Origin of the sequence: Halobacteriovorax sp. RT-2-3 (genome assembly GCF_047085075.1) — a bacterium.
Lineage (GTDB): Bacteria > Bdellovibrionota > Bacteriovoracia > Bacteriovoracales > Bacteriovoracaceae > Halobacteriovorax_A.
In genome coordinates, this window is the sequence record NZ_JBKIYF010000002.1 from 296,124 (window position 1) to 411,466 (window position 115,343).

Consider the following 115,343-nt stretch of genomic DNA (forward strand, 5'->3'; position numbering starts at 1 on the left):
ATCTTAGGGTATTCGAAATAGCGGTATGGCCTATTTTCTTCTTTTAGACGATTCTTTAATTCCTTGGCATCTGGGTAAAGAATATCGTGAGTACCTGTAAAAATATTTATTTCAGGCAGATCATCTAACTCCCCTCGAAGTGGACTAATACGATAATCATCCTCTGCAAGATCTTCAGCGAAGATATGACCTAATTCTCTTATCCCCTTTCGATCCAATACCATTTCATGCTCATCAATATCCTCAATTTCAGGATTACTCATACTAATATCAAGCCAAGGAGAAAGTAATATGATCGAAGATGGAAGAGGATTACCTTCATTTCTCATTTGCTCACATAGTGCAAGTGCAAGACAGCCTCCTGCCGCATCTCCCATGACAATAATATTTTCGGCCCCTACTCTTTGTGCTGTTTTCTCAAAAGACTCCCTAATCATCGACAGAGCGTCTAAAACACTGCCATGAGGAACGAGCGGGTAATCAGGCACGATGATTTCGATATCAATATTTCTCATCAATTGAGTTAACAAATGAAATTGGCCGACATTCATATTGTAGATAAATGCTCCACCGTGAATATAGAAAACAGTTTTTAGGCATTCTTTTTTTATTGGACGAAATTGAAAGAGATTTCTATTTTGAATTTGCATACAATGAATATCAAACTCGTGATAAAAAGCACGAGGTATGCTTGCTTCATTTGGTATTGGGTCTTCTTTTTTCTTTTCAATAATTTTAGAAAAAATTTTTCTTAGCTGTAGAATTCGAAGACTACCTTTTGAAACAAAGGAACCAAAACTTTCATCCTCTTGGTAACGAAACTCTGTATCGATTGGATAGTGATCTTTTTTTAATGCCTTATTTCCCATAAGTTTAATATCGGTGAGATACCCATGGGGCCACAGATAAGAATGGCCAAATTCTCTTTAACCCAGAATTAAGACTCGCTGCAACACGACTCACAGAACCTCACAAAACACTAATATTTCAAAAATATTGTCCTAAAACTAAGTAAATTGTATCTAGTGTCACAACTTACAAAACACAATGTTTTGTCAATTTTAACCCGCTGTACTATGTAGAGTAGTAACTTAGGAGCTTATCTATGAAAACTTTATCGCTAATTGTTTTATCAATGTTAATTCCTGCTTTTGCTAGCGCAAATGCTCCAGAGCTAAAGAGCTACTTTAATGATCTAAGAAATGACTACAAATTATTCAAAGACTGTAACCTATATGACATTTACAGTAATCAAGATCTAAGCGCTGGTGATGAAGCACAAAAATGTTATGAATTCAAAATCACGAAAATAACATTTAAAGTTGCTGAGATCCTAGGCGGAGAACTTGAGCTAATTAATATCCATGACGATACAAGCTTTGATATGAAGTTCACTTTGGCAAAGGCACTTCGCTCAAAAGACTATATGGGTGGACGCTATACTTCACCAGATGGCGAGTACGGATCATCAACAGGTTTTAAAAATGCATATAAAGTTGGCGACCTCTACCTTTTTCAATACGAGTCGACAGGTGGAGAATGGGATAATATGCACATAACAACGAAGTACTTTCTACTTAATAAAGCGGGTGAATTACTTGGAAGATATAGCGTAAGTGCTTCAATCGATTAATGAATCTAAAATTTAAAAAGCCCCTCACGCATGAGTAGAAGATGAGGGGCCCCCTAGATTTCTCTAGATTATTTATGTAACGCAGAGAGAGTTATTGCGTTTACACAAGCATTAAATCTTCAAAGGCAGAAAGACCTGCTTTGGCCCCTTCTCCCATTGCGATAATAATTTGTTTATAAGGTACGATTGTTACATCTCCGGCCGCATAAATACCTTTCTGACTTGTACGACACTTATCAGTTACAACAATTTCCCCAAACTTATTCTTTTCAACAAGATCCCCAAGGAAGCCACTATTTGGCACAAGTCCGATCTGAACAAAGACACCATCAAGGTCAACTTTTTTCATCTCACCTGTTGCACGATCTTCATACTCTAGACCAATTACTTTTTCCCCGTCCCCTACAACTCTTTCTGTACGAGCATTTTTAACAATCGTAACATTTGATAGAGATTCTAATTTCTTTATAAGAACAGAGTCAGCTTTAAGCTCAGGTGCAAATTCAAAAAGAGTAACAGACTTTACAATACCAGCAAGATCAATGGCAGCTTCAACCCCTGAGTTACCACCACCAACTACACTGATGTCCTTGCCTTTGTAGTAAGGCCCATCACAGTGTGGGCAATAAGCAACACCACGACCGATATATTCTTTTTCACCGTCAACACCAAGCTCACGCCATTTAGCACCTGTTGCAATAATAAGTGCTTTAGTTTGAACAGTTTCTCCACTATTTAGAAATAATGTTTTCACATCACCATTTTCAATATTATCAACGCGGCGATGCTCAAGTGTTTTAATATCATACTGTGACATATGTTCATTAAGGGCCGCAGATAAGTGCGGACCTTCTGTATATGGAATTGAAATAAAGTTTTCGATACCTTTAGTATCTTGCATCTGACCACCAATGCGATCAGTAATAACGGCCGTTTTAAGCCCTTTACGAGATGAGTAGATTGCAGATGAAACTCCAGCAGGGCCTCCTCCAATAACGATAACATCGTATAGGCCAAGTTCTTTCGTTTCACTTGAAATAGATGCTTCTTCTTTACCAAAGCGTGCTTCTAGCTTTTCAAGTAAATCAACAAGTGATGACTTTCCAGAGTGTACGAGATCATCGCCATCAATAACACTTGGAACACCTTGTATCTTAAGTCTTGCAATCTCATCTTGCTCAAACTCTCCATCAACCATTTCGTGAGAGAAGTCCTCTTTAAAGATGGCCATTAGATTTAGCGCCTGAACGATATCAGGACAATTTTCACAAGATAGTGAAATATATGTTTTAAGGCTTATCTCACCTTTAAGTGCTTTAATTCGATTAATAATCATCTCATCAGGAAGCTTTCCTTTAAGATCACTATTTAAGATAGCAAGGATAAGTGAAGTAAACTCATGCCCACCTGGAATTCCTGAAAACTTAATTCCATTTGCCTTGCCGTTCACATGAATTTCAAAATGTGGATAGTCGTAATTTTGTCCACTAGACTTTGCCACAACCTTTGGAGAAGTAGTCGCAATACTCTCTAGCATCTCAACAAGCTCTTGTTGTTTAGCATGTGCTGACTCATTGTAGACAAGACCAATCTCACTCTCTAGCTGAGCATAGACTGACTTTAATTGTTCAATGATTCCACTATCTAACATAATTACTCCAATCAAATTTTAGGACAGGCCCAAGCAATAAAGCCTGGGCCCAAAATATCGTTGAGAAAAAATCTTAGATTTTTCCTACAAGGTCTAAACCTGGCTTAAGTGTTTCAGCACCTGGCTTCCACTTAGCTGGACATACTTCATCTGGGTGAGCTGCGATGAACTGAGCAGCTTGCACCTTTCTCATTAGTTCGTCAGCATTACGTCCAATTCCATTGTCGTGAATTTCAGCAAGTTTGATTTCACCTGCTGGGTTGATTAGGAAAGTCCCTCTGTAAGCAAGACCTTCTTCTTCGATATGAACACCAAATGCTCTTGTAAGCTTACCAGTTGGGTCAGCTAGCATTGGATACTTAATTTTCTTGATTGTATCTGAAGTGTCATGCCAAGCTTTGTGTGTGAAGTGAGTATCAGTTGATACAGAGTAAACCTCTACACCCATTTTTTGGAATTCTTCATACTTATCTGCCATGTCACCAAGTTCAGTTGGGCATACAAATGTAAAGTCTGCTGGATAGAAGAAAAGGATTGACCATTTTCCTTCTAGATCATTAGCAGTAACAGTTTTGAACTCTTCATTGTGGTAAGCTTGTACACTGAAATCTTGTACTTTTGTGTTAATTAAAGTTTGCACTATTCATCTCCTTTAGAAGTTTTAATAAGTGATATTCTACTTATAAGATTCTTCCATCAGAGGTGATTTTTATCTAATATTAATTATCTAATGCTTGATAGATGACACCTATGAAGCCATGCAGCAACACAGGTGCATATGTAATTGTAATCGTTTAAAACTTAATTAGTTTAATCTAGATGATAGATTTCCATGATATTTTCTAGAGTTTTTTCAAAGTCGATATTTAAATCTTTAAGCTCTCCCGAGTGAACATCAAAGACCCAACCATAAACTTTTAGGCCTCTTTCACGGTTCGCTTTTTGTACGGCAGCCGTTTTAATAGCATTGATACATTGCTCTTGAACATTAAGCTCAACTAGACGCTCATAGCGCTTGTCTTCATCTTCAATTGCATTAAGTTCATTTTTATGAGTACGATAAACATCGCGAATATTTCTAAGCCATGGATTTAGAATTCCAAGGTCTTGGCTTTCCATTGCGGCCTTAACACCACCACAACCGTAGTGCCCACAAACAATGATATGATCAACTTTTAAGTGATCAACAGCATAGTTTAGAACACTCATTACATTAAGATCGATACTGATAACCATATTGGCGATATTTCTGTGAACGAAGATCTCACCAGGCCCGGCACCCATTACCTCTTCGGCCGTAACACGAGAGTCAGAGCATCCGATATAAAGAAAATTAGGATTTTGTCCTGCACCTAATTTATCGAAGTATTTTTCGTCTTGCTTTAATTTAGACTGAACCCATTCTTTGTTATTTTCAAAAATCTTTTTGATATCCATATAACTCACCTATTTCTTTTTTTGCAAAATCATAAGTGAATAAATTGGATTTGCCAATTATAGCCCTTCTAGCAGGAATTTCACTGCAAGGCTTTGTAAAATTATCGCTGCAATGATGCTAAAAACTGGCCCTAACTTATCAGAAGCACGTTTAGCAATGCTCATTCCCACGATTGTCGAACAAAATGCCCAAACTCCAATTGAAGTAATATACGGAGTTAAAACTTTACCCGATGCGCCAATTGTCACCCCAACAGCAAATGCGTCAAGGCTTGTGGCAAATGAGACGAGGATAACCTTTAACAGACTATGGAATTGTTTTGGCTTCTCTTCTTCATCACCATTCTTACCACTTAGCTCTTCATAGCCCTCATAGGCCATGTGTATAGCAACAGCTGTTAAGAGACCAAACGAAATCCAATGATCGATATAATCGAATTGAGCAATAACTTTCGCACCAGCGATAGCACCAATGAAAGCAACAAGAGCTTCAGCACCACCAGATGAGAACGCAAATTTCAGAGTATCGCTGAATTTATGAGGTCTTGCCCCCATTGCAACAGCAGCAGAAAAAGAGTCGGCACACAGAACAAGCCCAATAACTATAACTTCAAAATAATTAATCATAGAACCTTTATAATACGTAGAGCTATTACAGGCAATTATTAAAATACTATTCGATTTGTTAAATATTTACTATTGTCCTTATAGATGAAAATATTATTAGCACTGCTTATCTCAACCTTCTCGTTGGCAACAAATTCTTTTGTTGATGAAGTTGATACTTACTTTCAAAGTAATGAATTAACTAAAGTTCGAAATCAGTCTGAGTTTCAAATCGATAAGTGTCACACTCAATTAGAAAACCAAAACTCCTTTGGTGAGACTCTCCACTATTTCATAAAGGACTTATCATCAAAGAGATCAACGTTTCTTCACGTAAGCAGTATTTATAAGATGCCTACAAAGATGGAAGATCAAGAGCGAGTCGGACTTTTAAGTCATCCGCTATGTCCCGTAACAAAAGAATCTCTATCAAAGACGATTAAGAATATACCAGATGAGATGACGATTGAATTGGCCAATCGTTTTGCTCGTGAACATAATGAGCTTAGAGAGCAAGAAGATCGCGAAGAGCTTCAACAGCTATGGGGAAAATTCTTTGGCTGCCTTGCTTACACTGAAAGTTTAACGACAGCGGACTTCGCTGCGAGTGAGAAACTCGCAAAGAAATATGCTCCAAAAAATTACAAAAGACCTCAAGGGGTAAAATTCTATTACGATAAATGGCAGCCAAAAGTGAGTCGTTTAAATATTGGCCTCTATCAATTCACGCCAAACTATGGTGGAAATATAAAACCTTGTGTGGATTCATGGAATCATTATTATTCAAATGAAAGTTGTCAGATAAAGAATAAAAAGAAAGATGCGTTGATTAATGCTTTCGGTTCCACTACTCAGCATTTCAATGCTTATTGTGGAGTTCATAAAGTCATTGAAGCATTTTCAGTACAATTAAATACTTCAGAAAAAAGATTCACTCATCCACAAAATCAAGAAGGTGGAAAACTTAAGGGCGCAAGTGAAAGATGTGTCACTCCTCACTTCTATGCAGGTTGGTCATACAATCATTTTGGGCCACTACAGAACTCGACAAAGAATAATCTAAAGAAGCTTATGTCTTGTCTCTACAATTAAACACCAGTACAGCTTATAACAAGTTTACCTTTATCAAACTCAATTGACTTACGCCCTTCTACAGCTCCATCAAAAACGATAACTTCAGGAAGAATAGGTTCTACTTCAAACTTAGGCATTACTGAGTTTGCGAAGGGCTTTCCTTCTCTTAATTCAATGCGAAGGTACCCAGTTGAGATGACATAAGAGATCATATAATTGAAATGATTTCCCATCATCAAAGGAACTCCACCAGAGAGAATGCTATGCTTTACACCAGAAGCGGCACCTGAGTGGAGACGATTTAACTGATCAATATATGAAAAAGAACAAGATACATTATTGAAAGATGATTGCTCTTTTGCATCGACAACGAGAAGAGAGCTTAGATTATAAGTTCCTTCTTCATGCCCTAATAGACCTAAGTATTCATGAAAAACGATCTTTAACTTTTCATGATCATTAAGTGACTCCCAACGCTGTTGATTAACGTGAATTTCTAAGGTCTCAGGAAAGTTCTTTGCAACAAAGCCACGCTCATTACGACAACGGTAATCACCGGCCCTTGAGCAAAGTTTATAATTCACAGAGAAGACTGCCGTCTTTTCAACAATTAAATCCAATAGATCAAGATTGATATCATCAAAGATACTATGCTTTGAGAAAAGAAGTGCCTGTTGCCCTTCAATTTGATCACGAAGCTTCGCTCCAATTTCAAAGAATTCAGCTGCGATATCATCACCACCATTTCCTTCTCTTCCAAGGCGCAATGCCTGATCAAGAATATTTTCGTCAATATTAAAATCTTCTGGACGATCTTTTAATATCTCTAAAACTTGAATTCTTTCTTCGATATTTTTCTTTAATAGAAAGCTCTTATTAATCTTTGTTTCTTGTAAATTAATCTCAGGCCTTGCAACCCTTAGACTTGCACGAATTTGTTTTGCCTTTTCGTTTGCTGAAGCAGAAAGCATCTGAGTTAGAAGAATCGATAAAATAATAAGTTTCATTTTCATAAGCTAAATCATATCGGCCAACTAAGAAATATTAGGCCCTTATGTAAAATATCTCCATGGTGTCCATATCTTAAGCAAATGCCAAGTTACTGATTTCACAGACTTTTATTATAGATTTTGTGACGATAACTTTATCTGGAACTTCCTTCAAAGATGCCTCATACTTATAGCTAATGGATTATTTAGAATTACTCACAAAAATACTTGAAGAAAAGAAATCAAAGAATAAACGCTTTTCAATGCGCTCCTTTGCTAATTACCTCGATATGGACCCAGGTCTTCTTTCTAAATACTTAAATGGTAAACGTGAAATTCCGGATGCCTTCATTGAATCAAGAGCTAAACTACTGGGAATTACAGAAGAAGAGCTTTCTAAGATTAAAAAAGAAGTAAGATCTAAAGAGGTTATAAAGTCATTTCGCCTAAAAAATCCAAAAGAAGAATATACTCGTGTCGATATGATTCACCAAGAGGTCATTAAGAATTGGCAGTATTACGCTATCCTCGAACTAATGAAAGTTAAAGGCTTCGATCCAACAGCAAAGTGGATTGCGGGAGAGCTCCATACGACTGAAGAGTATGCACAAAGCCTAATTGATGACCTTGTTGAAGCAAAGTTGTTAGAAGTTCGTGATGATGGTGATTGGCTAGATCTTACGGAAGGAAGCTCTACTCATGCTCTTAGTGATGAAGATATCAATATGGCCAACAAAGAATCACAACGTCGTATTCTTGATCTTGCAAAGCTTGCCATTGACGAAGTCACTCCCGAGTTTCGTGAGCAATCATCAATGATGATGGCAACTAATAAGAAAAAAATTGAAGAGGCAAAGGTGCTGATTAGGGACTTCAGGCGTAAGCTTTGTGATTTTCTAGAAGACACAAATGAATATGATTCAATCTATCAGTTAAGTCTTTCACTTTTTCCGCTCAGTGGGAAAAAGAAGAAATAACTCCTTAAAATTATTAAAAGCTGTAGTATTTATATGATGACAATCGAGGGTCAACACATTGGCCCCTGCTCATATTGAGCGCAGTCCTCCTTTCGATTACATTGGCAAAAAACAAAAGGAGAACAACATGAAAACTTTAATTTTAATTGCAACATTAATCCTATCGATCCAATCATTTGCTGCCGGAAAAATCAAACATGAAACTTGTAATGTTGTGATGGCAAAAGGTCCTTATTACGGAACATTTGCAAATTATGATATGCCAAAAGATTACTTTGATAAATTTAGACAAGCTTTTGAAAGTAAGGGATATAATGTTGTCGATCAAATGAGAATCGGAACTTATCATGATCATCCATATGTTCATCAAAATGCTAATGATCAAAAGGCCCTAGCTTTCTTTTATCGTGCTACTTACCAAATCATCTCCGGAGATCTTAGAGGTGAAAGCTCAGATGACCACTTATGCCGTATGAGTGTGGAGCTTTATAAAAATAATTATAAAGTGATCTCTAAGGAAGTAACAACAAGTACTGAAGTAAGCTTATTTAAAAATCAGTACAGAAAATCAATTTGTAATAAAGTATTTAGAAATTTCAAAAAATCGATTCCAAAATGTGAGATCAAATAAAAAAGGGCCTCTAAGGCCCTCTTCTAATTAACTGTATTCTTATAATATTTGATACTACCCTTCATTCCAAAGATCAAATGACCTTGGTCGAGAATCAGAGAATCCGCAAAAACACTTTCATCCCCAAACTCAATGGAATTAATCACTTTCCCGTCATTTAGGCCAAGATAAGAAATTTTACCCTTGCGATCAGAGAAAATAAGCTTTTCACCGTCATACTTAACTGACGAATAGTTGTAGCCAATTTTCTTCTCACGACTGGCGTACTTCCACTCTAGTTTAGAAGTAATGCTATTCCACGCATAGACTCTTCCATCAAAGTCATTAAAGACAATAAGGTCATCAAAAACAATTGGCTTACCAATGACAGGAGAATCGATACTGATAGAACTAACTTGTTGGCCAATAGAATTTAAACAGACAAGTCCACCTAGTTCAGACTTAACGTGAAGCTCCCCCTGAATAAAACAGATATTATCTCTTGTGGCCACTGGCCCATACCAACTTGAAAGTGGTAGTTCTTCTTTCCATAAAAGCTTTCCAGACTTTACATCTAGTTTGTAAGCATAAGGTCTTGCTTTACCAATATCCTCTTCAGGAACTCCACTTGCTACATAGACTGCATTATCCTTCACAAGAACAAAGGCATCCATGTGTCCACCTTTGTATTGCCAGATTAGCTCCATTGAATTTGGATCAATTGCATAAAGACCGTCACCACCAGCAGATTGAAAGAGGTAATCCTTCCCATCAATTTCTGTAATAACAGGAAAAATTTCAGTGTGACCTTTAGTTTGAAAAGAACCCACTACTTTCTTAGCAATAGGATCAAATTTATAAACCCTCATATGATGAGAAGCGTGAAGACCTTCTCCAAAATATAGGTATCCTTTATAATAGACTGGAGTTGGAGACAGAAACTTCCCAAAGAAAATCTTATTTTTAATAGCACCAGAATTAATATCAATGACAAAGAGATTTCCCTCTTTTGAGCCAACAAATAACTCATCACCAACCACAACACCAGAAGCAAAAATTCCTTCTTCGACACTTTGTTGCCAAATCATTCCTTCCTGTGCTTTTAAAGGAGCTTTTGAAAAACTAGTATCTTTATTCACCAACTCCTGCACAAAAAGAGGCACAGGGCCATGCTTTAAGTATTGATATGCTTCCATCCCACCATAAATAAGAACGTTAAAGATCATAGCAGAGATTAGAATCTTTGGTTTTAGTAAGACCTCAAGTAACTTCTTAGGGCCCTCGGCCTTTAACTTAATACCAAAAAGACCTGCAATAAATGTTGCAACGACAGTGATACCAGTACTTAGGAAAGCAAGAGGTAATAAAACAGTAGGAACAATTGAGTAACTAAAGTCGCTACATAAACTATTGCATGAGTTTAATTGATCCAGTATTTCCATCAACGAAAACATCTTCTCCACCTTTAAATTTTAAATGACACTGTTTAATTCCACTAACCGCAGGAATCCCCATCTCTCTGGCAACAATTGCACAATGAGATAAAACTCCTCCACGCTCAACTATTATTCCACTGGCCTTAGTAAAAACAGGAGTCCAGCCTGGGTCTGTTGACTGGGCCACAACAATTGCATTTTGAGGCCAATCAATTTCTTTCCAACTTGCAGGGTTACTAACCACCACGATCTTTCCTCTAACAACACCAGAAGAGAGCCCCTCACCAATGAGATCATTTGAGCTACTATCTTCTTTGCCATCAATGACGGCCTTAATTTCTTGCAAAGAAGTAACAGTTGAAAAATTAAAGTTCTTAAATAATGCTGCTCGCTCTTTTCTTTCTTTAATTAGCTCAAGCATTGATGATTCAAAACTTAATATTTCTTCTTTAGTAAGAAAGAAAATATCATTTTCATCTTCTAAATTAATCCTTCTTGCCTTTTCAAGAGCAAGAAAGCGTATATGAGCATAAGGTCTTAGAATGGCCATCTTCCACTTCTCTCTAAGCTCAAGCAATTGCTTTAAAATTTTCCATTCTTCTAAGATAAGAGTCTTCTTAAAAGATCTCATCCCCATAATTTCTGCTTCAACATCAATAAAGGAGTGAGCATTTTTATCCTGTACATATTTTTCTAAGGGATAATCATAAAATGCATCATCACCAATTTCTGACCAGCGCTTAGCACTTAAATCTAATTCACCTGGTCCACGATGGCCGTAGCGAGCAAGAAAAAGGGGTCTGACATTAGGCTTTGCACAAGCTTTTTTGAAGTAAAGCCCCATATTGTATGTTTCAGAATTGATTCCCGCTCCAGACCACTTCTTAATCATTTGATCTGCTGCTTGCTCAGAATAAATACTTTTAAGAAGAGAAATCAATGTTTGAATTGTTGTTTCAGTTAGCGATATTAAAATGTACGGCCACTCTAAAGTTCGATTACTGAAAATTGTAATCTCTTTAGAAAGACGGCCATTAATATCTTCCTCACTCCAGTCTTTATAGATTGAAGGATCATTCGGTCGCTTTGAAATTGTTGTAATCTCCAGCAGCTCTTTTGAAGCTTGATCAATAACTTCCTGACGATGAGTATTAATCGAGAGTCCAACCTTAAGCATACGCCACATTGTTTGTGGTGTACTAAAAAGAACCTTTGGAGTTATTTTTGAGAAATGAAACTTTAAGTGTGGCCTTGGCATTGGTTCAATCGAATAAGGAATAGGTCCAAAGTACATCTGCCCAAGTTTGCTCAGATTGATATAATTTCGTCCAAAGACTTCATCCATAATGGATTCATTACCTTTAAAGCCAACATAGCCTAATTTACGAAGGGCCTTATCAAAGGCTTGATCTTTTTTAAATGACTCTGACCATATCTGAGTAGTTAAAGTCGTAGGAGAAACAGTCCATTCTGCAAATGTCTGGCCATCCCATACTGTATCATCAGAAAATGATTGAGATAGTCTTTCAAGTTCATCATGGGCCAGTTTTTTAAGATTTGTAATTGAAGCCTTGGCAGTAATTGGCCTCGCTTGCAAAAGATAAACCTTACCTGCTTTATCAATTGCCCATTCAATATCAAAGTCATCTTGATATTTATCTTCCACAAGATTAGCGAAAGCAACAATCTCTTTTACTTGATCTTGAGTGATATGTTCACTCTGTGAATCTTCTTCACTTAGAATAATTGGAGTACGTTTACCAGAAACTAGGTCCTCACCGACTCCATCAATATATTCAAGCATCCAAGTTTTATACTTACCTCTTGGATCTTTAGAGAAGTAGACACCTGAATATGAAGGGTCAATCATACGCTGAACAACAACATTCATAGGAACTTCTTTATCAGATCCTAAAAAATGTTTACGATATGCTTTAGAGGACTCTTTATGAATAGAATTGAAACAATTTTCAATTGCGTGCTCAAGATCTGTATCGTTATTCACATATAAGAAAGTTGAGTTTTGACCTGCAAAACTATTCTCTTTTGAATCTTCACCTGTTGCTGAACTTCTGACAGCAAGTGAGTATTCTCCATCGCGAGCAAAGCTAAAAATTTCAGCTAATTCTTCTTTAGTTGGTAGAGCGTCTAAGATAATCCCATTAGGAACAACAATCCCCATTTGGGCCATCATTGCTAGCATATAGGCCTTGCCGCCAACTTCTTTCTTCTCTTCAGGGAGATCCTTAAAATAATACAACATAAACGCCTTCCTCTTCTTGATAAATTTATATCGTTTACGAGACAGTCATTACATGACAATCGTCACCTTTTGTCACATAAAATGCCAAAAATCAGGAAATTAGCGTCTTAATTATATCTGTTGAATCCTTAGGCCAAAAAGACGGTTCAGTTACGATGGCATTCTCATTGGATCTCTCAAACTTAACTTCATCATTAACTAAGCTCGGTATTAAATGAATTAACAATTCTTTAACATTCGAGACATTCTTATTAATGACATTTGTGATCTCCTCAAGAGAACATGCCTCATCTTTCCAGCAATCATAGTCCGTCACAAGAGCAACTGTTGCGTACGCCATCCCTGCTTCCTTTGCAAGATAGCTTTCAGGAACATTCGTCATGCCGATAACACTTGCACCAAAGCTGCGAAAAAGCTCAGACTCTGCTCGTGATGAATATTGTGGCCCTTCAATACAAATATAGCTTCCACCAAAGTGAAATTTTGTTTCGATCTTATCTGCTAATGTTTTAATTCGCTCAACAAGCCCCATTTCAATTGGCCCAGCAACAGAAACATGCCCCACAATACCATTTTCAAAGAAAGACCTTTTACGTAGTCCTTTAGTCCAATCAATGAATTGATCAGGAAGAAAGAAGTCACCAGGAGCAACTTCTTCTTTTAAAGAACCTACTGCAGATATAGAAATAACATGTGTAACGCCAAGTGATTTTAGCGCGTAAATATTTGCACGATAATTAATATCAGAAGGACTAATATGATGTCCTTTCCCATGGCGTGTAATAAAGTAGAATTCACTCCCATTGATTCTCAAATGATCAACATGACTACTTGGCATGCCAAAAGGAGTTTCAATATTTAATGATTCGACTTGTTCCATAAGGTCAAGATCATAAACACCACTTCCACCAATTACACCTATTTTCATATTACCTACTTATAAAACACTGCTAAGAATTGATTGTACTCACGACCGTTCTTTGTACGTGAATTAATTGTTTCGATCTTTACATTTAGATTTGCTTTATCTGCCCATGAAACGATTTCATCATTAGAAAATCCGAAATGTTTGACACCCATCCCTTTAGGGTCTGGATGAAAGCTTCCATCTTCTGATTCAAGATCAACGATGGCCATCTGACCACCTTCATTTAACATGGCAGCAAGTTTTGCAGTCATTTTTGCTGGCGAATCGAGATGATGAAATGTCATTGAGCTAATAATTAGATCAAATTTTTTATCAAGCTCTTGATTTTCTAAATCAATATTAATCGAATTAATATGATCAAAGTCACTCGATTTTTTATCAAATACCTCTAACATTCCTGTCGAAGTATCAACACCTGTAATACTTTTTGCATCATCAATGAACTCAAGACCAAAGAGACCAGTTCCACAACCAAAGTCAAGAAGGTCAACTTTTTGAGTCAGTTTCAGACGTTCTCTAGTTTTCTCTGCAAGTGTTTGCATTAGGGCAATCTTATCTTCAGAGTCCCAAGTGTTGGCCGCATGATTAAAATGTGACATATTTTTTCTCCATAAATGACTAATTTCTAAACGTTATAATATCTAATCAAAAAACATGTTAAAAGTCATATTTTTTCATCCTGTTCACCTTAAGATAAAGCTAAGAAAAAAAACATAAATGGTCGATAATATAGACATGAGGATGAGGCTCTTACTGCTATTTACAGGTATTATTACAATAAATACTTCAGTGCAAAGTAGCTCGTCCATAGAGTCTCACCAAGAATATGAAATAGCGGCCTGCCAAAGAATCACTTCAAATAATCATAACGATGAATACTATATTGGATGCGAAAATGGACGTATCAATTACTTTGATAATTTAACCTCACTGTCTAAGACTGCAAGTGCAATAGAAAGAAGTATTTATGAAGACAACATTCTAAGTGAACTTAAAGAATATACCATTAGTGAGCTAAAGAGAAACAAATCATACTTAGAGAAACTAAGAGAATGCTTACACAATTCTCGTCCGGAATGTCTTAAGATTAGAGAGACAATACTTAAGACAATTAGAACGGAAATTCCAAAACTAAGAGCAACCATGTCCATGATGGTTCCACCACCTAATTATCAAGGGATGATGCCAACACTTTATAATGCTTCAATAAAGCATAAGTTTCAAAATAAAGATTTGAAATCTCTTACTAAAGACGAGAAATTAAAAATTGAAGAAGAAGCAAACGCGATAAAATATCACTTTACACAAAGCTGGTTCAACGAAAATGCTGATAAGAATAAGTGTATTGAACAAATATCTCCTACTTCATATCGCTTTATCCCCTCAAAGGGGCGATACACTTGTGAGTCCTTTCATCAAAATAAACTCACTAAAGCAGTGAAAAATAAAATGTCAAAGTACCGTGATCAGTTAAAAAGTGAATATCACGAAAAATTAGCAAAAAACCCAATACTCGCACATATCGATCTTAGAGGTAACGAAGACAACAAAGAGATACTTAATGAAGTTACAAAAGTAATTTCAAAGTTGAGTGAGCAAACGAAACAATCAATTGATAAGCTTACACAACAAGATAAAGAGGATGATGTAACGTTAATTCGAAATGATAATATCCTAAACTCATTTATAAAAAATCGTGGTGCGACGAAAGTTTTGTGCGATATTTCGCAAGACTTGAAGGATCAAGAAGACTTCAATGAGATAAAAACAGACCTTGCTCTTGCTGGTGCTGCCTTAATAGGCGGTGGAATTTGTGCCTTCACGGCCGGTGTTGGATGTATTATTGGAGTTGGTATTGCTTCCGAAACGATTGGGATAAGTATTGCGCAAAATCGTTATGAAGATGCGGCATTAGCATTCAATTCAGGTTTAACAACCGCCAGACAATATGAAGATCGAAAATTTGAAAGAGATTTCACCCTTCTACTTGCCCCTCTTTCAGTAACAGGAGAACTCGTAGGTAGCGGCGTAAAAGTTGCAACAAAAGCAATTCGCTACACTCCTTCAGGCACAGGTATCGATTATGACTTTAATGGAATAAGGAAAAGAGACCTCTATCGTCAGTCTGTATTTAATGACCCAAGTTATAAAATAACATCTAAGACAGACTTTATCACAAAGTATGAAAACTATGTCCTTACAGGAGTAGAGCTGAACGGACGTTGGATTAAAAATGCCAGCGCAACAAATGCATCTCTCTATTTAGATATTGAAAATTCAGCACTTAAAAGACTTAATGATACGATTGGAGATAAAAGTCTTGTCACAGCTCTAACAAATGCACATAAAACTATTGTTGCAACTAAAATAAATGAGCTTTTAAAGAAGTACCCAAATATTGATATTGAAGTATATTCGGACTTCAAGTCGATGCGTTTTGCATTTGCACCAAAAGAACTATCAAGTGATATTAAAGCACAACTAACTAAAGAATTAAATAGCGTCTACCAAGAAGCAAATAGTGAATTTGCCAACATGGTAAAGACAATGGAAGGAATACCAGCAAATGAAAACATAAGGGGTTGGTTTCAGGCCGGCATTGGAGAAACTGCAGACGAAGCAGGACAGGCAGCAAAGAGAAGTCGCTCAATAGATCGTTCAGGACAGATTGCAAATTTTCAAAAAGTAAAATTCACAATAGAGGAAGAAGTTAAGAATATCACTAAGTACAATACTAAACTCAATACAAACCATCCACTATCTAGAGTAGGACTTATTGAGAAGGTTGGGCAATCACAAAACTATATTCCAACACTTGAAGTATTTGAGGTTGCAAGAAAAATAACTGGTCCACTAAATGGCCATGGCGAAACACTGGCAAATGAACTCAATCGTCGCTTTGGAAGCAAGCTATCAATCCAAGATGGCCAAGATCTTATGAATTACATCAGAAATCTCGATTCTTTAACTCCTGGACTTTGGTTAAAGCAACGAGTAAACGCAAACCTTAACACAGCAAGTTTTGGTGGCATGTCAGGTGATATCACAGGAATGGGTGCAAGAAATATACGTCAAGTTGCACTTGATATATTGAGAACTGAAAATCAATCCCCTAGTGATATCATTAAAGCAACGAGAGCAGGTGAACAACAGGTTACAGCTACATTTGATCAGATTAAAACTAAATTTAACCAAATCGTAAAAGATGTCTTAGATGAAAGACAAATTGAATATTTTGACGCTTGCAGTGGTGACGATTGTGTCATGATACCTTCAAAACAACTAACAGCTAAGGATGAGATTGCACTTGTTAGTCGGTTTTCTGCCCAAGAAAATCCATCGCAATATCGACTAAGCTTTATTCCATCAGGTGTGAAACAAAGTGAACGTACAAATTTGGCCGTCCACGGTGAATTAGTTGAAAAGCATCTTAGAAAGATTTTAACAGGTATTGGAGATGGAAAAATTCCTCACTCAAAGCTTAAGAACCTTACGATAGCTACTAAAATGCCATCTCAAATCAATAAGGGAAAAATAGATCTTATTATAGGTGTAAAAGAGCGACTTGAATTTACAAGACAAGAACAACTCCTCATCCAAAAAGCATTGAACGACTCTGTTGAGAAGGTAAATAAAGACCTAGATAGAGAAACACAGAAGAATACGAGTAACTATAGTGCAGGTGCCTTGGCCTGGATATAATTACTTTAGGAGGTCTCTCTTTAAATCTGAATCCACAGGATATTCACCAATCCATGGAGCGTGGGCCAATGAATAAAGTTTCTTATCATCTTTTTTCTCTAGAATAACTTTTTCATTTTTTTTAATAATTACATCGTCACCATTAATCTTATAGATAGATATAATATCTCCTTCTGTTACATCGACACTACTTTCGACAAGATCCTTAAGTTGCTTATCAACATCTTTGTAGTTCTTTAAAGATTCTCTCCACCCCTTTTGAGATAAAGACTTATCAATGTCTCGCAAATACTTAATCTTTATTAGCTCTACCTTTTTATCAACACTTGTTAAATAAGACACCTCATAGACATCCCAAACAAAATAGGAAAGTACGCCTTTCCCAACTAAGCGTAAATCATTACTGACAGCACTTGCATACAAGGAAAGAACTCCAAGCAATAAAAGTTTACTAATTAATCTATTCATAGCTCACCACCTTTGCCTTTTTCAAAAACTTAAGAGCAATAAAAGTGAAATCAAACTCAAATTTCTTATCTGCAAAATTCAAGCTATGCTCGTTTGCATGATGATTATTTTGATACAGCTCCCCCATCATAAGAAAATCAATTATAAGTGTATTCTTTGAATGATCATCGAGATCATGATTACGATAGCCATATTTATGACCACACCAGTTCACAATAGCACCATGAACAGGACCTAAAAAGCTATGGATAGGAACGAGTAATAGATACCAATATGAATCAGTGAATAATAAATACATGAGCGCATATAACACGACAAAGAGCAACCTGACGAATACGGAATCGGCAATAGCAACAACACTAGGATACCTCTCTTCTTGTGTCTCTGCGCTCATGTACTCTCTATAAGTTTGTAACATCATAGAGATAATATTTTTACTAACAACAGGAGAATGCGGGTCTCCAACTTCATCTGAATGCTTGTGATGATTTAAATGCAATGTACGGTAATGCTGTGGACGAAGAAAGCTTGGACCTTGCGAGAGAATCGTCAAGATTAAGAAAAACTTATCCCATGCAGGAGTTAGCTTACAAAGGCCATGCGAAATATAGCGATGTAAATAGAAAGACTGACAAAACAGCGATAAGTACCAATGTATAACTAAAAAGCTTATTGCAAAAACCATTACTTTCTCCGTCGAATTCGACTACTTCTTTTCAAATAGGAAGTGTCCTACAAACCACTCTTCACCATTGTCATAACCAAAAAGCTCCGCGCATGAAGCAAAGAAAATTTTCCAACGATGAAACCAAATATTTGCCTGATCTTCACCGTATGTATTGGCCATGACTTTCATAATTTCACTGCGCTTTTTTTCCATATTCAGAAACCACTGCTCAGAAGTTTCTTGATAATTAGCGCCATTAACTTTCCATTTTTCAACTAATTTAAAGCTATCCTGAACCTTTTCAAAAAGATCAAAACTTGGCATAACACCACCAGTAAAGAAGTAGCGGCCCATCCAATTGTCTTCACCTTGTGTTTCAAAGAAATAAGAAGCATCTTTATGACAGAAGATATGGATAAATAATCTTCCGTCATCTTTTAGCCAGGACGCGACTTTCTTAAATAACGAATTATAATTTCTCATATGTTCGAACATTTCAATTGAGACAATTCGATCAAACTTATTTTCGATATTAAAATCATTTATGTCGCAAGTTTTAATCTCTAAATTATTTAATGAACGCTCTTTAATACGCTCTTCAATAAACTCTCTTTGTCCATTTGAATTTGAGATAGCTGTAATTTTTGAGTTTGGGAATTTTCTTGCAAGAAAAAGACTCAGAGAACCCCACCCACAACCAAGCTCCAGAATGTCCATTCCATCGACAATTTGCGCTCTTTCACAATACTTTTCAAGCATCGCACTCTCTGCCTCATCAAGTGATGTTATTCCATTATCAAATAATGCACTTGAGTACTTAAGATTAGCACCTAGAACTAATTTAAAAAATTCAGGAGGTAGCTCATAATGTTGTTCATTTGCTTTATCAACGTCCTCGGCAATTAGTGATTTATTAAAGTCATTTATAATTCCAGACTTGTGAAATTCTAAATTTTTATTAATCTCATCCTTTCTTTGCTTAATGAGCTTTCTAATCCCCATTCTAATTAATGGATCAGGTATATAACCTCTTTCTGCGGCATTCATTAATATAGACATCTTATCCTCCTAAGATCTGTATAGTGGTTTTCCAAATACTAAGTGAGAAACACCAATGGCCCTTTCACTAAATCCGCCAATGCAATATGAAAAATAAAAGTTCCAAAGTCTTTTAAATTGTTCATCCTCACCGAGCTTTGGAATTTTATAAGTTTCGTGATTAAAACGATTTTGCCATTCTTCAAGTGTTCGTACATAATCCTGAGCAAAGTCAATTTGAGAGTATAAACGTAAATCAGTTACTTTCTTTGCAGAACCTAAGACCGCATGAATTGAAGGTATAAAGCTTCCAGGAAAAATAAATTTCTTAATAAAATCTAATTCTTTCACTGCACGATCATATTCTTGGTCATTAATCGTAATAATTTGTAAAAGGGCAAGACCATCTTCCTTTAATACATCTGATATTTTTTGAATATAAGTGTTCAAGAACTTCTCACCAACTGCTTCAATCATCTCAATAGAAACAACTCGATCATACTTACCTTCTAAGAGACGATAATCCTTTTTTAAAAGTGTAATTCGATCCTCAAGACCTGCTGCTTTAATCCTTCTTTCTGCTTCAATATATTGATTTTCCGAAATCGTTGTTGTTGTTACATGGCAGTCATATGCTTGGGCCAGATGAATGGCAAGTGCACCCCAACCCGTACCAATTTCAAGAATATGATCACCTGCTCTAATATTGAGTCTTTCACCGATAGTTTTAAGCTTATACTGCTGGGCCTCTTCTAGCGTTGAATTTTCATTTGCAAAAATTGCACTTGAATACATCATCGAGTCATCGAGAAAGTGCTTAAATAATTCGTCAGGTAAATCATAATGGGCCTCAATATTCTTTTTTGAACCATCAATTGTATTTCTGTTTTGCCAATACTCAATAAAACGAGCAGGCTTTAAAAGGTTTACAAACCCTGCATCCATTTCACTTAAAAGTGTCTTATTAATAGCAAAAGCTCTCATGACATTACTTAAATTCGGTGTATCCCACTTCTTTAAGATATAGGATTCTGCTGCTCCAATTGAGCCTTTGATAAAAATATCTGTGAAGAAAGTTTGGTCATGAATGATCATTTCAGCACTAATTCGTTGCTCTCCTCGACCTAGGATATGTTTTTCATCGCCAACATATATCGTTAGACGAACATTTTCTAGTAAGGCCAATTTCTTTATAATCCCATCTCGAAGAGTTCTAAGAAGAATACCTGGCCTTTGATCCTTATTGAGCAATTGTGATTTCTCTATTGTTTTTATATCTGGTTTCATAACTACTCCTTTATATTCGCTTGTGAAAATAGACTTCTTCGACTATCTGGATTTGGGTGATCATAAAAAGGAATTCCTTTTACCCACAACTTGAATGCTTGAAAATATATTCCTAAAACTACCTTCACTGTCATAAATGGAAATTTTAGTAACATTCTATTGAGAGATTTTTTTGATGCCTGTACTTTCTTAAGATTCATGCTTGCGAAGAAAACACTTTCATCCTTATCAAATGTATCCATTTTGATTTTCAAAACTTCACTAGGAAGAGAAAAACTCCACTGATATGCAAGAGACATTGGAAAAAATGGTGAGACATGAAATTCTTTCTTGAAAGCAGCTTCAATGTCATTTACGGAAAGACTTTTTCTTGCATCCACAACATAGCAAAACCTTTCACCCCATGGAGTATTTTCAATCTCGGCCATGATCGCTTCAATCTCATTGTTCTTATTAAAGCAGTAGTAGAATGTTACAGGATTAAAGCAATGGCCAAAGTACCTTAGGCTAGTCAACATTCTAACTGGGCCATCAGTGTTGCGCCCTAGATGTTTTGCAACAGTATTTAATACTTCGTCCTTAAGGTCCTTACTTGTATCACCGTGATAGTCACTTCTTTTAAAATAGCAAAGGTTACGTTTAAGATATGACCAAAAGCGTGACATAGAAAAAAAATTTTCAATCTCATCTAGATCTAAATAAACGAGAAAAAGATTATATTTAAAGTAATGTTTCTTTGGTAAGGAGCGAGAATGCACGACACTGCCTTGATAAAGACATGAGTTCATAACTCCTCCAATTTCTCGATAACTCTTAATGCACTAAAGACACCATCTTCATGGAATCCATTTCTCCAATAGGCACCACAATAATGTGTGCGATTATGCCCACTAATCTCGTGCCATTTGGCCTGCGCCCTCATCCCGTCGAGAGTAAATAAGGGGTGCATATAATTTAGTTCTTTTAGAATTGCTTCATTCTTAATTGGTCGATATGGATTTAAGGTAACATTGAAATTCTTATGAAAATTTATTCCTTGTAGAATATTCATATTGTAAGTCACAGTGGAGCCAACAGACTTTTCAACAGGTAATTGATAGTTCCATGCCGCTACAGCAAGAGATCTCTTAGGTAGAAAACTGTCGTCAGTATGCAAGAATGTTGGATTCGCAACATAAGGAATTGCAGAAAGTAACTCAGCTTCTTTCTCTGAAGGATCAGCTAATAACTTTAATGCTGTATCAGAATGTGTTGCAATGATAACTTGATCGAAGCTTTCACGTCCTATATTGGTTTCAATAATTACTTGACCTTGCTCACGAGTAATACTTTTCACTGGAGTGTTTAGCCTTACTGAATCCTTAAAATGGGCCAGCATTTTCTTTATATAAGAATTTGAGCCACCATCAATGACATACCATTGAGGTCTATCATCAACTTCTAAAAAACCATGGTTTTCAAAGAAACGTAAAACAAATTTTGCAGGAAAGCGCCAAACATCAATAGGGTCAGTCGACCACACGGCGGCCATCATTGGTACGATATAATATTCAATGACACTCTTCTTTACACCTCTTGTTTCAAAGAAATGAGAAAGGGAAATATCGCCAGAATCATTAGACAAGAATTCCTTGGCCTTCTTATTAAAGTCAATAATTCCATTAATCATCGAATAAAACCAAGGTCTAAAGAGATTTCTTCTTTGAGCAAATAAAGTATTTAGTGTCGTTCCATTATATTCCAGCCCAGTCTTGTCGCAATGAACACTAAAGCTCATGGTTGTAGGCTTATAAGCGACATCAAGCTCTTCCATTAGGCGCAAGAAATTAGGATAAGTCTTCTTATTAAAAACAATAAAGCCGGTATCTATTCTAAACTCTTCTCCTTCATAATCAATTTCATGTGTATGAGTGTGACCACCAAGATAATCATTGGCCTCAAATAGCGTTATATCGTTCTTTTTCGAAAGTTTATAGGCACATGTAAGCCCAGAAATACCAGAGCCAATAATTGCAATTCTCATTACTGCCCCTTTAGCCTATTTTTGATGTACTTTATAAGTGAACCTAGTACTGGTATATGCTGATAGATAAATTCACCCATATCAAAATAGTCTCGATGATAACTAACTAGTCCATCATCATTAAATTTAATAACAGAGTTTCCATGTAAGATAACTGGTTTACCAGAGTTCAAATTAGGAGTAGTTAGAATCATCTTCCAAACTGCAACATGATGATTACCATTTGAAATAATTTCAGAAAATTCGAAACGAATGTCTTCAACTCCCTGATAAATTCCCTGATAGTAAGCCTTTACCTCTTTAAGCCCTCTATGTTCTCCTATTGGGTCAATGAAGAGAGTTTTTTGGGCATAAAAGCCATCAAGAATATCAATATTATCTGCTCTTAGCTCATTAAATACCTTTTCAATTCTCTGTGCTTGTTGATTTTGAGTATTTAGACCTTGTGCTCTTAATTCCTTCACTGTAACTCCTCCAATTAAACAAACGATTAAGGCTACTTTTACAACTTTCTTTGGAAACCATATTAAGAAGCGATTTGTTCTTAATTGATAATCTCGATAACGTTCACCTTTAGTCTTTAATGACGACTCCTCCGCTGGAGGAACCCCTGTTACACAAGTAATTAGGTAGAGCATGATAATATATGGGACGAAGCCGACAAGAGAGATGGGGCGGCTCAGATCTAGTCCATAAATCCCATACGATAACCAGATTAATGTTTCAAAGAAGTAATTCGGATGACGAGAGTACTTCCATAATCCGATATCACAAACTTTACCTTTATTATCCTTATTGGATACAAAACGTTTTAGTTGGCCATCTGCTATTAGCTCTCCAATAAGAGCGCCAGCAAAAAGAAGTATTGCCACAAGATTAAAAATTGTAATCTCCCCTGGCCCTAAAAGAAACAGAGGAGCCGATAAGATCACTGTTAAAACGCCCTCTGCGACAAAGAGTCCATAGAGATAGACACCATACATGACCTTCCACTTTTTCTTTAAATTTAAATAGCGGCTATCTTCCCCCGTTTTTCTAATTCTTTGAAATAAATGTGAACTTAAGCGAAGAGACCAAAATGTATAAAGTAGACATAGTATTAGAGCATTGGCCGATTCTGCTAATTGCGGTCGAGAAAATAATAGTGTGCCAACAACGATCAGAAAACTTGAGCTCCAGTAAAAGTCTAAATATGAGAATATTTTAATATTCAAAGAAATGAACCACCCTATCGTGAAATATAGAAGCACTAAAAATAGAATAAGCATGATTAGTTCAAACACGGTCGATCCTTTATTTGTCTTATGCTTATAGGTACGGCGGATCAAAGAGAATGGATCACTTCCTGAAAAAAAAAGTCATTTCTGCCACTATTATTAGCTACTTATAATTATTTTTTTTTTGCTGTGATCCAAATATGAGAGTTTGACGTATCAAGTAATATGAAGGCATTTAGTGCAGCAAATGACTTACTAAGTAACACGTGCATAAATTATGCTACAATAATTCCTATTATTGGGAGAGCAGAAAAAGTGCAGTTAAGTCTTATCGATATAGAGCATTTGCTTATGCAAATTGCGAATGAGAAATCAAAGGAAGCTTTTAAAAAGCTTTTTGATTTCTATTATCCAAAAATAATTGGATATGGAATTAAGGGAGGACTTTCTAAGGAGCAAGCTGCCGACATGGCCCAAGAGGTCATGCTTAAAATATGGAAGAATGCCCAACTTTACAATAATGAAAAAGGAAATATTAATACTTGGGTTTATGCGATTGTGAGAAATCAAAAGTACGATATGCTCAGAAAACAAAGTCGTGACCCCTTAAGTATTATTGGTGCTGATGATATTTTTGATGATGAACATCTTCTGCAGCAAGAAGATGAAGACTACAATAGTGAAGATATCTATCACCTAGCATATACAAAAGAAATGATAACTAAACTTTCAAGTGAACAACAGGAAGTCCTTAATGGAGTTTACCAACAAGGATTAACGCAAAAAGAATATGCCGATCAAGAGAAGCTCCCTCTAGGAACCGTTAAGTCCCGTATTCGCTTGGCCATTAAAAACTTAAAGATTATATTGGAGGAAAAGTGAGAAAACTTTATCATCCAGGCATTGATTTAATAAAAAAATATGAATCTGGTGAACTAGATGCCGGACTAGGTCTTCTAGTAAAGACTCATTTAAATGGATGTGAAGCATGTCGTATGCAAGCAGCCTCTGAGCTTGAAAAACAAGCAGATGAATTCTTTCACTCAAGTTCACATGTCAAATTAACTCAAGAAGATAGTGATGACATTTTCAATAATTTATTTAACAGTATTGAAGCCTCTGAACCGAAGCTTAAGAAACCTGCACCAGGGCCTTCGAAGATAAGCTTTCACAATAAGGTCTTCACATTACCAGACACTCTCTCTTTTATTTCCGATAAGGAAATTCACTGGAAAGAGTTCGGACAAAATAGCGCCGTTGCACAAGTTACTTCAGGCAAGGCCGGTGGTCTATTCTTTATCTACCTTGGGCCAGGGGAAACAATTCCTAAACACGGTCACCATGGCAGAGAGTATAGCTATGTTCTTGACGGTTACTATAGCAGTGATGGCCACAAGCTTGATACTGGAGATTTCTCTACATTTGAAGAATCTGAAACTCATGAACCATCGACAACAAGTGAAGATGGCTGCTTGGTAATATCTTGGGTTGAAAATCGTTTGAACTTTCTCCACGGAGTTTTTGCGCCGCTAAATCGACTTCTCTGGTGGTACTTAAAGCGTTCATAGTTGAACTAAACTAAAAATCACTAAACGGTTTTTATTTCAATATTGTTTTAGATAAAGTAGAATACTCTTATGACGAGTATGGAAGATAGACTAAATTCACAATATAAGCATGAGCAAGTTCGCACGGCCAATACCCATAACTGTATACTACAGGCTACAGACCTATTTTTGCAGCATAACCCAGCATGTAAGTTAACGACAAATAAGATTGCACGCATGGCCGGAGTTAGTATTGGAAGTGTCTACAATCACTTTAAAAATAAAGATGAAATCATTGTTGAGCTAATCAACAATCAGCTCGATCAAGACCTTCTTACCTATGGAAATTTCTTTAATGACGACTCAATAAGAGAGAATATTGAAGCAGAGTTTCATAAATTTTTAAAGCTTGTTTTAGATAATTATCGACGAAATCTTGAGCTAAGGAAACTTATCCTATTCTATAAAAGACATCCTAAAGTTGAGAAAAAATTCATATATGTAACTCGTGAAACTCAAACCCTTATTGAGAATCACTTTTATAAAAGCTCTGAGATTAAATCAGAAGTCCCCATCGATATCATCATTAGCTCTTTGAGAGGAGTGATAAGAAGCTATCTTGAGTTTAGCCCAGATAAGTTTCATAATTTTGAACTTGATAGAGAACTAGATATTCTTATCACATCATATATTAGAAATTCACTCCTTATTGAAAGACGCTACTAAACAGATGTTTCAATTCTTCTAATAATTGCTTCATGGTTTAAAATCACAACACCTGATCCGTTAGTATCACGGATAATTTCAGAAACATCCTGATCAAGTTGACCTGAGATTTTAGATAATATACTTGGCATCTTCATTTTGTTAAGCATATCGATTTTTACAATACTATCAATTTCATCTACTAAAAGAGCGTAATTCTCACCTCTCTCATCGGCCTCTAAAATAATAACCTTTTTAGACTTACTAACCTGCTCTTCACGATCTTCCTTAATTCCATACATACGACGAGCATCAATAATAGTAATTAGTTGATCACGTAAGTTATAGACTCCAATAACATGTGAAGGAGCACCTGGAGTTGTGAGAATATCTTGTGGTTTTTCAATAATTTCACGCACCTCACTTACGGCAAGTCCGAAATGATAACCAAAATCAAATGTAACAAATGATTCTAACTTCATTTCAACCTTCTTCATTTCTTCTTCCTCATGTGAGGCCTTATAAATCTCAGAATGGCTTTTTGTAATCTCTTTAATTTCACTGTTATTTAAAATTTCCATATGATCGATTAAGAAAGTCATTCCATTTTCACTAGTCTCAATTCCCCCAAGAAACATATTGGAGCGCTTTGACGAAAAAACAGGAACAGGCATGACTCCCTCATCATCATAGAAAGTAATCGCATCAAGAGAATCAACGACAAGACCAAAGTATTCACTATCGATTTTGATTATTAGGATTTTTTGATCAATTCCTTCTTTATCTGTCGACTCTAGACCTAGAATGCGAGAAAAACTTAACACAGGAATCGTCGTTCCTCTCAAATTTACTAATCCTAAACAGAGCTTCGATGCAAATGCCGAATGTTCAATATCTTGCATATTGATAATTTCATTAATAGAAGTAATTTCTATTGCCAAAGGAACTTCATTAACTCGAAATGAAATACATTTTTTATGTTGGCTTTGAACCTTAAGTCGTCGATCTACTTCTTGTCTGAATGAATCGTAGCTCCCAAGTCTGGCCAAATTTCTAATCTTAATAATCTGAGATGGTTCAAGAATTTGATAAATACGCTTTCCCATATCTCTTTTAATTGCACCTTTAACAACTTGAGTAATATCACTACTATCAGTAATTTCAAACATACTGATTTCTGACTTCTCAGCTCTTAAGATCTCTCCTGTCGAATCGAAAGAAACTCCAACACTAATGCCGTGGACATTAACAATTGCTACTTTAGAAGCTGTTAAGTCTTGCTGATTATCACCTGAAAGATTTAATAACTTGGATAAGCTTAAAATCGGGATAATCATCCCTCTTAAGTTAAATATCCCCTCTAGATAGTCTGGAGCAAGAGGCATTGGAAATAGAGACTCTGGATAATTGACAACTTCTTGAACTGCGGTAATATCAAGAACAAACTCATTACCCATTAAAGTAAATGAAGCAAATATATTTGATTCATATTTTTCAATTGTATCTAAAACTTCAACTTCTTTTAATTCATTCATATCTTCTTTTCCAACTTCTCGTTAATACGAATCATTTTTATTTCTAAGCTATCACAATCAATTATAATTTTACTGGCTAGCTCTTCCCCATCCATAATTTTTCGAATTGGAAGGTTTCTTTCTTTTAATACTTCGAGGGCCTTGGCCTTATTCAACTTTCCAATATGATCGACATTTCTTTGTTTAAGTTGGGCCATCATATTTCCACCACCCGCAAGATAGATATCAAAATCTGTTTCAGCTCTTTCATTTAGATGTAATTTATCTAAAAGGTATGGAATTGCATCTACAACGTACTTTCCAGGCTGGTGTTCAGGAGATGATTCTTCTCCTTGTGGCAAGAAACAATGAGCTAGACCACATGTTCTTTTAACCTTATCGATGATAGCGATCCCTAAACATGAACCCAAAGTAGCCTGTAAGATAGCTCCAGCTTTACCGAATTTTATTTCGCCGATACGTACATGAATATACTCTCGCTCATTTCTTCTCATACCCTACTTCTTTTTATAAGTTTGAGGATGCACATACTCAAATTCACTAGAAAGTCCGTTCAAGCTTTCTGATTCTCCAAGAATTAGAATTGCTCCAGGCTTCATTGCTCTTGAAATATTATTAATTACTTGTTTTTGATCTTCTTGCTTAAAATAAATCAAAACATTTCTTAAAAAGACAATATCAAATTGAGCAATATTACCTTTAGGAATTGAAAATAAATTGTGACTTGAGAAAGACGTATTCTTCTTCAACTCGGGAACAACTTCTGCAAACTCATCATCTTCATTGAAGTAAGTTTGAAAGAGTTTTGTATGTCGTTCCTTAAAATTATTAATATTTCGACCACTATATCTTGCGTCTTGGGCATATTTTAAAACTTTTGTCGAAATATCTGTCCCAACGATTTCATATTGAAAGCTAGACTTAATCTTTTTATGCTCTTCACAAGACATCGCAATAGAATAAGCTTCTTCACCCGTAGAAGATGCTGCTGACCAAATTTTTACTGGTAAAGAATTTTTCCAATTAATCAAAAATTCTTCTTGAAAGTATTTCCATACTTTCTCAGTTCTAAAAAATGTTGTCTCATTAGTCGTTATAATATTGATGAATTCTTGCTTTTCATTAATATCAGTTTGTAGATAAGCAATATAATCATCATAACTTTCTAACTCCAGTGCCTTAAGCCTCTGTCTAATTCGACCTTGCAGCATACTTTTTTTTGATGGAGAAATAGTAATTCCTGTATGGAAGTGAACGAGGTCAATAATCTTTTCCATTTGATTACTATTTAGCTCCATTAAGTAAATCATTCGCAAAACCTTTCTCTTAATCTTGGATTAAGTCACTAAGTCTTTTTGCACCATCAGCTAGACTGCGAGTGGCCATGGCAATTGACTCAGATGCCGCAGCTGAGTTTTCTGTTTCAGATGCAACTTGTTGTACGGCCTCACTTACCTCTTTTGCTGCAAGAAGTTGTTCTTGCGTGGCACTAGAAATTTCAGCAATTGAGTGATTCGTATTATTAACCCCGTCGACAATTTTTGAAAATGCCTCACCGGCCTTCTTAGAGATTTGACTCCCCTCAGAAATTTTCTTAACAGAATCATTAATAAGCTTTGAGATCTCTTTCGTTGCTTGTGAAGAGCGCTCTGCTAACTTTCTAACCTCATCTGCAACAACAGAGAAGCCAGCACCATGCTCTCCAGCTCTTGCCGCTTCAATAGCAGCATTGAATGCTAAAAGATTTGTTTGACTTGCGATTTCACGAATAACTTCTACAATCTCACTAATCTCTTCCGATGATCTTGTTATAATTTCCATTGCTTCAACAGCTTCATGTATTGACTTCGCTCCCTCTTGTGCTTCTGTAGAAGTAAGCTCGGCAATTTCATTAGCAGATTTAGCGTTTTGAGCGATCGAATTAATCGATGCAGTTAACTCTTCAACTGAAGCGTTCATCTCCTCAGTTGTTGCACCAAGAGATACAGCACCTTCAGCAACATTCGATGATTTTGTCGAAATATCCTCTGTGCTATCTTTCATTTCCTTGGCCAGTTCATTGATGGCCTTTTTAATTCTTTCATCTTCTGTAATAACATCCCAAGTAACCATTGCTCCTTGGTAAGTATTATTCATATCCATTACTGGACTTACTAATAAGTTTAATATTTCATCTCCAACATGAATTTTTGTTTCATGAGGAAGATTAGATGGATCAGATAACATTTTTCTTTGGTGTGCAGGATTCTTATGAAAAACATCGATACTACTTCCAACAATCTCAGAAACCTTAATTGGCAGTAGTCCTTCAATTGAAGTAAGTGTTTGTCTCGATTTTGGATTAATATATGTGATATTAAAGTCTCGATCTGAAAGCATTACGTTGATTGGCATATTATCAAGCATTGAGCTGTATTGAGCATTGCGATTATCAGCGACTAACTTATCTGTAATGATATCCCATGTAACCATCGCACCTATGTAGTCATTACCATCCATAACAGCAACAACATTTAGTTCAAGTGATTCATCACCAATTCTAATCTGAGTCTTAATTGGTAAATTTTTAGGATTTGCTAAAAGCTTTTGTTGATGAATAGGATTCTCATGGAAGACATCGATTTTTGAACCAATAATTTCTGCAACAGGAATAGGCAGAAGAGATTCAATAGCCCTTAAACTCTCAAAACTTTTTGGATTAATGTATTTGATTACTAAATCAGTTCCGCAATACATAACATTAAACGGTAGCTTATCTAGCATATCGTAAATAGCTCCACTTCCTTCAAATACATTTCGACAATCAAGTTCTTGGTTTATTTTTGCCATGGTCATATAAGTCTCCTACATCCTCATAGAGAAAGTTATTTCTATTAAAGAAATTATATGACTCCATATATTTTAAACTACTCAGTTTTATCGAAACGTAAGTTGTTTATGTGACATGTGTAAAAACAATAAGTTAAGTATCTAAACTATAGAATTACATAAGAAAATTATACCTGAGCAATTCACTTACTCATTTTCACATTTAATGGGAATTAAGAACGACGACTAATAATTTTTAAACTTCAAAATCAAAGTAATCTGAAAGCTCACCATCACCTTCTTGAAGGTCGTCGATTTCTTCATGCGATTCTTCACCAAGGAAGCCAATATTGTAGAGAGCATCTCCGGCCATAACAACAGATGACTTGCTTATACCCAAAATAACTCCATCGTGCTCCATTGTGATTCGACTAATAAGCTCACCTGTAAGTTGGCGCAATTCTCCAACGATCTCGCCTTCTTTTACAATTTTTCCATGATGGGCCTTATTAATTAATAGTCCACCTTTGGCCGCTCTCATCCACTTCGTTTTTCTAATAATGAATTTTTCTTCTTTAAAACTCATTTTAGTTCTAATCATGCCATAGTGACTAAGAATACTCTTAACGAGGTTGACACCATACTTTGCAATTGTTTCATCAATGCGTAAGCCTTCTCCACCTTCAAAGACAATACAAGGCCTACCTAAATCATTAATGGCCTCTCTTAGAGAACCATCCCTAAGCGTGCTATTAACGACCAATGGAATACTAATATTGTTAACAAGCTCTAGCATTCCCTTTGTTTCTAAATCACAACGGATTTGTGGAATATTGAAACGGCCAGGACCTCCAGAATGGAGATCGACAAAGACATCACCATACTTCGTTATTTGCTTAAAGATAAAATTTGCAAAGCGAGCACCAAAGCTCCCCTTTGCTTTACCAGGAAAACAACGATTAAGATCCTTACGATCAGGAAGGTATCGTTGCTTATTCAAAAAGCCGTAAATATTTACAGCTGGAATGATTATTAAAGTCCCTTTTAAAAGTTTCAATTTACCTTTCATTAAAAGTTGGGCAGCTCTTAATCCATTGATTTCATCACCGTGCATACATGCAGTGACTACAACACAGGGAGAGATCTCCTTTGTTGCACGATAGATATAAATAGGAGCTTTTACTTTTTGAAGCCCGTAAAAAGAAGGGAAATTGACAAACTCAACGATTGGTCTGCCAATTTCAACTTCTTCAACTTTTAATTTAAATAATTGATCCGTCAATTAGTTATCCTTTATGACTTTTGTATAATTCTTCTCTACGTAATCGATGATTTGAACGGCAATATTCTTATTCGTACAACCTTCAATTCCCTCAAGCCCCGGAGAAGAATTAACCTCTAATATTTTAGGACCTGTACCAGAACGAATTATATCAACCCCGGCCATATTAAGCTTCATTGCCTTTGCGGCAGCAATAGCAACTTTTCTTTCTTCCGGTGTAATCTTCACAGGTGATCCAATTCCACCTCTATGAATATTTGAGCGGAACTCACCTTCTTTCGCTTGTCTCATCATTGTGCCAATAACCTTGCCTCCAACAACAAAACAACGAATATCTGCGCCATTTGCATCTTTAATAAATTCTTGAACAAGAAAATTTGCCTTTAAAATTCTAAAAGCATCAATCAAACTCTCTGCAGCTTTCTTCGTTTCGGCCAAAATAACACCTTTACCTTGAGAGCCTTCAATAAGTTTAACAACCATTGGCGCTCCACCAACAAGCTTGATTAAGCTCTCAGTTTGTTGAGTGTTATTTGCCATTCCTGTCTTTGGAAGGGGTAGATGCTTTTGAGATAGGATTTGGAGTGAGCGTAACTTATCTCTTGAGCGTCCAATTGCATTGGACGAGTTCAAGCAGTACACTCCCATCATCTCAAACTGACGAACAATCGCCATACCATAGGCACTTACGCTGGCCCCAATTCTTGGAATAACAATATCAACCTTGTCTAATTTTCTCTTGCGGTAGTAAACCATTGGAGAACCAGTTGCCACATCCATATAACATTTGTCTGGACGAGCGACTTCGACATGGTGACCTCTAAGTTTGGCTTCTTCTACTAGTCTCTTTGTAGAGTAAAGATTCTTATTAGAAGATAAAATCAAAATATTCATTTATGCTCCATAAAAATAGCAAACTAATCTTGCACCTATATAATATAGTCCAGAATCACTGAACAGTGAGGATAAAAGTCAACATAATTCATAAATTTTTAATTAAATTTTAATAACTTTTTTATTGATGGGGATAAGTCATATTTACAATAAACGTTCTAAGTATTACTCTTATGCCATGACAGAAGAAAATCAAACATGCCCAAAATGTAGCTCACCTTACGCTTATAGCGATGGCCAATTATGGATTTGCCCAGAATGCTTCAATGAATGGAGTCTGGATGCTAGCTCTGAAGAAGATAGTACTCCTCAATTTGTTGATGTTAACGGTGCACAATTACAAAATGGTGACTCTGTAACAGTTGTTAAAGACCTAAAGGCCGGAAAAGGTACGATTAAGTCAGGAACAAAAGTAAAGAATATCCGCCTACTAGAAGAGCCAGTAAATGGACACGACATTTCTTGTAAAGTCGATGGCCATGGTTCGATGTATCTTAAGTGCTCAGTTGTAAAAAAAGCTTAATATAAGACTATCTTTTTACAACTTGCCAAAGAGAATCGATAAATAACTCTTCTTTATCAATAAAGTGTTCTTTTAATTTGAAGCCCGTGTGCTGACACGTTCTTTCTATATCTTCTTTCGAGTACTTAAATGAGTATTCGAGATGTAGTGGCTCATAGGCTTCGAATTCAAAGAGGTGCTCTAACTCTTCGATATAAACTTCCTGCTTCTCTTTTGGAAGTAAGTAACTCTCCATTGCTCCTAACTTCGGATTAAAAACTCCGACATGCTGAAATTTCTCTTTATTGAAATTTCCACCTAGCTCACGATTAATTCTATCTAATAGATTTAAATTAAAGTCACGAGTATATCCACTTGAGTCATTATAAGCAGCATGTAGCTTTTCAACATCTTTCTTTAGATCAAAACCAATTAATAAATAGTCATCATTATCGAGGTGCTTCCAAAGTTGTCTAAGAAAGCTTTCACTCTGGGCCCTATCAAAGTTTCCGATATTAGAGCCGAGAAATAAGACAAGCTTACGTCGCTTTGACTTCTGCTTCAAAAATTTTAACCCCTCTAAATAATCTGCAACAATACCATGTACAGATAAATTAGACTTATGAGTTATATGGGCCTGCATTTGCTTTAAGGCTTGTGCTGAGATGTCGATTGGAAAATAATTAACTTTCCTATCTTCTTTTAAAAAGGCATCGATAACTAACTCACTCTTGTGGCCGTCACCTGCTCCTAATTCAATAATGTCGATTTCTTCATGACTTATTAAACTAGCTAGTTTAGAACCTGATTGAAGTAAAATTTCAAATTCTGTTCTAGTTAAATAATAATCACCATGTTGAGTAATCTTTTGAAAAAGGTCACTTCCTCGATCATCATAGAAGTATTTAGTTGATAGCTTTTTTTCAGTCTTAGATAAGCCTGTTAAAACATCAATGGCAAACTCTTCTAAGAATTCTGATTCTTGATTCTCACTTACTTCTCTCAGTATAGACACTTCCATTATATATCCTTTGCAATCCTAATTCCCGCAAACATCCATCTCTGATGAGCGCGATAGAAATTACGATAAGTTTTACGATAATGCTCTTCAGGGGTTGCAAAACATCCTCCACGAAGAACAAATTGATTACACATAAATTTACTATTGTACTCACCTAGCTCCCCTTTATAGGACTCATAGGCTGGATACGGTGAGTAATGAGATGAGCTCCAACACCAAAGAGGTAATTTCTTATCCCCAAGGGCCAACTCTAACTCAAATTCAGTTGGTAGACGATGACCCGCCCATTTTGCAAATGCCTGAGCTTCATACAAACTAATATGAGAAACAGGTGCATACATATCTAATGGCACTAAGCCGTGTAAGGAAAACTCATACCACTGTCCATCAATAAGTCGCCAATAAAGAGGCGTAATTATTCTTTGCTCATTTATCCAATCCCATCCGTCACTAAGCCAGTATTGAAAGTTTTGATAGCCACCTGAATTAATAAATTCTAAGTACTCTCCATTTGAAATATAACTTTCACGAATCGCAAAAGAAGTAAGATACCTTTTATGAGCTGGACCTTCATTATCGTATGAAAATTCACTTTCATCTTGACCAAAAGTATAGAGCCCTTCTTTAAAGTGCCGCCATTTTAATGAGCCTGCGGAAAAGTTCTCAAGTCGCTTTTGGGAGTAGACTGAATCAATTGGCCCCAAACTTAAGATATGCTTTATATCCATTAGCAGAAGCTCTTGATGCTGTTGTTCATGATTAAGTCCAACCTCTAATAACGATTCGACTTCATCAATACTTTCCGTCAGCTCTAATAATGACAGCATTGCTCTATCGACGTAATTTCGATAGCTCAGAATTTCTTGAACAGTAGGTCGGGAAAGAAGCCCTCTGCTCTCCTGCTTCCAATGGGTGCCTACAGACTTATAATATGAATTAAATAAGAGACTATAATCGGCATTAAATCTTTTATAATTTGATAAATACTTAACGAGAATAAATTCCTCAAAAAACCAAGTTGTATGAGCAAGATGCCACTTAGGAGGACTTACCTCAGGAGCAGACTGCACTGTGAAGTCCTCGATCTTAAGACCAACACAAGTCTTTAAAGTGGCATCTCTTGTGAGTCGATACTTTTCGACACACCAAGACTTACGCTCAATCATATCTAATAATTTATCGCTAAATGCTTCGATACTTACTCCACAACATCATAAAATTTTAAAACTATAAATTTTTACCTTCTGCACTATTGGATAAAAACTTAAGAATATTAAAATTTTTTAAAGAATAATTTGGCATGCGTAACGAACTCAGCAATAATAATTGTTATTTAGAAAAGAAATAAAGGAATTGATATGAAACGTATTTTATCACTTGCAATTAGTTCACTACTTCTATGCTCATCGGCCCTAGCAAAGGAAGTTCAAGATATGTCTGATCCTTTAGCGGTCTATACTCAAGCAGGTCTTGGCGCAACAAATAAAGGCTTAAATGCTAAGATTGGAATTTCTTATGATACAGGCATTCAAAATGTAGCAGCGATGAATGTTATCGAATTCAAGGGTTTTCTTGGAGAAGAACTTGGATGGGATGGTACATCTAAAAGATCTAATCGACTTGATAGTTTTCGCTTCAGAAATTTTAGCGCAAATATAAAAACAGGTAGTGGCTCACAATTAGATATAAACTATAGTCTTAAAGAATCATTTCTAGCAGAAAGAACAGGAAATGCTTCCTACTCTATCCTACAAGCACTTCCAAAGTTTTGGATTGTTAACCTCTATCCTCTAGCAGGAGTTGGTGTTGAATTTGGAAAGAATACTGTAGAAGACGATAGCTCAATTGATAGTGGCTTCTCTGTTATTGGTATCAATAGTGTGGTTGGCTTCTACGGAAAATTTACGATCACTGATAAAATTTGGTTTAATTATAACCCTATCTGGGCAGCGGCCCTTGCGGGTTCTGACCTTTATGAGTCATCAGCATATGGTGGAAAAGATAATATTCTTCTTCACGAATTTGCAGCAAGCTACCAGTTTACTCCACGCTTTAACCTTCGCTACTTTGCGAATTGGAGTAACCTAGTAGACATTGCTGACGGTGACCACAGAATCGAATTTAATTATCAATTCTAATTAATCACTTTATCTTTTAAGGGGCGGCGATTCCAAATGTCGCTGACCCTCCTAAGAAGATCTCTGAGAATTTAATTCCTCGATCGTATAGTAGTGGTGTTTCAATAGTGCCCCAGAAAGTGTCTGGATAATTTCCTACCTCCCCACCTTGACCATAACCAAAGCAGTACAAATCTCCTGTTACATTTTCGATCCCACAAGTATGCCACATGCCAGAAACGAGCTTATTCCATGAATGTCCCGCTATGATTGCAGGCTCAGGTCGGTTTGAAGAATCCCCTTGCCCAAGAGCTCCATTATTACCACCACCCCAACAATATCCATTACCACTGGCCTGAAGAGCGCACACGTGAGATGCCCCAACAGATAAACTCGTCCAAACTGCTCCACCAACAACTTCAACAGGTGTAGAAGAGCTTGTGTAAGATGTATCATTTCCTAACTGTCCTTGAGAATCGAGTCCCCAGCAATAGATTTTACTATCTGTTGCCAACCCGCAAGTAAAGTGATCTCCAACTCCAATATCAGTGAAGGTAAGGCCACCGTTGACAGCAGTAGGTGTTGTCGTAAGGGTAGTCGTATTTCCAGTGGCCACTCCATTTCCTAGACCACCGAAACGATTTGCTCCCCAGCAGTAAACAGCACCATCGGTACGCATTCCACAAGTATGATAATAACCCGCCGAAACTTTACTCCAACTATGACCACCAACAACTAAGTTAGGATCATGGAAGGAGCTTGTTGTATTTCCACTTCCAAGATTTCCATAACTATTATTACCCCAACAATAAGCATCGTTAGAAGTTGTTACACCACAAACTGAGCGCTCATTGACACTAAGAGCGTCCCACTTGTGACCACCTGTAACTATTGTCGATGGATGAGAATAAGTGGCCGTATCAGCTGCGCCGTTTCCAAGCGCCCCATCGAGGTCTCGTCCCATGCAATACGCATCGTCGGAGTCATCAATACCACAAAAAAGCATATAACCAGCGGCCATAGACTTCCAAGTTTTTGCCAAAGGAACTTTCTTAGGCATAAAAAGACCAGCGTTCCCCATTCCGGTTCCGGCCTGTCCCCAGTTCCAGTATTGTCCCCAGCAGTAGCCATCACCACTTGTTGTGACACCACAACTCATATAATCAGAACCTGATGCCGAGGCCCAACTATGGCCACCAATTACCAGAGTAGGTGTCAGACGATTAAGGATATCTCCATCTCCAATTTCTCCATCTTCACCTTCACCCCAACAATACATTTGTTGAGTATTATCAATCCCACAAGAGTGCCTCCCTCTTGCTGTAAGATCAACCCATGTCTGGGCCCCTGCAACTTTTACGGGAACACTTGAAGTTGTCCCAAGGCCATCTCCTAAAGTTCCTTCTCCACCGAAGTCACTACCCCAGCAGTAAATTTCATTTGAAGTCGTAAGGCCGCAAGCATGAAACCAGAACATATCGATTTTATCAAAAACAAGTCCACCACTAATAGGTGTTGGAGAATAAGCATGGGCCGTAACACCATTTCCTAAAACATCATTTATTCCATAACCCCAACAATAGCCAACTCCCGCTGTTGTTACGGCACAAGTTGACAACTCTCCGGCCGCAACCCACTTCCACTTTGTTCCTGGGCTGACTTGTGTTGGTCCAGTAATAACTGTCGTGTTATCTCCCATTCCAATTTGGCCGTAGTGATTTCTTCCCCAACAATAAAGATCATCATTGCTATCAATTCCACAGATATGAAAACTATGAGTTGAAACTGACTTCCACTTTAGTCCCCCGGGAATGAGCTTTGGTACAAAAGAGTCTGTTGTCGTTCCATCTGCAAAACGATTATAAGTATTATCACCCCAGCAATACATATCATCGCTTCCATCAATCCCACATGTGATTCGGTATCCAGGAGCAACATCTTTCCAAGTCTTTTCACCATCAACAATATGAGGAATATACTTTGGCTCATCAACACCATAACCAATTTCACCATACCAACCTTCACCCCAACAATAGAGCTTAGACTGAGTTGTAATTCCACATGAATGTTGTGAACCACCAACAATTTTTGACCAAGTTAAATTTCCAACTACTTTGTTGAGATCATTTGGATAAAGAGATTGAAATTTTTGTGGATCATAAACATCAATAGGCGCACCAACATCCCAAGAACCAAAGTAATATAAATTTCCAGCACTATAGCCTGTGGCCATTCCCTGCACACGATGTTCAGAGGAAACAATCGCTCCATCTGTAATATAAATATTGGCAAAATAATATCCATCCGCAGAAGCATTAATCGTCATATCAATAGTACAAGTCTCACCAGGATTTAAAGTTGTTCCAGTACAAGTATCGTTTGTAACTTGAAAATTCCCTGAACTTCCATAAATAAGGGGCGCCTGTAATAGACCAGTAGTTATTCCGCCTGAGTTTGTTAGTGTAATCGACTCAGTCTCACCAGGCCCTGCTCCTCCTGGTTGATATAACAGAGAGAACTCTGTTGCTCCTAATGTAAGCCCACCTGCAACATTTAAAGTTGTAAATGTATCAGAGACCACAACACTTGTATTTCCAGCTTCGTCTATGGCACGAATTTCGATTCGATAATCTTCTGCTCCATCTAAAGATAAACCACTGACAGAATCTCCTTTTGTGAAAGAAGTCCAATCCTGCTCAACAGAAGAGTCTGAAACTTTAATGACTCTTACCTGATAACCCACAAGAACTAAGTTATCAGTTGAGTCCGTTGTCCATGTCACCGTAGGAGTCATTGATAAACTGGCGGGAACTGCTCCAAGTGTTAATGCGGAAACAGCAGTCGGATCAGTCGTATCGAGGGTAATTGATTTTGTCACGGATTCAGAAGAAATTGCATTTGAATCATCTGCTCCAAAAATATAGACAGTCTTTAGTCCATCACCACCTGATAAAGCAAATGAAGCTGGAAATCCTGTGACCCAATTTCCTCCTCCACATGATCCTGCACTTGTATCGACTGGAGGAGTTGTTTGCGTTTCACTAATACAGTACTGAGTTAGATCGTCTCCACCACTTTTTGTCATATCAATACTATTAATATTTGAATGAGTTGTTGAACCAGAACTACTGTCACTTAAAATAACTTCTAGTGCCGCTACTTCAATTCCAAAATTAAAGCTAACCTCCGACTCTTTTAAACAACTGGTCAATAAAACAATGACCGACAATAATAGAATGTTTTGCATTCTCCCCCACTTTTTAAACTCAATATTTTTACTATCGGTAAATACTTTTAAGTTATTTAAACAAAATCATATGAGGGATAAAAAAAGTTTAGAAAAAACGAGCTTTTACATCAGATATCTTTTTATAGACTGCAGAAATCGCTCTATAGGATGAAGGATTATCTTCAACTAAAATAATTTAACTAAAGTAAATAAAAGTGAGAATTAATGAAACAAAAATTTTTAAAACTAACCTGCCTTTTCTTTTTATCATTTAATTATTTATATGCTGATTCAATAAACTTAGAGGAATCAAAGAGAAATTCTAAGCATCAATATCTTAGACTTTCATATCAATCAGTGAATAGTGAAAAACTTCAAACAATCTATGAACAACTTCTAATTGATTCTTATAACTATGAAGAAGATGATTTCATGGCCAAGAAAACAAGACGTGAAAATGGGCATATCAAAGACTGGAATAATTTAAAAGATAAAAGCTTTAGACTCTATGTCGAGATTGAACTCATTGATATAAATAAGTTCATGAATATTCTAAACTTAACTGATGAGCAAATTAAGGCGTTATTTGGAGTCGTTAAATCAGATAGACCAACACCTAAAAAACAAAACGATTCTGGCCCACTAAAATTTTCAGTTTTTTACATGACTTCTCTTGGAGAATTTAACCAGAAAAGTGCACCAGGATCTGTTGAGTTCAAGCAAAACTCTTCCGTTTCCCTGGGCCTTACGTCAGTATATCAAGTGAATGCCAAGTATGGTGCTCAAGCAAGTCTTTACTACTCTCACCTAAATACTGCTTCTGCAAATCAGTATCTTGATAATGTTTCAGTTGATCCAGAGATTGGTTTTAACCTATACGGTACGTATAAATTTGCAGAATATGGACTAGAAGCATATGCTGGTCTAGATTTCGAGCGTTTTAATACTTTCAATTTTGATGGATTAACAGAAGCCGATCAAGTTAAATTTGATAAGAACCAAATCTTCTTTTTAACTGTTGGTGTACAAAAAAACTTTAAGTTATACAGAAGAAACTTCTTAGCAAAATTTAGCTACTCTCACTCACTACTTTCAAGTCGAGACATAGGTTACGCTAACACAAGTGATAAACAAGAGTTTACTGGAGGCAAGATTATGGCCTATGTAATGGGCGATATCACAAAGAAATTTTTTGCTCATGCAATTTTCAAAATGCACTTTATGGATGGCCCAACCGATTTATCAGTAAATCGACTGGGCCTTGGATTTGGTTATAAATTCTAACGATATGTAATATCCTTAGCGTCAAAGTCACTTTGGCCATGGCGCTCAAGGATTTGTTGATCTTCATCTCCCCAAGCTCGATTAACTAGCCTTCCTCTTAATACCGCCGGCCTCTTAATCAATTCATCTGCCCAACGAATAACATTCTTATATTCATGTACTGACAAGAACTCTGCTGCATCATAGAGCTTGCCTTTAACAAGTGCCCCATACCATGGAAAGATCGCTATATCTGCAATCGAGTATTCATCTCCTGCAATGTATTTATTATTTTCTAATTGCTTATCAAGTACATCTAGCTGTCTTTTTGTTTCCATCGCAAATCGATCAATCGGATACTCAAATTTCTCAGGAGCATAGGCATAGAAATGACCAAAGCCTCCCCCTAAATAAGGAGCACTTCCCATTTGCCAAAAAAGCCAATTAAATACCTCAGCTCTCTTGGCCGGATCCTTTGGTAAGAAGTGTCCAAACTTTTCTGCCAAGTGAACAAGAATTGATGCTGATTCGAATACTCGAATTGGTTGACCATTATTCTTATCAAGTAAAGCTGGAATCTTAGAGTTTGGATTAATAGCAACAAAGTCAGAACCAAACTGGTCTGCTTCTCCAATATTAATTAAGTAAGCATCATACTCGGCTTCTTTAATTCCAAGCTCTAATAGCTCCTCAAACATAATCGTAACCTTAACTCCATTTGGTGTACCTAGAGAGTACAGTTGAAACGGATGCTCTCCTTGAGGAAGTTCCTTTTCAAAGCGCGCTCCTGCAGTTGGGCGATTAATACTTGCAAACTGTCCCCCATTTCCTTCTGTAAATGTCCAAACCTTTGGTGGTGTATATTTTTGATTCATAATCTTCTCCTAGTAATTTCTAGATTATAACAAGCATGAAGGTTAAAAAAAATCTAAACTTGATGAGGATCAAACTTACTCAATAGAGTTTATGGTAGGATATATATATGAAAAAGATAATCATTTCCCTACTAATTACATCAAGTTTATTTGCCTCTGAGCAGCAGGCCGTCCAAGCAATACAGAAAACAGCAATGGCACTTAAGAAAGAGCTTCAAGCAGCAATGAAAGTCTCTCCAGTTAACGCTGTATCGGTTTGTAATACAAAGGCCATGCCGATCACTAAGAAGTTTCATGAAGACGGAGTCGAAGTCGGCCGTGTCAGTCTTAAGAATAGAAATCCAAACAATACTGTAAAGGATTGGATGAATGACACAATTATGAGTTATGAGTCAGGAAAAAATAAGAAGAAATATTCCGTTGTAAGAATCGACTCAGATAAGAATGGTATTATCATGCCAATCAAAACAATGCCTCTTTGTCTTAACTGCCATGGAGATAACCTAAAACCTGAAGTACAGTCAAAGATCACTCAGCTTTATCCGAGTGATAAGGCCACTGGATATAAGAGCGGTGATATTCGTGGATACTTTTGGGCAACATTTAAAGCAAATAAATAAGAGAAAATAATTATGAAAATTATTATTGTTGGTGGTGGAACGGCCGGTATTACAATGGCGGCACGCTTAAGAAATGAATTAAGCCCTTCATATACTATTTCTGTCATTGAACCTTCTGAGTATCATTACTACCAACCTTATTGGACTCTTAATGGCGCTGGTATCGGAAAAAAAGAAGATACAAGACGTACAACTGCTTCAGTCATGCCAGATGGTGTTGAATGGATCAAGGATCGTTGTCAACAAATCCGACCAGATAAGAAGGAAGTTGAAACTCTTGAGCATGGAACACTAAATTACGATATCCTGGTAGTTGCACCAGGAATTCAAATTAATTGGAATGAAATTGAAGGCCTAAAAGACTCCATCGGAAAGAAAGGTGTTTGTTCAAATTATAGCTATGACTATGTGGATTATACTTGGAAATTTCTCCAAGAGCTTAAAAATGGCAACGCGCTATTTACCTTTCCAAACTCCCCACTAAAATGTGGTGGTGCTCCTCAAAAGATCATGTACCTTGTTGAAGACTATGTACGTAAACATGGCAATAGAGACAATGTAACGATTGAGTTTGCAAGTCCAGGTCAGGCAATTTTTGGAATTCCAAAATATAAAGCTGCACTTGAAAAGATTATAAAAGAAAGAGATATCAAAACACACTTTCACATCAATTTAGAAAAACTAGATGGTGAAAATAACAAGGCCTATTTTAGAGATCTCCAAACAAATGAACTGATAGAAAAAGATTATTCTTTTATTCATGTTGTTCCGCCGATGTCAGCGCCAGACTTCTTAAAGGATAGTGATCTACTTGATAGCACGGGCTGGATTGATGTTGATAAGCATACGTTTCAACATAAGAAATATTCCAATGTTTTTGCGATTGGCGATGCGACAAATGTCCCAACGGCCAAAACAGGTGCGGCAGTAAGAAAGCAGGCTCCAGTTCTTGTCGAAAATATTGTGAAATTCATTAATAATAAAACTAATTTCAATACAAGCTATAATGGTTATACCTCATGTCCGATTGTAACTGGCTACGGACAACTAATTCTTGCAGAATTTGATTACGACGGAAATCCATGTGAGACTTTCCCATTTGATCAAGCAAAGCCTCGCTGGAGCATGTACTTTCTAAAAGCACATATTTTGCCAATTGTTTACTGGCATGGAATGCTTAAAGGAAGAATGTAAGTTACTTCTTTGCAAGGTTTTTAATTTTAGGATGTAGAGTAAACTCACACTTCATTGACTTTGTAACAAGACAATTATCCTTGGCCTTGTAAAGAAGATCTAAATAAGGATCAACATCTGACTCACAACAAATTTCTAAATAAACGTGAATATCACATTTCGTAAATTCATAGCCCTTGGCCACTTTTTCGAGATGAGCATCTGCCTTTACTTCAATATTATTAAAAGCAAGTTTTTTAAAAGAAGCAAAAGACTTGAATGTTAGAATATAGCAACTAGAGATACTTGCACTAAAAAGATCTTCAGGGCTCCACTCACTCTCGACACCATTAAATTCAGGCGGCGGAGTAATTGTAATGGTCTGTTTTTTATCTGCCGTAAGGCTTAACTCGATACTTTCAGAGTTTCCCTTAGTAATCGTTGTATACGTACCCATAAATACTCCTAATTAAACATGTGCTTGAGCAGCATTTTCAGTATGACTTCTAATTTTTCGAAGGGCCACAATCATATCGGAATAAGTAAGTGCACCAAGTGCATCATACTCTCCACTTGAAACACGATCTAAGTGCTTCTTTCTTATTTGCTCAGCCTGGTCTCTTAATTCCTTAGACTTTCTTTCAGCAACACTATAATCAACCTTATCAAGAGAAATTTGATTTGAGACTGAATCATAGAATGCCTTTACATTAACAAATAAGTCATCAAAGTCTTTCTTTGCCTCATCTCTCATAAGTTTTGATATATCACCTCGATCACTATAAGCAATGAGCCTTTCGATATAATCAGCAATACTCTCTAACTCATCGACTTCCTTAATCATCGACTGAGAACGGCGTGACTCATCTTCACTTAAAGGATTAACCATAAGTTTAACGATAAAAATGGTAACCTCTTTTTGTATATTGTCTGTAATTCTCTCATAATCCTTGGCCTTAAGAGCAATCTTCTCCCTTTCGCCAAAGTTCTGTTTAATATAAATCTCTTCTGCTAAAGCATAAAGTCTAGAAACGATATCTTTCATTTTATTAACCTCGGCCTGTGCTTGTGCAAGCGCAGCCGCAGTTACCATTTGGCTTGGATCACCTAACATGACAAGGTGGTGTTGCTCTTTCTCTCCGGTAGCAGGAGTAATCCTTGTCACAAAATTTGCTAACTGAGTTAAGAAAGGAATAAAAATAATCGTGGCCGCGACATTGAAGATAGTATGTCCTGTAGCAATATGAACAGCAACATTGATAAAGTCACCATCTGCATTGACAGCATTTGCAGCACCTGGAACTAAGTAATCGATAAATTCAACATAGAATGGAAAGAATAAAAAGATAACAAGTACACCCAAGAGATTAAATATAGCGTGAGCTCGAGCTGCCCTTTTGGCGGTTATATTAGCCCCAACACTCGCTAAAAGAGCGGTAATGGTTGTTCCAATATTTTCCCCTAATACCAGAGCGGCGGCCGTATGAAATTGAATAACACCTGATCCAGCTAGGGCTATTGTAATACCCAACATTGCAGAAGAAGATTGAATTACGACAGTTAATATACAGCCGACAATAATACACGCAAAGTATGCTCCGTAATTCTGTTCAGAAAAATATGAAATCATACTTAAAAATTCAGGCATTGTTCTAAGTGGTTTAAATGCATTGGACATAATACTTAAACCAAAGAAGATCATACCAACTGAAAAAAGGATACGCCCAATTTGGCGATAGCGATTAGTTTTAGCAAATAGCAAAGGAAAGATTCCAAGACCGATAAAGAGAAGTCCATACTTCCCTACTTTTATTGAAATGATCCAACCAGTAACTGTTGTCCCGATATTGGCCCCTAGAATAACTCCAATGGCCTGTCCTAAATTCATTAAACCAGCATTAACGAAACCAACAGTCATAACAGTAGTTACAGATGAACTTTGAACAAAGATGGTAACAAGAGTTCCAACGATGACAGCAGAGAAGCGATTTGTTGTAATTTTATTTATCGTATTTTTAACGACGTCGCCAGCGACTGATTGTAGTGCCTCTGACATATTCTTCATTCCATAGAAGAAAATACCAAGCCCACCAAGGACAGAATAAATAAGTTTAAAAACTTCCACTGCTCTCCACTTCCTTTCGCCTATGAAACGACGTTATATTGATCGTGATAAATTTCAACAATCGTTAGAAATAGTATTCCAATAATTGGTCCATAGAAGATTCCTCCCATACCAAAAACACCCATTCCTCCTATAATCGAAAGAAGAACGAAAGTTGAATTAATTTGAATACGGTTACCAATGAATTTTGGCTTAAACCAATTTTCCACAACAAGACCAACTAGCGCTGTGAAAATAAAAAGGATGACACCTGAAGTAGGACTTCCTGTAAGGACGAGATAAAGACTTGCAGGTATCGTAACAACAGAGATACCAACTAAAGGAACGAAGGCCAAGAAAATCATAAGAACAGTCCAAAGAACAACTGATTCAATTCCTGCCACCCAAAGAGCGAGTCCACCAAGAACTCCTTGAATCACTCCACCAACACCATTACAAACCAGTGTTACATAATTCATTTGATTAAACTTATCGAGGATTTTTTGTTCTTGGTCTGATGGAAGTGGTGAAAGATCAAATATATATGTCTTTAACCTCTTTCCTTCAACAAAAACACCAAAAACCACAATCATCATAATTGCGAGATCAAAAATGAATGTGATGATATTTCCTACAATTGAATTGATACTCGAAATAACAGTTCCCGATATTCCTTTAAGAGTACCAAATACTGTCGTCTTAACTTGTTCCATATCAATATCAACTCCAGTGATATCTGAAACACTTTTAATAAGAGCAGCGACTGGCCCATCACCAAATAAAAAGTCGTTAACTTCATGATGAGACATTGCCTTCATTATCGTTTGATAAAGGCTTAGAGCTTCTTTACTAAGAGCAATTGATAAGAAGATTAGAGGAATAAGAACAAGTAGAATAATTAAACAACTTGTTATCGATGCGGCCATATTGTCAGAGACTTTAAATTTTTCAATTATCTTAGTATTTAGAGGATTAAATACTCCAGCCAGAACAAAGCCAAAGATGATTGGAGCAATCATTTGCTTGGCCATCATCCATACAAGATAACAGACTAAAAGAAAGATAAAACCGAAGAATACGTACGTTACATTATATTTATTTTGCATATAAATATTGTATGTTTGAATTGATTAATAGGCAATTTTAATTCCCCTACTTTATTAGTGCTCGACACTGTCTGAGTTCAATAAATAGTTTTAATAACTTCGTAAGATAATAGGCCCCAGGCATAACGCCTATGATGGCAGCATAAGTTAATGCCATTTTGAAATCTTTTAGAAAGTACATAATTACAATAAAAGTAATAATGAAAGATAAAATACCAAAGCAAAAGAAGATAGAAATGAAATTAACGATCATACTTACGAGAATTGGCGTAGTTGTCGCAACCTTAACAACCTTTGCTACCTTTGCCCTCGCAATATAGTAGTACTGTCCGACTTTGAAATATGCTAACTCTATCTCTTCATCACTATCGAAGAATTCCGCAATAGAAGCTGAAGTAATCACATTTTCAATTCTAGTTCCATCGCTGAACTCAACAAAACTAAATACGCGATCATTTCCACTTTGTGTTGAAGTTCCACAACCAATAACTGTCGATTTCAAATTCAAAACCATATTTGAGCCCTTAAAATTATTAGGCTATTATCGGCAATATACTGGACAACTTTACTTAGAGATTATTTGTTTGGAAGAGCTTAAAAATGAAAAGGCTCCGAAAGGAGCCTTTATTATATTAGAATTTGATTCTAGTAACAGTAGTAGTTACCCCAGTAATCACGGTAACAATCATAGTAGTAAGTATAGTGAAATGCATACCAGTAGTAATAAAATGCAACACCACCAAACACTACAAAGTATAGTCCATAGTCGTAGCTATAGTAACCAGAGTAGTTAGCACCTGTATTTTTCATACCATCAACATAGTCTTGAATTAGTGACTTTGATTCTTCAAGAGTCATATTTTCTACGTTGATTGAACCAACAAGATTAGAAAGTTCAGTAGCAACTTTCTTATCTTTAATATTTGCTTGTAGGTAATTTAAAACTTCAGATGGCTTAACACCTTCTTGAGCTAGATCACCTAATTGTTTTTCAAATGATTTAACAGTTTCATTGTAGAAGTTTTGATCTTTTTGATCCCATTCTACAGATAATTTAAACTCAACTTCTTCAAAGATTGGTGCGATTTTAGCTTCAACATTTGCAAGAGCCGAGAACGAAAAGCATACAAGTGCTACAGCAGCTAATTTTCTTAACATGAACATCTCCCTATTAATAACGTTATGGGTAACTACCCTATCTAAACATATTTTGTCAATTTAATAAAAGCCTACTTACTTTATAAACCCATCTCGTGATAGGCATTTAGAAGGTTTATACGATCCCTCAAAGGTGACTTACATGATTTACGACACTCTTTGAGAATCGACTTCAATAAATCTCCTCTAATATTTGAACTGCTCGTGATATTCTTACGAACATCATAAACAAGACCATGACTTGATTCTTTATCAAGTTCGCGTACTTGCCATAATACGCCCAAGACAAAATCAATATTGGCGTAAGCATTTGTTTCAAATCCTGCATTATAAACTTCATCGCGAAAGGCATCTTTTTCACGGACTCTTTTCGCATAATCTTTCACATTATCAGCAATCGTTGCGCTATCAGCGATTGATGCCGCAAAGAAGTCTGCCATACCTTCATTAACAGGAGAAGAATGACTAAGGCCAAGATGATCACTCAAAGCAACATGAGCAAACTCATGATAAACAACTTCTGGGATAAAGCTTGTATCTAAAAAGAACTTCTTTCCTTGAAGAAGTCCGTAAAGCTTTTTCATTGCATAAAAAGAAGCTTCAATAATTGCAGTCGATCCAAGAATATTTAAACCACTCTGCGCAAGAGCATCCCCAGAAAGTAAAAATAAGTCACTTATAAATTTTTGAAAACTTGCTAATCTTGATTGATTCCTAAACTCACTAAAGATAGCAGCAGTTTGTTCAAAGTCATTCTTTAACCCTTCCTGTGGAAGGTTGATTTCTTTTGCCGGACGAAACCAAATTTCATAATTCCAAGGCTTAATCCCAAACCTTTCTCTACCCTCTCCAGGTGGAATTGAAAGAGCATTATTATATTCAGGTGATAAATTATCGTGAGCGAAGTGACCAATTGAATTAAATTGATTTGTTATATTTAAGCGAACGATAAGTTGAGGTAACTCTTTTACGTAATCAGACTTAACGACATTAAGAAAATAACGTTTTGCCTTTGTTAAGTGATAAAAGACACTTGCGGCCCTTAGCTTTTCAACTTCGTCCGTTAAACTCTCAAGATTGATTGCTTCATTTGATTTCCCATAAACAATTTTAAAACTTTTGTTTTCTAGGATTGGAGCATTAACTAGATCAAGCTCAACTTCTTTCTTAATCAGATCCATGTCATTATCTCGCGTAATAACCTGGGCCTTGTGACTTGCAAAAGTAGTTACTGTAAGAAATGAAACAAGAAGCAACTTAGAAAATTGAGTGATCACGTGCTGGCTCCTGTTTTGTCTCTGTTAACATCTCAATTCCCACTAAAGATAATACCTTCACAAAGTAGAAAGTAGTAGGAATTGCTGCAACAAAAATTGTTCCATATCTTCTAATAAATCTTTTTCTCTTTTCTGCTTTGGTTAGCTCTGGATTCCAAACATCATCGACAAGTGCAAGAGTAGTTAAATCATCTCCTGACACAAGTCCTGTTTCATAAGAAGCAGAGAGAATATCCTCAAAGGAAACATTAACACCTTCAAATAAATTCATCATTTGAAGATCTCCAAGTTCTTTTCTAACCATCTTTGCAGCAAATCGATACTGCTCCATTGGATCAAGAATAATCTCTTCAACACTTTCATCATCAATTATCACATTGATAATAACTTCATCTGCATTAAGTCGATTTAACAATCTTTGAGTCATTCCTCGAAGATAGATAATTTGAAATTGATTGTACTTTGCAAGTAATGCCTCTCTTCGAGAAACCTTACTCTTATCACGTCGACTTGAAATAAAGTTTGTACCTTTTATATCTAGTCGTTCGGGAAATTGTTTTGTTAAAAATGCCTGTTCTTTCAAATACTCGGCCAACGTCTGTGGCTCAAGATGATAGTCTTCTTGAGCTAGTCTTTTTAGCATCCAATATGTACGCTTACTTATAAGCTCCTCATGATATGCCTTCTTTAAAAATTTGATTGGCTTCTTTTGTGCAAGTTCTTTAAAAAGACTCATCGCTGCGAGATTAAAGCACAGTCCTCTCTCTTGTGCCCTTTGGAAGTTATCAAAAGGTTGTGATCTAAAATCTTTAACAATAGGATTAAGAGGTACTAGAAATTTTTCTTTCTTCGACTTCTCAAATGACTTCATCGTTCTTAGCAATAGACGATATTGTGTATCATCCATTTTCGAAGACGAGCGCAAGTATATTAACGCCTCATAAAGTTTATGATTCGCTACTTGATTAATCTCTTCTAGCACATCGTACTCGCAACTCTGCTTAGAAAGATCAACTTCTCCTAACAGAGACATTTCCTGAGAACTCAGACCTGCTTGGGCCTTTGCTATATCTTCCTTATCAAAGTACGCACTTTGCCCTGCGAGATTTAACCCACATGCTTGAAAGCTCATATTCAAAGACAGAATAAGGATAAGTAGACGATTTTGCATATGCCTATCTACCCTGAACACTCAACAAAGAAAATAAGTGGTGAAATTTATACACTAATTATTTAGTTGTAAATTTAATCCAACTAGTTAAGATAACTCCGTTAAGAAATCAATAATTTCAACAATTTATGACATAGATCATGTTTTGTTTAGTTTTTGTATTCTAAACAGAAAATATTCATCATTTTTTCAGAAAAGGGAGGACGCATGTCGAAGGAGAGAGAGAGTAACTTCGATTTTGATGAACTATTCTTTTCCAGGACCGATAAGCGAGGAGTTATCGCGTCTGGAAATTCAGTATTTCAACGAGTCAGTCAGTACGAGTGGGAGGAAATGCTTGGCAAGCCCCACAAGGTTGTAAGACATCCAGAGATGCCCCGAGGGGTTTTCTCACTTCTTTGGGACACTATTGCCAAAGATAAGATGATCGGCGCCTACGTAAACAATCAGGCCAAGGATGGAAGTAATTATTGGGTCTATGCCCTCGTCTCACCTATTGACGATGGCTATCTATCAGTAAGACTAAAGCCTAGTAGTCATTTCTTTGAGATCGTAAAAGAGAAGTACATTGAGCTAACTCTACTAGAGAAGCGCAAGAAGCTTACACCAGCACAATCTCAGGAGAAGCTTCTTGAAATGATTGGCGAATTAGGGTTTGAGTCTTACGAAAACTTTATGATTGAGGCGCTTATGCAAGAGCTTGAATCGAGACAGAAAGCACTTGGAGAAGAACCAATTGAGGAACTGAATCTTTTACGCAAGGCCTTAAAGTCAGGATCGTTTTTACAAGAGCAGTCAGAAGGTATTTTTGAGGAGTATCAAAAGACTTCGCTTGTCCCTATGAACTTAGAACTTCAGGCGGCAAAGATTGGAGAAGATGCAGCTTCGATCGCAACTATCTCAACACAATACGATAATCTTGCAAAAGAGATTCAAGAGGAAATTAATAAGTTTATGGTTTCGGGAAAGCTCGTTCAAGACAAAGTTAAAGACTGCCAGTTCTTCGTTTGTAACTCAATTTTGCAAAGAGAAATTTACAGCTTCTTTGAAAAGGAGACTAAACCCTCGCCTATTCAAAAAGAAAACGAAATGAGAATCTTAGCACACTTACAAAATCAACAGAATTTGAACGCTAAATCGAGCCTAATTGATATTCAAAAAGAATTTAGTGAATTCAAAAGAGTCTGTAATGATGTGAAGAAGCTATCAATTGGATTAGAGATGGTAAGCATAAGTGGTAAGATTGAAGCGGCAAAGTTAAACCGAAATTCAGGAGAACTTTCAAGTCTACTCGATCAACTAACAAATTTTAAAGACTCACTCAAGCAATCACTAAAAGAGATAAACGATATCGGAAGCGATCTAGTTCATCAGGTGTCTCGCATGAATGAGTCCTTAGCTAGTCAAAATAATTAAGACTGATAACTTTCTTTAAAATCTCTAATTGATTTTGAGATTGTTGTCGTTGGGCGTCCAATGAGCTTTGATAATTGTCTTTGATTATCAAATAAGCCTCCATTGGATGCACCTTTTTCAGAGTCGGCCAAGAGCTGTGCAAAACCTTCAGGTAGTCCGGCCTGCATTAGAGCGGACTTAAACTCTACTTCACTTAAATTTTGATATTTAATCTCACGCTCAAATTCTTTTCCTACGACCTCTGCAAATTCAGAAAGTGTAAAGGCCTCATCTCCTGCTAGCTCATAAACCTTTCCAGAATGTCCTTCACTCGTTAATACCTTTGCTGCCGCTAAAGCATAGTCCTCTCGTGCAGCAGTTGATAGTTTTCCATCTCCAGCACAACCGATTACAGTAGAGTGCTCAATGATATTAGGTAGGCCCATTGTATAGTTTTCAGAATACCAACCATTACGAAGAATAGTTGTTGCAATATTGAGCTCATTAATAAGTTGTTCAGTTTCAACATGCTCCTTTGCAAGTCCCAAAGGCGACTTATCAGCGTGGAGTATACTTGTATAAGTAAGATGCTTAACTGAAGATCTTTTAACTGCTTCAATTACATTCTTATGTTGAGGTAATCGCTTCCCTACTTCACTAGCTGATATTAATAGTAATTTATCAACTCCTGCGAGTGCCTTATCAAGAGTATCTGGTTTTTCATAATCCCCAAATCTTACTTGTACACCTTGTTTTTCATAATCACTTAACTTATCTGTCGATCTTGCAATTGCAACAATCTCATTGGCCTTAACACCTTCATCTAATAACGCCTTAATTACTAACTGGCCGAGTTGTCCAGATGCTCCTGTTAATGCAATCATATAATTCTCCTTTTTATCTATAGCTAAAGCTTCTCATCGAAATGGAAGCGTTTTGAATCCCTTCAAAATCAAATTTCAACTGATCATCATTACTTGATGCTCCGATGATATATAAGAGCGGTAAGTAGTGTTCAATCGAAGGTACACTCATTTTACCAATGTCTGTTTTTTGAAATTTGTTTATTAAATAATCAAAATCTTTTTCAATAATTTTTTCTTTAATAAGCTCATCATATTCTTTTGCCCAATTTGAAACTTGGGCGTCTTGACTCCAGCTTATTGCTCTTAAGTTATGAACAATATTTCCACTTCCTATGATCAGAACACCTTTTTCTCTTAAAACGCTAAGCTTCTTACCTAAATCAAAATGATACTGAGGTGGCTTTCTCATATCCAGACTCAACTGAACAACTGGAATATCCGCCTTAGGGTACATAAATTTCAATAATGACCATGTGCCATGATCAAGGCCCCAATTTTCATTATCAAGCTTGATGCTTTCACCAATAAGATCAACTATTTCTCTGGCAAGTTCTTGAGAGCCTGGTGCAGGATATTCGATCTCATATAATTCTTTTGGAAAACCGTAGAAATCATGAATTGTTTTTGGTTTATCCATCGCCGTGACCCAAGTACCTTGAGTTTCCCAATGCGCAGATATCATGAGTATTGCTCTTGGTTTCGGAAGTTCCTCTCCTATGCTTCTAAGCTGCTCAGTAAAGTCATTACTTGCAACAGCATTCATAGGAGAGCCATGTCCTAAAAATAGTGTTGGTATTCTCTTTTTACTCATGACTATCCCCTCAATTACTTTGTTACGACTTTAAATGTGAGAGTTACTGTATCTGAAATTACCTTATCACCAAGGTTCTTAAAAAAACTTCCAGAACCATAGACCATATCAAACTCTGTACGATCAAAAGCTAATACACCAGAGTAAACCTTACCTTTTTTAGTTACAGGAACTGTAACGGCATTAGTCTTACCTTTTATTGTTAACTTCCCGTATAAATGGCCATTATCAATTTTATCAATCTTCAACTTTGCTGTTGGATACTTTTCAACATCAAAGAAATCGCTACTCTTAATATGCGATAAGAACTTAGACTTCCATTCCCCTTTAAGAGTTGTATCGTCAATTGAACTCATATCTGCGACAAAAGAACCTCTTCCATTATCTAAACTTGCACTTTTCATTTTAATTGGGCCAGAGTGAAAATCACCTGTGATCTTTGTTCCTTTCCACACAAAAGAGCTTCTAGCTAAGTCAATATTATCGGCCATTGCCGTAAAAGAAGTTAAAATTAGTCCTAGAATTATAAATTTAGCTTTCATTATTTTCTCCTGATTTGCTTTGTTATGTATTCTATTATGGGGAAAAAGGGAGTGTTGCAAAAGACCACAATATTGCAATATAATGTTCCATATAAGGAACACTCTATGGATCTAAATTTACTTAAGATATTTGAAAAAGTTGCAGAAGTTGGAAGTTTAACAAAGGCGTCAACAGTACTAGGACACCCCAAGTCTAAAATAAGTCGTGATCTCGTTAAGTTAGAGGATGAACTTGAACAGACTTTATTAATTCGCGGGCCAAGAGGAATTGTGCTTACAGAAAAAGGCTTAAGTCTTTTACAATTAATAAGAACACCACTTGAGTCATTAGATGCTTCCGTTTTAAAAATTAAAAATCAAACTAATGAAATGAAAGGACTCATAAAAATCACAGCGCCAGAAGACCTTTCCCAACTCATACTTACAGATATCGTCTGCGAATTTATGGATAAGTATCCAGGAATAAGAATTGAGTTGTACTCCACTAATATACTCATGGATTTCAAAGAACATAAACTTGATATGGCCCTTCGAATTGGAAAACTGAAGGATTCATCGTTAATACAAAAGAAAGTATGTGATATTGAAGTCGGACTCGTTGCCTCAGCACAATATTTAAAAACTTCGACAAAGGTTAATGAAGTAAATGATCTTCAAAAACATCCTGTAGCAATTTTAACTGATCTTTATGGTAATCCTTTAAATAAGTCATGTTTTAAAGAGGTTGTTCCACAATTTGCTAGTAACTCATTCCCCATATTAAAAGATTACGTTGCAAAGAATAAAGGCCCAGCGATGATTCCTAGCTTCTATTGTAAGAGGGAGCTTGTGGAAAATAGCTTCATCAAAGTTTTACCAGATTTAAAGTACCTTGCAAGAACTCTATTTCTACTATCTAAGCCTTCAAAGCATACGCCAAAGCATGTAAGAATATTTAAAGACTATCTTTATGAGAATCTAAAGCGTAGCTTAGAGAGCTAATCTTTAGATCGAAAGGAAGAAGGAATAATATCAACCCCTAGCCTTTGTCCAAGTTTTACAACAAAGGGAATAGTTAACGGAGCAAAAGGAAGAACAAGCAATGCACCGACTCCTAAGCCTTTGATAATTTCGAGAAATTGCTTATTTGCTTCTTTCATTTCTTCATTAGAAGCCCGCCCCTGAGTATATCGTCCATATATGACAAACATTTCTCTTGTTTCAGCACCTTCTTTTTCTAGGCCATCACGTAGAACGATCAAAGACTTCCTGATCTTTAAGAGCATCCCTTTCTTCTTTGAAGCAAAGTATACAAGAGAATCAAGATATAAATCTTCAAGTTTCCTTAGTAGACTCATGGAGCAATATGTCCTTCTTTAAGATGATGAAAATTCATTAACTTATCTTTTAGACGCTGAGAATAAGTTAAAAGATGCATAATTGCGCCAGCATCATTACGTTCCGGTTTGGCCATTAAAATAAAAACCTTCTTTCCAAAACCCTCAAGATCTCTTTGAAACTCTTGTGAGATCTTCTTTAAATCTTTATCCTTTTGGTCTTCACTAGTGATATTCTCAAAAACAGAAAGTGTCGTACTTGCTATTTCTCGGACAATCATAAGCACATCACTTTTAAGCTCAATATAATTATTGTCCATAGACTCTTTTACACCTGCAATATCTTTAACTGAGTCATGCATTTGGAAGATATACTCATACATTGCCATTACATTCACAATACGATCAATCTCGTCTTCATTGTTACATTTTGAAATAAACTTAGAAAAGAATCCTAAAAGTTCAGCTTTAAGAAAGTCCATATACTCGATACGCTTCTTTGCGGCTTCATAGATTCCTCGATAATTTGTTTCGATACTCAATGTTACTAAATTGTAATTTTCTTGAACAAATCGAAAAGTTTTTTCAAGATCCACCATCAGATTTTTTTCAATTTCATCAAATTGTGTTTCTTCTTTTAATCCCAGCTCAATACGTTCAAAGTCCATTTGCCCTTCTCCTAACATACGATCAATAAGACTCGAAAAAGGATTTAAGAAGACAATAAAGATTAAGCTCGTCGTCACATTGAAAATTAAATGAAAATTTGCAAGAGCAATAGCTGGTATATTTGACATTAATGGCAATCGATCTCCCCAAAAGATTATAATTGGAAGAAAGATTAAGACGCCCCCTAAATTGAAAAGGAAGTGCGCCAGGGCCGTCTTCTTTGCAGAAATATCCATATTGATAATTGAAATAAGCGCAGTAACAGTTGTTCCTAGATTTGAACCCATTAAAATGGGAATCGCATTATCGAGACTCATCAAACCTTGCTGAGTGAAAATGATTGCCAAACCAGTTGTCACCGAACTAGATTGAACAATTGCCGTAATAACGGCCCCTACCAATACTCCAAGTAAAGGATTATGGGCCTGTGTTAAAAACTCGATTAATCGAGAATCTGATTGAAGTGGAGCAAGTGCAGAAGAAATCAAATTTAAACTAAAGAAAACAAAACCAAAGTAAAAGAATGTTTTACCAAAAATAGCGTAACGTGATCTCGTAAATGAAAGTAGAAATCCCAAAATAATGAAGATCGGTGCAAAGGCAGTCAATTTAAACGCTACAAGCTGTGCCGTTACCGTCGTTCCGACATTAGCTCCAAAAATAATTCCAACACTATTTTTAAAAGACATGACCCCAGCGTTTACAAGACTGATTGCAATGACAGAGGTTGCAGAACTCGATTGAATTAAGGCAGTAATAATAGCACCAATTAATACCCCAACAACAGGATACATTGTTGCACTACCTAGAAATTTTCTAAATTTCTCTCCAGTAATATTTTGAACTTCTTTGGAAAAGTTCTCAAGGCCAAAGACAAAGAGTATTACACTCGATGTCGCGGCCAAGATAATTTGAAAATCCTTCATTAACTAACTCTCTACTAAGTATTATTTACGCTAACGTAAAGTGATATCTTTAAATGATAACAGTAAACAAGTTACCTAGCCCATCAAATTACTTATTAAGTTTGATGATTTTTGTTGCCGTACTTGCTGGCATTCTATTTTTCTTAGGATACTTAAGCGATTTAAAGACAGTCTTCATAGGTCTGGCCTTTAAAATTGTTGCTTTAAATTGCATCTCATCAGCTTCAATATCATTTTGAATATCGAATCTAACTTTCTTAGCATTCTCTTTTGCCTCATCTGCTATAATCGCCCCAGCAAATAGTCCACCAACAACATATTTGGCCGGATTACTATATTCTTCAGCAGAGGAAAAGAAAGTTGAGATATTTCCAACATAAGTTTTCTTTCCATTTCCAACATTTGAAAACTTCACTGTATTACTCTCTTCAAACATATAAATCTTTGTCGTCATTCCCGAAGTACAACCAATCTGACTTAGATAAGTATCTCCTTTTTGAAATTTACCGACAAAGAATCCAGACTCATCAGTTGTTAAGACAGTATCCTCATTCTTCGCCTTATCTGTAAAAATCAAGTTACAAGTGTTTGCAAACTTCGCACCATCAAAGTACAGGGAGAATTTCCCGAAAAATACTCCTTCATTATCTCCTAGTGCATCGGCCTTAAAGTCTTTTGGTGAGTTTGCACAACCAATAAATAGTGCAAAAAGGGCAAGTACTGAAATCTTTCTCATTTGATATTCCTCCATCTTGAATAAGTTCATTGAAGATTTATCGACTAATTCTCTTTAGAACATTAAGGAATTTCAACCACTTAGAGTCACTACAGATACCTCTTCTATATATCTAGAATTACTATGAATAAATGAATGAACATTGTACGGCCGCTTAATTTCTCGACATGGAAATTAGGCCAACTAAATGAATATACGAGAAAAATAATGGCACCCTCCTTGCAAATTATACATTTGAACTAAACTATGGAGTTGTTTGTAATGAAGAAATTCTTTTTTCTAGGCTTACTATTATCTTTTAATACTCAAGCAGATTTTAGCATTGGCTATCAAGGCTCGGGTGTTGAAGTAAATAAACGAAAGTATGAGACGAGACCGCTCATTCAAACAGACGAATTCAATACCAAATCGTACTGGACCGATACCGTGCGAAGAACAGCTGTTGTAAAATCCATCGTAGGCTGCCTTAGAGAAAACTGTGCCTATTTTAATGAAATGGACATGTCAGATATCTTTAAAGAGTCTGTGGCACAATTTGGTAAAGAAGAAGGTGAAATGTACTTTACCAATGTTGTTGCCGGATTAATTATTGGCTCTCCTGAGGTAAGAAGGGATAATATCTATTCTTCAGCAAAGCTACTTTTAAGCTTCAACCAAAAGATCTACCTCGCCCATATCCTTGGTACCATTATGAACAATCACTACGATTTTCAACGTGATAAGGAAGGTGTTGTAACCACTGAAGATCTTTTCCAAGCAATTAGAGAAGGAAGCAAAGCAGGAGTTTGTCGTGACATTGCGGTAGCTCAAGCAAATGTTCTTAAAAAGCTTAATATAGATGACGTCTATGTTGTTGCATATAATACAAGAGATGTTGGTCACGCTACTGTTGTCGTACAAGACCCTGGTAATAAAGATCGTATTATCAATTTTAATTACGGTGAAACAAGAATCAACGAAAGCCAAAGTGCTCAAGGGTTAGCACAAGATACAACCCTAGCAGATTTTGGAATAAATTATAGAATCTTTAACGCTGATGGTGAGCCTGTTGATCGTGTACCAAGTGAAGTTGGTTACCTATTAAATCAAGCAGTAGGTCTGGACGTTGAGATGATTGCCCCAGGTGTAGAGTTTGATAATATCGATGTTATCTCAATGAATTATGAAAATGGCGCAATTCATGCAAAAAGCTACTACGCTGAATCATCAAGCGGCTTAACAGCATCTGGTGTTGCTGCAACTTTAAAAAACCAAGGTAATCGAATTAAGTTTGATGCGGGAATTGCTATTCAAAGAGAACAGAAGAAACTTGAACACAGAGATTTTATAAAGGATAGTACGAGTATTTATTTTGGAATGGATGCTCGCCTTAAGTCAGGAAAAGTAGACTTAGGAATTCTTCGAAATGTTTATGCTGACGTAAAATCCCACGTTAGTATCACTGTGGGGAATGGAAAGATAAAAGCAGATAATTTCCAAACAGAAGGTGATTTTAGTGACAGTCAAAATATGTTCTCATCTTCACTTTATGCTGATTCAGACTATCTGGGATTTGATTGGAAAGGAATTGTTACGGCCCATGCTTCAATTATGAAAGCAGACGTTAGAGAAGAAGGTAAATACACGATGGCCGTAATTGGTGGAACAATTAAAAACGAAATCAAAAAACAAATTATGAAAGAGTATGGAGTTGGAATTCAAAATATTATCTATATTCGACAAGAAGGTGCAACTGCAGACTATAGTATTACACTATACTCAGAGGATGGACGCCACTCTTTTGAAATAGGAATGAAAGCTCCTCTATATGGTCGAACAGGATTTTGGGTAAAAGGAAATCAAAAATCGACATATATTTCTGCTCAAACAAAAGTTTTAAAAGATAGTTTAAGTTTAGGTATTAAATATATAAAAAAGGATAATCAAGAAGCGACTTACAAATTTGAAGGTGAATACATTTTTTAATAAATATAATAGTCACCTCTTAGAGGTGACTATTACTATCTATATAATCAATAATCTCATCTAAATGAATATAAATATTACGCTTAGCCTTGTTTAAATTACCTTCTTTAAAATGAAAACCAGCAAGTCCAAGTTGTCTTGCCGCATCCACCTCTTTTAAAGACTCCGATATATAAAGACTTGGGTAGCGGCCAGTCTCATCGAGGGCCTTATTAAAAATATAAGGCGCAGGCTTTAATTCTTCATTACTCATAGGAATATAGATTTTTTCAAACACACTCCAATCAAACTCAACAGAATCATTCCAGTGCGCTCTTACATATTCCTTCAAAGTCGTAATTTTTTGTTCGTAAGTTTCACCAAACGACTCTGGAATATTTGAGATAATGGCAACATGAATCCCCATATCCTTTAGTGATTTAATATACTCAAGAGAGCCTTCGTAATAGTGATAATTACCACTTTTTTTAGTATTGATGATGGTATCTCCCAAATCAAAGAACACCCACCTTTCAATTTGTGTATCTTCATTAAGGTTATTTGCGTAATACGCAACACCTGCAAATGAAATTAAAGTGATAAGAACTAGAAGTACGATATTTTCTTTTTTCATACTTTATTTTAGCAAACAATTTTATTAGTTTAACCTGATTAAAATCAGTATTTTCAGTTATATTTTTCCACATCCATTGGAACTTCCATAACAAGAAATTCTGAGTCATTAAATGACCTTATCCCAATATTATTACCTGGATCGATACCAAGTCCATCTCGAGCAGAAAGAGTTAGATCATTTACTCTAACTTCACCACTAATCACAAAGATATAAACACCATTTGATTCCATAAACTTTTTATAGGTTAAGTTTTGACCTTCCTCTAAACTAGCTAATGAGAAAAAAGCATTTTGATTAATACTAACTGAATTACTTCGGCCATCAGGAGAGACAATTAATTGAAACTCTCCTCTACGATCTGATTCTTTGAAGTACTTTTGAGAATAAGTGGGTGTTATATTATGCTCTTTAGGCAATACCCAAATTTGTAGGAAGTGTACTTCTTCCCTGTCAGAGTTATTATACTCGCTATGAGAAATTCCTGAACCGGCCGACATAACCTGTATCTCACCTTTCTTAATGATAAAGTCATTTCCAATAGTATCTTTATGATGAAGGGCGCCTTTTAAAGGCACTGAGATAATTTCCATATTACGGTGAGGATGAGTTCCAAAGCCTTTTCCAGGTGCAACAACATCATCATTAATAACCCTTAGCGCTCCAAAATGGATTCTTTCAGGATCATAGTAATCGGCAAAACTAAAGGTATGATTGCTTTTCAGCCAACCGTGTTCTGCATGACCACGTGAATCAGCACGATGAAGTACGTTTGTCATCTTTCCTCCTACATTTTGATTATTATAGCGATCTTCAATACTTCAATGTAGGTAAATTAAATTAAAATTTTAGTTGGGGGATCAAGTAAGAACTCTAAAAGTAATTCGATTTCTTTTACTAAATCAGGTTCTATATTAGTCCAATTTTTTTGACTAACCTGAATTCGATCATAAAGCTCATTTGCTTTCTTTTTAATTTTGAAGGTTGAGCCCTCTGAAATCGACTCAACCATTCTCCATTTTAATTCATCAAAAATATAGTAGTAAGTTTGTGGGCCATCATCTCTCCCCAGTTCTTGGTCAATGACGGCCACCAGATCCCACCAATCGTTTTTTCGGTATCTTCTTGAGCTAGAGTACATCTTAGCGAAGCTCTCGGCGAAGAACTTTCCCAACATTATTCTTCGGTAAATCGTCCACAAAAGCAATTTGCTTTGGAACTTTATAGCCAGCAAGATTTTTCTTCGCATAAGCCTTAATATCTTCTTCTGTTAAATTTGCTTTTGATTTAACAATAAAGACTTTTACAACTTGTCCTGACTTTTCACTTTCAATTCCAATAGCAGCAACATCCTGTACACCATCTAGCTCTAATAGAACTCCTTCAACTTCATTTGGATAAACATTAAATCCAGAAACAACAATCATGTCTTTCTTACGATCTAAAATTCTTAGGAAACCTTTTTCATCAACCGTGGCATAGTCTCCTGTTTTAAGCCAACCATCTTTAGTAAAGGTCTTACTTGTTTCCTCTGGTTGATTCCAATACCCTTTCATAACCTGAGGCCCTTTTACACAAAGCTCTCCTTCTTCATTAAAACCTAACTCATTCTCATCAGCATCAATGATTTTAATATCAGTTGAAGGAAGAGGAAGCCCAATAGAACCTATTTCATCCGTCCCATCTGTTGGGTTACAACTGACAACAGGAGATGCTTCAGTAAGGCCATATCCTTCAATAACTCTTGTCTTTGTAATTTTCTCCCAGTCTTGCTTAACAGCTGGCTTAAGGGCCATTCCACCTGCAACACTAAACTCAATAAAGCTCAAATTCTGTTTTCTGAAATTTTCATTTGCAAGTAGCGCTTGCAGTAGAGTGTTGACAACAATTAGAACTTTCGGCTTGTGTGTATACACATCTTTGATAAGTGAATTTAAATCACGAGGATTTGTTACAAGAACGTTAGTCATCCCCATCTTAAAGAAACCAAAGATATTAACTGATAAAGTAAAGACATGATAGATAGGTAGTGGAGCGAGGATATTTGCAGGCTCTGTTCCAAGTCCTGCCTTAATCCAAACATCCATTTGTAGCATATTCGCGATAATATTTCGGTGAGTTAGGATGGCCGCTTTTGTTTTCCCCGTTGTTCCACCAGTATATTGAAAGAGCGCAGTATCCTCTCTTTCCACTGTTGGATAAGTTACACTCAGTCCTTGTCCTTTTTCGATTGCTTCATTAAGAGTTAAGTAACTACCTTTATAAGTAGGAATCATTTTCTTTACATGCTTAATAACAAAATTTGTTAGCTTCCTTTTTACTAATGGAAAAAAATCACCAATTTCTGTCGTAATAATATGCTCGATCTGACTTCCTTCAATGGCCTCTTCAAGATTAGCAACAAAGTTTGTACAGATAACAATTGCTTTTGCCCCACTATCTTCAAGTACCTTTTTTACTTCTCTCGTAGTGTAGAGAGGGTTTGTATTAACAACAATTAGCCCTGCTTTGAAAGCACCAAAAAGAGCAACCGGGTATTGCAGAAGGTTTGGCATCTGAATCATGATGACATCACCTTTTTTAAGTTTCAAATCATTGATAAGGTAATTAGCAAAGGCTTCTGACTTCTCTTTGACTTCACTATAAGTCATGCTTGCATTCATATTGATAAAAGCTTTTCTCGTCGAAAACTTTCCACAAGTTTCATCAATCATTTCAACAATATTATTATATTGATCAGGGTTAATTTCTGTGGCGGCGTTCTTTGGATAATTATCCAACCATACTCTATTCATTTATATATCCTTTTTTCTTATAGCTTTAATCTAATATTCACAATTCCCATTGTTTCAGTTTCAACGACAACGTCACCGCGACTCTTTAGCAGTCCAAGCACAGCATGATTTCCAGTGCTAGCAGTTCCATATATTTCTTTTATATCACGCTCTTTAGCTGCCTTGATTAAATGATCTATCAAGATCCCACCAAAGCCTTTTCGGTGATACTTATCTATTACTGTTACGGCAAACTCGGCCGTCGGAGAATTATCCGAGTCACGATAAAATCTTGTAGAACCTACAGGCTTTTCGCCGTCCTCACTTTCCTGCATTACAGTCAAGGCAACGTGATTAATATAATCAGGGCAAGTAAATAGCTCTAAGTCCTTCTTAGATAAGCTTTTCTTGGCCGCAAGAAAACGACTATTAAGTGTTCGGTGAGAGGCCATTTTAAATGCTTCAATCAACTTCTCTTGATCATTTTCACTGACACTTCTAATGACGTACTTTTCACCAAGATGCTCAAATTTTTCAAAGAACTTTTCGTTATACTTCACAGTTTCGCTCACAGTCTTTTTCAAGATCTTTCAATGACACATGCTCTATACAGCGTCTTTATAAATTGTTCTTTAATGACTTCAAATTCTTTCTTATCTCTACCTCGTCTTATCCAAGAATAAACAAGCTCTCTAGCAGCGCCAAATAACATTGCATCTAGTATTCGACGATCAACAATTCTAATATTTTCGACTTCAGCTTGCGTGGTAAGAACGTCATAAATTTTTGTCGATAAAATCTCGTACTCACTAATTAGAAGTTCTCTAATTTCTTGGTAGCCAGACATTGAAGCCTTCCAAAAAAAGTCGCTTTCTTTCACTTTCGACTCATGCCAGTCAAAATAAACACTAACTAAATCAATTAGAGTTTCTTCTACTGTCTTGGCCGCACTGGCCGCAATAAAAGCTTTATTTCTAATCTTAGTAGATAGTTTAATGAATAAGGATTTATAGATATCTTCTATTCCATTTGGAAAATGATAATAGAAAGTTCCAGTTGAAAGGCCGGTCTGTTTTTTAAGTTTTGATACGGAAATATCTAAGATGGCCTCTTCTTTCAGAAGCTCTAACACACCTTCAAAAATGGCCTCTTTTGAGTCCTGTTTCACCGCCACTCCATTTATAGACAACTTGTCTAGACGTAGACTCTAAAATATGCCACAAGACACGAGTAGACTCAAGTTAAATGATATAACTTATTGAAATTACATTTTAGTTTTTTGATTTTATAGACTTATTTTAGCAGTTGGCACTTTACAGCAAACTTAATTTTATCAAAACCTTCAGCACCAAACCACTCAACATATTGGCAATAGATTGATCTGTAGAGTTCCGTATCTTGATATTCTAGATACAGTTCTTCTCCAACTGGTGTGGAGAAGAACGGAACGAGAAAAATAAATGTTAGAATAACTGTAATTAGAATTCGAAACATCTATTGAACTTCCCAAATGGCCATTGCCCACTCAGGGTGATCAATGAAAGGATTACGATTCTTTTGATATTCGCATGCGATATCATTTCTTCTTCTTTCGTGCTCACTTACAGGATCTTGCTTGTGCCACTTCAAAAGAAGCTTAATAAACCAAGAGCTATAAGTTTGTTCACGAGAGCCATTTGTCATTGGATTATCTTTAAACCTAGGAATTTCAGCTTCATAACGAACAGCAAAGTAAAGCATTGCTCTAGCGATATCACCTTTAAATTCATCAATAGGTTCGAATACTCTTCCACGATATCCACTTGTCGAGCTTGTACCAATCTTAGAACCATTTTTAGAAACCCATGAAGCTTTTCCAACTTCTCCAAATGGGTAAGAACCACGGTGGCCATTTACCTTTCCATCTGTTGGATAAACATGAAAGATGTCTGTCTTCATTGGGCGTCTCTTGTTAAAAAGCCCTTGTGGAAATAGGTGTTCACGATTGTAGCAATCCCCTTCACCTTTATACTGGCCACAAGTACGACGGCCAGGTTGGTAGCGATATGGATCTTTTCCGTTTGGGTTCTCAGAATACATATCCATTATCGTGCGATCACCATCGTAAGTAGTATCGAGATCAGTGCTACGATACGCCTTAAGAAGGTCATCATACGAGATACCACGATGAGTTCTTCTTAAAAGAGAAGAAAGCTGTGACTTAAATACATATCCAGATGAAGCAGTTGAAAGTCCTGAGTAAAAAAATTCTTGATCACAAGACGAGCCGAAGGCCGCGCTTGAGATTAAAATAAGTAGTGTTGCGATGTGTGTGATTTTCATGCCAAGAGAGTATCTACTAAAATACATGAACACAATGAAAAATTTACTAAATCTTATAGGAAGTATTAGGGTTTCTTATAAACAAATGGACTTTACAAGAAGGTGTACCTTCTAAGAAGCTGAAATTCTTCGCTTTCTTAAAAGGTACGACGAGTCATTCTTAAGATTAAGAAAGAACGCTTACTGAAACAGCACAAGGACCTTTTTGTCCTTCACCTACTTCAAATTCAACAGCGTCATTTTCACTTAGAGTGTTACCGTTTACTGCTGAAATGTGTACGAAAAGATCTTTGCTTCCATCGTCTGGAACGATAAATCCAAAACCTTTCTCATCATTAAAAAACTTAACTTTACCTGTTTTCATACTTACTCCTTATGTTTAAGCTTCTTTAGGTCTACGTTAGAACTATATATTTTTAATTCGCCAGAGCTTAAGCGCCCATTGGCATTCCATAATTTTTTATATTTTCTCTCTAGTAAGAAATCGATTCGATCGCCTCTCGTTACCAGAAAAAAGCTGTAATCATCAACACGGGCCACAAGCTCGTCTAAAATCTTAGAAATATCCTCAATTTCACTAAAGTCATAGATAAAATAGATCTGTGCCTTTGGCAAAATAAAGTCATCTTCTAAAACATCTTCTAAGAGAATCTCACAATTGAGCAATTCTAATCTCTCAAAGAGGCGATTTCCCTCACTCTCTCTTTGTTTAAGAATCTCATATCCAATGAAGCGGGCCTCAGGAAAGACAGAGTTCATCACAATGCCTACGCGTCCATAACCTGCACCAATATCCACCACTTTATTTACTTCAAAGTCTTTTAAAAGATAAAGGGCCTCAAAGATATCATTATACGGTGTTTGTAGAACTTGTGGATGCAGTCCAATCCAAGTCTGTGTCCCCTGAAAGTGCTGCTTTCCCTTTGTTCCATCATTTTGCTTATAATAAGCTTTGTATTTTTGTAGAAGTTTCCCCTCTATTCTTGGAATACGAAAACCAAGTGTTCGGTCTAAATCCTTTGCATGCTCCAGAGGATGATTATTGCTTCTCATAAATGTACGCGGATTTTTAATAAGATCTTTCAATGGTACTGAGTCTGCATTAAGCACTTCGTTCACTAAGGTATTCCCTGCAATTCTGTCGTTTCTAAATAATAAAAGATTAAAAATAGACAGAACCGAAATAAGGAAGTGAACTATAGGAAACCTAATTTGACACAAGATACTATGTCCAAAGCTCTAATACAAGCGAGATTCTTCTTACTGTATTTTATTCGCATGTTTTTTTAATTGTTTCGATCAAGCCAGGGTAATACTTTTTGATATTAGGGTTGAGAAATAGGTACTTCTTCACCCCTTCTGTTCTTTGGCAAATGATATGGGCCTCAATAAGAATCTTAATATGATGAGAAAAAGTGGCCTTATTTACGCAATAATCGAAGCCTCCACAAGTAATCTCCTTGTGACCATGCTCTTCTTCATATGCAATTAACTGCTTTATCACACTCATGCGAATGGGATCGCCTAGTGATTTAAAGATCTTATCTAATGGTATTTGTGTGCAATCATTCATAGTTAGATAAAATTCTAACAAAGGACTTGATTTTTATCAAGGGCAGGCCTATTGTTTGATAAACATCAAACTAAAGGAGTCTCAATTGAGTACGAATTTATTTACACCGATAAAGCTTGGAAGTGTTGAGCTAAAAAATAGAATTATTATGGCCCCTCTAACTCGTGCCAGAGCAGGAGCTGAACGAATTCCTAATGACCTCATGGTGAAATACTATGAACAACGAGCTGATGCAGGAATGATCCTTACAGAAGCAACGGCAATTACACCCTCTGCCGTTGGTTACGCAAATACACCAGGAATTTGGTCGAAGGATCAAATCGATGGCTGGCGTAAAGTAACAGATGCAGTTCACGCAAAAGGTTCAAAAATTTATATGCAACTTTGGCATGTGGGAAGGATCTCTCACTCAAGTTTTTTAAATGAGCAAAAGCCTGTTGCACCAAGTGCTATCCAGCCTGCGGGACATGTATCACTAGTACGACCAATTACTAACTACGAAGTACCTCGTGCACTTGAAACTGAAGAAGTGAAAGCAATTGTAAAAGACTATCGTCAAGCGGCCATCAATGCGATGGAAGCTGGCTTTGACGGAGTTGAAGTACACGCTGCCAATGGCTACCTAATTGACCAATTCTTACAAGACTCAACTAATAAGAGAGACGATATCTACGGAGGGACGATTGAAAACCGTACAAGATTCTTGCTTGAAATTACAGACCAGCTCATTGAAGTATGGGGCGCTGATCGCGTCGGCGTTCATCTTGCTCCTCGCTGCGATAGCCACGACATGGGTGACTCTAATCCCCTGGAACTTTTTGGCCATGTGGTAGAAGAATTAAATAAGAGAAAGATTGCTTTCATATTTACTCGCGACCCACTAGATGAGCAAAGTCTCTTCCCAAAGTTAAAAGAAAAATTTGATGGTGTTCTAATTGCCAATCAAAAATTTACAAAGATAACAGCTGAAAAAGCATTGGAAGATAAAATTGCTGATGCCATCTCTTTTGGTGTTCCATTTATTGCAAACCCAGACTTAGTTGAAAGACTAAGAATTGATGCACCATTAAATGAGCCAATCTTTGATACATTCTATGGACCTGATCATGTTGGTTATACAGATTACCCGACATTGAAGGAGCTGTGATGACACCAAAACTATCGATACTAGACTTGGTCTTCGTTAATGAAGGCCAGGAAGTAAAAGATGCTTTTGATAATTCAGTTCGTAGCGCGCAAGCAGCAGAAGAATATGGCTACAATCGTATTTGGGTGGCCGAGCACCACAATATGCCTGCCATCGCAAGTGCAGCAACTTCAGTAGTTATTGGATTACTAGCAAGTCAAACAAAAACAATTCGTATTGGAGCTGGTGGAATAATGCTTCCAAATCACTCTCCTCTTGTTATTGCTGAGCAGTTTGGAACACTAGAAGCACTTTATCCTGGACGTATTGATTTAGGTCTTGGCCGCGCTCCAGGAACTGATCAAATGACCGTGCAGGCTTTAAGAACAACAGCTCAAAGTTCAAATAATTTCCCACAAGATATTGTTGAGCTTCAGCGTCTACTCTCAATGGAAAGTGCAAACGATCCAATAGTCGCCACTCCTGGGCTAGGATCACAAGTTCCCTTATGGATTCTAGGATCAAGTACTTTTGGAGCACAGCTTGCTGCACACCTTGGATTACCATATGCCTTTGCTTCGCACTTTGCCCCTGATGCAATTCAAGAAGCACTATCTCTTTATCATGCGGGCTTTGAACCATCGGCTCAACAAGACAAACCCTATGTTATGTTGGGTGTGAATATCATCATTGCAGATACTGATGAGGAAGCACAATTTCTCTCAACAAGCCAGAAACAATCATTTGCCAATCTTCGTCGTGGATTAAAGAAGAAATTCCAAGCTCCTATTGAAGATATGGATACCTATTGGGATATGCACGAGAAGATGATGGCCCAACATATGCTTCACTTCTCTTTTGTTGGTTCCAAAGAAACTGTTAAAAGAGGCCTTGATCAGTTTATCGAACGTTACCGTCCAGATGAGTTAATGGTTGTGACCTCAATTTTCGATAATGAGAAAAAGATAAAATCTCTAAAGCTTCTGTCTGAAATTTTTAAGCAGTAAGTTTTAGACCAATAATTGAAATAAGCAGTAGCGCTAGAAAAGCTGTACGTGCAAGAGTAATTGGCTCATTGAAGAGAACTATTCCTAAGATTGCAGCACCTAGCGCTCCTATTCCAACCCATACACCGTAGGCCGTTCCAATAGGAAGAGTTTGACTGGCCTTAGCAAGTAAGAACATGCTTGCAGCTAGAGTTACAAGAGTGAATATACTTGGAATCAGTTTCGTAAAGCCTTCAGTATATTTAAGTCCAATTGCCCAACATACTTCAAGAAGACCTGCAATAACAAGAATAACCCATGCAGTAGTTGTCGAGGCCATAAGAACTCCTATGAGAGTAGTTGAATAAACTCTGTTACAGATTCACTTCCAAGCTTATGAGCAAGATAGCCCAGTACAATAGCGGTAGCAAGTGACGAGATTCTTAAGTTCTTCTCTTTAGTTAAAATATGAGAGAACTTAGAAGAAAAAGTCACTAGAAAGTAAAACCATATAATTGAAAAAACACCGGCACCAAGTCCAAAAAGAAAACGATCTTGAACTAAATTAAAGCGTGTTGAGTATCCACCAATTAAGAAAAAGGCATCAATATAGACGTGAGGATTAAGCAGGGTAAAACTAAGCGTCGTTAAAATCACAAGACGACGCGAAAGCGCAAATTTCTTACTCTCTTCAACTTCCTTAACACCCTTTACCGAGTCAATAAATTTCATTACCGCATAGTAAAGCAGAAAAGAAGCTCCAAGAAGTCCGATACCGACTTTAAACTCAACAGTTTTTACAAGAACACCAGAAACACCGAGAACGGCCAATAGAATTAGCGCCATATCACACACTGAACAAATAGCTGCTGCTAGGTAGTGATTCTTTTTCTTAGTGCCAATATCAATAAGAAAAAGGTTCTGTGCACCCAGTGCTAGAATAAGACTTGCCTGCAATAAAAAACCTTGAGTAAAAAATTCCATAATACCTGCTCCTGAGGCGTAATTTAATGCAAATCATGATATAAGTTAAATTAATCTTTTTAATTATTAATTAGTAAAACTTATGAGAGTAAATAATGATTGATTACCATGCACTCAGGGCCTTACAGGCCGTCATCGAATATCAAAGTTTTGAACTTGCTTCTAAGGCCATAGGTATTTCCCAGTCTGCAGTAACTCAAAGAATACAAAACTTTGAGTCCTTTCTTGGGACAAAGTTATTAATTAGAAAAACACCCTACCGTGCAACTGAAAAAGGAAAGTCGTACCTGAATCTTTTGCGAAAAGTAACAAGCCTAGAAAATGAAATTCTAGAAGATGATGATATCAAAAAAGCAAAGCCTACTTTAAAGATAGCCATGAACCGAGATAGCCTCGACTTGTTTTTTCTCGATGTCCTTACTGATACAAAAGTATCTCAAGTTTTGACATTACAAATTATAGCTGACGACCAAGACAATACTTTAAAATATTTAAAAAGCGGTCAAGTTGATATGTGTATAAGTTCTGAGAAGAAGCCTCTTCCTAACCACACCTCGACTCATCTAGGAGATATGGTCTACTCACTAGTTTGTTCTAAGAAGTTTTATAAGGAATATTTCAATGAAGGTGTGAATAAAAAAACTCTCTCAGAGGCTCCTCTTGTCGTCTTTGATAAATATGACAAGGCCCAACACACTTATTTGAAAGAAAATTTTAAAGTCGATAAGCTTACTAAAATCAATCTTATGCCATCAGTCCAAAGTTTTAAAAAAGCAATCCTAGGAGGATACGGCTATGGACTCCTTCCCTTCATTGATATGGAAAAAGAGATGAAGAAGAGAAAATTCGTTCAATTAAATCCATCTAAGAATTTTAGTGTTTCACTCTTTCTGCACCAATGGGAATATCAAAGAGAACACATTAAGCTCTTTAATGAGAAGCTAATCAAGGCCGCACAAAAATTATAGAAAATTAATTACAAGGCTCTCCGAAGATATCACCTGTACCAGGCGAGCCTCCTTGGTCACATGTTAAAACAAGAAAAGCATTTGAAGACGTCCACATATCAGTACTACTTGCTACACTTGTAAGATCCCACCCTGTCGCATTAACGGCCAAGACATCCGCATATCTAAACATCCAAGTCATCGATGTTACACTTGATGTATTAAGTCCTGCCATATTAATTGATGAAACTCCATTAGCGAAATAGAACATCCCGACAAAGCTAGTTGCACTTGAAGTATTAAAATGCGTTAGATCAATAACTGATAAAATAGTATCTCTAAACATATAAGCAAAATTTGTCACAGATGAAGTGTCAAATGTTGAAATATCAAGACTTGTTAAAGAGTCCATACCAGAAAACATATACGTCATTGTTGTAACGAGAGAAGTATCAAAACTTGTTAAATCAAGAGTTGCTAAAGAAGAGGTGCCATCAAACATCCTCTCCATTCTCGTCACACTATTAGTTTCAAAGCCTGTAAGATTTAAAGAAGTTAATGCAGTCATATTTGAAAAAGTAGCCGTCATATTCGTAACATTCGATGTATCGAGCATACTTAGGTCTAAAGTTGTAATAGTACTCATCCCACTAAACATTCGATCCATATTTTCAACAAGAGCAGTATCAAAGTGGGCCACACTTAAACTTGGTAGAGAATTGAGATTGCTAAATAGATACTGCATATACCTAACCTTAGAAGTATTAAAGCTTGAAATATTTAGCGAAGTTAAACTAATGCCCGATGAAAACATATAAGACATATCAGTAACATTGGCAGTATTGAAACTTGAAAGATCTAATGTTGTTAGTGTATCAAGACCAGAGAACATACTCTTCATTGTCGTAACTTTTGTCGTGTCAAAATTAGAAACATTAAGACTAGATAAAAGAGTATTACTTGCAAACATTCTCTCCATCGTAGTGACATTTGCAGTATTAAATGAAGAGAGATTCATTGAAAGCATATTAGTGTTCCAGTAAAACATATCTCTCATATTAGTAACTTTACTCGTATCAAAACTTGATAAGTCTAATGTTGTGAGAGAATCCACATGGAAGAACATCCCCTCCATATTCGTTACATTTCCTGTATTAAAATTTGATAGGTTTAAAGTCGTTAAACTTTGAACATACTTAAACATCTCCTTCATATTCGTCACACTTGCAGTGTTAAAATTTGAGATATTAAGAGACGTAAGATTTCTCATGTCTTTAAACATCGCAGTCATATAAAGAGCACTAGAAGTATCAAAGTGAGACAGATCAAGAGAAGTCAGATTAGTAACTCCCTGAAACATACTAATGAAACTTAAAACATTACTTGTATCGAAATTAGAAATATTTAAACTAGTCAGACTCCCCATATTAGAAAAAACCTGTGTCATCGAATCAACATTTGAAGTATTAAATCCAGATAAATCAAGTGTTGTCAAAGCTGTCGCCCCATTAAACATATAGGACATTGTTACAACACTACTTGTATCAAGCCCGGTCATATCAACTGAAGTTAAAGACGTATTATTCATAAAAGTATATTCAAGCGACGTAATTCCAGTTGACGCCGTACCTGCAACAAAAGTCGTAAGTTGATTACAATTGTAAAATGCTCGAGATAAACTTACCCAACCAACTTCTCCAAGAGATTCGACTGAAATTAATTGATGTTGATTAGTATAAGCACCATTGAGAAAATCCATTCCCTCAAATGTACCAACAATCTTCACTTGATAGTCACCAGCACTTGCATAAGTATGGGCCTTATTTGCATCAGTATCTGATGTAATTGTCTGAACAGGTGTTCCGTCACCCCAATCAACTGTAAAATTATAATTATAAGTTGCTACAAGTGGTAAAGTGACAACTTCATTCACTGCTGTCGTTCTCCAAGTCGTCTTAAATGGATTGATTTGTTTACCAGATAGTGAAACAGCAGGTGTTGTATATGTACCATCTGAAACAGTTAAACTACCTGTGTATGTTGTTGCGGCCGTCTCAACACCACGAACACTGATTGTACAACTTGCTCCTGCTCCTAAAGAGATTCCCGTACAATTATCGACAACGACTTCAAAATTACTTGTGTCTCCAGTAATAACTGGAGATTGAATTGTACCTGTTGAAATCGTTCCATTATTCGTCACAGTTAAAATAGACTCATCTCCAATTTCTCCGGGTTCAATATCAAGACTACTTAAAACCTCTGGAGAAATGTCAAATTGCTCAACCGTCTGATAATTAAATATTTCGTAAACGGTCGAGTTTCCATCTGTAAGAGCAAGTGTAACAACGCTCGTATCTTTAACACCAGCATTTGGAGTTAGCGTAACTGTACAGTTAGGGGCCGTTCCACCAATAACAATATTTGCATTACTAAGTAGAGTAGTATTACTAGAACTTCCAGTTACTGAACCAGAACAAGTTATCGTCGAATCAGCATCACCAATAGTAAATGGAATCGGATTTGTTGCTGTACTAATTAACGAATTTTGATCGGCAACTGAAGAAATAACAGGAGGGATATCACATGGATGTCCTGCAGTAAGTCGAATATTATCTAAGGCCATATCTGAGGTATAGGTACTACCTGTCACTCCTCTAAAGCGAACCATTGTAGTTGTTGAACCTGGGAAAGATTCACATAAATTAATACTTTCAGAGAACCATGAATTTCCTTGATCTCCAGATTGGCCCCAAAGAATGCTTGGCTCCCATGTACTTCCACCATCAAGAGAATACTCTAAATTTAACTCTCCCATCGCGGCACCATACATATGCCAATCAAATTCAATCACATACTTATCAGTAACCGTATTGAAAACCGGACTTTCTATGACATGAGTATTATTATAATTACTCGATGATTCAATGAAAGCATAATAAGTACCATCAGTTGGAGAACTAGGACCAGTTCCAGAGCTTGGAGTAGTATCAGGATCGACAGACCAATTTCCATCATCAGTTACAGACTGAGTCCACGTCGTAACCCCTGTCGAAGCAAATGTTTCATTATAAGAAGGCCCAGGAAGGTCGGCCACAACGATTGCAAATATTTCGTTATCCGTTAGACTTCCATCAGAAGCGATAATTCTAAATTCGTATTCACCATCTTGAGTTAAATCAGGTGTCCAGTCCATAACACCTGTCGAGGTGTTAAAGCTGACTCCTGTTAAGCTCGTACAGCTTGAGCCTGAAACACTACCATCAATATTGATATCGTATGTACATGAATAAGTTAGCGCCTGACCATCGAGATCAAGATCGTCTCCCCCATCTGATGCATTAACAGTTGTAATAGGAGTATTTTCAATTGCACTATTTTGATCAGCGATTGCATCAAGAACAGGAGGAGCATTTACATTATTAACTGTTACACTAAAGATTTCATCATCACTTAAGCTTCCATCACTAGCGACAATTTTAAATTCATAATTACCAGATTGAGTATAATCAGGTGTCCAATCCATTACCCCGGTCGTCGCAGAGAACGAAACCCCTGACAACGATGTACAAGAAGTAGCACTTGCAACAGCACCATCAACAACTGTGTCATATGTACATGTATATGAAATAGAATCTAAATCAACGTCTAAATCGTCTCCCCCATCTGCAGCATTCACACTCGACATCGCAGAAGTTTCAGAAACAACGATATCTGCAATAGAATCTAGTAAAGGAGCACGATTTGTATTTGTAACCGTGACACTAAAAATCTCAGAGTCACTTAAACTTCCATCTGATCCAGTAATTTGAAACTCATATGAACCAGACTGATCATAATTAGGAGTCCAATTTAAAACTCCTGTCGTACCATTAAAGCTAGCTCCAGTAAGAGACGCACAATTTGCACCACTGACGCTACCATTTACGACAGTGTCATAAATACATGTGTAAGAGATCGTATCAGAGTCATTATCTAAGTCGTCTCCACCATCACCGGCATTAATTGGAGTCATCACAGAGTTTTCCGCGATAGATTGATTTGAAATACTATCTAGGACAGGTGGCTGGTTGACGTTATTAACAGTAACGACAAATATTTCATTATCACTTAAGCTTCCATCACTACCATTAACTTGAAACTCATAGCTTCCGGCTTGACTATAGTTTGGCGTCCAATCAAGCTCCCCTGTTGAGGTATTAAATGTAACACCTGTTAGAGTCGAACAATTGGCACCTGCGACACTTCCATCAACAGTAGTATCGAAAGTACATGAATAAGTAATTGTATCTAAATCAATATCTAAATCATCAGCACCGTCAGCTGCATTAATCGTAGTTAAAGCTGAATTCTCATTTACTGATGCATTGGAAATACTATCTAATACAGGGGCACGATTGACATTGTTTACAGTGATTGAAAATATCTCATCATCACTTAAGCTTCCATCACTCCCAACAATCTTAAACTCATAAGTTCCTGCCTGAGAGAAATCAGGTGTCCAATTGAGAACCCCAGTTGAGGCAACAAAAGACACCCCTGTAAGTAAAGAACAATCAGTTCCACTTGATACAGATCCATTAATAGCAGTATCGTACTCACAGCTATAAGAAATAGTATCTAAATCAACATCTAAATCGTCCCCACCATCGGCAGCATTAACAGTAGTTATCGAAGAGTTTTCTGCAACTGTTTGATCACCAATTGAATCTAAGACTGGTGCACGATTAGTATTCGTTACATTGATAACAAATATTTCATCATCATCTAACGTACCATCACCACCTATAATTCTAAATTCATAATTTCCAGATTGGTCATAATCAGGAGTCCAGTCTAGCTCCCCTGTTGCCACATTAAAACTAACACCTGTTAATGAAGTACAGTTAGAGCCTATTGATACCGTACCATCAATAATAGTGTCATATAGACATGAGTATGAGATGGCCTCAAAGTCACCATCTAAATCATCACCGGAGTCGTTTGCATTAACAGTTGTTATTGCACTATTTTCAGCAACACTAAAGTCTGAAATATTATCAAGAACCGGTGGTTGATTAACATTATTAACAGTGATAACAAAGACCTCATCATCACTTAAACTTGTGTCGCTACCATTGATTCTGAACTCGTACAATCCACTTTGTGTAAAATCAGGAGTCCAATTGAGTTCTCCTGTTGTAGAATTAAAACTTACCCCGGAAAGTCCTAGACAACTTGTTACACCGACGCTGCCATCAACTGTTGTATCATAAAAGCAAGTGTATGAAATTGTATCTAAATCAATATCACTATCATCGCCTCCATCACCTGCATCAACTGTAGTTATTGCAGAGTTTTCAGAGACACTAAAATCGGCAATAGCATCAAGCACAGGAGCACGATTAGTATTTGTAACAGTAACCACAAAGATTTCATCATCACTTAAGCTGCCATCACCTCCCGTGATCCTAAACTCGTAACTCCCCTCTTGGTCAAAATTAGGAGTCCAATCTAACTCACCAGTAACAGAATTAAACGATACTCCTGTTAATGTTGAACAGTCAGCTCCTATAACACTTCCATCAATTGTCGTATCAAATGAACACGAATAAGAAATCGTATTTAAGTCAAAATCGAGATCGTCCCCACCATCTCCCGCATCAACAGTTGTGATACCATTATTTTCACTTACGATAATGTCTGAAATAGCATCTAATACAGGAGCAACATTTACATCATTTACAACAATCGAAAAGATTTCATCATCACTAAGGCCACCATCTGTTCCCGTAATCTTAAATTCATAATCACCTGATTGAGAGTAACTTGGTGTCCAGTCAAACTCTCCAGAGTTAATATCAAACGAAATCCCTGTTAATGTTGAACAGTCAGCTCCAGTAACACTCCCATCGATTGTAGTATCAAATGAACAAGAATAAGTAATTGTTTCAAGATCAATATCAAAATCATCACCACCATCACCAGCATTAATTGTTGTTATGGCACTATTTTCAGCAATGATGATATCTGAGATAGGATCCAGTACTGGTGCACGATTCACGTTATTAACAGTGACAGTGAAGATCTCTTCATCACTAAGGCTTCCATCACTAGCAATAATCTTAAATTCATAACCTCCGGCCTGGATAAAACTAGGCGTCCAGTTAATTACGCCTGTTGCTGAATTAAGACTAAACCCAGAAAGAGTTGAGCAACTTGTCCCTGAAACACTTCCATCGACAACAGTATCAAATTCACATGAATAAGTGATGGCCTCAAGATCAATATCAAGATCATCCCCACCATCAGCTACGTCAATCGTTGTCATTGCCGAATTTTCATTTACAGTTAGGTTTGCAATACTATCAATGACAGGTGCACGATTATTATTGGCAACATTTATAACGAAAATCTCATCATCTACAAGGTTTCCATCTGAGGCGACAACCATAAACTCGTAACTTCCACTTTGAAAGTAATTTGGCGTCCAATCGAAAACACCAGAAGAAGGATTTAGTGAAACTCCGGCTATCGTAGTACAATCAATTCCCGAATTCACATTTCCGTCAGCAATCATGTCATAAGTACATGTATAAGTAAGAGGCTCACCTCCACTATCAAAATCGTCTCCACCATCACCGGCATCAATAGTTGCAATTGGACTTCCTTCCGCAATTGGCCCTTGATCAGCAATAACATCAACAACAGGAGGAACAAAGCCTGAAAGCGTACCACTTACTGTGGCAATATCAGAACTCTCCTTAGAGTCACTTGTATACATTGAAACACTATAACTTCCATTATTTGAGGCAACAGGCCTTATATCGAAAGTACATGTATCATTAGGAGCTAAGACAACTCCCTCACAATTATCATTGATAACTTCAATATGCTCAGCATCCGCACCAACGATAACTGGTGCCATCAGCGCAGCACTCTTAACAGTTCCTGAATTTTTTAACGTTAGCGTTTCACTAGGACCAGGAGAAGCTCCTCCTGAAATATTTAAGTTACTAATAGAGTTCGTTGAAAGAGTTAGATTCACTCTTCCGATAAAAGTATTTGAGCTTCCAGAAGAATTACTTGAACTTTCTTCACTACTGTCTGCTTCAGAATCTTCAGAAGGATTGAAGACACTTGTCACTTTAATCCCAAGTTCTTTCTCTTCTTTATTTTTATTACTTGGAGCAAAACTTGGCGAATCAAAATCTTGCGGCGGAGTTTCAAAAAAACGTTCATCCGATGAAGAGACTTTTTTTACAGGATCACTACTTAATGCAGAACTATAGCCGCCCTGCTTTTGTCCAATCGAATAGTATCCGACATTTTCCTCTTCGTTATACTGCTCGGCCACTAATGTACTGGCCACATTACGATCTTGCTCTTTCTTGAATTCATCCTGTGAAGATTGAGAGATATCCTTGAATGGATAGCTTTGATTTTTTTGCTCGTTCTTTAAGGAAAGCTTTGATTTATTTGTTACTTCTTGATTAATTTCTTCTTTAGATTTTACAGATTGATTTTCGTTGAATGAAAATGAGAAATAATAAACTAAGAAAATAGCCGATGCGATAAATGAGAATTTGAATAATCTTGAATTATTCCTCAATTTAAAGATCCCCCACCTACTGCACTAAATTTTCTATACTAAAGAAAATTTAATGTGCACTACAAAAATAATAACTTAAGGCTAAAAATCAAACTAATTTTGTAGCTAAGTAATTAAAATCATTCGCTCTCTTTAAAAAAAGCGCGCCTAAAATTTAGGCCAAGTGCAATGATGAAAACCCCTAAATTAATCAACATCTACCAACTCACCCTAAGGCAAATTAATTAAATAACTTATCGGTAGTATTTATTGAATTATGAACAAATTCTCTTTGCTTTGATAAATTTTTAAAAATGAGCCTAACTATCTGAAACTAAAGAAGACACTCATCAAGCAGGGCACGTACATCAAATTGAGCACCTAGTTTGTGAAGAACAAAGAAAACACCACCTATCTTTCGATCTAGAAAAACGGTATGTCTTGAAGGATTTCCTACGGCGACCTCCTTCATTAGCTGAGGGGCCATTTCCATAACCTTATCTGCAACGTTGGAGCGACCCCAATCATAGACCCCACCCTGAAAAGGTGCAGCTATAATTTTGGCATACTCCCAGAAGAAGTCTTCATTTGTTTTTTTATTCTTAGATAGGTATTCCATCTCATAGAGGTTTGAGAAGAATAACTCGCGATCAAGATTAGCGCAGGCGATGATTAGAGTTTGATAGCCCTTCAAGAAATTGTCTGGTGGAGTTTTTGAAGCACCAAAATCAATTAAACCCCAGCGGTTATTTGGTAATAAAATATAATTACCCATATGAACATCTGTCTGAACTTTTTTAAACTGGAAAAGCTCTAAGAACATCAGTCTCATGAAGTCTCTACCAAGCTCGTTTCGATCTTCTTGAGATAGATTTAATTGGTCAAGATCTCTTAGGCTATGGCCATCAAGATATTCCATCGTTAAAACCTGCTCATTACTAAAATCCTCTAAGACTTCAGGTATTTTGTATTGCGGGTATTCACTTAATAATTTTCGAAACTCATTTATAGACTTAGCCTCTGCTTGATAATCAGTTTCAAGAAAGAGCATCTCTTCAATTTCACTATAGATTTCTTTTAAGTCTACTTCTTTTGGTATGACATTGAGTAACTTCATTAAGATTTTTAGGGCCTTCACATCATTCTTGATTGCCTTTCTGACACCCTTGTACTGAATCTTCATGGCGTAATCAACACCGTTATAGTGAGCAAGATGAACTTGGCCAAGACTTGCAGCCGCGATTGGTTTCTCTTCTATCTCAAGTTGTTCTAAAAAACTTTTAGGAACTTGATCTTTAATTTGTTCCCACTCTAGATAGTAAGACTGACTCTCTAACTGCTTTAATACTTTTTGCGCTTCAGGCGGTAGGAACGCACTTGCATAAGTCGATAGTAATTGACCAGCTTTCATGAGAGAGCCCTTCATCACACCGAGCTCATTTACAATGAGTTCCACGTGAGGACCAATACCACCACTCAATTTATTTTTTAAATCTTCATTACGTTTAGACCAAACGTCTTTTCCCATTTTTAAAGCGAGTTTTGCAACCCCTACTTGTCTTGAGATGAACTTATTTTTTATTTTATTTATTTTCTTCATTAGCATTCTTATTCTAACATTAACTAAAGGAGAATGGATGTATTTTCGACTCAATAACTGTAAGCATGCCCTAATAATTGGTGCCGGTCATGGAATTGGACTTGGGATAGTGCAAAATTTATTAGAGAATTACTCAGGTATGCACGTCACAGCAACCTATCGAAAAAGAGAAAGTGCCTTAGATTTATTAAGCCTAGAAAAGTTATTTCCTAATAACTTACATGTATACCAGATAGATCCTACTAAAGAAGAGCAGATAAAAAACATGGCCCTAGAACTTGTTGATAGCTCTTTTGAGCTGATAATTAATAGCGTCGGAATGCTCCATGACAAAGAACTCAATCCAGAAAAATCTCTTAAAGAATTTGATCCTGAGAATTTTATTAGAATTATACAAGTGAACGCAATGGTTACACCACTCATTGGAAAGTATTTTGAAAAGAATCTAAGTAATACTCCTAGCCTGTTTGCAAGCATTTCAGCAAAAGTGGGAAGTATCGAAGATAATAAGATTGGTGGTTGGTACAGCTACCGAACTTCAAAAGCGGCACTGAATATGCTTATAAAAAATATCTCTATCGAATTCGAAAGAAAGAGAAAAAAATGTGTAGTTCTTGCTATTCATCCAGGAACGACTAAAACAAAGTTATCCGAACCATTTACAGGTAGAACTTCCTACATAATTCACGAGACACACGAAACAGCTTCTAATATACTTAATACCATTAATAATAGAGAACTTAGTGAAACTGGAAAGTTTCTATCTTGGGACGGCGGAGAAATTCCATGGTAACGACAACAATTAATGATACTGATTTTAAAAACTTTGATGAGAGAAAGAGAATAAAATTCATAAATGCTTTATCAGGATTTAAGTCAGCAAATCTTGTCGGTACAATCAATAATGAAGGACAAACTAATCTTTCAATTATCAGTTCTGTCGTTCATCTAGGTGCGTCTCCAGCTCTTATTGGCCTCGTGATTAGACCTGATACGGCCAGAAGAGATACACTAGAAAATATTCGTGAAAATGGCTTTTTTACGATTAACCATGTTAATGAAACAATTGTAGAAAAGGCTCATCAAACAAGTGCCCGCTATCCTCAAGATCAAAGTGAATTTGATGCCTGTGGCCTAACTGAAGAGTACAAAGATAAATTTCTTGCACCATTTGTTTTAGAAGCAAAAATTAAAATGGCGATAAAATTTGTGCGTGAAATTAAAATCGAGGAAAATGGTACACATTTTTTAATTGGTGAAATTAAAAGTGTTCACTTACCACAAGATTGCCTTGAGGAAGATGGCCATATCGATATTCATAAAGCCTCTACAATCTGTGTGTCAGGTCTAGATGCTTACTTTACGACGAGTGCTCTAGGTCGCCTCAGCTATGCAAAGGCCGATCGCCCACCAAGTTGGCTTTAGAGAAAAATACAAAAATTTTCCTAGCTAGCATTGACACTATTTTTTTTGCTACCATTTTTTTATTACGAGAGGTAAATAACTAATTTTTCGACCTCTAAAGAATCTTTTTTACTACAAACCGTATCAAGGAGACTTTATGTTAAAGAAAACTAATTTATGTGATTTTTCAAAACCTTTATTTTCTGACTTCGGTATTGAGCTGACATATAAACAGCATCAGAAAATAAAAGCACGACTCGATAGGCTTATGGACCGATGCCCTAATCATGGCCACTATCAGCTTGAATTTAAGAAGCATGAGTCGAATTATATAGCTCAGCTCAGTATTAAGTCCTATTCGAAAAACTTCTATGCAAAAAAAGTTGCACATACCCCATATCAGGCATTTCTCCTTTTAGAGGAGGAAATCGATGAGCAATTATTAAAATGGAAAAGAGAAAGATTTAGTAATAGCTTAGCAAGTAATTTACGTGGACCGCAAGTCGCGTAATTTATCCCTTGGCAAAACTCCTGACATCTCCAGGAACCAATTATGGTTCCTGGAACTTAATTAGATCTATTCTTTTGAACGAGGATTACGGCGAGCTTGTTTTGCCATAATTTCTAAATAGAATGACTCAGCTTTTTCACTTACGAGTAAATCAATCTTTTTGTTGATTTCTTTTTCATGAATCGCTTGAGCAGATTCTGCACTTTCACCAATACGACAGTCGAAATCCCAAAAGTCAGAACCTTCAGGCAACTCTTTTCGACGCTCTCTTTTAATATACTTCTTTACTTCAAATTTAATTTTATCTGCGACTCTTTCAGCTGAGCGCTTTTCATCCACTAATTTAAATGTTTTCTTCACTTTAATCTCACTATTTATATGTAATAGAAGCTTTTAGCATGGAAAATCTCGGAACACACCCTATTAATCACAACCTAGTTCACTTTACTTAAATTAAGGACAGGAATAGAATAAGACTATGAAGAAAAAAACAATTGCCCTCGTGGCACACGATAGTAGAAAGAATGACCTAATCCAATGGACTTTAGATCACAAAGATAAACTAACTAATCATAATCTTTGTGCAACGGGAACAACTGGAAGACTTTTAGAAGAAAAATTAGGCATTAATATTCATAAGTACCTAAGTGGGCCTATTGGCGGAGACTTTCAAATTGGAAGTGCAATTGTTGAAGATCAAGTTGATATGCTTATTTTCTTTTGGGACCCATTAGAGTCAATGGCACACGATCCAGATATCAAGGCCTTGCTAAGAATTGCTACACTTTACAATATCCCAATGGCCTGCAATCAAACAAGCGCTGACTATTTCATCAACTCAAGTTTAATGGACTCTGAATATGAGAGAAAACTTTCTGTGCTCAATAATTACAATCAAGCACGAAAAGGAATTAATTAAAAAAGTCCATATACACCTTAAACCAAGGAGTATCTCCAAAGCGCTCAACTACTTTATCAAAGAAGACTTCAACACCTTCTTCAGTTAGGCCCATTTGGTCATATGAAAGCTGCTCATAAAGATTCATGATAAGACTTGGTGTAAATGAATCCATAAGTTTTTCTAGATAAGCTAAGCCTTGTTGAGGATTGCGTGTAAGAAGATAATCATAGATTGATAATCTTTTAATATCACATGCCTCTGCAGAGCGTTTTTGAATACTAAGTCCATTATCAAAGTGATGCCATTGAGGAGTTTTATCATTTACTGTTCGAATACAAAGGGTAACGGTTGGGTTTTGCTCGTGCAGTACACGATGTGAGAACTCCAGTCCTCTTTTAATCTCACGGATATCACCCTTAACCAAAGTTTCATCGATTACACATTCGATTTCACTTGTGTAGATATCAGGAAAGAATTCTTCTTTCATATGAACCTTAAATACTTCATGTCTTGACTCTCCGGCCACAACTTGAAAAGCTCCACAAAAAGAATGTGAATGGATTGAAGTATCTAAAGTCTGCCAGAAATATAGATCAACAACAAAGTGTCCATTATTGAAGATTGTAACAGGTGGCTGACCAAATCCGTTATAAACATTAACTTGCTCAGGAAGAGTCTCTTGCTCTAAACTCCACTGCGCAATAAATGATTCAATCTCTTCAAGTTCAAAATCAAACTTAGACTTCAAAAGATAATCAGTACATACTCTTGAAAAGTCTTCTTCACTTGGCCTCAAGGCTTCTATTTCTTTTCCAATATTCAAAAGGTCTTTTATATTCATTTAAATTCTCATTTTTAAATTCGTGTAAAATTACACATTCTTGTTTTCTTAAAATACTGGCCATCACGACTTCTTCCACTATAGATTCTTGAATAGCTCATTTCCTCACCATCGACTTTAAGAAATCCCACTCCCTGTGCATTGGAAGTTTGATTACGATCTTTCATCCATTGAACACGATCGACATTAAAGTAAAGACTCTGCCCATCTCTGCCCCAGTATAGGTTGTGAACATTAAATGTCTTTTCATATTTATTCTCATATTGTTCACTATAAGGCTTACCTATCTTATAATCCATCCCATAAAAATTTATGTGCTCACAGCTCTCCTGCTTAATGTAGAGTTTTTCAACTTTAACTGATCCATCTCGATCACAAAGCCCTTCCCATGTACCAGTAAGTGCTGGGCAATTGGCAAACGAGCTAAGAGAAATTAGGCTTAAAATTGAGAATTTTAAATTGCGATGATTCATTAGTCTTCCTTAAGTATATTTAACTTCATTTATAGATAAGTTTAGCTGTTTTTTCTCTATAATGAAAAGTGGAGTTTTATCATGCTGGCCTTACTTACGTTAACGATCATTTTATTTACTTCAATAACCATTGTGAAAGTTGCCACAAAAATACTGGTATTGACGGGATTAAGTGATGAGGTAGCAAGATTTCAGGCAAAGTCAGCTCTTACTGGAACAGGATACACGACCAGTGAGTCTGAAAGTCTTGTTAATCATCCTTTGAGAAGGCGCGTTCTCAGTTTTCTGATGACTATTAGTAATGTAGGTATAATCTCTGTTATATCAACCGCTATTTTATCATTTGTTAATATCGATACAACAGTTGAAGGACTTAGTCGTTTTGCAGTTGCGATCACTCTTTTTTCAATAATTATATACATCACACAAAGCAATTTCTTTAATAAGTGGCTTAATAAGAAACTTAAAGTTTACTTAGGAAAACTATCAAATGTGGAACTCGTGGATTACGCAAATCTCCTACATCTTGGAGATAGTTTTGGTATTGGAGAAGTGTATGTTTCAGATAATCACTGGTTTGCTAATAAAACTGTAAGAGAGCTCTCACTTCCGAGAGAGGGACTTATTGTCCTCGGAGTGCAAGTAGCTAACGGAGAATACTTAGGACTTCCTTCAAAAGACTATGTCATAACGACTGGTGATACGGCCATTTTATACGGAAGAGCAGATATGCTTAGTGAGATAAGTACGAGAACAGTTGATATTGGTGATACAGAACGAAAAGAGGCCATCGAAAAATTAGCAGAAATTCGAAAAGAAGAAAAAGTTAGAGAAGAGGAAATTGTTGAAACCCGTGAAGCAAGCTAATACTCTCTTCCATCTGGTCTTGGTGCTATTAGAATTTTAAAGTACTTAAGAAGAAAAATAGCAAACCCACCACACCAAAATAATACGGCCACATACAAACTAGTAAAATAATACTGTGACGATATGATTGGAATTAACGAACGTGTTAGTGCACCAATTATGATTAGTAGATAAGATAACTTCGTCCAAGTATCTGCTTGAATTGATCGACCAGTATGTCCTAGCGAAACACGTGTCATTATCCCTATTGCAACGACTGCTAGCCCCCCAGCAAGAAGTAAATGTAAGGCTGCATTTGTCTCATTAACACGCATATTAAAAATACCTACAAATCGTAGAATTAACTCAAGATTAATTAGTGCAATTCCTATGTGCAGAATAAAGAGGATCGGAATGCTTATAGTTGCTAAAGGACGCCATAAATATTGTCTAAAGCAATTTGAGACAATAGCAATAATAAGAATTGCGAGGTTAATAGATGAAAGATTGTCTTGATTCCATAAAACGGCCAGCATCAAAACAGAACCTAAGCTAAGAAGGTTTAGCCAATTAGGAACATCAATACTAATATTTGATATTTTACTTCTGGAAAAGAAAGGTATTACCCTTCCAGCGATCAACAAAATAATAAAACGTATTAGCCCAATCGCAAGGTCTCTTCCATAATCTGCCACGACAGCTTCTTGAAATAAATTTCCCCACGTGTGCAAAAAACTACTCAAAGAAAAGCCTAATAGTAGAGGAATAAAAACAAATTTCTGCTTTGGAAAATGCCAAAGTTTAACTAAAAGCATTATTAATAATATAGGGAAAAAAAGATTTAAGTTAATAAGCAAGCTAGAGGGCCCAAGAGGAATAAAATAGGCCAACCTTTCAAGGCCCCAAATGAGAAGTAAGAAAGCCAACCACTTTCCTTGATAAGGCCTAGAACCAGTCCAATTAGCACTTGCTGTTAACAAAAATCCAGCGATCAAGGCACCACAAAAACCAAAGAGCATTTCATGCGAGTGCCAAAATATCGTATCAAGCGAGTTCAGTGGTACATCGATGTGCCCAAGATAAGAAAGAACCCAAATAATGGGATTAAGGGCCGCCATTAATCCGGCCATAAGAAAAAATGGCCTAAAACTGATTGAAAATAGTGCTCTTAATCCCATCACTCTCTCTGCTTACTTAAGAAGAACGTCGGCCCTAGTCGACTCAGCAATTGCTGCAGCTTCTTTAATTAGCTCATCTGCCACACCCAGCTCTTGTAAAGTAGCGCCAAGATTTTCAACAACGGCATTGAAATGCTCATCATTTAATCCTTGAGCAACAAGGGCCTCGTGAGCTTCTCTCATTCCCTTTCCATCATATGTATTTGGACCACCAAAGGCATAAGTTAAAAACATAATTTGCTTTCTTCTTTGAGCGGCCATATCGATTCCTTCAAAAAAGTGCCTAATGCGCTCATCAGCTAGAACCTTATTATAAAAAACATCGACAGCTGCGTTAACTGCTTCTCTACCGCCAATTCTTTCAAATAACTTTGTCATTTCATCTCCTTAATATATATCTGAAATACATATTATGTATGCTAGACTTAAATGGTATTAAAGTAAACAGGAAAATTAATATGCGTTTGGCCAGTTTTACAGATTATAGTTTACGAGTACTTATATATATCGCTCTAAAGGGCGATGAACGCTCTACTGTAGCAGAGATAGCCGACAAGTATAAAATCTCAAGAAATCATCTTGTGAAAGTCGTTCACAATCTTTCCTCAATGGGAATCATTGACTCCTATAAAGGAAAAGGTGGAGGCATCACGCTTTCCACTGCACCTGGCCAAATAGTAATTGGAAACTTAGTACGCCAATTAGAAGAGGACTCTCCACTTGTTGAGTGCTTTGGTAATTCAGGAAATTGTATAATTAATCCAACTTGTAAGTTAAAGAGTGCACTGATAATTGCTCAAAATAAATTCTATGAAGCACTCAATGAATACACATTGGACGATCTTATTTCTAATAAAGCAAAATTAGTCGAAATCTTTACAGCGGACAATTAGACTCTAACAGTCCCCTAATATTCTTTTGAAATTTTCTGATAACTTTTATTTGCTCATCTAGTTGAGTTAATTTTTCTTCAAGTTGTTTTCGAAGTCTACCATTTGGATTTTTAGAGGCGAGTACTTTTGCCATTGACTTAATTTCAGAAAGTGAAAAACCAAGCTCTTTTGCCTGCACAATTAGTTTTAAAAGTTCGACAGCTTCAACAGGATAAACTCGATAGCCATTATCACCTCTTTTAGGAACAAGAAGCTCCATCTTTTCATAATAACGAATGGCCGATGAAGGTATTCCCGTCTGCTTAGATAAATCACCTATTTTCATTTTTTTACTCCAGAGCTTGACCTTAAAGTATGGTTTAAGGTTTATACTAATCTAAACTAATCATAAAAAGGAAAACAAGTGAAATATTTTTTTACAGTACTATTAGCATTTAATATTCTAGCGGCAAGTGAAGCTCCTCGCTTTTCAATTATTCAAACAGGCACAGCAAAGACATTAGAGGCCCTAATTTATGAAGAAGGTAGTCTTTTTAAAACAATGATGGTGAATCATGCCGGTTTTCTCATAGAGAATAAAGGTAAGTATATTCTTTTTGAAACTGGCCTAGGCGATGATGTGCATGATCAATTTGCACTCGATATGTCTTGGTGGGCAAAGCCTATATTTGCTTACCATAAGCTTGATTCAATTAAAGATCAAATCAAGGATCACTATAAGATTGAAAATATTATTCTTTCTCATGCTCATTGGGATCATGCTAGTGGCCTTATCGATTATCCAGAAATTACAACACTTGTAAGCGAAGAAGAAATGCATGAAGTAATTCACCCTACTCCAAATCGTACATTTCCTTCTCAATTTAAAAATATCAAAACAAAAGCTTTTAAATGGAAAGAAGAAGAATACCTTAGTTTTCACAAATACTATGATGTCTTTGGGGACAGGAATGTCATAATTGTACCTCTTTTTGGACATACCCATGGCTCACTTGGAATTATTCTCAATAATGCTAAAGATGGTAAGAAGTATTTCTTTGTCGGCGATGCTATTTGGACAACAAGACAACTTAGTCCACTTCAAAACAAGCCCTATCTTTCTTCTAAGTTAGTTGATACAGACAAGGAGATGGCACGTAAGAAAATTGAGATCGTAAAACTAATGCAACAAAAAGGCTACATCATTGTACCAACACACGACTTCTACGTGCATGAATCACTTGGCTATTATCCAAAATGGAATTGAGCTATTCTTTCATCGTTGGGAGCTTCAAGCCAAATTTAATAGCACCATACCTTAGAACAAATGTTGTGATCATTACTGCCAGCGCTGGGTATAGAGGATCAAAATCAATTTGAGAAAGAATGATGAAGACGACAGACGAAATCGCAGCTACTGTCGCATATAGTTCCTTCTGATAGAGAATTGATAATTCTCCGCTGAATGCCGATCGTAAGATCCCTCCTAGCACTGCAGTCACAACTCCCATCAATAATGACGTTTCATTATTAAATCCCAAAAGCAAAGTCTTTTGAGTTCCAATTACAACGAAGAAACCAAGTCCTAGTGTATCCAGAAATAATAGTAATGAACTTTGGCGCTCATAAAACTTTCTCATGAAAAAAGTCGAGAGAGTTGCAATGATAATGATATAAAGATAAATTGGGTTCTTAGTCCAAAAAACAGGCTCAGCTATAATAAGGTCTCTTACCGTACCTCCCCCAACAGCAGTTAGGAAGGCCAAGAATAGCATTCCAAATAGATCAAGCTTTGATTTTCCACCAACTGAAGCACCTGTAACAGCGAAGGCAAAGGTACCAAGGTAGTCAATATAGATAAATTCATTTGTCATATTTTCCTCTATAAAGAGTTTAGCATATATTTCAATAAAATTTACTTTTAGAATTTACCAAATAATTACTATTATCCAGTTATAATGAATAAAGAAAACTTTTAACCATGGATGTGTTAAGTGCTTATTTTTATCATTTGTCTTTTGATGCTTGCTTTTGCTTATAAATTCTATAGCCCATTTGTTGAAAAACAAGCAGGTATCGACTCTCAGAATCTAACACCAGTTAAAAAATTTGAAGATGGTGTTGATTATGTTGAAGTATCACCTACAAAGGCGTTCCTAATTCAATTTCTAAATATCGCGGGAGTTGGCCCTATTTTTGGACCAATACTAGGTGCTATTTATGGACCTATCGCACTCGTTTGGATTGTATTGGGAAATATCATTGGAGGCTCTGTCCATGACTTCTACTCGGGAGTACTTAGTATTAAGGAGGATGGAAAAAGTTTACCTGAAATAGCAGGTCACTATTTAAACACATACTTCAAAGCGATCATGCTACTTTTTACAGCAATGCTCCTCTTCTTTGTTGGTGTTGTATTTATCATGAGCCCCGCCGGCCTAATCAGCAATCTCGATGCCTTTAAAGACACGATGTTTGCCAGTAATAACTTCTGGGTACTAGTCATTCTCGCTTACTATCTATTAGCGACATTACTTCCTATCGATAAAATTATTACAAAATTTTATCCATTATTTGGTCTATTAATGGTTGTAATGACCGTCTTGATAGCAATTTCATTAATTCTTCACGCACCAATGTTACCAAAAATAGAGAATATCTTTGCATACATATCGCATTCACATATTAACTATGAATTATTAAACAGAGATCCTAATGGACCCCCTGTATGGCCACTCTTATTCGTGACAATCACTTGTGGTGCAATTAGTGGATTTCATTCAACACAAGCTCCAATCATTGCAAGATGTCTTGGAAATGAAAAATATGTAAGGCCAGTTTACTATGGAGCGATGTTAGCTGAAGGTGTTGTGGCATGTGTTTGGGCCCTTGCCGGAATATCTGCGTTTCCAGAAGGTTACGTACAACTAAAGGCCGTTATTGCACAAGGTGGTCCAGGGCTAGTCGTGAAACAGATCTCCTCAACATACCTAGGTGCTCTTGGTGGTGTTATGGCCGTTTTGGCGGTTGCAGTCTTCCCTATAACTTCAGGAGATACTGCATTTCGCTCATTAAGATTAACGATTATTGATGCATTTAATATTCATCAAAGCATAAGGAATCGACTATTGGTTTCAATACCAATTCTAACTGTCGCCTACTTTATGACAAAAATCGACTTCTCTCTTATTTGGCGCTACTTTGCCTTTTCAAATATGCTCTTATCAACAAGTGTTCTCTGGCTTGCAACGAAGTATTTATTTGATCGCAAAGCAATACACTGGATAGTTAGCCTACCAGCAATTGTTGGAACGGCAGTTACAATTTCATATATTCTGACTGCTCCTATAGGAGTTAATCTTTCAAAAGAGCAGGCCCAGCCAATTGGAGTTATAGTTGGAATCATTTGCTTAATTATCCTTATCGTTTTTCATCGTAAAAAATACTCACTTAAGGCCCAAGTATGATCACGTAGGTCCTTTAATAAAGGACCTATGCTAACTTGCTTTTTTCAAATGAAATGAATCCATTTTGCTTTTATCTACTGTTAAATTAAAAATGTCTGGTCGAGAATAATGACCTCCAATATCAAGAGATCTTCTTGCATCAATAACTTCCTCTAAATCATATTCTGCATAAAGAATTCCTTTTTCCCGTGACATTGGACCAGCAACGGCACCTCCAAATGGTTTAAATAAAACAGCATCACCATCAGATAACCAATCATCTGGCTCTGGGAAAACATCATCTTTAAAAGGTACATCATCAGGAATATCACAACATTGAATAGCTGTAGAACATCCTGCGACCCAGCAGCCTCCCTCTCTAGCTATATGCTTAAGAGTTCCAAGCCAAGATTCCCCACAGTCCCAAGTTGGGGCCAAGTAAACCTCGACCCCTTGGGCATATAAACTAAAGCGAGAAAGTGGCATATAATTTTCCCAACATATGAGGCTTCCAATTTTTCCGGCCGGAGTATCCACAACATTTAGGCCACGAGCATCTCCCCAGCCCCAAACCATGCGTTCAGGGTTAGTTGGAATTAACTTTCGATGTAGATTTAGAATTTCACCATCTGGGCCAATAATGGCATATGAATTAAATAGTGTTGAGCCACTTGCTTCAGAGTTAATTTCATTAAAGCCAATTGCAACGGTTACGTTTTTCTTCTTAGCTGTTTCTTGAATATCTGATAGTTGATTTTTAGAGAGATCAATTGAGTTTTTAAAAAGAACATGGTGAAGTTCTTTAAACATCAGCATATCTCCACCAGGTCGAAGCCGCCATACCCAAGAAGGATAACCTGGTAAATATGCCTCAGGGAACATGACTAGCTGAGCGCCTTCTCTAGCTGCTTCTGTGATAGAATCACAAGCTATTTCGATTGATTTTGTTAAATTTAAAAATACAGGTGGAAGCTGAACGATTGCAAGTTTTTTCACTTTCATCTCCTTAAGTCAGCACCTCTCAGAGTATTTTAATTTAAACATATAATTGAATAGAAAGATATTTAACCTCTCTTAAATTTGGATGTTAAACCTCCAAATTATTTTCCAAAAAACTCACTTCGATATTCTTTAATTCCAGCTTTATTGTGACTTTTACAATCTTTTGATGAATCTTTGTTAACCTTTTCTTTTTTTACTTCTTTTACCTTCTCCTGCGAAGCAATAGAAGTCATTGATAAAAGTACAGCACAACACAGTATAAGTTTCTTCATATCTAATCCCTTGTTAAGTCTCTTTCAAAAAGATAACACTTGAAACCACTTATATATAGGGACCTTACTAAGATTTCACACTACGATAAAAGATTTAACAAAAGTAACTAAAGTCAATAAATAGTGATAAAACGAGGTAATCAGAGAATAAAAAGAAGGGCCATTACCTGACCCTTTTGTTTTACAATTTTATAACCATTACGCTGCACTAAGCGGCCATAATTTTTTCAATTTCACTATCAGGCAAGTTTCCGAGGTCCTTATTTAAATAATTGCTAACCTGCTTATTCAACTTGCTATTCAAGTTATTTCTTATCACTCCTAAAAAAGAGTTCTCCGCTACTATCACAAGCTCATCAAAATTATGCTTATCATGATTTTGATTTAAGAACTGATTAATCTCTTTTGCAAATAATTCTTCACGATGCTGCTTATTTGTTTTCTTAGGTGTAAAAGATTGATAACCGTGAGCACTACTATTGGCCATTGAGCCATGGCGGTCCGAATTCACCTCTCCCTCTTTTAATTTAATCCTAGGATTTTCAAGGGATTTAATTAGCTTTAAGGTATTTCTTTTTTTTCGCTCATAAATACGTGCATTAGACTTGCTTGCAACAACAACCCATGATCGATGCATATCTACCTCCACGAGATATTTTTTTTATCATCGCCCTAATTCAAAAATAATTCCAACAAATAAATAGTAAATATTTCTTATCACAACTCCATGTGAACTGTTCCTAATTTCAGAGCAGGTTCTTTTTTCTTATAAACTGTTAAAAGTATGTTAAAAATATTGAATGAAAACAGATAACAAAGAACTACATCCAAGAAATCTTCACAATAAGAACTATGATTTTAATGCTTTAATAAAGAGCTTTCCGACTCTTGAAAGTTATGTAAAAGCAAATCAATACGGAAATCAAAGTGTAAACTTCTCGGATGCTGGAGCACTTTTATGTCTTAATCAGGCACTTTTAGCTCATTACTATAAAGTGACTAATTGGAGTGTTCCCCAAGGAAATCTTGTACCGCCTATTCCAGGACGAGTCGACTATATTCATTATATTGCCGACCTTTTAGCAGAGGAAAATAATGGAAAAGTTCCAGTTGGTCCAAAAATAAAAGGACTTGATATTGGAACTGGAACGAGTTGTATCTACCCTATTCTTGGTAATAGTATCTATGGTTGGAAATTTGTTGGAAGTGATATTAGCTCTGAAGCAATAAATCATGCCAATACAATTCTTAAAGCAAATTCATCTTTAAAAAAGAATATTAAGGCACGCTTTCAAAAATCACCTCAACATATCTTTAAAGAACTAATTAAAAGTGATGAGAAGTTTGATTTCACGATGTGTAATCCACCTTTTTATTCATCACAAGAAGAAGCCGATAAAGAGAGAGCTAAGAAGCTTAAAAATCTGAATGCAAACAAAATCAAGAAAGGACATAACCCCACGGCAAAATCGAATTTTGGTGGAGTAAAAAATGAGCTCTGGTGTGAAGGTGGAGAGAAAGCATTTGTCACAAATATGATTCAAGAAAGTGTTGAATTTAAGCAACAATGTCACTGGTTTACGACTCTTATTTCTCAAAAAGAGAATCTAGTTGATTTAAATAAAGAGCTTAAGAGACAAGGTGTAAGTGATAGTCGAGTTATTGAAATGATTCATGGACACAAGATTGCTCATATTCTTGCTTGGAAATTTTAGAAGTCCATACCTTGACCTTAGGGAAATCAAGGTATGGACATATGTATTAAAGAAGGATGATTGTGTGAACAGCACCTTCTCTAACAACTTCAAATTCAAACATTTCAAGAGCAAGAGCTTTACGATCAGATCTCTTAGCATTTGATAGGATTTCTAAGTCAGAGCTTGATAGCTTATCTAGAGAGATATTGAAAGCTACAAATTCAGTTCTTTTTCCGTTATTTACTTCACCGTGACGATCAGCTGTACCAAATGGCTTGAAGCTAAGAATAACTTGAGCAACTTGAACTTTCGAAAGAGTTACTTCGCTACAAAGACCAGTTTGAGCTCTATCTCTAACTGGACCATTTGAGTTACAGTTAGTAACAACAACATTCTTTGATTCAACAACTTCAGTTAGTTTGAAGTCAAATACGTTTACGTTTACTTTTCTAGAAGATTCAACAGTTTTCTCAGTTGCGAATACATCGTATGAGATTGTTTTTGCTTGAGTTGAAAGTCCAGCGATTAGTGTAAGTGCGATTAATAAGTTTTTCATAAATCCTCCAAGAATTGGTTAGCAATGTTTTCTATGGGGGTAATTTGAACTAAGCACGACAAAAAATATATATTCTTCAAATTTTGTCCAAATTTTCAAAGACATTTGTCCAATATCGTAATTTCAAGGCCCTAGAACGGACAAATCCTATGTTTTTGTCCAAAATTTTCATAGTTTCACAACAATTATTGATTAAATGAATAGTGAACGATAGTTATATATCCATGCAAAATAGCATTTCTACTTCCCATTCAAAGCTTGGCCTTAGGGCACAAGTACAGGCCGATATCAATCGCTACCTTGTGAACTTCAAGGATGCTAAGATTGGGCAAAGAAAGCTTGCTGAAAGTGCTGATATTCATCCAAAGACGATCCAAAGAATTTGTCGCCAAGAGAATACTCCTGGGCATATTACAATTCTAAAAATTTACCGCGTTCTTCTTGGAGAAAGTAATACTTCAAAACTACTTCCCCTACTTCCAACTGCAATCAAAGAAGTTGTACTTAAAGATGGAATCGATCTACCTGAAACTGACGTTGATTACTCAGCAGTGATTAAAAGTGAAATCCTAAAGAATGATGTCTTTTGCGAGATTTACTTTTTAATTGATACAGCACCTGTTACTCGTGATCTCATTATGTTCAAATACGGAGAGCATGGACTACATATTCTTGATAATATGTTTTCTCTTAATGCTATTAAATACCTCGATGATGGAGCGATCGCTCTTGGAACATCTAGGGTGCAGCTAGATGCTGAAATAATTAAGAAGGCCGGCTTAACTCTATCGCAGAAGTATTCTAAACACCAAAACTGTGAAATTACTGGTGATAACTTCATCGGACTTTATGTTGATTCGCTACCAGAGGAAGCTTATCAGAAATGGCTTGAGATCGATAAAGAAGCATTTATAAAGAAAGCTGAAATAGCGAAGCAGTATCGCACTAATGTAAAAGGCAAGAGGGTCTTTACTTATATGACGACTGATACATTTACAAAGAGTGAATTATGAAAGTTTTAAAATGGATAATCCTAGCAAGTTTAGCAACGACTATATTAGCTGGTGGAGACTATGGTGGTGGCCCTAAAGTTGTAGCACTAAACAAACTCGACCACTCTGTTCAGCTCGGAGACATCAAGCTCTCTAGGAATAAAGATAAGATTGAACTGACAGTTATCTATCAAAAACGAGTTACAAAATTTGATCCTTTCTTAAGTGAAAAGGATGCTAATAAACTGATGTATGGAAAATACGCTGAAGTTAGAGTTAATTACGACAAAGAATTATTCAATCAAGACTTAATTGATGAATTAAAAGGTCGTGGTCCAATTACTATCTTTAAGTCTAAGTATAAAAAGCTTGTGAATGAATACTTCACAATTGATGAAGTTACAGATCAAGTAAATATTGATCCAGATAAAAAGTACTTTGAAGTAAACTTAAAATAAAAATAGGCTTAGAGCTCAGTATATTTCTTTGCTGAGCCCTTCGCTTTTTCAATTGGATATTTCTTGGCATTCTTTTGTATTTTTCTAAGAGTCACCTCTTCAATATCAATATCGGACTTAATTGCAATTCTCATCAGGTAAACAAAGATATCAGCAATCTCATCCTCTAGCTTTTCTTTGAGAATTGAATTAGAAGCAATATCATTGGATTCGCATTCCTTTAGCCATTGAAAGATTTCCACAAGTTCAGAAGTCTCCACACTAAGTGCCATTGCTAAATTTTTATTTGAGTGAAATTGATCCCAATCTCTCTCACTTATAAATTTACTTACTTCAGAGTTTATCTTTTCAACATTAATCGATTTCATATAGGCCTTTTCTTCAAGTCTTCTATTCGATTATAGTAATTTTCCCATTAGCAAAGCAAGTAAATGTCGATTTCACAGTAACATCACCACTACATCCACCAGGAAATGGCGATTCATTGTGAACAACGACCTCTAGATCATTACTATTCAGGCGGCTTAGCTCTCCATTTAAGCTATCACACCATTTCTGAGCATCATGTAGAATCATATCCACAGCACCGCTTAGCGCCCCGATACTATCTGTGTAACAAGCATAGTTTTGAACCTCAAAATCTTTGCGAGCGATACTCCCATCACTTGCGAGCAGACTTGCAGACGTAAAAACTGTAAGTGTGATTAGTAGAAAATTCTTCATCTCTCCTCCCTTCGGTTAAGAGTAAGATAGAGAATCATACTTAATAAATACAATAAATTTATGAGTAATATCTAATAAGATAATTTTATAACAAGGAGAAATCTTCACTAAACACCTAATAATACAGTTTAAAGTTAACCATCTTAACCATATTAAGTTTTACACAGATCAATTTCCCCTTATAATTAAACTAATACCTTAAGGAGAAGTTATGAAAAGAAAATACGTAGATCACTATAGTAGTTTCAACATTAATGAGTTTAATAAGTTCTTCGATGGAGATATCAATAACTCAATCAATGCTGCTGTCGAGTGTTGTGATCGCTATGCGGCTACAGATAAGGTTGCTCTCTACTGGGAGGGAGTTAATGGTGAGGAAGAAGTCATCACATTTAAGAAGTTAAAAGAAGAAACTTCCAGACTTGCAAACTTTCTTGTGGCCCAAGGAGTAAAACCAGGAGACGTCATTTCAGGACTTCTGCCACGAACTCCAGAGCTTCTTTATACAATCCTAGGTGCGTGGAAAGCTGGTGTTGTCTATCAACCACTCTTTACAGCTTTTGGTCCGAAGGCAATTGAGCAAAGACTAAATTCAAGTCAGGCCAAAATCGTTTTTACCGATGATACCAATCGTGCAAAATTAGATGAACTACCGATGAATCCTAAGAAGTGTGTGCTTGTTCGATCTGATGATTACCAATTGGCACAAGACGATATTAATTTTAAGAAGGCCATGGATGAGCAAAGTACAAATTTTGCACCAGTCATGAGAAAGGGCGAAGATACTTTCTGTCTTCTTTCAACTTCTGGAACCACAGGACTGCCAAAGGCCGTACCTGTTCCACTATTTGCCCTCTCTTCGTTTAAGCAATATATGGATCTTGCAGTTGACCTAAAACCAACTGATCGCTTTTGGAACCTGGCCGATCCAGGCTGGGCCTATGGACTTTATTATTCAGTTATTGGTCCACTTGTAAATGGAAATGCACTGCTTTTTTATGAAGGTGGGTTTAGTGCTGAAAGTACAGTTAGAGTAATTCAAAAATATAAGATAACAAATTTAGCAGGCTCTCCAACGGCCTTTAGATTATTAATCGGAAATGGAGAAGAAGTATCAAAGGCGATAAAGGGACAGTTAAGAGCTGTCAGTAGTGCTGGAGAACCTCTTAACCCAGAAGTTATAAACTGGTTTAAAGATAAGCTTGATGTTGTTATTAACGATCACTACGGCCAAACTGAAACTGGAATGACGGTAAATAATCACCATGAACTCGAGCATGAAATTAAGCCAGGAAGTATGGGCTATGCTATGCCTGGCTATACCGTTGTCATTCTTGATGAGAACGGAAAAGTTGCACCACCAAATACTCCAGGAGTCATTGCTGTTGATATCGCAAACTCTCCCATTATGTGGTTTAAAGGTTATCTAAAGGCCGACACTCCGGCCATCGCAAATGGTTTTTACACAACTGGTGATACGGCAGAACAAACAGAAGATGGACGTATAACTTATGTCGGTCGAAACGATGATGTTATCACTTCATCAGGTTATCGAATTGGGCCATTTGATGTTGAAAGTGTTCTTCTTGAGCATCCTTGTGTTTTAGAGACGGCCGTCATTGGAAAGCCTGATCCAAAAAGAACTGAAATCGTTAAAGCATTTGTTGTCTTAAACAAAGGCTTTGTGGCGTCAAAAGAATTAGAAGAAGAATTAAGTCAATTTGTAAAAAAAGGACTAGCTGCCCATGCCTACCCACGTGAAATAGAGTTCATTGACGAACTTCCAAAAACTCCAAGTGGGAAGATTCAGCGCTTTCTTTTAAAGAGACGTGAAGATTAAAACTTTAAATTAGTTACGGGGCAGATGAATTCTTCAAGACGCTTCTTGTAGTCTGCCTCAAACTCTTCACGAGATAATTTAGCGAGTTCGCTAAACTCTGACTTCTTCATTTCTGCCACAAGATCAAATGGAAGATACATCTCTAAAGCAGCAAGTCCTCCATCGATAGAATCAACAAGATTCTTATACCCGCGAATATAACCAAAGGCTTCATCTTGTCTCTTATAACCATCATAGAAAGCCGTTACAATCTCGGCCTTCTCTTCCATCGAAAGAAGATCACTCTCCCCAAGAATTCTTCCCCAGTCATCCATAAATGGCCCAACTGGAATTAAAAACTTAGAAGATTTTCTTAAACACTTAGGCTGTCTCATTGCCATGTGACGGTGGTTTTCTTTTGAAGAAAACTCTTTATTCACCTTTCCTGTATACACAAGAATTGGATCGTAATTTTCATTTAGTTGATGACCTAATTTAAAGATACGCTTATAGAAAGCATCTTCAGGGTTCATATTCCACTGAACCATCACTCGGTCCAGATCCCCAAAATTATGGGCCATTAGAGGAGCAGCTCTTAGAAAATTGATATGATCTCTTTCCTCACGAAGCTTTTGCATAATTAGCTCTTCTTTTTTAATCTCTTCTAAGATGACATCGGCCATCTCCTGTGCAAGCTCAGTCTTACGATTTTTAACAAGAGCACAGTAAGCACCAATAGCAACACTTAACCATGTTCCTTCGTGGGTACTCATGACAGTATTATTATCGTTATTATAGGCCTTGCGACTCGTTACCTGAGAGTAGTCCCAAGTCCAAGACTCAATTGTAAGTCTGGCCATCTTATCAATATGCTTTGAGATGTGCCCATGCTTCCACAAAGACTCTCTAATCTGATTATCCACATCTGTAGGAACAAATGTTCCCGCCGTTGCCCAGTGAGCACTGATACAAATATGAAAGTATTCTGCTAGATTGATATTATTTAGCTGTTTAAGGTTCTTCTTATAAAACCTTAGCTTCTCAAGGAATGCACGTTTGTCCCCTGTCGTATCAAGCTCTCCCTGGAATAAGAAAGGAGCTGTATTTTCAACATGTTGGAGAAGAATATTTGGTGCAATACCTACACCTTGTAATGCCATTGTTGTCTTTTTCTTTTTACTCATAAGCTCTTGATAACATATTGATCACAAAAAGAGAGAATTATTTCAAGATGCTATATTTATGACATAAAAATGTGATAGATTGGCCCACAATTATTTACTTAGATAAGGTTTATTCAGCAATGAGAATCAATAAATACATTAGCCAAAGTGGTATCTGCTCTCGTCGTGAAGTTGACGAATTAATTGAACAGCAAGTTGTTAAGATCAACGGTGTTCTTGCAGACATCGGTGCCACAGTTAATGAAGGAGATATTGTTGAAGTTCGTGGCCAGGTCGTTAAACCAAAGGTTGCTGAAAAAGAAATTATTATTGCTCTAAATAAGCCTCGCGGTATTGTCTCAACAACTGAAAGTAGTGAGAAAGACAATATTGTCGACTACGTTAATCACGTGGAAAGAATCTTTCCTATTGGACGCCTAGACAAGGACTCACAAGGACTCATCTTTCTAACAAATAACGGTGACATCGTTAACAAAATCTTACGTGCTGGAAATAATCACGAAAAAGAGTATGTCGTCACAGTTGATAAACCAATCAATGATAACTTCATTAATGGTATGGGCGCAGGTGTTCCAATTCTAGGAACGATGACGAAGAAATGTAAAGTTGAACAAATGAGTTTAATGGTTTTTAAAATTACTCTTGTTCAGGGGCTAAATCGTCAGATTCGTCGTATGTGTGAATACTTTGGCTACAATGTCACTAAGCTTGATCGTGTTCGTATCATGAATGTAAGTCTTGATGGCCTTGGTGTTGGAGACTGGCGTGAGTTAAATGAGAGAGAAATTGCGACTCTCTACAAGTTAATTGAGGGTTCTTCATCAGAAGATGCAAAAGCTATTAAAAAAGCTCCTGCTAAGAAACCGCAACAGCCACAGAAAAAGAAAAAAAGTAAGTATGACAAACTCTTTAAAGATTTAGATAAGGAGTTTAACTTCAGTGGTAAGACAACAAAACGTGAAGAGAAGCGCAAGCAAAATGCTAAAGGCAAACACCGTCGTCGCTAAACCAAGTGCTTGCCCGCATAAATTACTTAGTAATTCCGTACTCTGCTAAAATTGTATTCTTTAGGTATCGATAGATATCAGACTTCTTTGCAAGTCTCTTTCTAAGAGGTGCTCCAAACTTCTTTGCACTCTTTGACCTTCTAAGCTCTCCAGTACAAAACAATGATTTTTGATCTGCCTCAATAAGTAGATCAGAGATTCTTTCTGGTGCAATCTCAATTTCTTCAAGTCCTTCTTTTTTTAGAACGCGATTTACTCTTCTATTAACCTTAGCAACAAGTTTATCAAACTTCTTTCCACCGCCAATATAACCAGTAAATGACATTTTAGCGGCATTCTTAGCAGCAATAATTTTAGAGCTAATAACACCAAACTTTACAACGTTATATACAAGAACAATACCAATAGCACCAATCCCTGCACCAGCTCCAGTTTGAATTGCTTCAATTGGCTTAATTCCAAAATCATCCATAATCTTTTGGGCCGTTTCAGCGTCAATCGTCTCTGTTAAATCAATATCAAGTAGTTCTAGAATTTTTTCACCGAACTCAGTAATTGGACCACCATCTGCAATACCACCAAGAACAAATCCACCGATTGTCGCAACAATTGGAAGTTGAACTAGCCCCAGTGTAAGCTTCACTGGTTGCATAAGTAGATCTTTTCTAAGCTTCCTAACTCTTTGATGATATTCATCCATACACGTTGTATTTGCGGCGAAGTTATTTTGCGCATAATTCTTCATTTCTCTGTAAGTGTTAATCTTTTCAAACTCAGCTGGTACTTGAGTTTGTGCAACAACAGATGATGCAAAGGCAATAGTAATCATAATCGTTAATAAGCTACGAAACATTTTTCTCTCCGATAAATTTCTCTGTAAATAAATATAGATGACACCAATACTGGCCGGTAAGAAGCTTTGTCAACCGTCTAAAAATGCATAAGAGACAGAATAAGACGTGATTCTTTAGGTTATCTAAAGATTAAAATGATGAATGTGCATGAATACTTATAAGAACTAATAAAACTTAAAAAGAAAAAAAATATATTAAAATGCAGCGTCGAGAAGAAGATCGGCTGTTCCATCCAATAACCTCTCAAGAGCATTAGGTTTCGTCTCTTTGTGAAGAAATGGTCCATCGGAATAAACTGCAGACTCTAGAACAAGGCCAGAAGAAACAAGTTTTGATTCGCCGTTAATAGTTGTTCCACCAATAAAATTGAATCCAACTGCTTCCCCATTCGTAATATCACAAGTAATCCTAGGATTCCTGCGATTTAAAAACATTTGAGTATAATAATTTTCGACCTCAGCATCATCGGCAAAGCAATGTGTACAGCCTTCATAATTTGGTCGTGGAGTATTCACAACCTTATCCAAGGGAATAACACATTTATCTTTTCCATAGGTTTCTATAACGATGACACGCCCACTATCTGCTGAAAGCCTAGTCTTAACAATTTTTTTAATCTTATAAGTCTTACTCTTTTCGCTAGAGGTGCGAATTGTTAATGTATTCATTTCGGTCTCATCAGCAAGACCAAAGAATACAAATTGAAATATGAGAAGTGCTTTAATTAATCTCATACCTACTCATCGTAATAAATATTGCTAAGCTTTAATCAACAATTGCATCAGGAACTGTAACATAGCGAATTCTATGTTGTAGATCTTGAGAGATATTATTTTTAATCCATTTCTTTAGGTCACTTACATTTCTCTGTCTCATATAAGAGAGATCCACAAGAATGTGGATATTGCCTACGGCCTCAAGCTTATGCTTAATACTGTTGCCAGCATTTTCAATATTAAAGCGCCATGAATGAGTTAGAAGTGGAGAAATTGGAGTTTTGACATCCCAGAAGATGCCATTACCATCAACAAACTCCGTTCCCTCAGGACCTCTTTCAATTCCTGCAGCAATAATTCCCCTCTCTTGAGCATAAAGACCACTTACGGCCTCTAGCTGACTCGTCTGAGTTTGCTTAAAGTTATGGTCCGGATCTGATGCGAGAGAATCAAAGTCTTCATGTGAAAGATACTTTGGATTCACAGATGCTCCCTGCTCTTTAAAGATATGCCATAGCATAATATTCTCTTCAATATTTAAGGGAGAAAGAAAAGTTCGAAGAGCACTTGAACAACTTATTTCAGAAACTGATCTTGAAGTTGAGTAAGAGCTTATTGATCGTTGGCCTTCTTTAATATTAGAAGAATAAAAACCTAGGCCAACAAGGCAAAAAAGAACTATAGATTGAATTGATAGTACAAAGAGCTTTAAACGCATATGAACGTTTATCGACAATCTTTAATAATAGTTGAGCTTATTCTTTAGGTAAAAAGCTAAAATTATCAAGAGCACTCGGGAAACGCTTGATCTTATCTAAATTAGCGACAAGATATTTTGATTCTTTACTAATTTGTAAATCAGCAACCACACCTTTAATTTTACTCACTTGATTTTGTAAATTAGCAAGGCGCTCTCCAGTAAGCTTAGGAGTTGCGATCATTCTTTTATTTAAAGGATTCAACCATCTACCTCTCGAATCTTTAAATCCAAAATGTAGGTGTGGCCCAGTAACTCTTCCAGTAGCTCCTACTGTTCCAATCACTTCATGAGACCTAACCCATGCACCTACTTTCACATTACGGCGGTGAAGGTGATAGTAAAGTGAAGTTGACCCGTCTCTGTGTCTAATCCCAATCTTATTTCCCGCAAATTCATTGTAAGTAGACATGATTACTTTTCCAGCTGCAACGGCATGAACCCTCTCTCCAGTTCTTCCTCTTAAATCAATTCCTCTATGCATAGCTCGCTTACCCGTTACAGGGTGCATACGCCAGCCATAGCTTGAACGAATGTGAAGTCTTGGAAGTGGATAGCGAAGCCCAGAATTAATTAAGGCCTGCCCATTTGGTGTATAATGTGCAGTATAAGTCGAACTTTTCTCTTGGTCTTCATAGAAATAAGCTTCATGACTGCCAGCTTTTACTCCACTATAAGAAGTAAAAAGAACTTTCGTTTGAACTGTTTTTTTAGAATGTTTTCTTTCACTAAGAAGAACTCTGTAATTGTCTCCCGCACGAGCATTCATTCTAAAGTTAACCTTGCAAAGTAAAACGTTAACAACTTCATTAACAACTGATCTTTCTAGCCCCATGGCCAAAAGATCATCTTGTAGTGTCGAGCCAGAGTTTAGTTGTCCCTCGATCATACGAGGTTGCCAATACGTATCTAACTCACTTAATGAGTAATCCCACTTACCAGTATCTTCATTTAAAGAAACCAAGTGAGTTTCATAGTCATTTTGAGCAAAAGAAAATTTAATAAGTTTGTTGTATTCGTCGAATGTTGCTTCTAATCGATCCCCTACTTTCAGCTTTGAAAACTCAACTTCATCTCTAAGTTGATTGATTAGATTCAGGGCCTGCTTATTATCGATATTAATATTTTGTAGTGCCTGATATAGACCTTGGCCTCTTTTGATCTCACCCTTCTTAACAATAGTTGTATGAATAAGAGGACTCTTAGGAATCATAGTAGTAGAGCTAGATGCTTCTACATTTTGAGACACATAAACTTGTTGGCAGCCAGTAAGGCCACTTAATAGAATTAAGCTAATAAATAATTTCGACATCTTACTAATAAGCATAGCAAACTTATCGGAATTTACCAAAAAATCTTAACCAACTCTTAACTTAAAAACTCAATAATTTCTAACTGATCTTAGATAATACGGCCTCAATAAATCTTGTCTTCATTTCTTCATAAAGAGCAATATCATTTGAGTGATTTTGTATGAGATTCAACTTTGCATTCTTATACTCAGTCGCAATCATAGGCTCTGCATTTAAATAATCTCTAAAGTCTAAGATATCACTGATACTTTCATCACCTTTTTTAAGAATACGCACACTTGTCAGCACTCTATTGCCTTCAGGTGCTTTACGCTCAAATAAGAAATGTTTTGAATCATTTGAAGTTAGGGAAAATCCTTGGGCCTTGAATTCATTTCGAAACATTTCAATGCCATCAAGAGTATGGACAACACATAGAATATCAAGGGTTGGACGAGCAACAACTTTTGGCATAGCAGTCGAGCCAATATGCTCACAACCCATTAAATTATTTCTCAAAAGCTTTGCCAGAGACTGACTTTCTTTTTCAAATACTTTTAACCAAAAATCATTATATTCTACTAATTCTATCTTATTTTCCATGAAGCGAATTTAGCATAATCATAAAAAGAGTGCGATAGTAAAGTTATGAAAAATCAAAGCGTAAAGAAATTACTATTCATCGTCCTCTCTATCCTATGTTTAAGTCCGTGGGTGTCTTCAGCAACGGCCCTTTTTGCAGGAATCATATTCTCACTATTTATAGGAAATCCATTTCAAGAATGGACTACTAAAGCAGTAAAGAAGTTATTGGCCCTAGCTGTAATTGGTCTAGGAGCGGGAATGGATTTGAATGTAGTGACAAAAGTTGGATTGCAGTCAGTTGGGTTTACGGCACTTAGTATACTGGCAGTATTTGTTGTAGGAACTTTACTAGGAAAACTTTTTAAAACACCGCTAAATACAACACTTTTAATAAACTCCGGAACGGCCATATGTGGAGGTAGTGCAATTGCAGCTGTCGCTCCTGTTATCAAAGCAAAGAATCATGAGGTAACAGTCTCATTGGCCGTGGTATTTACATTAAACGCCGTTGCTCTCTTTGTTTTTCCATGGGTTGGTCACTTATTAAAAATAGATCAGACATCATTTGGACTTTGGTCGGCTTTGGCGATTCACGACACCAGTTCCGTTGTTGGAGCATCTCTAAGTTATGGACCGCAGGCACTTGAGGTTGGAACAATTGTCAAATTAGTTCGTGCACTTTGGATTATTCCATTAGCACTTATCTTTAGTGTTACAACTGCCATGCAACTTAAAACGCAAGGTGCATCTGTTCAAACAAAAACAAAGAAGCCTTGGTTTATTTTAGGATTCATCACGGCAGCAGCACTTGTCACTTTTATCCCAGAATTAAAGTCGCCAGGACTAATGATTTACGCCGGAGCAAAAAAGCTTATGGTTTTAACTCTCTTTTATATCGGTTCGAGTATTACATTAGATCATATTAAAGAGGCAGGAATTAAGCCTATGCTTCAAGGTGTGATACTTTGGTGTTTCACAGCAATCTCAACACTTACTTTAATCATGACTAATATTATAAATTTCAAATAAGAAAGGAGATCTATCTTGTAGCTAAGATAATATACTCTTTCTTATGTGATGGAACTTGGCGGCTAATAATATTGTTAAATCCCCAATCATAGAATTGATCTTCAAATGATTCGATATTCTCAATATATTCCATCTTCACAACCTGAACGGTGAAAATAACACCTTTTAGTGTGCGGTTATACTTCTTAGCAAGACGTAAAACCTCTTTGATGGATTGTTTTGGATTTATATTAATATCTGCATGAATCCAACGAACCTCCTCTGGCAGGTCTTCATGAGAAAGGTCTTGAACCGATCTTTTGATATGTGAGAAGTTTTTATTATTAGCTAAACTTGGATCAATTTTTGCAGGATCAATTCCCACAACCTTGCAGCCTTCATTCAAAAGAAACTGTGACGCTCCACCAGGGGCACAACCAAAGTCTAGCCATAAATCACCTTTGAATAATTTAACGGCATAGAGTTTTACAATTTGAGCAAGTTTTAAATATCCTTTAGAAACTGTATTCTCAGGAACATCAACTTCCACCATTGAATTAGGATAGCGAGTACAACCACTTGCAACAGAGTGGGCACCAAACCAAATTTCATCAGGGCCAAGACTAATTAAATCAATAACAGTCTTTCCTTCAGCACTGTAAGCATTCACCTCTCGTCCAAAAGCCGCCTCAGCATCAAAGTCAGTTTCGCATCCAATTGCAAAGCTATGAATCATGAAATTTTCGATATCAAGGCCGCTACTCTTTACATCTTCAACGATCGTCTCCGGTTTCGACTTTCCATAAAAAATCCCACAACGTGTAGCAAAAGTAAGCTGTAGTTGAGAGATGGTTTTTAAGTCATAAACGACACCAGTATTTTTAAATGTAACAAAGCCCTTCTTTGAAAAGCTAAAGGTAAATTCTGGATAGAAGTTTTTAACTTCTTCTTTTAAAAGAATTTCATTACCTGGGTTCGTACAAATAAAAATAAATTGTTGCTGACTCATATGTCTCCTGGACACTTATCGGATGATATACATTTAAAGACCAATCTTATCACATATCTAATTTCATTTATGTATATATTTATACTACTCAATCCAATATTTATTCTTGTTCTCACTGATATTCCTTACCGGCCCAACCTAGTCTTTATTATTTTTAAAAATCTTCCTATGGGATTATTGAAATCAAAGATCGTTTAAACTTTCTTCAAATATACAGAAAATGACACCCCGGCCTTCGTGATTATAACAACTTAAATCATAACCGTTGGCATTTAAGTTGCTCTATAAATCTCATGTTTATAAGACTATTTAGATATTTACTACTAGCGACTTTCTTCGCAACGTCCAGCATTGCCTCTGATATAAGTCTTAATGACCTAATTGAATCCCGTGGTAAAGACCTAGTTTCAGGACAAATCATTGAACTTATGAATGGTGAAAAGGTCGAGTTTATCAAAATCCTTGGTGCTGGAAATACAACAACCATCCATGAAGTAAAATCAGGGAATAATATCTACGCCCTAAGAGTTCCAAAATATCACGGAGCATTTAACACGTTTTCAAAATATTCGAATTATATCGATGCCTTCTATCTAGGACATGCGAGTCTTGAAAGCCAAGGAGTTTCAATTCCTGAGATCTATGCATATGAGAAAGAGAATTACCTACTCGTTGAAAAATTGAATCTCAAAGATTCTTTTGATCTTGATGCATTCTTCTTAAACAAAGAAGCGATAAATCCAGAAGATTTTGCAAAGGCCTTAGATAAACTTCCAGACTTTTTCGAATCAATTGCGGCCTACACATTAGTGAAAGATTTCCACCTCGGTCAACTCGTCTACTCTCCTCATGATGGAAGGTGGATTCTCATGGACTGGACCCACTCACATGAACTATTTAAAGATGGCCAAGACAAGCTTCCATTCACAGTTGATTCGGTAAAAGTTCAAGCTGAAAAATATGAGAAGACATTTAAATTAACTGAGGAGTTTAAAGATCTTTTTAAAAGAATTGAATCACGTATGCAAAATAAACGAAATACTATTTTGGATAATGATAAGCTCTTCCTAGAAAGTCTAAGTTCACTTAGTACAGAAGAATTTATGAGTGCAATTCAAAATCCTCCCAAAGGTTACTCAAATAACCTGACACTAGGGATAATCGATCGTCTCTCATTAATGAACGTACCAAATGAATTACCCGAATATCTTATTGCCAACCATGGAGACTTTAAATACCTCTTGGAGAAATTTCTTGAGCGCACAGATTCAATTGATGATCTTGTGACACTTCTAAATTTAAAAGACAGCCTCGGCATGAAGATTGATTGGAATCTTGAAATGAAAATTCAAAAAATAATCACAAATAGTGACTCCAACACACCTATCAATCTTTATAGGAAGCTTCTCGATCATAACTTTGTTACAAGCTATGCAAAGGCGTGGATAAAGCGCGAACGCTTGGACATTGAGACAAGCAATAATTGCGTTGATGTACTTCGCCAACTGGTAAGCAATCCCCTGTGAAAAGGGCGCGGGTACAAATGGAAATTTTAGGTACTTACACGTAATCCCGACCCATTTCACGACAATTATCCATTGAAACTTTAGTAATCTAGCTAATATGGGCCCTAAAATGACTTTTAAAGGCATATATAACTCTTCGTAATCTCGAAAAGTACCCGCGCCCCTTTTAGGAGCGCTCCTTGCTTTTCATTTTACCTAAGAAACCTAAATTGATGACTGTAGACAGGTACATATTTGGGTTTTCGTTCATTCTCTTTTTGAGAAGATCAATCATATACGGAATATGACCCTGAGAAGGATACTTAGCATATACTTCAGAATAATTTTTTTCATTCAAGCGATGACTCCACAAATCTGCAACGTCCACACCAGCCCCATAGTGCAGATATTTAAGTTCGTTACTTTTATTCTCTGCATGCCCTATCGCTCCGTGAAGAAGAATCATTTCATGAATAATATCAAGCTGCCTTGGTGTTAAGATATCCTTACAATGAGCACATGCATCATCTGCACCAACAAGCTCAAAAGTCGTACCTGTACAATCCTTGATTAGCCCCAGATCATGCAGAAGCGATCCAATAAAGAAAACTTCGTTATCAACCTTTTCATCATTTAAACTCATTAAAATCTTTCCAAAGGCGTAACTTCTTATTCCATGATTGAAGAGCGGTCCATCATAGAGCTTATCAGCAAGAGCAATAATATTTTGTACCTTTTCGCTCTTTGGAATACTCCACTCAACGGAATTGATATAGCTCGCACTTCTTCTCGTTAACGCCATCTTGCTACGATAAATAGTTTCTTTTAAGTCATATTTGATTAAGCTCTTGATTACCCCACACTTGTGAGGAGGTTTAATTGTGTTCATATTAACTCCTTAAGTAAACTATACCTAAGTCTTGACTTAAACCACATTGTCACTTATGACATAAACTATGCAAAATACGACAACATTAAATATTCATATTCTAGATTGTAAACATTCTTTAAAAAGCACAACACAAAACTTTATCGATTACTTTGAAATACTAAGATATATAAATGATAAGGTTATATTTAATATCACTAACCAAATGAACACAAAAATAACAGCAGGAAAAGTAGCGGACTACCTTATCCTTCCCCCTTGCTACAAGCCTCAAAAGGCTACAAAAGAGGAAGCTAGAATAATAAGTGCCCATATATCATCAGAAAAATCAAAAATAGTAGCATGCTGTGGTGGAGCACTAAAACTAGCATCCACAGGAGCACTTGATAGAAGAAAAGCAACAACACATTGGCTATTTGAAAAGAAATTAAAAACAGAGTATCCAAAAGTTAATGTCGAGGCCCACAGAACAATCATTGAATCAGGAAAGATTATTACGGCAGGCGGAGTTCTTAGTTACCTTGATGTCATTTGCCTAATAATAAAGAAAGAGCTGGGGAAAAAGACGGCCAGAAAGTATAACGAAATTATCCAAGGGCCAGGGATTCGTGAGTATCAAATACCAAAGCAGAAAAGAGATGGTAATCCTGAGTTAAATAATTTGTTTGCAATATACGACAAGCTAAAAGGCGAAGATATTTCCTTAACAAATATTGCACAAGACATGGGTATGTCACCTCGAGGTTTTCAACGCCATCTTAATGAGAAGTACGGAATAACTTTTCGCAACAGCCTAAAAAAATATCGTCTAAAGAAAGTTCAAGAATATATTCTAAAAAATATTCCTATAAAAGAAATCTCTTTCAGACTCGGTTTTATAGATGATATGAGCTTTAGGCGTTTCTTTAAGAAAGAAATGAAAATGCCAATTTCTCAATACAGAGACCTTCTCTTATTGAACATATAGATTCTGTTCTACCTAAAACATACTTTTTATAATTGTATAAATATTTTTGTAGAAATTTGCACTGAATAAGAAGTCATAAATAGACTTATCAGTATTCTCCATTGAGAAATAGATAATGATTGGTAATATATAAAATATATTCGTACTTATAATCCTTATTGTTTCAAACTGAGCCGCTTTATATTTTTGTAAGTATTTTCCCAATACATAATGAAAGCCCAAGTAAATAATAACATAAGGCCACACAAAGTCTGCGAACATAGATAAATAGAAGAAGTTATAAAAACCAATCAAATACAAGATAATTTTCAAAAATTTTACTAGTCGACTACCAGTAGACATAAACTTCCTTTTATCAAATAAGCACTACCAAGGGGCGCGGGTACAAATGAAGATTCCAAGTACTTACACGTGAAACAGACTCGAATCACAGCAAATATCGACTGAAATTTAAGTAATCTAGGAGATGTAGGCCCTTAATAGACTTATTATGACATAAATAGCTCTTAATTCACTAAAGAAAACTAATTAACCACTTATAAGTCGCTGTAATCTCGAATGGTACCCGCGCCCCCTTTTAGAATGGCACCCGCGCCCCCTTTTACTTTTACTTTTACTTTTAAGGTTCAGCTCCTAAGGCCTCTTTTAATCAATATACTTCATTTTCTCTATCCAAGACCTCGTCTTGTTTTCATCGAAATTGCGTACAGGTCCCACTAAAACCGTTCTCTTAGTTTTAATCCCAGAGAAGCTAAGAATTAAACTTTTAAGCAGCTTTGGCCCTAAATTCCCTTGAACATACTTGTAGTAAAATGGTGGCGTATCCATTGTCGTAACAATTGTCGCAGTCTTACCACGCAGCAGTTTTGTTTGAAAGCTCTGCCCTGGCTCAAACTTAAAGGCAAATCCTGGCAAGAAAACACGATCAAAGAAACCCTTTAATTTGGAAGGTAGACTCCCCCACCATGTTGGGTAGAAGATAGCGATATGACTGGCCTCTTGTATTGATGCCTGTGCAGAAATAAGCACATCTTCAAGAGGAACAATTTCTTTATATCCTTTGTCTAAAATAGGATTGAACTCTATTTCAGATAGATCAATTAAATTAACCTGATTCCCCTTTGCCAACTGAGCCTCAAGATAAGATTTGGCAAGAGAGTATGTGAGAGATGTTGAATCAGAATGACCTTGGATAACTAATATATTTTTCATATGCGCCTCAATGTTAACAAATGTTTACTTAATATAAGTTAACACTTGTTTACTTTCAAGACAAAAGAAGGCAAAATGAAGAAATGAGAAAAAAAACGGATACTTATCATCATGGCGCACTTAAAGAATCAATCCTTTTAAATGCAAGTCAAATCATTGCAGAGAATGGAAGTGTCGATTTCTCAATCAGAGATATTAGCAATGCCTGCAAAGTATCTCCTGCTGCAATTTATAAGCACTTTAAATCAAGAAATGAAATTGCAGTGAAACTTGCTCTTCAAGGAGTAAGTCTTCTTAAAGAAGAGTTTGATCTTATTTCAAACTCAAAGTCCCCAGGCCTTCTAAAGTTCTGTAAAGCTTATATTAATTTTGCAAAAGAAAACGAGGGACACTTTAGGGCCATTTATTTTAAGAAAATTTGTTCAATGGATGAGTTTCAAGAAGTTGAAAGCATCACAGATCAACTCTATGCATACCTTTTGGAATCAATCGATACAAAGACAAAGCTTAAGAAAGATGATTATAAAATAAAGAAAATACTCGCCTGTATCCACGGCGTTTCGTTTCTTATCATAGATAATTGTGCAGAATTTTCTGAAAAGGAAATTGATAAAATCCTGAAAGATGTCATCTAAGCCGATAGCTATATTATATTTCAGATTTAAGTTGATCTAAGAAGGCATGAAAGAAAGCAAGCCTTCTCTTCCCCTCTTCTTTTCCTGCTTGCGTGTTAAGACGATCATTTAGTTTTAATAACTTTTTTTCAAAATGATCTAGAGAATAGCTCTTATCATCTAATGAGCGATCTTGTGCCCAAGGATCCTCGAGATGATAATACTTAGACTTCATCTTAGTTCCACAACTGGCCCATCTCATTACACCGATGGCACCCATTGCATCGAGCTTATCTGCATCTTGTAAGATCTCTGATTCAATTGAGCTGGCCTTTAAGTTGGCACTATATGAATGCTCTAAGATAACTTGTGCAATATGCTCAATTTCACTATTAGTATAATCACTTTCACCAAGCAAGGACTTGGCCTTTTGAGCAGCAAGAGCACTGGCCTTACTACGATGCTCACTATTTTTAGGAATATTGATAATATCGTGTAAGTAAGCAGAAGCGCTTAAGACTCTTGAATTGACTTCATGGCCATGAGAAAGTTTTTCACATAAATTTGCTACCCTAATAACGTGAGACCAGTCGTGACTCGGATCATCGTGATCATAGTAAGATCTGATTTTATCTAATAATTCTTTTTTAAACATTTAAGACTCTCGAATTAAATACTATCAAGAAAAGGAAAATCACTTCCCTCTTTGATACAATCGATAAGATAAAGAGCAAGTCCCATCTCACCTGTAAAAAGAGTTGCACGGCCATTTCTTTGAGTTAGTGCATGCATGGCAAATGAACGAGCACGCTCAAGCCACTTCTTATCACCTGTTCTCTTATATACTTGAAGTAAGGCGTAGCCATTTCCATCAGTTCCATGACAAAGAGAAACCCCTTTATTAAGTGGCCCAGCTTGCCAGATAACCTCAGCTGATTTTAAAAGACAATCATCAACAAATTCATCGCGAGGATAATTTACAAGAGAAGTCACGATCCCAGGAGCTCCATGACACCATTGAGTTAGTTGCTTTATTTCTGGCATTGGTGGGTAGACAACTTCATAATTCATCATCTCACCTTCTTCCTTACTAACAGCTTTCATAACTTTTTTAACGTGAGAAAGGAGATAATCCCTATCACCTTGAGAGAGAAGATTAATCTCTTTAAAGATTCCAAAAATATTTCCAAAGTAGCCGTGTCCTGCTCCAATATAGCGAACTTTCTTGCCATACATATCTTGTTCCCAAACAAGCTCACCTTTGGCCTCTTCTTCCTTTAACTTTTTAATTAAAAAATCGACATTTTTTAGGAAGAGTTTCGCCCAGTGCTCCTCCTTCGTTTCTTGATAAAGAAAAGAAGCTGCAAGCATAGTTCCAGGAGCACCCCATAGGGCCTCAATCGTTGCGTTTTCAATATTGGCCTCAACTAATTCAAATATTTTATCTTGAGTTTCTTTCGATGGGGCAAATTGGTTTTTAACGAGAAGAATTCCGACTTCTCCAAGAAAAAGAGAAGGAACTACATTTTCAGTATCTGGGCGACGAAGATAGTCCTCATGAATTTGATTTAATAATTCTACTTTATTAAAAGGGAGGTCACGATTAAGAAACCCTGAGACTTTATTCAATGCCCAGACTGTACCTGCGGCACCATAATAAATCGTCTTATTACTTTCGATTTGCGCATCTTCATTCTTGTCAGCAATCCAATACCTTTTAGCATCGAAATTTCTCAGAGTGTCATTAAAAATTGACTCAATAACTTCATTTATTGTCTCTAAATTCCACGGTGTACCGATCAATATTTCGTGCTTTGTTGGTTCAAACAACATAATTACCCCAATCCCTGTATTATTAGGATTATTTTAACATTGAGCTCAAAAAAAATCCCCTGCCAAAGGCCGACATCTGATATTTTATATCGTAGAATCTCACCAAATATTGAATCAATTACGGAGTTCCATATGGACACAAATATAACAAAGACATTAACGCAAATCGTAAACAATATGCCTGCAGACTGGCTTCGTTTAACGACACACAGACTTGATATCTATAATGAGTCCCTTGCAAAAGTTGAGTTTCTTCAAAAGCTTGAAGCGGGCCAGAGTTTAGAAGAACTCCCAACGGCATACGATTATATTCGTCTTGGTCATCCACTTTCATGTGTTCTTGAGTGGGCCATTGCGAAGGAAGCTGATTTAAATCCAGAAAGTGTTATTTCATTTTCTTCTGACATGATGCCGATCCTTGCAGTTCTTCGCGCAAACAAATTTCTCGGGAAGCGTACTCAGATTGTTAGTGAAGCCCCTCTATCAGAACTGATTCAATCAGTTTATCAATACGACTTTATTCAAAATCAAACAATAGACAAAGACTTTGATGGAACAACGATTGTTATCGATGGAAGTGAGAAAGCTGATATCAATGTTGCTCGCTATCCAAATCTTGGAAGCGTAATTACGGTTAATGACAACAACGCTACTTACATTAAAGAAATTCAACACGTAAGACGTCGTGAATCGATTGCCATGACTCCACAGGACTGCCTAACTGTTATTAAGGCCATGATTGGAGAAAGTTCAAAAAGTGTTACTCCTATCGACACAACAGAGCTAACAAAAACAATTCAAGAGATCACAAACTCAAAGACTCAAGTTGCATTTAGTAATTGTGGTCTTTCTGCTCAATATGCAATTATGATGGGGCAAATTCACTTCGCAAATAAAAACCATCCAGGCAAGGATATTAAATTTATCGTACCACCAAATTGTTACGGTGGAACAAATGACCAAGCAAGACGAGTGGCCGCTTGTATTGATAACGTCGAGATCATTGACCTTCCTGTTGATAGTGGAAAAGATATGGTAACAGAACTTGAGCGTATCTTAACAGACGTCGCTCATGCAGATGCTGTTCCATATATTATTGGAGAAATTCCAACTAACCCACGTGTGGAAATCCCAGACTTAATTAATCTTCGTGAAACACTTAAGAAGCCAAGATTTACTGATGATGGAGCAACTGCAGTTGGAGCAGTATTTAATCTCGATCAAACATTTTGTCCAAATGTAAAATTCTTTGGGGATCACGGTTACCTGAATGACGTTAAGGTTATTTCATATGTGAGTGGATCAAAATTTCCAAGTGGTGGCCTGTGTACAGCAGGTTATGCTGTAGCAAGTGATAGCGCCGCAGAATACATGAGCTTTGTTGAAAAGCACTTGAAGCTTTGTGACAATGGAGCAACTAATCTACAACTTCAGATTCTTACTCGCGAAATGCCTGGTATGAATGAAAGAATAGCTAAGGCATATGCTAATACACGTGGTTTTGTGGACTATATTCAAGAACAACTTCCAAAAGCAAAGATTAATTTTGTTTCCCATGAACTTGCGGATGCTACATTTACACCTTCAGTTTTCTCACTAGACCTTCCTGCCTCAAACGAAGAACAAAAACGTGAGCTTAATCACAAGCTTATACGCATGATGATTGATGCCATTCCTGAAGAGAGCAAACACTGTGTAAGTTACGGTCAGCTTAAGGGTTGTTACTGGACTGTTCCTGCCACTTCAACTCAAGGAACAACAAAAGAGAGCGACAAAGACTATATTGTTCGTGTCTCTGTTGCTGCC

At 36.5% G+C, this 115,343-nt stretch carries 116 protein-coding genes (2 of these 116 cut by a window edge); 37 read left to right on the forward strand and 79 right to left on the reverse strand.

What is annotated here, in order from left to right; translation table 11 throughout:
* Window positions 1–869, reverse strand: partial view of an alpha/beta hydrolase fold domain-containing protein gene (locus ACMAYX_RS07195; protein ID WP_412471838.1) — the 5' portion only. Its footprint begins 94 nt before the window's first position; 869 of the gene's 963 nt are visible here — the first part of the coding sequence; the start codon lies at window positions 867–869; its stop codon lies beyond the left edge, outside the window.
* A 236-nt stretch (window positions 870–1,105) separates the two neighbouring features.
* On the opposite strand from ACMAYX_RS07195, the gene ACMAYX_RS07200 reads away from it, so the two are divergent.
* Entirely contained in the window at window positions 1,106–1,633 is a 528-nt protein-coding gene (locus ACMAYX_RS07200) for a hypothetical protein (protein ID WP_103218199.1), read from the forward strand.
* 100 nt (window positions 1,634–1,733) lie between these two features.
* Here ACMAYX_RS07200 and ahpF read toward each other — a convergent pair whose 3' ends face one another.
* From ahpF to ACMAYX_RS07220, 4 genes are all read right to left on the reverse strand, one after another.
* Entirely contained in the window at window positions 1,734–3,284 is a 1,551-nt protein-coding gene (ahpF, locus tag ACMAYX_RS07205; RefSeq protein WP_412471837.1) for an alkyl hydroperoxide reductase subunit F, read from the reverse strand.
* 73 nt (window positions 3,285–3,357) lie between these two features.
* A complete protein-coding gene (ahpC, locus tag ACMAYX_RS07210; protein ID WP_103218201.1) occupies window positions 3,358–3,924 on the reverse strand; it encodes an alkyl hydroperoxide reductase subunit C in 567 nt (188 codons plus the stop codon).
* A gap of 170 nt (window positions 3,925–4,094) precedes the next feature.
* Entirely contained in the window at window positions 4,095–4,721 is a 627-nt protein-coding gene (locus tag ACMAYX_RS07215; RefSeq protein ID WP_103218202.1) for a carbonic anhydrase, read from the reverse strand.
* Between the two features lie 57 nt (window positions 4,722–4,778).
* Window positions 4,779–5,348 carry a manganese efflux pump MntP family protein gene (locus tag ACMAYX_RS07220; protein ID WP_412470184.1) on the reverse strand — a complete coding sequence of 190 codons (570 nt, stop codon included), beginning with the start codon at window positions 5,346–5,348 and terminating at the stop codon, window positions 4,779–4,781.
* Between the two features lie 84 nt (window positions 5,349–5,432).
* Between ACMAYX_RS07220 and ACMAYX_RS07225 the strand changes: the two genes are divergently transcribed.
* Window positions 5,433–6,419: a hypothetical protein gene (locus tag ACMAYX_RS07225; protein ID WP_412471153.1), complete on the forward strand. Its 987-nt coding sequence runs from the start codon at window positions 5,433–5,435 to the stop codon at window positions 6,417–6,419.
* On the opposite strand, the gene ACMAYX_RS07230 is transcribed toward ACMAYX_RS07225, so the two are convergent.
* On the reverse strand, window positions 6,416–7,414 hold the full coding sequence (locus ACMAYX_RS07230; RefSeq protein WP_412471836.1) for a hypothetical protein: 999 nt from the start codon (window positions 7,412–7,414) through the stop codon (window positions 6,416–6,418). The two genes, ACMAYX_RS07225 and ACMAYX_RS07230, sit on opposite strands and share 4 nt — an antisense overlap.
* A gap of 173 nt (window positions 7,415–7,587) precedes the next feature.
* On the opposite strand from ACMAYX_RS07230, the gene ACMAYX_RS07235 reads away from it, so the two are divergent.
* Both ACMAYX_RS07235 and ACMAYX_RS07240 read left to right on the forward strand, forming a co-directional pair.
* Entirely contained in the window at window positions 7,588–8,367 is a 780-nt protein-coding gene (locus ACMAYX_RS07235) for a TIGR02147 family protein (RefSeq protein WP_412463237.1), read from the forward strand.
* A gap of 127 nt (window positions 8,368–8,494) precedes the next feature.
* Window positions 8,495–8,998, forward strand: a complete 504-nt coding sequence (locus ACMAYX_RS07240) for a hypothetical protein (RefSeq protein WP_412471835.1) — start codon at window positions 8,495–8,497, stop codon at window positions 8,996–8,998.
* A gap of 23 nt (window positions 8,999–9,021) precedes the next feature.
* Here ACMAYX_RS07240 and ACMAYX_RS07245 read toward each other — a convergent pair whose 3' ends face one another.
* The 4 genes from ACMAYX_RS07245 to ACMAYX_RS07260 all read right to left on the reverse strand — a co-directional run bounded on the left by ACMAYX_RS07245 (window position 9,022) and on the right by ACMAYX_RS07260 (window position 14,203).
* The gene (locus tag ACMAYX_RS07245; protein WP_103218204.1) at window positions 9,022–10,431 is read right to left on the reverse strand and encodes a PQQ-binding-like beta-propeller repeat protein; all 1,410 of its coding nucleotides are present in this window, start codon (window positions 10,429–10,431) and stop codon (window positions 9,022–9,024) included.
* Window positions 10,385–12,676, reverse strand: a complete 2,292-nt coding sequence (locus ACMAYX_RS07250) for a PEP/pyruvate-binding domain-containing protein (RefSeq protein WP_412471834.1) — start codon at window positions 12,674–12,676, stop codon at window positions 10,385–10,387. Before ACMAYX_RS07250 ends, ACMAYX_RS07245 begins: the two co-directional genes overlap by 47 nt.
* A 91-nt stretch (window positions 12,677–12,767) precedes the next feature.
* The gene (gene mtnP / locus ACMAYX_RS07255; RefSeq protein ID WP_103218206.1) at window positions 12,768–13,604 is read right to left on the reverse strand and encodes an S-methyl-5'-thioadenosine phosphorylase; all 837 of its coding nucleotides are present in this window, start codon (window positions 13,602–13,604) and stop codon (window positions 12,768–12,770) included.
* 5 nt (window positions 13,605–13,609) lie between these two features.
* The gene (locus tag ACMAYX_RS07260) at window positions 13,610–14,203 is read right to left on the reverse strand and encodes a class I SAM-dependent DNA methyltransferase (RefSeq protein WP_103218207.1); all 594 of its coding nucleotides are present in this window, start codon (window positions 14,201–14,203) and stop codon (window positions 13,610–13,612) included.
* 118 nt (window positions 14,204–14,321) lie between these two features.
* Here ACMAYX_RS07260 and ACMAYX_RS07265 point away from each other — a divergent pair, with 118 nt between their 5' ends.
* Entirely contained in the window at window positions 14,322–17,306 is a 2,985-nt protein-coding gene (locus tag ACMAYX_RS07265) for a hypothetical protein (RefSeq protein WP_412472268.1), read from the forward strand.
* Here the strand turns inward: ACMAYX_RS07265 and ACMAYX_RS07270 are convergent, their stop codons facing one another.
* The 7 genes from ACMAYX_RS07270 to ACMAYX_RS07300 are packed head-to-tail and all read right to left on the reverse strand — an operon-like array spanning window position 17,307 to window position 24,003.
* Window positions 17,307–17,774, reverse strand: coding sequence for a chalcone isomerase family protein (locus ACMAYX_RS07270; RefSeq protein ID WP_392992712.1), 468 nt, complete (start codon window positions 17,772–17,774; stop codon window positions 17,307–17,309).
* Entirely contained in the window at window positions 17,767–18,459 is a 693-nt protein-coding gene (locus tag ACMAYX_RS07275) for a fatty acid desaturase (protein ID WP_412471832.1), read from the reverse strand. Before ACMAYX_RS07275 ends, ACMAYX_RS07270 begins: the two co-directional genes overlap by 8 nt.
* 21 nt (window positions 18,460–18,480) lie before the next feature.
* Window positions 18,481–19,500: an SAM-dependent methyltransferase gene (locus ACMAYX_RS07280; RefSeq protein ID WP_103218211.1), complete on the reverse strand. Its 1,020-nt coding sequence runs from the start codon at window positions 19,498–19,500 to the stop codon at window positions 18,481–18,483.
* Window positions 19,501–19,509: 9 nt separating this feature from the next.
* On the reverse strand, window positions 19,510–20,766 hold the full coding sequence (locus ACMAYX_RS07285; RefSeq protein ID WP_103218212.1) for an SAM-dependent methyltransferase: 1,257 nt from the start codon (window positions 20,764–20,766) through the stop codon (window positions 19,510–19,512).
* Between the two features lie 2 nt (window positions 20,767–20,768).
* Entirely contained in the window at window positions 20,769–21,554 is a 786-nt protein-coding gene (locus ACMAYX_RS07290) for a DUF1365 domain-containing protein (protein ID WP_103218213.1), read from the reverse strand.
* Window positions 21,551–22,789, reverse strand: coding sequence for an NAD(P)/FAD-dependent oxidoreductase (locus ACMAYX_RS07295; RefSeq protein ID WP_412470189.1), 1,239 nt, complete (start codon window positions 22,787–22,789; stop codon window positions 21,551–21,553). Before ACMAYX_RS07295 ends, ACMAYX_RS07290 begins: the two co-directional genes overlap by 4 nt.
* Window positions 22,789–24,003 carry a DUF1295 domain-containing protein gene (locus tag ACMAYX_RS07300; RefSeq protein WP_412471831.1) on the reverse strand — a complete coding sequence of 405 codons (1,215 nt, stop codon included), beginning with the start codon at window positions 24,001–24,003 and terminating at the stop codon, window positions 22,789–22,791. The genes ACMAYX_RS07295 and ACMAYX_RS07300 overlap by 1 nt, the downstream gene beginning before the upstream one ends.
* 354 nt (window positions 24,004–24,357) lie before the next feature.
* Here ACMAYX_RS07300 and ACMAYX_RS07305 point away from each other — a divergent pair, with 354 nt between their 5' ends.
* From ACMAYX_RS07305 to ACMAYX_RS07315, 3 genes are all read left to right on the forward strand, one after another.
* Window positions 24,358–24,888, forward strand: a complete 531-nt coding sequence (locus ACMAYX_RS07305) for a sigma-70 family RNA polymerase sigma factor (protein ID WP_158246884.1) — start codon at window positions 24,358–24,360, stop codon at window positions 24,886–24,888.
* The gene (locus ACMAYX_RS07310; RefSeq protein WP_412471830.1) at window positions 24,885–25,574 is read left to right on the forward strand and encodes a cupin domain-containing protein; all 690 of its coding nucleotides are present in this window, start codon (window positions 24,885–24,887) and stop codon (window positions 25,572–25,574) included. The genes ACMAYX_RS07305 and ACMAYX_RS07310 overlap by 4 nt, the downstream gene beginning before the upstream one ends.
* Window positions 25,575–25,652: 78 nt before the next feature.
* On the forward strand, window positions 25,653–26,279 hold the full coding sequence (locus ACMAYX_RS07315) for a TetR/AcrR family transcriptional regulator (RefSeq protein ID WP_158246885.1): 627 nt from the start codon (window positions 25,653–25,655) through the stop codon (window positions 26,277–26,279).
* On the opposite strand, the gene ACMAYX_RS07320 is transcribed toward ACMAYX_RS07315, so the two are convergent.
* The 6 genes from ACMAYX_RS07320 to rimK form a co-directional block, all read right to left on the reverse strand.
* A complete protein-coding gene (locus ACMAYX_RS07320) occupies window positions 26,276–27,793 on the reverse strand; it encodes a chemotaxis protein CheW (RefSeq protein WP_103218219.1) in 1,518 nt (505 codons plus the stop codon). The two genes, ACMAYX_RS07315 and ACMAYX_RS07320, sit on opposite strands and share 4 nt — an antisense overlap.
* Complete coding sequence (locus ACMAYX_RS07325; protein ID WP_412470193.1) at window positions 27,790–28,287, reverse strand: chemotaxis protein CheD; 498 nt, start codon at window positions 28,285–28,287, stop codon at window positions 27,790–27,792. Before ACMAYX_RS07325 ends, ACMAYX_RS07320 begins: the two co-directional genes overlap by 4 nt.
* A gap of 3 nt (window positions 28,288–28,290) precedes the next feature.
* Window positions 28,291–29,103, reverse strand: coding sequence for a CheR family methyltransferase (locus ACMAYX_RS07330; RefSeq protein WP_412463249.1), 813 nt, complete (start codon window positions 29,101–29,103; stop codon window positions 28,291–28,293).
* A 16-nt stretch (window positions 29,104–29,119) separates the two neighbouring features.
* A complete protein-coding gene (locus tag ACMAYX_RS07335; RefSeq protein WP_103218222.1) occupies window positions 29,120–30,628 on the reverse strand; it encodes a methyl-accepting chemotaxis protein in 1,509 nt (502 codons plus the stop codon).
* A 229-nt stretch (window positions 30,629–30,857) separates the two neighbouring features.
* Window positions 30,858–31,883: a succinylglutamate desuccinylase/aspartoacylase family protein gene (locus ACMAYX_RS07340; RefSeq protein ID WP_392992743.1), complete on the reverse strand. Its 1,026-nt coding sequence runs from the start codon at window positions 31,881–31,883 to the stop codon at window positions 30,858–30,860.
* Entirely contained in the window at window positions 31,884–32,777 is an 894-nt protein-coding gene (rimK, locus tag ACMAYX_RS07345; RefSeq protein ID WP_103218224.1) for a 30S ribosomal protein S6--L-glutamate ligase, read from the reverse strand. It abuts the gene before it with no gap.
* 178 nt (window positions 32,778–32,955) lie between these two features.
* Here rimK and ACMAYX_RS07350 point away from each other — a divergent pair, with 178 nt between their 5' ends.
* Window positions 32,956–33,300 carry a zinc ribbon domain-containing protein YjdM gene (locus tag ACMAYX_RS07350; protein ID WP_103218225.1) on the forward strand — a complete coding sequence of 115 codons (345 nt, stop codon included), beginning with the start codon at window positions 32,956–32,958 and terminating at the stop codon, window positions 33,298–33,300.
* A gap of 7 nt (window positions 33,301–33,307) precedes the next feature.
* Here ACMAYX_RS07350 and egtD read toward each other — a convergent pair whose 3' ends face one another.
* Complete coding sequence (gene egtD / locus ACMAYX_RS07355) at window positions 33,308–34,300, reverse strand: L-histidine N(alpha)-methyltransferase (protein ID WP_412471161.1); 993 nt, start codon at window positions 34,298–34,300, stop codon at window positions 33,308–33,310.
* The gene (egtB, locus tag ACMAYX_RS07360) at window positions 34,300–35,466 is read right to left on the reverse strand and encodes an ergothioneine biosynthesis protein EgtB (protein WP_412470195.1); all 1,167 of its coding nucleotides are present in this window, start codon (window positions 35,464–35,466) and stop codon (window positions 34,300–34,302) included. The genes egtD and egtB overlap by 1 nt, the downstream gene beginning before the upstream one ends.
* A gap of 192 nt (window positions 35,467–35,658) precedes the next feature.
* Here egtB and ACMAYX_RS07365 point away from each other — a divergent pair, with 192 nt between their 5' ends.
* Window positions 35,659–36,438 carry a hypothetical protein gene (locus ACMAYX_RS07365; RefSeq protein ID WP_412471162.1) on the forward strand — a complete coding sequence of 260 codons (780 nt, stop codon included), beginning with the start codon at window positions 35,659–35,661 and terminating at the stop codon, window positions 36,436–36,438.
* 16 nt (window positions 36,439–36,454) lie between these two features.
* Here the strand turns inward: ACMAYX_RS07365 and ACMAYX_RS07370 are convergent, their stop codons facing one another.
* Window positions 36,455–39,664, reverse strand: a complete 3,210-nt coding sequence (locus ACMAYX_RS07370; protein ID WP_412471829.1) for a hypothetical protein — start codon at window positions 39,662–39,664, stop codon at window positions 36,455–36,457.
* A gap of 207 nt (window positions 39,665–39,871) precedes the next feature.
* Here ACMAYX_RS07370 and ACMAYX_RS07375 point away from each other — a divergent pair, with 207 nt between their 5' ends.
* Complete coding sequence (locus ACMAYX_RS07375; protein ID WP_412471828.1) at window positions 39,872–40,930, forward strand: hypothetical protein; 1,059 nt, start codon at window positions 39,872–39,874, stop codon at window positions 40,928–40,930.
* Here the strand turns inward: ACMAYX_RS07375 and yghU are convergent.
* Window positions 40,927–41,784: a glutathione-dependent disulfide-bond oxidoreductase gene (gene yghU, locus ACMAYX_RS07380; protein WP_103218231.1), complete on the reverse strand. Its 858-nt coding sequence runs from the start codon at window positions 41,782–41,784 to the stop codon at window positions 40,927–40,929. The genes ACMAYX_RS07375 and yghU overlap by 4 nt on opposite strands.
* Window positions 41,785–41,891: 107 nt before the next feature.
* Between yghU and ACMAYX_RS07385 the strand changes: the two genes are divergently transcribed.
* Together ACMAYX_RS07385 and ACMAYX_RS07390 are read left to right on the forward strand one after the other, a co-directional pair.
* Window positions 41,892–42,404 carry a DUF3365 domain-containing protein gene (locus ACMAYX_RS07385; protein WP_412471827.1) on the forward strand — a complete coding sequence of 171 codons (513 nt, stop codon included), beginning with the start codon at window positions 41,892–41,894 and terminating at the stop codon, window positions 42,402–42,404.
* Window positions 42,405–42,416: 12 nt separating this feature from the next.
* A complete protein-coding gene (locus ACMAYX_RS07390) occupies window positions 42,417–43,598 on the forward strand; it encodes an FAD/NAD(P)-binding oxidoreductase (protein ID WP_392992757.1) in 1,182 nt (393 codons plus the stop codon).
* 1 nt (window position 43,599) lies between these two features.
* Here ACMAYX_RS07390 and ACMAYX_RS07395 read toward each other — a convergent pair whose 3' ends face one another.
* From ACMAYX_RS07395 to ACMAYX_RS07425, 7 genes are all read right to left on the reverse strand, one after another.
* Complete coding sequence (locus tag ACMAYX_RS07395; RefSeq protein ID WP_412471826.1) at window positions 43,600–44,034, reverse strand: OsmC family protein; 435 nt, start codon at window positions 44,032–44,034, stop codon at window positions 43,600–43,602.
* A gap of 12 nt (window positions 44,035–44,046) precedes the next feature.
* Window positions 44,047–45,702 (reverse strand): Na/Pi cotransporter family protein, encoded by a 1,656-nt coding sequence (locus ACMAYX_RS07400; RefSeq protein WP_103218235.1) that lies wholly within the window; start codon window positions 45,700–45,702, stop codon window positions 44,047–44,049.
* 20 nt (window positions 45,703–45,722) lie between these two features.
* Window positions 45,723–46,787: an AI-2E family transporter gene (locus ACMAYX_RS07405; protein ID WP_412463256.1), complete on the reverse strand. Its 1,065-nt coding sequence runs from the start codon at window positions 46,785–46,787 to the stop codon at window positions 45,723–45,725.
* 46 nt (window positions 46,788–46,833) lie between these two features.
* The gene (locus tag ACMAYX_RS07410; protein WP_412471825.1) at window positions 46,834–47,301 is read right to left on the reverse strand and encodes a hypothetical protein; all 468 of its coding nucleotides are present in this window, start codon (window positions 47,299–47,301) and stop codon (window positions 46,834–46,836) included.
* Between the two features lie 131 nt (window positions 47,302–47,432).
* Window positions 47,433–47,945, reverse strand: a complete 513-nt coding sequence (locus ACMAYX_RS07415; RefSeq protein ID WP_103218238.1) for a hypothetical protein — start codon at window positions 47,943–47,945, stop codon at window positions 47,433–47,435.
* Window positions 47,946–48,025: 80 nt separating this feature from the next.
* The gene (locus ACMAYX_RS07420) at window positions 48,026–49,222 is read right to left on the reverse strand and encodes a hypothetical protein (protein ID WP_412471169.1); all 1,197 of its coding nucleotides are present in this window, start codon (window positions 49,220–49,222) and stop codon (window positions 48,026–48,028) included.
* Window positions 49,203–50,393, reverse strand: coding sequence for a hypothetical protein (locus ACMAYX_RS07425; protein ID WP_412470203.1), 1,191 nt, complete (start codon window positions 50,391–50,393; stop codon window positions 49,203–49,205). The genes ACMAYX_RS07420 and ACMAYX_RS07425 overlap by 20 nt, the downstream gene beginning before the upstream one ends.
* 207 nt (window positions 50,394–50,600) lie before the next feature.
* Here ACMAYX_RS07425 and ACMAYX_RS07430 point away from each other — a divergent pair, with 207 nt between their 5' ends.
* Window positions 50,601–51,809 (forward strand): PAS domain-containing protein, encoded by a 1,209-nt coding sequence (locus tag ACMAYX_RS07430; protein WP_412471823.1) that lies wholly within the window; start codon window positions 50,601–50,603, stop codon window positions 51,807–51,809.
* On the opposite strand, the gene ACMAYX_RS07435 is transcribed toward ACMAYX_RS07430, so the two are convergent.
* Genes ACMAYX_RS07435 through ACMAYX_RS07445 form a run of 3 tightly spaced genes read right to left on the reverse strand, consistent with a single transcriptional unit; the run spans window position 51,806 to window position 54,007 of the window.
* Complete coding sequence (locus tag ACMAYX_RS07435) at window positions 51,806–52,672, reverse strand: SDR family oxidoreductase (protein WP_392992774.1); 867 nt, start codon at window positions 52,670–52,672, stop codon at window positions 51,806–51,808. The two genes, ACMAYX_RS07430 and ACMAYX_RS07435, sit on opposite strands and share 4 nt — an antisense overlap.
* A gap of 13 nt (window positions 52,673–52,685) precedes the next feature.
* Complete coding sequence (gene ygiD, locus ACMAYX_RS07440; RefSeq protein ID WP_412471822.1) at window positions 52,686–53,465, reverse strand: 4,5-DOPA dioxygenase extradiol; 780 nt, start codon at window positions 53,463–53,465, stop codon at window positions 52,686–52,688.
* A gap of 14 nt (window positions 53,466–53,479) precedes the next feature.
* The gene (locus ACMAYX_RS07445) at window positions 53,480–54,007 is read right to left on the reverse strand and encodes a YceI family protein (RefSeq protein ID WP_103218244.1); all 528 of its coding nucleotides are present in this window, start codon (window positions 54,005–54,007) and stop codon (window positions 53,480–53,482) included.
* 105 nt (window positions 54,008–54,112) lie between these two features.
* On the opposite strand from ACMAYX_RS07445, the gene ACMAYX_RS07450 reads away from it, so the two are divergent.
* Window positions 54,113–54,988 (forward strand): LysR family transcriptional regulator, encoded by an 876-nt coding sequence (locus ACMAYX_RS07450; protein ID WP_158246886.1) that lies wholly within the window; start codon window positions 54,113–54,115, stop codon window positions 54,986–54,988.
* On the opposite strand, the gene ACMAYX_RS07455 is transcribed toward ACMAYX_RS07450, so the two are convergent.
* From ACMAYX_RS07455 to ACMAYX_RS07465, 3 genes are all read right to left on the reverse strand, one after another.
* Window positions 54,985–55,344, reverse strand: a complete 360-nt coding sequence (locus ACMAYX_RS07455) for a hypothetical protein (RefSeq protein WP_103218246.1) — start codon at window positions 55,342–55,344, stop codon at window positions 54,985–54,987. The two genes, ACMAYX_RS07450 and ACMAYX_RS07455, sit on opposite strands and share 4 nt — an antisense overlap.
* Window positions 55,341–56,918 (reverse strand): Na/Pi cotransporter family protein, encoded by a 1,578-nt coding sequence (locus tag ACMAYX_RS07460; protein ID WP_412463263.1) that lies wholly within the window; start codon window positions 56,916–56,918, stop codon window positions 55,341–55,343. The genes ACMAYX_RS07455 and ACMAYX_RS07460 overlap by 4 nt, the downstream gene beginning before the upstream one ends.
* An 88-nt stretch (window positions 56,919–57,006) precedes the next feature.
* On the reverse strand, window positions 57,007–57,654 hold the full coding sequence (locus ACMAYX_RS07465) for a hypothetical protein (RefSeq protein WP_103218248.1): 648 nt from the start codon (window positions 57,652–57,654) through the stop codon (window positions 57,007–57,009).
* Window positions 57,655–57,915: 261 nt separating this feature from the next.
* On the opposite strand from ACMAYX_RS07465, the gene ACMAYX_RS07470 reads away from it, so the two are divergent.
* Entirely contained in the window at window positions 57,916–59,619 is a 1,704-nt protein-coding gene (locus ACMAYX_RS07470; protein WP_158246887.1) for a transglutaminase-like domain-containing protein, read from the forward strand.
* 19 nt (window positions 59,620–59,638) lie between these two features.
* Here ACMAYX_RS07470 and ACMAYX_RS07475 read toward each other — a convergent pair whose 3' ends face one another.
* From ACMAYX_RS07475 to ACMAYX_RS07525, 11 genes are all read right to left on the reverse strand, one after another.
* Window positions 59,639–60,232, reverse strand: a complete 594-nt coding sequence (locus tag ACMAYX_RS07475; protein ID WP_412471821.1) for a hypothetical protein — start codon at window positions 60,230–60,232, stop codon at window positions 59,639–59,641.
* Window positions 60,233–60,285: 53 nt separating this feature from the next.
* Window positions 60,286–61,011: a pirin family protein gene (locus ACMAYX_RS07480; RefSeq protein ID WP_412470206.1), complete on the reverse strand. Its 726-nt coding sequence runs from the start codon at window positions 61,009–61,011 to the stop codon at window positions 60,286–60,288.
* Window positions 61,012–61,067: 56 nt separating this feature from the next.
* Window positions 61,068–61,406, reverse strand: coding sequence for a hypothetical protein (locus ACMAYX_RS07485; protein ID WP_412470207.1), 339 nt, complete (start codon window positions 61,404–61,406; stop codon window positions 61,068–61,070).
* Window positions 61,375–63,027 carry an AMP-binding protein gene (locus tag ACMAYX_RS07490; protein WP_103218253.1) on the reverse strand — a complete coding sequence of 551 codons (1,653 nt, stop codon included), beginning with the start codon at window positions 63,025–63,027 and terminating at the stop codon, window positions 61,375–61,377. The genes ACMAYX_RS07485 and ACMAYX_RS07490 overlap by 32 nt, the downstream gene beginning before the upstream one ends.
* A gap of 17 nt (window positions 63,028–63,044) precedes the next feature.
* On the reverse strand, window positions 63,045–63,566 hold the full coding sequence (locus ACMAYX_RS07495; protein ID WP_146037862.1) for a GNAT family N-acetyltransferase: 522 nt from the start codon (window positions 63,564–63,566) through the stop codon (window positions 63,045–63,047).
* 20 nt (window positions 63,567–63,586) lie between these two features.
* Window positions 63,587–64,174, reverse strand: coding sequence for a TetR/AcrR family transcriptional regulator (locus ACMAYX_RS07500; RefSeq protein ID WP_103218255.1), 588 nt, complete (start codon window positions 64,172–64,174; stop codon window positions 63,587–63,589).
* Window positions 64,175–64,299: 125 nt separating this feature from the next.
* Window positions 64,300–64,500 (reverse strand): hypothetical protein, encoded by a 201-nt coding sequence (locus tag ACMAYX_RS07505; protein WP_103218256.1) that lies wholly within the window; start codon window positions 64,498–64,500, stop codon window positions 64,300–64,302.
* Window positions 64,501–65,328: an endonuclease gene (locus ACMAYX_RS07510; RefSeq protein WP_158246888.1), complete on the reverse strand. Its 828-nt coding sequence runs from the start codon at window positions 65,326–65,328 to the stop codon at window positions 64,501–64,503.
* Window positions 65,329–65,494: 166 nt separating this feature from the next.
* Window positions 65,495–65,692 (reverse strand): cold-shock protein, encoded by a 198-nt coding sequence (locus tag ACMAYX_RS07515; protein WP_103218258.1) that lies wholly within the window; start codon window positions 65,690–65,692, stop codon window positions 65,495–65,497.
* A 2-nt stretch (window positions 65,693–65,694) separates the two neighbouring features.
* Window positions 65,695–66,447, reverse strand: a complete 753-nt coding sequence (locus ACMAYX_RS07520) for a class I SAM-dependent methyltransferase (RefSeq protein ID WP_103218259.1) — start codon at window positions 66,445–66,447, stop codon at window positions 65,695–65,697.
* Window positions 66,448–66,598: 151 nt separating this feature from the next.
* A complete protein-coding gene (locus ACMAYX_RS07525; RefSeq protein ID WP_103218260.1) occupies window positions 66,599–66,901 on the reverse strand; it encodes an ArsR/SmtB family transcription factor in 303 nt (100 codons plus the stop codon).
* Between the two features lie 85 nt (window positions 66,902–66,986).
* Between ACMAYX_RS07525 and ACMAYX_RS07530 the strand changes: the two genes are divergently transcribed.
* Both ACMAYX_RS07530 and ACMAYX_RS07535 read left to right on the forward strand, forming a co-directional pair.
* Window positions 66,987–68,048 carry an alkene reductase gene (locus tag ACMAYX_RS07530; RefSeq protein ID WP_412463265.1) on the forward strand — a complete coding sequence of 354 codons (1,062 nt, stop codon included), beginning with the start codon at window positions 66,987–66,989 and terminating at the stop codon, window positions 68,046–68,048.
* A complete protein-coding gene (locus ACMAYX_RS07535) occupies window positions 68,048–69,034 on the forward strand; it encodes an LLM class flavin-dependent oxidoreductase (RefSeq protein ID WP_392992802.1) in 987 nt (328 codons plus the stop codon). The genes ACMAYX_RS07530 and ACMAYX_RS07535 overlap by 1 nt, the downstream gene beginning before the upstream one ends.
* Here ACMAYX_RS07535 and sugE read toward each other — a convergent pair.
* Window positions 69,024–69,353, reverse strand: a complete 330-nt coding sequence (gene sugE / locus ACMAYX_RS07540) for a quaternary ammonium compound efflux SMR transporter SugE (protein WP_103218263.1) — start codon at window positions 69,351–69,353, stop codon at window positions 69,024–69,026. The two genes, ACMAYX_RS07535 and sugE, sit on opposite strands and share 11 nt — an antisense overlap.
* 8 nt (window positions 69,354–69,361) lie before the next feature.
* Window positions 69,362–69,997 carry a LysE/ArgO family amino acid transporter gene (locus tag ACMAYX_RS07545; RefSeq protein ID WP_103218264.1) on the reverse strand — a complete coding sequence of 212 codons (636 nt, stop codon included), beginning with the start codon at window positions 69,995–69,997 and terminating at the stop codon, window positions 69,362–69,364.
* Between the two features lie 95 nt (window positions 69,998–70,092).
* Between ACMAYX_RS07545 and ACMAYX_RS07550 the strand changes: the two genes are divergently transcribed.
* Complete coding sequence (locus ACMAYX_RS07550) at window positions 70,093–70,965, forward strand: ArgP/LysG family DNA-binding transcriptional regulator (RefSeq protein WP_103218265.1); 873 nt, start codon at window positions 70,093–70,095, stop codon at window positions 70,963–70,965.
* A gap of 4 nt (window positions 70,966–70,969) precedes the next feature.
* Here ACMAYX_RS07550 and ACMAYX_RS07555 read toward each other — a convergent pair whose 3' ends face one another.
* Together ACMAYX_RS07555 and ACMAYX_RS07560 are read right to left on the reverse strand one after the other, a co-directional pair.
* Entirely contained in the window at window positions 70,970–78,535 is a 7,566-nt protein-coding gene (locus ACMAYX_RS07555) for a BspA family leucine-rich repeat surface protein (protein WP_412471820.1), read from the reverse strand.
* Between the two features lie 313 nt (window positions 78,536–78,848).
* Window positions 78,849–80,114: an ABC1 kinase family protein gene (locus tag ACMAYX_RS07560; RefSeq protein WP_158246890.1), complete on the reverse strand. Its 1,266-nt coding sequence runs from the start codon at window positions 80,112–80,114 to the stop codon at window positions 78,849–78,851.
* A 37-nt stretch (window positions 80,115–80,151) separates the two neighbouring features.
* Between ACMAYX_RS07560 and ACMAYX_RS07565 the strand changes: the two genes are divergently transcribed.
* From ACMAYX_RS07565 to ACMAYX_RS07575, 3 genes are all read left to right on the forward strand, one after another.
* Window positions 80,152–80,907, forward strand: a complete 756-nt coding sequence (locus ACMAYX_RS07565; RefSeq protein WP_412471819.1) for an SDR family NAD(P)-dependent oxidoreductase — start codon at window positions 80,152–80,154, stop codon at window positions 80,905–80,907.
* Window positions 80,901–81,539 carry a flavin reductase family protein gene (locus tag ACMAYX_RS07570; protein ID WP_412463268.1) on the forward strand — a complete coding sequence of 213 codons (639 nt, stop codon included), beginning with the start codon at window positions 80,901–80,903 and terminating at the stop codon, window positions 81,537–81,539. The genes ACMAYX_RS07565 and ACMAYX_RS07570 overlap by 7 nt, the downstream gene beginning before the upstream one ends.
* A gap of 136 nt (window positions 81,540–81,675) precedes the next feature.
* Window positions 81,676–82,029 carry a hypothetical protein gene (locus tag ACMAYX_RS07575; protein WP_412463269.1) on the forward strand — a complete coding sequence of 118 codons (354 nt, stop codon included), beginning with the start codon at window positions 81,676–81,678 and terminating at the stop codon, window positions 82,027–82,029.
* A 66-nt stretch (window positions 82,030–82,095) separates the two neighbouring features.
* On the opposite strand, the gene ACMAYX_RS07580 is transcribed toward ACMAYX_RS07575, so the two are convergent.
* Complete coding sequence (locus ACMAYX_RS07580) at window positions 82,096–82,389, reverse strand: DUF6172 family protein (protein ID WP_103218271.1); 294 nt, start codon at window positions 82,387–82,389, stop codon at window positions 82,096–82,098.
* A gap of 118 nt (window positions 82,390–82,507) precedes the next feature.
* Between ACMAYX_RS07580 and ACMAYX_RS07585 the strand changes: the two genes are divergently transcribed.
* On the forward strand, window positions 82,508–82,948 hold the full coding sequence (locus ACMAYX_RS07585; RefSeq protein ID WP_103218272.1) for a methylglyoxal synthase: 441 nt from the start codon (window positions 82,508–82,510) through the stop codon (window positions 82,946–82,948).
* Here the strand turns inward: ACMAYX_RS07585 and ACMAYX_RS07590 are convergent.
* Entirely contained in the window at window positions 82,941–83,771 is an 831-nt protein-coding gene (locus ACMAYX_RS07590) for a hypothetical protein (protein WP_103218273.1), read from the reverse strand. The genes ACMAYX_RS07585 and ACMAYX_RS07590 overlap by 8 nt on opposite strands.
* A 14-nt stretch (window positions 83,772–83,785) precedes the next feature.
* Window positions 83,786–84,244: a hypothetical protein gene (locus tag ACMAYX_RS07595; RefSeq protein WP_392992820.1), complete on the reverse strand. Its 459-nt coding sequence runs from the start codon at window positions 84,242–84,244 to the stop codon at window positions 83,786–83,788.
* A gap of 159 nt (window positions 84,245–84,403) precedes the next feature.
* On the opposite strand from ACMAYX_RS07595, the gene ACMAYX_RS07600 reads away from it, so the two are divergent.
* Window positions 84,404–85,111, forward strand: coding sequence for a TrkA C-terminal domain-containing protein (locus ACMAYX_RS07600; protein ID WP_412470214.1), 708 nt, complete (start codon window positions 84,404–84,406; stop codon window positions 85,109–85,111).
* On the opposite strand, the gene ACMAYX_RS07605 is transcribed toward ACMAYX_RS07600, so the two are convergent.
* Both ACMAYX_RS07605 and ACMAYX_RS07610 read right to left on the reverse strand, forming a co-directional pair.
* The gene (locus ACMAYX_RS07605) at window positions 85,108–86,268 is read right to left on the reverse strand and encodes an NnrS family protein (protein ID WP_412463470.1); all 1,161 of its coding nucleotides are present in this window, start codon (window positions 86,266–86,268) and stop codon (window positions 85,108–85,110) included. The genes ACMAYX_RS07600 and ACMAYX_RS07605 overlap by 4 nt on opposite strands.
* A gap of 12 nt (window positions 86,269–86,280) precedes the next feature.
* Window positions 86,281–86,646, reverse strand: a complete 366-nt coding sequence (locus tag ACMAYX_RS07610; RefSeq protein ID WP_103218277.1) for a group I truncated hemoglobin — start codon at window positions 86,644–86,646, stop codon at window positions 86,281–86,283.
* Between the two features lie 38 nt (window positions 86,647–86,684).
* Between ACMAYX_RS07610 and ACMAYX_RS07615 the strand changes: the two genes are divergently transcribed.
* On the forward strand, window positions 86,685–87,161 hold the full coding sequence (locus tag ACMAYX_RS07615) for an RrF2 family transcriptional regulator (RefSeq protein WP_199177549.1): 477 nt from the start codon (window positions 86,685–86,687) through the stop codon (window positions 87,159–87,161).
* On the opposite strand, the gene ACMAYX_RS07620 is transcribed toward ACMAYX_RS07615, so the two are convergent.
* Window positions 87,145–87,486, reverse strand: coding sequence for a MerR family transcriptional regulator (locus ACMAYX_RS07620; RefSeq protein WP_103218279.1), 342 nt, complete (start codon window positions 87,484–87,486; stop codon window positions 87,145–87,147). The genes ACMAYX_RS07615 and ACMAYX_RS07620 overlap by 17 nt on opposite strands.
* A 78-nt stretch (window positions 87,487–87,564) precedes the next feature.
* Here ACMAYX_RS07620 and ACMAYX_RS07625 point away from each other — a divergent pair, with 78 nt between their 5' ends.
* A complete protein-coding gene (locus tag ACMAYX_RS07625) occupies window positions 87,565–88,407 on the forward strand; it encodes an MBL fold metallo-hydrolase (RefSeq protein WP_412471818.1) in 843 nt (280 codons plus the stop codon).
* 1 nt (window position 88,408) lies between these two features.
* Here the strand turns inward: ACMAYX_RS07625 and ACMAYX_RS07630 are convergent, their stop codons facing one another.
* The gene (locus tag ACMAYX_RS07630) at window positions 88,409–89,014 is read right to left on the reverse strand and encodes a trimeric intracellular cation channel family protein (protein ID WP_103218281.1); all 606 of its coding nucleotides are present in this window, start codon (window positions 89,012–89,014) and stop codon (window positions 88,409–88,411) included.
* A 120-nt stretch (window positions 89,015–89,134) separates the two neighbouring features.
* Here ACMAYX_RS07630 and ACMAYX_RS07635 point away from each other — a divergent pair, with 120 nt between their 5' ends.
* Window positions 89,135–90,607, forward strand: coding sequence for a carbon starvation protein A (locus ACMAYX_RS07635; protein ID WP_103218282.1), 1,473 nt, complete (start codon window positions 89,135–89,137; stop codon window positions 90,605–90,607).
* Window positions 90,608–90,637: 30 nt separating this feature from the next.
* On the opposite strand, the gene ACMAYX_RS07640 is transcribed toward ACMAYX_RS07635, so the two are convergent.
* From ACMAYX_RS07640 to ACMAYX_RS07650, 3 genes are all read right to left on the reverse strand, one after another.
* A complete protein-coding gene (locus ACMAYX_RS07640; RefSeq protein ID WP_103218283.1) occupies window positions 90,638–91,588 on the reverse strand; it encodes a carbon-nitrogen hydrolase family protein in 951 nt (316 codons plus the stop codon).
* Between the two features lie 98 nt (window positions 91,589–91,686).
* Complete coding sequence (locus ACMAYX_RS07645; protein ID WP_158246892.1) at window positions 91,687–91,860, reverse strand: hypothetical protein; 174 nt, start codon at window positions 91,858–91,860, stop codon at window positions 91,687–91,689.
* 208 nt (window positions 91,861–92,068) lie between these two features.
* Complete coding sequence (locus tag ACMAYX_RS07650; protein WP_103218284.1) at window positions 92,069–92,497, reverse strand: host attachment protein; 429 nt, start codon at window positions 92,495–92,497, stop codon at window positions 92,069–92,071.
* A 163-nt stretch (window positions 92,498–92,660) separates the two neighbouring features.
* On the opposite strand from ACMAYX_RS07650, the gene rlmF reads away from it, so the two are divergent.
* Window positions 92,661–93,575 carry a 23S rRNA (adenine(1618)-N(6))-methyltransferase RlmF gene (gene rlmF, locus ACMAYX_RS07655; protein WP_412471817.1) on the forward strand — a complete coding sequence of 305 codons (915 nt, stop codon included), beginning with the start codon at window positions 92,661–92,663 and terminating at the stop codon, window positions 93,573–93,575.
* 46 nt (window positions 93,576–93,621) lie between these two features.
* On the opposite strand, the gene ACMAYX_RS07660 is transcribed toward rlmF, so the two are convergent.
* Window positions 93,622–94,113: a hypothetical protein gene (locus ACMAYX_RS07660; RefSeq protein ID WP_103218286.1), complete on the reverse strand. Its 492-nt coding sequence runs from the start codon at window positions 94,111–94,113 to the stop codon at window positions 93,622–93,624.
* 224 nt (window positions 94,114–94,337) lie between these two features.
* Here ACMAYX_RS07660 and ACMAYX_RS07665 point away from each other — a divergent pair, with 224 nt between their 5' ends.
* Window positions 94,338–95,126 (forward strand): hypothetical protein, encoded by a 789-nt coding sequence (locus ACMAYX_RS07665; protein WP_103218287.1) that lies wholly within the window; start codon window positions 94,338–94,340, stop codon window positions 95,124–95,126.
* Window positions 95,123–95,563, forward strand: a complete 441-nt coding sequence (locus ACMAYX_RS07670; protein ID WP_103218288.1) for a hypothetical protein — start codon at window positions 95,123–95,125, stop codon at window positions 95,561–95,563. The genes ACMAYX_RS07665 and ACMAYX_RS07670 overlap by 4 nt, the downstream gene beginning before the upstream one ends.
* A gap of 8 nt (window positions 95,564–95,571) precedes the next feature.
* On the opposite strand, the gene ACMAYX_RS07675 is transcribed toward ACMAYX_RS07670, so the two are convergent.
* A complete protein-coding gene (locus tag ACMAYX_RS07675) occupies window positions 95,572–95,931 on the reverse strand; it encodes a nucleotide pyrophosphohydrolase (RefSeq protein WP_412471816.1) in 360 nt (119 codons plus the stop codon).
* 22 nt (window positions 95,932–95,953) lie between these two features.
* Window positions 95,954–96,286, reverse strand: coding sequence for a hypothetical protein (locus ACMAYX_RS07680; RefSeq protein WP_412463273.1), 333 nt, complete (start codon window positions 96,284–96,286; stop codon window positions 95,954–95,956).
* A gap of 211 nt (window positions 96,287–96,497) precedes the next feature.
* Between ACMAYX_RS07680 and ACMAYX_RS07685 the strand changes: the two genes are divergently transcribed.
* On the forward strand, window positions 96,498–98,126 hold the full coding sequence (locus ACMAYX_RS07685; RefSeq protein WP_412471815.1) for an AMP-binding protein: 1,629 nt from the start codon (window positions 96,498–96,500) through the stop codon (window positions 98,124–98,126).
* Here ACMAYX_RS07685 and ACMAYX_RS07690 read toward each other — a convergent pair.
* On the reverse strand, window positions 98,123–99,289 hold the full coding sequence (locus ACMAYX_RS07690; RefSeq protein WP_103218291.1) for a hypothetical protein: 1,167 nt from the start codon (window positions 99,287–99,289) through the stop codon (window positions 98,123–98,125). The genes ACMAYX_RS07685 and ACMAYX_RS07690 overlap by 4 nt on opposite strands.
* 119 nt (window positions 99,290–99,408) lie before the next feature.
* Between ACMAYX_RS07690 and rluF the strand changes: the two genes are divergently transcribed.
* On the forward strand, window positions 99,409–100,296 hold the full coding sequence (rluF, locus tag ACMAYX_RS07695; protein WP_103218292.1) for a 23S rRNA pseudouridine(2604) synthase RluF: 888 nt from the start codon (window positions 99,409–99,411) through the stop codon (window positions 100,294–100,296).
* A 22-nt stretch (window positions 100,297–100,318) separates the two neighbouring features.
* Here rluF and ACMAYX_RS07700 read toward each other — a convergent pair whose 3' ends face one another.
* From ACMAYX_RS07700 to ACMAYX_RS07720, 5 genes are all read right to left on the reverse strand, one after another.
* The gene (locus ACMAYX_RS07700) at window positions 100,319–101,149 is read right to left on the reverse strand and encodes a hypothetical protein (protein WP_412470220.1); all 831 of its coding nucleotides are present in this window, start codon (window positions 101,147–101,149) and stop codon (window positions 100,319–100,321) included.
* A gap of 195 nt (window positions 101,150–101,344) precedes the next feature.
* Complete coding sequence (locus ACMAYX_RS07705) at window positions 101,345–101,884, reverse strand: hypothetical protein (protein WP_412470221.1); 540 nt, start codon at window positions 101,882–101,884, stop codon at window positions 101,345–101,347.
* A 31-nt stretch (window positions 101,885–101,915) separates the two neighbouring features.
* Complete coding sequence (locus ACMAYX_RS07710) at window positions 101,916–102,602, reverse strand: hypothetical protein (RefSeq protein WP_233189719.1); 687 nt, start codon at window positions 102,600–102,602, stop codon at window positions 101,916–101,918.
* Between the two features lie 19 nt (window positions 102,603–102,621).
* Window positions 102,622–103,950, reverse strand: coding sequence for a M23 family metallopeptidase (locus tag ACMAYX_RS07715; protein ID WP_392992859.1), 1,329 nt, complete (start codon window positions 103,948–103,950; stop codon window positions 102,622–102,624).
* Window positions 103,951–104,014: 64 nt separating this feature from the next.
* Window positions 104,015–104,518, reverse strand: a complete 504-nt coding sequence (locus tag ACMAYX_RS07720; protein ID WP_392992862.1) for a GrpB family protein — start codon at window positions 104,516–104,518, stop codon at window positions 104,015–104,017.
* 45 nt (window positions 104,519–104,563) lie between these two features.
* Between ACMAYX_RS07720 and ACMAYX_RS07725 the strand changes: the two genes are divergently transcribed.
* Window positions 104,564–105,529, forward strand: coding sequence for a YeiH family protein (locus ACMAYX_RS07725; RefSeq protein ID WP_412471814.1), 966 nt, complete (start codon window positions 104,564–104,566; stop codon window positions 105,527–105,529).
* 10 nt (window positions 105,530–105,539) lie between these two features.
* Here the strand turns inward: ACMAYX_RS07725 and ACMAYX_RS07730 are convergent, their stop codons facing one another.
* Entirely contained in the window at window positions 105,540–106,517 is a 978-nt protein-coding gene (locus tag ACMAYX_RS07730) for an SAM-dependent methyltransferase (protein ID WP_412471813.1), read from the reverse strand.
* 293 nt (window positions 106,518–106,810) lie between these two features.
* On the opposite strand from ACMAYX_RS07730, the gene ACMAYX_RS07735 reads away from it, so the two are divergent.
* Entirely contained in the window at window positions 106,811–108,043 is a 1,233-nt protein-coding gene (locus ACMAYX_RS07735) for a hypothetical protein (RefSeq protein WP_412471812.1), read from the forward strand.
* A 166-nt stretch (window positions 108,044–108,209) separates the two neighbouring features.
* Here the strand turns inward: ACMAYX_RS07735 and ACMAYX_RS07740 are convergent, their stop codons facing one another.
* Window positions 108,210–108,911 (reverse strand): hypothetical protein, encoded by a 702-nt coding sequence (locus ACMAYX_RS07740; protein WP_103218301.1) that lies wholly within the window; start codon window positions 108,909–108,911, stop codon window positions 108,210–108,212.
* A 67-nt stretch (window positions 108,912–108,978) separates the two neighbouring features.
* Between ACMAYX_RS07740 and ACMAYX_RS07745 the strand changes: the two genes are divergently transcribed.
* Window positions 108,979–109,878, forward strand: a complete 900-nt coding sequence (locus tag ACMAYX_RS07745; RefSeq protein WP_412471811.1) for a helix-turn-helix domain-containing protein — start codon at window positions 108,979–108,981, stop codon at window positions 109,876–109,878.
* A gap of 645 nt (window positions 109,879–110,523) precedes the next feature.
* Here ACMAYX_RS07745 and ACMAYX_RS07750 read toward each other — a convergent pair.
* Complete coding sequence (locus ACMAYX_RS07750) at window positions 110,524–111,090, reverse strand: NAD(P)H-dependent oxidoreductase (protein WP_412471810.1); 567 nt, start codon at window positions 111,088–111,090, stop codon at window positions 110,524–110,526.
* An 83-nt stretch (window positions 111,091–111,173) separates the two neighbouring features.
* Here ACMAYX_RS07750 and ACMAYX_RS07755 point away from each other — a divergent pair, with 83 nt between their 5' ends.
* Complete coding sequence (locus tag ACMAYX_RS07755; RefSeq protein ID WP_412471809.1) at window positions 111,174–111,725, forward strand: TetR/AcrR family transcriptional regulator; 552 nt, start codon at window positions 111,174–111,176, stop codon at window positions 111,723–111,725.
* Window positions 111,726–111,738: 13 nt separating this feature from the next.
* Here ACMAYX_RS07755 and ACMAYX_RS07760 read toward each other — a convergent pair whose 3' ends face one another.
* Window positions 111,739–112,359 (reverse strand): HD domain-containing protein, encoded by a 621-nt coding sequence (locus ACMAYX_RS07760; protein WP_412471808.1) that lies wholly within the window; start codon window positions 112,357–112,359, stop codon window positions 111,739–111,741.
* A 14-nt stretch (window positions 112,360–112,373) separates the two neighbouring features.
* On the reverse strand, window positions 112,374–113,537 hold the full coding sequence (locus tag ACMAYX_RS07765; protein ID WP_412471807.1) for a lanthionine synthetase C family protein: 1,164 nt from the start codon (window positions 113,535–113,537) through the stop codon (window positions 112,374–112,376).
* 132 nt (window positions 113,538–113,669) lie between these two features.
* On the opposite strand from ACMAYX_RS07765, the gene ACMAYX_RS07770 reads away from it, so the two are divergent.
* Window positions 113,670–115,343 carry the 5' portion of a cystathionine beta-synthase gene (locus ACMAYX_RS07770; protein ID WP_412471806.1) on the forward strand. The gene runs 60 nt beyond the window's last position, so the window shows 1,674 of its 1,734 coding nt (coding positions 1–1,674); the start codon lies at window positions 113,670–113,672; the stop codon falls past the right edge of the window.

What these genes read in the sequence shown, in the direction of transcription:
- ACMAYX_RS07200 (WP_103218199.1), top strand. Translation starts at nt 1,106, where the DNA reads ATGAAAACTTTATCGCTAATTGTTTTATCAATGTTAATTCCTGCTTTT.
- ahpF (WP_412471837.1), bottom strand. Translation starts at nt 3,284, where the DNA reads ATGTTAGATAGTGGAATCATTGAACAATTAAAGTCAGTCTATGCTCAG.
- ACMAYX_RS07215 (WP_103218202.1), bottom strand. Translation starts at nt 4,721, where the DNA reads ATGGATATCAAAAAGATTTTTGAAAATAACAAAGAATGGGTTCAGTCT.
- ACMAYX_RS07220 (WP_412470184.1), bottom strand. Translation starts at nt 5,348, where the DNA reads ATGATTAATTATTTTGAAGTTATAGTTATTGGGCTTGTTCTGTGTGCC.
- ACMAYX_RS07225 (WP_412471153.1), top strand. Translation starts at nt 5,433, where the DNA reads ATGAAAATATTATTAGCACTGCTTATCTCAACCTTCTCGTTGGCAACA.
- ACMAYX_RS07230 (WP_412471836.1), bottom strand. Translation starts at nt 7,414, where the DNA reads ATGAAAATGAAACTTATTATTTTATCGATTCTTCTAACTCAGATGCTT.
- ACMAYX_RS07235 (WP_412463237.1), top strand. Translation starts at nt 7,588, where the DNA reads ATGGATTATTTAGAATTACTCACAAAAATACTTGAAGAAAAGAAATCA.
- ACMAYX_RS07240 (WP_412471835.1), top strand. Translation starts at nt 8,495, where the DNA reads ATGAAAACTTTAATTTTAATTGCAACATTAATCCTATCGATCCAATCA.
- ACMAYX_RS07245 (WP_103218204.1), bottom strand. Translation starts at nt 10,431, where the DNA reads ATGTTTTCGTTGATGGAAATACTGGATCAATTAAACTCATGCAATAGT.
- ACMAYX_RS07250 (WP_412471834.1), bottom strand. Translation starts at nt 12,676, where the DNA reads ATGTTGTATTATTTTAAGGATCTCCCTGAAGAGAAGAAAGAAGTTGGC.
- mtnP (WP_103218206.1), bottom strand. Translation starts at nt 13,604, where the DNA reads ATGAAAATAGGTGTAATTGGTGGAAGTGGTGTTTATGATCTTGACCTT.
- ACMAYX_RS07260 (WP_103218207.1), bottom strand. Translation starts at nt 14,203, where the DNA reads ATGTCACATTTTAATCATGCGGCCAACACTTGGGACTCTGAAGATAAG.
- ACMAYX_RS07265 (WP_412472268.1), top strand. Translation starts at nt 14,322, where the DNA reads ATGGTCGATAATATAGACATGAGGATGAGGCTCTTACTGCTATTTACA.
- ACMAYX_RS07270 (WP_392992712.1), bottom strand. Translation starts at nt 17,774, where the DNA reads ATGAATAGATTAATTAGTAAACTTTTATTGCTTGGAGTTCTTTCCTTG.
- ACMAYX_RS07275 (WP_412471832.1), bottom strand. Translation starts at nt 18,459, where the DNA reads ATGGTTTTTGCAATAAGCTTTTTAGTTATACATTGGTACTTATCGCTG.
- ACMAYX_RS07280 (WP_103218211.1), bottom strand. Translation starts at nt 19,500, where the DNA reads ATGTCTATATTAATGAATGCCGCAGAAAGAGGTTATATACCTGATCCA.
- ACMAYX_RS07285 (WP_103218212.1), bottom strand. Translation starts at nt 20,766, where the DNA reads ATGAAACCAGATATAAAAACAATAGAGAAATCACAATTGCTCAATAAG.
- ACMAYX_RS07290 (WP_103218213.1), bottom strand. Translation starts at nt 21,554, where the DNA reads ATGAACTCATGTCTTTATCAAGGCAGTGTCGTGCATTCTCGCTCCTTA.
- ACMAYX_RS07295 (WP_412470189.1), bottom strand. Translation starts at nt 22,789, where the DNA reads ATGAGAATTGCAATTATTGGCTCTGGTATTTCTGGGCTTACATGTGCC.
- ACMAYX_RS07305 (WP_158246884.1), top strand. Translation starts at nt 24,358, where the DNA reads ATGCAAATTGCGAATGAGAAATCAAAGGAAGCTTTTAAAAAGCTTTTT.
- ACMAYX_RS07315 (WP_158246885.1), top strand. Translation starts at nt 25,653, where the DNA reads ATGGAAGATAGACTAAATTCACAATATAAGCATGAGCAAGTTCGCACG.
- ACMAYX_RS07320 (WP_103218219.1), bottom strand. Translation starts at nt 27,793, where the DNA reads ATGAATGAATTAAAAGAAGTTGAAGTTTTAGATACAATTGAAAAATAT.
- ACMAYX_RS07325 (WP_412470193.1), bottom strand. Translation starts at nt 28,287, where the DNA reads ATGAGAAGAAATGAGCGAGAGTATATTCATGTACGTATCGGCGAAATA.
- ACMAYX_RS07330 (WP_412463249.1), bottom strand. Translation starts at nt 29,103, where the DNA reads ATGATTTACTTAATGGAGCTAAATAGTAATCAAATGGAAAAGATTATT.
- ACMAYX_RS07335 (WP_103218222.1), bottom strand. Translation starts at nt 30,628, where the DNA reads ATGACCATGGCAAAAATAAACCAAGAACTTGATTGTCGAAATGTATTT.
- rimK (WP_103218224.1), bottom strand. Translation starts at nt 32,777, where the DNA reads ATGAATATTTTGATTTTATCTTCTAATAAGAATCTTTACTCTACAAAG.
- ACMAYX_RS07350 (WP_103218225.1), top strand. Translation starts at nt 32,956, where the DNA reads ATGACAGAAGAAAATCAAACATGCCCAAAATGTAGCTCACCTTACGCT.
- egtD (WP_412471161.1), bottom strand. Translation starts at nt 34,300, where the DNA reads ATGGAAGTGTCTATACTGAGAGAAGTAAGTGAGAATCAAGAATCAGAA.
- egtB (WP_412470195.1), bottom strand. Translation starts at nt 35,466, where the DNA reads ATGATTGAGCGTAAGTCTTGGTGTGTCGAAAAGTATCGACTCACAAGA.
- ACMAYX_RS07365 (WP_412471162.1), top strand. Translation starts at nt 35,659, where the DNA reads ATGAAACGTATTTTATCACTTGCAATTAGTTCACTACTTCTATGCTCA.
- ACMAYX_RS07370 (WP_412471829.1), bottom strand. Translation starts at nt 39,664, where the DNA reads ATGCAAAACATTCTATTATTGTCGGTCATTGTTTTATTGACCAGTTGT.
- ACMAYX_RS07375 (WP_412471828.1), top strand. Translation starts at nt 39,872, where the DNA reads ATGAAACAAAAATTTTTAAAACTAACCTGCCTTTTCTTTTTATCATTT.
- yghU (WP_103218231.1), bottom strand. Translation starts at nt 41,784, where the DNA reads ATGAATCAAAAATATACACCACCAAAGGTTTGGACATTTACAGAAGGA.
- ACMAYX_RS07385 (WP_412471827.1), top strand. Translation starts at nt 41,892, where the DNA reads ATGAAAAAGATAATCATTTCCCTACTAATTACATCAAGTTTATTTGCC.
- ACMAYX_RS07390 (WP_392992757.1), top strand. Translation starts at nt 42,417, where the DNA reads ATGAAAATTATTATTGTTGGTGGTGGAACGGCCGGTATTACAATGGCG.
- ACMAYX_RS07395 (WP_412471826.1), bottom strand. Translation starts at nt 44,034, where the DNA reads ATGGGTACGTATACAACGATTACTAAGGGAAACTCTGAAAGTATCGAG.
- ACMAYX_RS07405 (WP_412463256.1), bottom strand. Translation starts at nt 46,787, where the DNA reads ATGCAAAATAAATATAATGTAACGTACGTATTCTTCGGTTTTATCTTT.
- ACMAYX_RS07410 (WP_412471825.1), bottom strand. Translation starts at nt 47,301, where the DNA reads ATGGTTTTGAATTTGAAATCGACAGTTATTGGTTGTGGAACTTCAACA.
- ACMAYX_RS07415 (WP_103218238.1), bottom strand. Translation starts at nt 47,945, where the DNA reads ATGTTAAGAAAATTAGCTGCTGTAGCACTTGTATGCTTTTCGTTCTCG.
- ACMAYX_RS07425 (WP_412470203.1), bottom strand. Translation starts at nt 50,393, where the DNA reads ATGCAAAATCGTCTACTTATCCTTATTCTGTCTTTGAATATGAGCTTT.
- ACMAYX_RS07430 (WP_412471823.1), top strand. Translation starts at nt 50,601, where the DNA reads ATGTCGAAGGAGAGAGAGAGTAACTTCGATTTTGATGAACTATTCTTT.
- ACMAYX_RS07435 (WP_392992774.1), bottom strand. Translation starts at nt 52,672, where the DNA reads ATGATTGCATTAACAGGAGCATCTGGACAACTCGGCCAGTTAGTAATT.
- ygiD (WP_412471822.1), bottom strand. Translation starts at nt 53,465, where the DNA reads ATGAGTAAAAAGAGAATACCAACACTATTTTTAGGACATGGCTCTCCT.
- ACMAYX_RS07445 (WP_103218244.1), bottom strand. Translation starts at nt 54,007, where the DNA reads ATGAAAGCTAAATTTATAATTCTAGGACTAATTTTAACTTCTTTTACG.
- ACMAYX_RS07450 (WP_158246886.1), top strand. Translation starts at nt 54,113, where the DNA reads ATGGATCTAAATTTACTTAAGATATTTGAAAAAGTTGCAGAAGTTGGA.
- ACMAYX_RS07455 (WP_103218246.1), bottom strand. Translation starts at nt 55,344, where the DNA reads ATGAGTCTACTAAGGAAACTTGAAGATTTATATCTTGATTCTCTTGTA.
- ACMAYX_RS07460 (WP_412463263.1), bottom strand. Translation starts at nt 56,918, where the DNA reads ATGAAGGATTTTCAAATTATCTTGGCCGCGACATCGAGTGTAATACTC.
- ACMAYX_RS07465 (WP_103218248.1), bottom strand. Translation starts at nt 57,654, where the DNA reads ATGAGAAAGATTTCAGTACTTGCCCTTTTTGCACTATTTATTGGTTGT.
- ACMAYX_RS07470 (WP_158246887.1), top strand. Translation starts at nt 57,916, where the DNA reads ATGAAGAAATTCTTTTTTCTAGGCTTACTATTATCTTTTAATACTCAA.
- ACMAYX_RS07475 (WP_412471821.1), bottom strand. Translation starts at nt 60,232, where the DNA reads ATGAAAAAAGAAAATATCGTACTTCTAGTTCTTATCACTTTAATTTCA.
- ACMAYX_RS07480 (WP_412470206.1), bottom strand. Translation starts at nt 61,011, where the DNA reads ATGACAAACGTACTTCATCGTGCTGATTCACGTGGTCATGCAGAACAC.
- ACMAYX_RS07490 (WP_103218253.1), bottom strand. Translation starts at nt 63,027, where the DNA reads ATGAATAGAGTATGGTTGGATAATTATCCAAAGAACGCCGCCACAGAA.
- ACMAYX_RS07505 (WP_103218256.1), bottom strand. Translation starts at nt 64,500, where the DNA reads ATGTTTCGAATTCTAATTACAGTTATTCTAACATTTATTTTTCTCGTT.
- ACMAYX_RS07510 (WP_158246888.1), bottom strand. Translation starts at nt 65,328, where the DNA reads ATGAAAATCACACACATCGCAACACTACTTATTTTAATCTCAAGCGCG.
- ACMAYX_RS07515 (WP_103218258.1), bottom strand. Translation starts at nt 65,692, where the DNA reads ATGAAAACAGGTAAAGTTAAGTTTTTTAATGATGAGAAAGGTTTTGGA.
- ACMAYX_RS07525 (WP_103218260.1), bottom strand. Translation starts at nt 66,901, where the DNA reads ATGAATGATTGCACACAAATACCATTAGATAAGATCTTTAAATCACTA.
- ACMAYX_RS07535 (WP_392992802.1), top strand. Translation starts at nt 68,048, where the DNA reads ATGACACCAAAACTATCGATACTAGACTTGGTCTTCGTTAATGAAGGC.
- sugE (WP_103218263.1), bottom strand. Translation starts at nt 69,353, where the DNA reads ATGGCCTCGACAACTACTGCATGGGTTATTCTTGTTATTGCAGGTCTT.
- ACMAYX_RS07545 (WP_103218264.1), bottom strand. Translation starts at nt 69,997, where the DNA reads ATGGAATTTTTTACTCAAGGTTTTTTATTGCAGGCAAGTCTTATTCTA.
- ACMAYX_RS07550 (WP_103218265.1), top strand. Translation starts at nt 70,093, where the DNA reads ATGATTGATTACCATGCACTCAGGGCCTTACAGGCCGTCATCGAATAT.
- ACMAYX_RS07560 (WP_158246890.1), bottom strand. Translation starts at nt 80,114, where the DNA reads ATGAAGAAAATAAATAAAATAAAAAATAAGTTCATCTCAAGACAAGTA.
- ACMAYX_RS07565 (WP_412471819.1), top strand. Translation starts at nt 80,152, where the DNA reads ATGTATTTTCGACTCAATAACTGTAAGCATGCCCTAATAATTGGTGCC.
- ACMAYX_RS07570 (WP_412463268.1), top strand. Translation starts at nt 80,901, where the DNA reads ATGGTAACGACAACAATTAATGATACTGATTTTAAAAACTTTGATGAG.
- ACMAYX_RS07575 (WP_412463269.1), top strand. Translation starts at nt 81,676, where the DNA reads ATGTTAAAGAAAACTAATTTATGTGATTTTTCAAAACCTTTATTTTCT.
- ACMAYX_RS07585 (WP_103218272.1), top strand. Translation starts at nt 82,508, where the DNA reads ATGAAGAAAAAAACAATTGCCCTCGTGGCACACGATAGTAGAAAGAAT.
- ACMAYX_RS07590 (WP_103218273.1), bottom strand. Translation starts at nt 83,771, where the DNA reads ATGAATATAAAAGACCTTTTGAATATTGGAAAAGAAATAGAAGCCTTG.
- ACMAYX_RS07595 (WP_392992820.1), bottom strand. Translation starts at nt 84,244, where the DNA reads ATGAATCATCGCAATTTAAAATTCTCAATTTTAAGCCTAATTTCTCTT.
- ACMAYX_RS07605 (WP_412463470.1), bottom strand. Translation starts at nt 86,268, where the DNA reads ATGGGATTAAGAGCACTATTTTCAATCAGTTTTAGGCCATTTTTTCTT.
- ACMAYX_RS07610 (WP_103218277.1), bottom strand. Translation starts at nt 86,646, where the DNA reads ATGACAAAGTTATTTGAAAGAATTGGCGGTAGAGAAGCAGTTAACGCA.
- ACMAYX_RS07615 (WP_199177549.1), top strand. Translation starts at nt 86,685, where the DNA reads ATGCTAGACTTAAATGGTATTAAAGTAAACAGGAAAATTAATATGCGT.
- ACMAYX_RS07620 (WP_103218279.1), bottom strand. Translation starts at nt 87,486, where the DNA reads ATGAAAATAGGTGATTTATCTAAGCAGACGGGAATACCTTCATCGGCC.
- ACMAYX_RS07630 (WP_103218281.1), bottom strand. Translation starts at nt 89,014, where the DNA reads ATGACAAATGAATTTATCTATATTGACTACCTTGGTACCTTTGCCTTC.
- ACMAYX_RS07640 (WP_103218283.1), bottom strand. Translation starts at nt 91,588, where the DNA reads ATGAAAGTGAAAAAACTTGCAATCGTTCAGCTTCCACCTGTATTTTTA.
- ACMAYX_RS07645 (WP_158246892.1), bottom strand. Translation starts at nt 91,860, where the DNA reads ATGAAGAAACTTATACTGTGTTGTGCTGTACTTTTATCAATGACTTCT.
- ACMAYX_RS07650 (WP_103218284.1), bottom strand. Translation starts at nt 92,497, where the DNA reads ATGCATCGATCATGGGTTGTTGTTGCAAGCAAGTCTAATGCACGTATT.
- rlmF (WP_412471817.1), top strand. Translation starts at nt 92,661, where the DNA reads ATGAAAACAGATAACAAAGAACTACATCCAAGAAATCTTCACAATAAG.
- ACMAYX_RS07660 (WP_103218286.1), bottom strand. Translation starts at nt 94,113, where the DNA reads ATGAAAAACTTATTAATCGCACTTACACTAATCGCTGGACTTTCAACT.
- ACMAYX_RS07665 (WP_103218287.1), top strand. Translation starts at nt 94,338, where the DNA reads ATGCAAAATAGCATTTCTACTTCCCATTCAAAGCTTGGCCTTAGGGCA.
- ACMAYX_RS07670 (WP_103218288.1), top strand. Translation starts at nt 95,123, where the DNA reads ATGAAAGTTTTAAAATGGATAATCCTAGCAAGTTTAGCAACGACTATA.
- ACMAYX_RS07675 (WP_412471816.1), bottom strand. Translation starts at nt 95,931, where the DNA reads ATGAAATCGATTAATGTTGAAAAGATAAACTCTGAAGTAAGTAAATTT.
- ACMAYX_RS07680 (WP_412463273.1), bottom strand. Translation starts at nt 96,286, where the DNA reads ATGAAGAATTTTCTACTAATCACACTTACAGTTTTTACGTCTGCAAGT.
- ACMAYX_RS07685 (WP_412471815.1), top strand. Translation starts at nt 96,498, where the DNA reads ATGAAAAGAAAATACGTAGATCACTATAGTAGTTTCAACATTAATGAG.
- ACMAYX_RS07690 (WP_103218291.1), bottom strand. Translation starts at nt 99,289, where the DNA reads ATGAGTAAAAAGAAAAAGACAACAATGGCATTACAAGGTGTAGGTATT.
- rluF (WP_103218292.1), top strand. Translation starts at nt 99,409, where the DNA reads ATGAGAATCAATAAATACATTAGCCAAAGTGGTATCTGCTCTCGTCGT.
- ACMAYX_RS07700 (WP_412470220.1), bottom strand. Translation starts at nt 101,149, where the DNA reads ATGTTTCGTAGCTTATTAACGATTATGATTACTATTGCCTTTGCATCA.
- ACMAYX_RS07705 (WP_412470221.1), bottom strand. Translation starts at nt 101,884, where the DNA reads ATGAGATTAATTAAAGCACTTCTCATATTTCAATTTGTATTCTTTGGT.
- ACMAYX_RS07715 (WP_392992859.1), bottom strand. Translation starts at nt 103,950, where the DNA reads ATGCTTATTAGTAAGATGTCGAAATTATTTATTAGCTTAATTCTATTA.
- ACMAYX_RS07720 (WP_392992862.1), bottom strand. Translation starts at nt 104,518, where the DNA reads ATGGAAAATAAGATAGAATTAGTAGAATATAATGATTTTTGGTTAAAA.
- ACMAYX_RS07725 (WP_412471814.1), top strand. Translation starts at nt 104,564, where the DNA reads ATGAAAAATCAAAGCGTAAAGAAATTACTATTCATCGTCCTCTCTATC.
- ACMAYX_RS07730 (WP_412471813.1), bottom strand. Translation starts at nt 106,517, where the DNA reads ATGAGTCAGCAACAATTTATTTTTATTTGTACGAACCCAGGTAATGAA.
- ACMAYX_RS07735 (WP_412471812.1), top strand. Translation starts at nt 106,811, where the DNA reads ATGTTTATAAGACTATTTAGATATTTACTACTAGCGACTTTCTTCGCA.
- ACMAYX_RS07740 (WP_103218301.1), bottom strand. Translation starts at nt 108,911, where the DNA reads ATGAACACAATTAAACCTCCTCACAAGTGTGGGGTAATCAAGAGCTTA.
- ACMAYX_RS07745 (WP_412471811.1), top strand. Translation starts at nt 108,979, where the DNA reads ATGCAAAATACGACAACATTAAATATTCATATTCTAGATTGTAAACAT.
- ACMAYX_RS07750 (WP_412471810.1), bottom strand. Translation starts at nt 111,090, where the DNA reads ATGAAAAATATATTAGTTATCCAAGGTCATTCTGATTCAACATCTCTC.
- ACMAYX_RS07755 (WP_412471809.1), top strand. Translation starts at nt 111,174, where the DNA reads ATGAGAAAAAAAACGGATACTTATCATCATGGCGCACTTAAAGAATCA.
- ACMAYX_RS07760 (WP_412471808.1), bottom strand. Translation starts at nt 112,359, where the DNA reads ATGTTTAAAAAAGAATTATTAGATAAAATCAGATCTTACTATGATCAC.
- ACMAYX_RS07765 (WP_412471807.1), bottom strand. Translation starts at nt 113,537, where the DNA reads ATGTTGTTTGAACCAACAAAGCACGAAATATTGATCGGTACACCGTGG.